The following is a 115,343-nucleotide window of genomic DNA, read 5'->3' on the forward strand; positions in this document are numbered from 1 at the left end:
AAAACAACTTAACGATGCTAAGGATGCGTTAAATGGTAATTCAAACGTTGAACATGCAAAACAAGAAGCTATTGAGCAAATTAATAACGCACAAGATTTGAACCCTGCTCAACAAGAAGCATTAAAACAACAAGTGAATTTAGCAAATACCGTTAATGATGTTAATCAGGTTAAGGCTACAACAAGCGCTCTAGATCAAGCAATGTCAGCATTAAAACAAGGTATTGCAGACAAGGATCAAACAATTGCAGATGGTAATTACACAAATGCTAACCCAGATAAACAACAAGCATATAGCGATGCAATCCATCACGCTGAACAAATTATCAACGGTACTCCGAATGCAATCGTAGACCCACAAACTGTAACTAATGCTTTACAACAAGTGGATCAAACGAAGGGCGATTTGAATGGTAATGATAATCTGCACGATGCACAACAACAAGCATCTACAATGATTGATGGTTTACCAAACTTAAATCCTGCACAAAAAGCAGCTCTAAAAGAACAAGTGAATCAAGCAGGTCTTGTTCCAAGTGTCGATCAAATCAAACAAACTGCAAATGAATTAAACACTGCAATGGGTAACTTGAATCAAACATTACAAGCAAATACTCAAGTACCTCAAACAACTGATTACACTCAAGCTAGCACAGATAAACAAACGGCATATGATAATGCTGTAGAGCAAGCACAACAAGTTGTTAATGGCAATCAAGTGGTACAATTATCACCAGATGCTGTAAACCAAATGACGAATGCTATTAATCATGCAAAAGATGATTTAAATGGTGATGAAAACTTAGCTCAAGCTAAACAAGATGCAACAGCAAATCTCAATACATTACCTGATTTAAATCAACCACAACATGATGCACTTACAAATCAAATAGAGCAAGCACAGACAATTGAAGAGGTAAATCAAGTTAAACAACTTGCACAAAATGTGAATGATGCAATGCACAACTTAAAACAAGGCATTGCAAATAAAAACGATATTCTAGGTAGTGAAAATTATCATGACGCTGATCCGGATAAACAAACTGCATATCAAGATGCAATCAGACAAGCTGAATCCATCATAAATCAAACTGTTGATCCAACTTTAAATCCAGATGACATTACACAAGCATTAACTCAAGTCAATCAGGCCAAAGATAACCTCAATGGTGATACGAAACTGACAACTAAAAAGCAAAATGCTACTAACGATATCAATGGCATGACACATCTTAATGACGCACAAAAACAAGCACTCACAACTCAGATTGAACATGCGCCAAATATAGATGCTGTTAACACAGCTAAACAAACTGCTGAAAGTCTGAATAATGCAATGGATCAATTAGAGCAAGCGATTCATAATAAAAATCAAATATTAGCTGATGGTAATTATTTAAATGCTGATCAAGCTAACCAAGATGCGTTCAATCAAGCAGTACGTAATGCAGAAAATGTATTAAATCCACAACAAGGTACGAACGAAGATCAAAGTACAATCGAAGCAATGACTAATAAAGTAATGCAAGCGATTCAAAACTTAAATGGTAATTCAAACTTAGCTCAAGCTAAGCAAGAAGCTAATCAAGCATTAATGCAATTACCTCACTTAAATGACGCGCAACGACATGATTTGGAAACACAAATTACAAATGCACCATTAGTTACTGATGTCGATGCAATTAAACAAAATGCTCAAACATTAGATCAAGCAATGGAACACTTAAGAGATAGTATTAAAGATCATCAACAAACACTTAATTCTGAAGATTATCATGATGCAACTGCTGATCGTCAAAATGACTATAACAATGCCGTGAATGATGCTAATCAAATCATTAATGCAACAACACCAGTTATGAATCCAACTGATATTAATGCAGCTGCTAACCTTGTTAATACGAATAAAGTAGCTTTAGATGGTGATGAAAACCTAACTCACGCTAAACAACAAGCGACACAAACTATTGATCACTTAGATCATCTAAATCAAGCACAAATACAACATTTACAAGATGGTATTGCTCAAGCGACTGACATTGATGCCGTAAATCAACATGCTCGAGACGCTCAAGCGCTAGATACTACAATGAATCAATTACAAAATGCAATTGCTAACCAAAATGACGTTAAACAACAAAGTCAATTTGTTAATGCTGATCCGGATAAACAATCTGCATATTCAGATGCTGTTGCTCATGCTCAATCTATTATTGATCATCAACATGGTCCAAATACAACTCAACCAGAAGTTGAACAAGCATTAACTCAAGTTCAACAAGCATTACAAAACTTAAATGGCGAACAAAGATTACAAGATTCTAAGTTACATGCTCAACAAGCCATAGATGGACTAACAGATTTAAATGATCCACAAAAATCAGCTTTAAAAGAACAAGTGAATCACGCACCACTCATCACGGATGTTCAACAAATTGAACAACAAGCAGGTACACTGAACCAAGCTATGCATGACTTACGTCAAAGTATTGATGATAATGCAGAAGTTAAAGCAAGTAGTGCGTACATTAATGAGGACCCTACAGAACAACACAATTATGATCAAGCAGTCCAACATGCTCAAGATTTGATTAACGAACAACAAGCCACATTAGATACAAATGTAATTAATCAAACAACTGAAGATGTTAATAATAGTAAACAAGCACTTCAAGGTGTAGCTAAGTTGCAAAGTGAAAAAGATCATGCTAAGGCACTCATTAACCAATTACCTCATCTTAATGATGCTCAAAAACATATGGAAGATGCTTTAATTGATAATGAAACAACACGTACCGCTGTTAAAAATGATGTAACCGAAGCACAACAACTTGATCAATATATGGATGCGTTACAACAAAGTATTGCCGATAAACAAACAACATTAGATAGTAGTCCATACATCAACGCAGATCCTAATAAAAAACAAGATTATGACAACGCAATTCAAAATGCTGAAAGTATTATTGCTGGAATAACTAATCCAACAATCAATAAAGATAATGTAAATCAAGCGATTGAATCAGTGAATGCTACTAAACAAGCGTTAAATGGTGTTGAAAAACTAACTGAAGATAAACAACATGCTGGTGAAACAATGAATCAATTTAATCAATTAACACCAGCACAACAACAAGCGCTTAATGATGCAATTACTAATGCTCAAACTAGAGATGAAGTTACTCAAAAAGTAGCGCAAGCAGAAGCACTTAACAATGCAATGCAAGCATTAAAAGAGAGCGTTAAGGACCATCAACAAGTTGAAACGAGCAGTCAATTCACAAATGAAGATCCAAAACAAAAAGATGATTATAATCAAGCGGTTCAACATGCACTAGATATTATCAATCAAGCTACAAATCCAACGTTAGATCAATCACAAATTGAACAAGCAACTCAAGCGGTTATCAATGCAAAAGATCAATTACACGGAGAACAAAAATTAGCTCAAGATAAACAACTGGCAAACGAAACGATTGATCATCTACAACACCTTAATGCTGCACAACGCCAAGCACTTCAAACGCAAATTAACCAAGTACCAACTCGCGACGAAGTAGCTCAAAAAGTAGCGCAAGCAGAAGCTTTAGATCAGTCAATGAAAGCATTGAGAGACGCGATTCAAGATCATCAACAAGTTGAAAATAGTAGTCCATTTATTAATGAAGATTCACCTGAACAAAACGCTTATACAAATGCAGTACAACAAGCGGAAGCATTAATTAATCAAGCTGATCATCCAACATTGGATAGAACACAAGTTCAACAACTTACAGAAGCTGTTACAAATGCGAAAAATCACTTACATGGCGATGAAAAACTCCAAAATGATAAACAACTTGCAGTTAATAATTTAAATCAACTTAGTGGTTTAAATGACGCGCAACGTGACGCATTTGAAAGTCAAATCAATCAAGAACCAACGCGTAATATGGTCGCAGAATCCATATCTCAAGCAAATGCATTAAATCAAGCAATGGTTTCATTAAGAAATGCAATTCAAAATGAACCACAAGTTGAATCTAGTAGTCAATTTATTAATGAAGATACACCTGAGCAAGAAGCGTATAAACAAGCCGTTTCAAATGCCAAAGCAATCATCAATGAAACAACAAATCCTATCATGGATAAAGCTCAAGTAGATGAAACATTACAAGAAGTAAACGACGCTATCGCCAATCTACACGGTGATCAAAAACTTGCTCAAGCACAACAACAAGGAATCATTGATTTAGATGGACTTAACAATTTAAATCATGATCAACTTGAATCTGCGAAAGATGCGGTTAACCAAGCGCCAACAAGAAATGATGTTGCTCAAATCGTCCAAACTGCAAATCAACTTGACCAAGCAATGGGAAGACTTAAAGATTTAATGAATCAAGCAAATAGAGAAAGTGTTGAGCCTAATTACACAGAAGCATCAACTGATAAGCAGGATGCATTCAACTTAGCGTTAACAAATGCATCACATATTACAGATACACAAACAGGTCCAAACGCAACTCAAACAGAAGTTGAAAATGCAATAACATCGTTACAACAGGCGATGAACGATTTAGATGGAAACGCACGTGTAACTAATGCAAAAGCACAAGCTATCCAAGATATTGATCGACAACCACATCTCAATGATGAACAAAAATCAACGATGAAAGACCAAGTTAATCAAGCAACTACGTTAAAATCAATCGAACAAATAGAAGATAAGTCACATCAATTAGATCATGCTACTGATCAATTACAACAAGCGATTGATGAGCACAATCATGTAACAAATACTGTTGACTTCACACAAGCTGATCCTGACAAGCAAGCTGCATATAATCAAGCAGTAGCACAAGCACAACAACTTGTATCTCAAAATGCGACACAACAAGAAGTTGAACAAGCGATTATAGCGATTGAAAATGCTAAACACGATTTAAATGGTGATGAAAAGGTTACAGAAGCAAAAGCAAATGCAGCTCAACACCTTGATCAATTAACTGCTTTAAATCAAGCACAACATCAAGCGATAATTGATAGCATCAACAATTCTAACGATGTGAATGACATTCAAAATATTGTTAACGAGGCTACTACGTTAAATCATGCTATGAATGAACTTCAACAAGCGGTTAACGATAATAATGAACCAACGAAACAAAGTGGTAATTATATTAATGCCGATACACAACTCAAACATGATTTTGTTGAAGCTATCACAAATGCTCAACAAGCATTAGATCATCCAACTGGATCTAATTTAACAACTGATCAAATCAATCAACTTAAAGATGCGATCAATCATGCGAAAGATGCATTAAATGGTAATCAAAGATTAAATGATTCCAAATCTGATGCATTAAATAAATTAGATCAATTAACACATTTGAATAATGCTCAAAAACAAATGGCACAACAACAAATTAATTCTGCTAGCACGTTAAACGATGTGACTCAAGCAGTTCAAAAAGCGGCAACTTTAGATCAATCAATGAATAGTTTAAATCAATATGTTCAACGAACAGAAGCACCAGTGAAAGCAAGTTCAAATTACATCGATGCTGATGAGGCATTAAAAGCGAATTATAACACTGCTTTAGATCGTGCAAATGATGTATTGAACAAAGCTAAAGGTAATGCATTAACGAATGCTGAAGTAGAGGCTTTAAAACAAGCGATCATTAATGCTGAAAATGCCCTTAATGGTGATCAAAATGTTACTAAAGCTAAAGGTAAAGCAGATCAATTTATCGATAGTTTAGAAAATTTAAATCCAAATCAAAGAAACTTAGCACATCAATTAGTTGCTCAAGCTGATGATTTAGATACCCTTAATAACATCATTAATAATCAAATTGATTTAGATGATGTGATGAAAGCATTGAAAGATATTGTAAATAATGATGTTCCAAATAGTGAAAATAGTATTAATTACCAAAATGCAGATGATGATACTAAAGCGAACTTCACTCAAGCTAAAGATCAAGCCATAAAATTATTAAAAGGTACTGATGATGAAGTTGGAGATACAAACGATATCCAAGGTGCAATTCAAGCACTTAAAGATGCTATGAATCAACTGAATGGCGATGCTAGATTACAAGATGCTAAAAACAAAGCAATTCAATCTATCAATAAAGCATTAGCAGATAAATTAAATGATATTGATAATGCAAATGCGACTGAGCAAGATAAGATAGATGCTAAAAATAAAGCCGAAGCACTGGCTAATCAAACAATCAATAATATTAATAAAGCAACAACGAATCAAGCAGTTGATAATGTTGAAAATATAGATAGTCAAGCTATTGATCAAATTCATGCTAACGAAATACCGAAAGCTCAAAATGATGCTAAGCAAGATATTAATCGACAAAGTCAAGATTTATTGGATGCAATCGACCATAATCCAGATCTATCTAATGCAGAAAAAGAAGCATTAAAAGATCAAATTCGTCAATTACAACAACAAGCGAATGTTGATATTACAGGTGCTACAACTAAAGAACAAATTCAAAATGCCAAAGATCAATTCAATAATGCATTAAATCAACTTAAAGATTTAATTCAGTCTAAAGTAGATGCTAAACAAGCGATAAAAGATATCGCTAACGCAAAACGCGATGAAATTAATAGCAATCCAAATCTTACAGATGATCAGAAAGTAAAAGCATTAAAAGAAATCGATGATTTTGAAAATAAAGCATTGATTAATATCGAAAATGCAAGAACAAAAGATGACATTTCAAATGTATTAACTAAAGCCATTGATCAAATTCAAAATGCACCTATTTGGGAAGTAGATCAACAACCAGTCACACATGAATTACCAAAAGCATCAGCTCAACAGGTATTAGTTAATGGTGAAATTATTGTCCAACGTGACGAAGTGATAACTGACGAAGATGTGCTTAAACATATCAACTTAAGTGATCAAATTAAAGCTAAAGTATTAGACACACCTAATACGACAAACATCTCTGATGATTTAGAGGCACGCGTTGAAATCACTCTAGCTAATGGATCAAAAGTGATTGTTCATGTGCCAGTTAAAGTAATTGAACAAGCGTTAATAGTAGCTAAAAATCAAGCCATTAAAGATATAGAAGATCTAGCCCAAAATAAAATTAACGATATTAATAACAACACTACTTTAACAAAAGCACAAAAAGATGCTGCGATTGCTGAAGTGAATAAATTAAAACAACAAGCCATTGACAATATCAATAAAGCAACGAATCAAGAGGACGTTGATCATGCTAAACAAAGTGGTCAAGACCAAATTTACCACTTTAACCCTAATACATTTACAATTGATCAAGCGAAAGTTAAAGCACAAAATGCGATTGAAGACGCAATCAAACAAAAAATAGATGAAATTAACGCTAGAAAAGATCTATCAGATAAAGAAAAACAAGATGCAATCAAACAACTTAATAAGTTGAAAGACAATGCTATCCAAGCAATTAACAAAGCAACATCTTTATCTGAAATCCATAAGCAAAAAGATCAATATCAAGCAACAATTAACCAATTCAAACCTGTTGCTAACGACTTAGCGAAACATAAGAACAATGCCATTTCATCTATTCATCAAGTTGCTCATCAAAAATCTAGAAGTATCCAAAATAGTCCTTTTGGAACACGTAGCCAAAAACAAGATGCATTAAATAAAATCTATGATATCTTAAACAATACAATTAGAAATATAGATAATGCCCAATCACATCATGCCGTTGATCAAGCGTTAAATGAAGGTATCGCACGTATTCTATCTGTTGAAATAGTAGGATGGAATTCAAATAATCCGACTCAGTCAACACATACTCGTCCAAACTTGTCAGATTTAACAGGCGCACTTAACATTAACCAATTAGAAACATTTATGGGTACTAACGGCAATGCGACAGACAGTCTAAAAGATCTTGTAACAAATGAACACGCGAAGAAAGACACTGACGAACCTAATGACGACTTCAAACACCATAAAAATTCAAATGGATTCGTAGATTTATTAAAAAATACACTTGGATTTGTAGGTATTTCAAGTTTATTAGCGGGATTCTGGTTCATATTAGCGAAACGTCGTAAAAAAGAAGAGAAAGATGAAACCGTAGATCTTCATTCACAAGAAACTAAGAAGAACAAACACCTAATCGATGACGTCGACCACACACCATTGTTAGTAGCTAAAAAGAAAAAGAACAATGAAGAAGAAAGCAATAAGAAAGAAACTGAATCATCTAAAAAGAAACACACATTAAAGGGAGATGATTCACACGTTGCACCACTGATTGCTAAAAAGAAAAGAGAAAGCAAAGAGACATCAACGAATACAAAAGGAAAAGCACCAACTAAAAATAAAAAAGTCGTCGCTTCCAAAAAGAAGAAAAAGAAATCTAAAAAATCTTCTAAACGTAAAAAGTAATCGTTCCTCAAAATAAAGGAGCACCGATTGAAATCACTTCAATCGGTGCTCCTTTTTATTATTTGGCTTTTAATATTTTATATAATGCTTGTTGTGCATGTTGATTAGCTTCTTTATTTTGATCTCTAGGTACCCATTTTACAAACAATAAATCAAAGTCTTGCTCTAAAATCTCTAATTGTTCAAAATAAGGTTTGAATTTAGCATTTTTAACATATCCTGCTTCTACACTATCTGCAATTAACTTTGAATCAGTGTAAAGTAGGGCATTATTCACTTTTAGTTCTCTAGCATGTTCTAATGCATGGATACAAGCTGCCCATTCAGCACTATGATTATCCATTTCTCCTAAATCATGAGTAAACACGTGATGTTGATCTTCCTCTTTAATAACAATAGCACATGCACTTCTTCCAGGATTCCCTTTAGTCGCAGCATCAAAATTAATTTTAGCCATATCTACACCTACTTCATTTATATGTTCTAAACTAGTCTCATCATCTGTACTTTAATTAAATCACAATAATAAGTACAAATTCATCCAATTTCAATTATTATAAATAAAATCGCTTTACTCAATTAGAATATTAAGCAAAGCGATTGATATTTAATAGGTAACTTAAAAACCTTCATCTAACTTAGTAATTTTACCTTTACGGTAGAATGATTTGGCAATGTATCCGAATGGTACATTAAAAATAGTAGATACAAGTTTTAAAACATATGTCGTTATAAAAATTTCAAAAACTGCCATACCAGGTAAACTACCTATAAATGCAATGGATACAAATAATGCTGTATCAATGATAGAGCTAATTATTGTACTTCCATATGCTCTAATAATGAAAGTTTTATCTGAACTAAATAGCTTTTTAATTAATGAAAATATAAATACATCCACGTGTTGACCAATGATATAAGCAACAATTGAACCTAAAGCAATTCTAGGTACAACATCAAAGATGGCATGAAAAGCATTTTGTGCAGTATCTTCTGGGGATGGAATAAAATGTAAAGACATTTGCATGACGATAATCATAACCAGTGTTGAGGAAAAACCTAACCAAACTGCACGTTTTGCGACCTTTCTTCCGTATATATCATTTAAAATGTCCGTCGCTAAATAAATAGAAGCAAACATTACATTACCTAAAGTAGCTGAAATGCCAAAAATTTCTACAGTTTTGATAACTTGTATATTTGCGATGATCGTACCAATCGCAACCCATGCTAGTAATCCTTGTTTCCCAAACATGCGATACATCGCTATCATTAAAATAAACGTCACTAAAAACGTTGCAACTCCAAACAATTCATTATACATATCATTTCCTCCTAAATTTTGTTAATGCGGGTGTTTAGAAACCGCTAAAATAACTTAACCATTTTACTCTAAAACAGTATTTTATGCAATCCGTTTTCCAAATCCACGAAACGTTAAATTCTATGAATATTGAAATATCAGAAAGACAAATTGATTGTTGTTCAATCATGGATAATAAATGCTATAATATCGACATGTGAATTAATGAGTCTAAGACAGTAGATAAGACGAACTTGGCACAAAAGAAATGTCATATGCGCTACACTAATGTCACGAACTCTTTATTTGCGACATAAAAAAATTCTATAGCTAAAGGGAGTGAAGAGTATCCTTACTTATTCCGAACAACAAGCTATAAATCAAATTGATCAATTATTGACTACGTATTGTCATCAATGTCCATTAAAGTCGCATATAAGAAAGACTGAAAACAAGACACAGGCACATCATTTTTGTATCAATGAATGTTCAATTGGTAAACAAATTAAACAAATAGGAAATGAACTTCAATAGGAGGTTATTGTTATGGAAATTGTTTCAATCTCAGAAACACCGAATCACAATACAATGAAAATCACTTTAAACGAAACACGAGAAGACATGAAATCGAATACGTATACATCAGCAGAAGAAGGTCAACCCGAATTCATAAATGCCTTATTTGATATCGAAGGTGTGAAATCTATTTTTTATGTCATGGATTTCATTTCAGTTGATAAAGAGGATGAAGCAGATTGGCAAACGCTAATCCCTCAAATAGAAGATAAATTCAATCAATAAGTAAATCTGATTGCATGGAGGGACAGAGACTATGGAAATTTTACGTGTAGAACCTACACCGAGTCCTAATACGATGAAAGTCGTCTTGACAGAGAAAAGGCAAGATAATCAATCTAATACTTATATAACCATTAATGATCAACAACCACAATTTATCAATGACTTATTAGAACTTGATGGTGTGAAGTCCATTTTCTATGTTATGGATTTCTTAGCAATCGATAAACAGCCTAAAGCCGATTGGGAAGACGTCCTACCTTTAATTACTTCTACCTTAAATAAGGAAGAACATTCACAACAAGAAACACAACCAGATGAACACTTTGGAGAAGTTAAAGCTGAGGTGTTAATGTTTAAGGGGATACCATATCAAATCAAACTATCCACTGGACATGATGAAAAGCGTAAACAATTACCTGAATTTTATGTAGATAGTATGCTTAAAGCTCAAAAAGATAGCGATAACGTAGTATTTTTAAGAAAATGGGAAGACTTTGGTATTCGATATGGTGATATCGACGACGTTATGAATGACGTATATGAAGAAACATTAGCACTATATCCAGAAGAACGAATTCAACAACTCATTACAGAAGCATTAGAAACAGATATTGTCATTCCAGAAAGCCAATATCATCGTGTATCACTTGAAACGTATCAACAAGCTTCAGACTGGAAAGAAAAATTAAGAATGTTGAAATCATTCCCAACACCGACTTTTGATGATATTCCTTTATTAGACGCTGCATTAAATGAAGAGAAGGTGCCACTCCGTCGTGAAGCGATTGTGTTATTAGGAATGATTGAAGATCGTCAAATCCTACCATATATATACAAAGGATTACATGATAAAAGTCCAGCAGTACGACGTACAGCAGGAGACTGCCTAAGCGATTTAGGATTTAAAGAGGCACTACCAGAAATGGAACAAGCACTTGACGATCCTCAAAAAATCGTTCGTTGGAGAGCAGCTATGTTTATATTTGATGAAGGAAACGAACAACAATTAGTTAGTCTTAAAGCACATGCCGATGATCCAGCGTATGAAGTAAAATTACAAATCGAAATGGCCATTTCTAGAATAGAAAAGGGTGATGAAGCACTCGGCTCTGTTTGGAAACAAATTGCGAATAGAAATAAATCCTAATCAATGAATAAAGGAGAATATCAATATGAATGCATATGAACAATATATGAAAGAACTCGCTCAACAAATGCGTTCTGAACTAACAGATCACCAATTTGAAAGTTTAGAAACGAGTGAAGCTGTTGAATCATACATGAAACAAGTCAATGATAATGACACAACTTTCGTCGTTATCAACTCTACTTGTGGTTGTGCTGCCGGATTAGCACGACCAGCAGCCGTTGCAGTTGCAGAACAAAACGAAGCGAAACCAACAAATAAAGTCACTGTATTTGCCGGACAAGATAAAGAAGCAACCGCAACAATGCGTGAATATATTCAACAAGTACCATCCAGTCCATCATTTGCATTATTTAAAGGTCAAAATCTAGTCCATTTTATACCAAGAGAGCATATCGAAGGTAGAGATATCAATGACATTGCAATGGACTTAAAAGATGCTTTTGATGATCATTGTGACGTAAAATAATCAAATTTTATCACATATTAATGATAATTATAGGGTAGTAAGAGTAGTACAGTTTTCTTAGAACACTTTGAGGTGCGAGGCTGTGCTACTCTTTTTGTATGCTTTTTTGACTAAATAAATTAAATTTTACACATATCTGGCTTACTACTTTTTTCAACGATTAAATCTCAGTATAATAAAATTAATGTTAAATGTTGGTAGTCATGCCAAAGATACATCAATACACACTATTAAGAAAGGATGTCATCATTATGCTCAATTCATTTGATGCAGCTTACCACGGTCTCTGTGAAGAAATTCTAAAAATAGGAAATCAAAGAGATGATCGTACACATACAGGAACCATTTCTAAATTTGGACATCAACTAAGATTTGATTTGTCTAAGGGATTTCCATTATTAACCACTAAAAAAGTATCTTTTAAACTCGTGGCAACAGAATTACTATGGTTTATTAAAGGAGATACAAATATAAAATATCTTCTTCAATATAATAATAATATTTGGAACGAATGGGCTTTTGAAAATTACATCAACTCAGAAGACTATCATGGACCAGATATGACAAACTTCGGACATCGTTCTCTACAAGATAGTGAATTTAATGAATTATATAAAGTTGAAATGAAAAAATTCAAAGAAAATATTTTAAACGATGATACATTTGCGCAAAAATACGGTGATTTGGGCAATGTATATGGTAAACAATGGAGAGATTGGGAAGACAAAGATGGTAATCATGTTGACCAACTTAAAACTGTGATTGAACAAATCAAACAACATCCTAATTCAAGACGACATATCGTGTCTGCTTGGAATCCTACTGAGATTGATACTATGGCGTTACCACCATGCCATACGATGTTCCAGTTTTACGTACAAGATGGAAAATTAAGTTGTCAATTATATCAACGTAGTGCCGATATCTTCTTAGGCGTACCATTTAATATTGCAAGTTATGCATTACTTACTCATCTCATTGCTAAAGAATGTGGCCTCGAAGTTGGTGAATTTATTCATACTTTTGGTGATGCACATATTTATTCTAATCACATGGATGCAGTCGAAACACAGTTATCTCGAGATAGTTTCAATCCACCACAAATTAAGATTAATACTGATAAATCAATATTTGATATTAATTACGAAGACATAGAATTAATCAATTATGAATCACATCCAGCTATCAAAGCACCTATAGCTGTATAGTATTTAAAATATTTTTTGTATCTTAGTATAATTATGAGAAATTTTTCAATTTTTATCATAAAATTATCAGTATCAACGACGTTATTGTAACGAATTGCATTCAATTTATGTTACATTAAATTTATGAAACTGATGTATTAATGCCCACATACCAAGGAGGACAACGAAATGACATTATCTATTTTAGTCGCACACGATCAACAAAGAGTCATAGGGTACCAAAATCAATTACCATGGCACTTACCTAACGACCTTAAACACGTTAAACAATTAACGACAGGCCATACGTTAGTAATGGGCCGAAAAACGTATGAATCAATTGGAAAGCCTTTACCCAACAGACGAAATGTGGTTTTGACTAAAAATAAGTCATTTCATCCCGAGGGTGTGGATGTCATTCATTCTTTTGAAGAGATTCAACATTTAGAAGGCCACGTATTTATTTTTGGTGGTCAAACACTATTTGAAGAAATGATCGATAAAGTAGACGATATGTTTATTACTGTGGTAGATGGAAAATTTCAAGGTGATACATTCTTTCCTCCTTACACTTTTGAAGAATGGGAAGTTGAGTCATCAGTTGAAGGGAAACTAGATGAAAAAAGTACAATTCCACACACATTTTTACATTTAATAAGGAAAAAGTCATAGGAGGAGTTATTTATGGTTAAGCAAGTTATCGTTACGGATTCTACATCAGATTTACCCCAAAGCTATTTAAAGGAGAATTCAATTAATGTTATACCTTTGAATGTTACGATTGATGGTAAATCATATATTGATCAAATTGAAATTACTTCTGAAGAATATATTGAATATATGGAACAAGATGCTGATGTTAAGACAAGTCAACCTGCTATCGGTGAATTTATCAACCTATATGAAGAACTTGCAGGAGACGATGTAGAGATTATTAGTATTCACATGTCATCTGGCTTAAGTGGTACATATAACACTGCATATCAAGCGAGTGAAATGGTAGATGCAAATGTAACAGTCATTGATTCTAAATCAATTTCAAATGGTTTAGCATATCAAATTAAACATATTGTTGAATTGATCGAACAAGGTACATCTACAACTGACATTGTAAAAAGCGTTAAAGAATTACAAGAAAACACTAAGTTATTTGTAGTCATTGGACAATTAAATCAACTGATTAAAGGTGGCCGTGTAAGTAAGACTAAAGGACTTATTGGTAATATCATGAAAATCAAACCAATAGGTACTTTAAATGATGGCAAATTAGAATTAGTACATAACGCGAGAACTCAAAATACTAGTATTAATTATCTAAAAAAAGAAATTTCAGAATTCATAGAAAATCATAAAATTAAATCAGTAGGCATCACACATGCAAGTGCATTAGATTTTGTAGATAAAATTAAAAGCACTTTTACAGAAGCATTTAATTGTCAAGATTACGATGTTAATATCACAACACCTGTTGTCACGACGCATACAGGAAAAGGTGCTATTGGTTTAGTTGTCGTTCGAGAAAAATAATAATCGCTTTCAATGTCTTAAAGCCTTTGAGCGTTTATCTTTATTTCTAACTAATAATATCGTAAATTATTAACAAGAATAGGAAGGAGGCAATCAAATGGCTTATGCGACATTAGCTGGTGGTTGTTTTTGGTGTATGGTTAAACCATTCACATCATATCCTGGCATTGAATCAGTAGTCTCTGGATATAGTGGTGGTCATGTAGAAAACCCTACTTACGAACAAGTATGTACAAATCAAACAGGACATGTAGAAGCTGTCCAAATTACTTATAATCCAGAAATAACTTCATTCGAAAATATATTAGATGTTTATTTCAAGACATTTGATCCAACAGATGATGGCGGTCAATTTTTCGATCGTGGTGAAAGTTATCAACCTGTCATTTTTTATCATGACGATGAACAGCGTAAAGCTGCTATCTTAAAGAAACAACAAATTGATGAACAAGGTATATTTAAGAAACCGGTTATCACACCAATCAAACCATATAAAAATTTCTATCCTGCAGAAGATTATCATCAGGATTACTATAAGAAGAATCCTACACACTATGAACAATACCAACGTGGTTCAGGCAGAAATGCATTTATAGAAACACATTGGGGGTCTCAACATGATTAAAAAGAACAAAGACGAACTTAATGATATGGAATATCTTGTTACCCAAGAAAATGGTACCGAACCACCATTTCAAAATGAATATTGGAATCATTTTGAAAAAGGTATTTATGTAGACAAACTATCAGGCAAACCACTATTTACATCAGAAGAAAAATTCGAATCTGATTGTGGATGGCCAAGTTTTTCAAAAGCCATTGATGATGACGAAATCATTGAATTAGTAGATAAAACGTTTGGTATGATTAGAACAGAAGTACGTTCTGAAGATGCCAACAGTCACTTAGGCCATGTGTTTAATGATGGACCAAAAGAAATGGGTGGATTGAGATATTGCATTAACTCAGCAGCAATTCAATTTATTCCTTATGATAAATTAGAAGAATTAGGTTACGGTGACTTAATACAACACTTTGAGAAATAGGAGTGAAATACTATGTTTAAAAAATTATTTGGCAAAGGTAAAGAAGTAGATAAGAATATTCAAATTTATGCACCATTATCAGGAGAATATGTGAAAATCGAGGATATTCCAGATCCTGTATTTGCTCAAAAAATGATGGGTGAAGGCTTTGGTATTAATCCAACTGAAGGTACTGTAGTATCTCCTATTGAAGGTAATGTAGATAATGTATTCCCTACAAAACATGCAATTGGATTAAAAGCAGAGAATGGCCTTGAATTATTAGTGCATATCGGGTTAGATACAGTTCAACTTGATGGAGAAGGCTTTGAAGTACTTGTAGACAGTGGAGATACAGTTAAGGTTGGAGATCCAATTATTAAATTTGATGTTGAATACATTAGAAACAACGCAAAATCAGTCATTTCTCCAGTCATTATTACTAACTCTGATCAAACAGCATCAATTCATTTCGAAGATGTCAACGCAGTTGTTAAAGGCGAAACAAAAGTTATTGATGTAACTATGAACTAATGAAGAACTATTCATTTTATCAATTTGCTATGACAGTTAGAGGTAGAAAAGATGATAAAGGACGCTTAGCTGAACAAATTTTTGAAGATTTAGCATTTCCGCGTCATGAGAATGATTTCAATACTCTGTCTGACTATATAGAAACGCATGGAGATTTTACATTATCTATGTCTGTGTTTGATGATTTATACGAAGAATACACTGAATGGTTAAAATTTTAGCATACACATTTTAAGAGGTCGGGACGTAAGCGTTTAAGATTTGAATTGCTTAAAATGATAAACAAATATGATAATACCATATTTGTTGAATCGTGATAGCAAATCTTTCAAACCTGCTTTATAGATACCATTGAATCGGTTTCTAGAGCATTAAACCTTATTGTCTCAACCTCTTTTCTTTTATACTTTTAAATTGCATCTTAAAATCAATTTATCATGTGCTTTAATCATTGATATTTCAGTTGATTTTCTAAATTAATCCATACATACTATAAGTACCTTTTTTGGAAATCAAATTGCTAGTTAAATAAAATGCAACATACTAGAATAATAATGTAATAAAGATGTTTCAATGTAAGACATCTATTTGAATGGTCACCATAGATTAAGGGAGTGATTATGTGACGAATGATAAAGACGAACAAATCGAACAAGATCAACAAGATTTAAAACAGCAGAAAACAAAAGATAAAGTTCAAAAGAAAATTCATCTTAAATTATGGCATTTGATTATACTCATTATTGGCATTATTTTGATTACTGTAGCAATTACCGTTGCAGCTACATTGTTAATCAGTCATCAAATGAGTGGTCTGAATAAGGAACAACGTGCTAATTTACATAAAATTGAATATGTCTATAAAACATTAAATAAAGATTACTATAAAAATGAAAAATCCGATAAACTTTCTCAAGCGGCAATAGATGGGATGGTCAAGGAATTAAAAGATCCTTATTCAGAGTATATGACCAAAGAGCAAACCAAATCATTCAATGAAGGTGTGTCTGGTGATTTCGTAGGTATCGGAGCAGAAATGCAAAAGAAAAATGATCAAATCAGTATTACGAGTCCAATGAAAGGTTCTCCAGCAGAAAAAGCTGGCATCAAACCAAAAGATGTGGTTACTGAAGTTAATCACAAATCAATTAAAAATAAACCATTAGATGAAGTTGTAAAAATGGTACGTGGTAAAAAAGGTACCAAAGTCACATTAACGATTAAACGCGGTTCAGTAGAAAAAGATATTGCCATTAAACGTGATACAATCCATGTTAAAAGTGTTGAATATGAGAAAAAAGACAATGTTGGTGTTATTACAATTAATAAATTCCAAAACAACACATCAGGCGAATTGAAAAATGCGATTAAGAAAGCGCATAAACAAGGCGTTCGTAACATCGTATTAGATTTACGAAATAACCCTGGAGGATTATTAGACGAAGCAGTTAAAATGGCAAATATATTCATCGATAAAGACAAAACAGTTGTTCAACTTCAAAAAGGTGATGACAAACAACAGCTTAAAACCGAAAACGATCCTTTAAAAGAAGCCAAAGATATGAAAGTATCTATATTAATCAATGAAGGTTCAGCAAGTGCCTCAGAAGTATTTACTGGCGCCCTCAAAGATTATCATAAAGCTAAAGTATATGGTTCTAAGTCATTTGGTAAAGGGATTGTACAAACGACACGTGAATTCAACGATGGCTCATTATTAAAATATACTGAAATGAAATGGTTAACACCTGATGGTCATTATATTCACGGTAAAGGGATTAAACCCGATATTGAAATTGCTACACCTAAGTATCAATCATTAAGCGTGATTCCTAATGATAAAACGTATAAGTTAGGAGATAACAATAAACATGTCAAAACAATGAAAATTGGTTTAACAGCGCTTGGTTTCAAAGTAGATAATGAAACTAAATCATTTGATACAAGTTTAGAGTCAGCAATTAAAGCCTTCCAAAAAGACAATGATTTAACTGTTAACGGTGAATTTGATAAAGAAACAAATGATAAGTTCACTCAAAAATTAGTCGAAAAATCAAATAAAAATGATACTGTTTTAGACCAACTACTTAAGAAGTTAAAATAAGTTTAAAATGATTAAAAAGCGTGAATTTAAAGATGAGAGTATTTAACTAATAAACATAAATACAAAGAGGTGTTTTAGATTATGATTAGATTAGCAACGAAAAAAGATCTTTCTAGAATTGAAATATTAGTAGAAGAAGCAAAAGAAATAATGGAGAAATTCAACAACAATCAATGGGATGATAAATACCCTGTAACTGAACATTTTGAAGAAGATATCGAATCTGAAACACTTTATGTATTAGATGTTGATAATGAAATTTATGGCTTTATTGTCATCGACCAAAATCAGTCAGAATGGTATGATGAATTAGAATGGCCAATTGATCGTAAAGGGGCATACGTAATCCATCGATTAGCTGGTTCACAATCATATAAAGGTGCAGCAACTGAATTATTCCAATTTGCAGTTGATTTGACAGAAGACCATGGTGTCCATGTCATTTTGACAGATACGTTTGCGCTTAATAAACCAGCACAAGGATTATTTGAAAAGTTTGGATTTACTAAAGTGGGCGAAGCCGAAATTGATTACCATCCATTCGATCGTGGTGCACCATTTTACGCATATTATAAAAACATATAAGAATAGAGGTTATATTTATGACTAAAATCGCATTTACTGGAGGCGGAACGGTTGGACACGTTTCAGTCAATCTAAGTCTGATTCCTACTGCATTAGACAAAGGGCATGAGGCGTTTTATATTGGTTCTAAAAATGGTATAGAAAGAGAAATGATAGAATCACAATTACCTAATATTGCATACTATCCTATTTCGAGTGGTAAATTACGCCGCTACCTATCATTAGAAAATGCGAAAGACGTATTTAAAGTTCTAAAAGGGGTACTTGACGCACGTAAAATTTTGAAAAAACAAAAGCCAGATTTACTATTCTCAAAAGGTGGTTTTGTGTCTGTACCCGTTGTCATTGCGGCACGTTCGTTAAAGATTCCTACTATCATTCACGAATCAGATTTAACACCTGGCTTAGCAAATAAAATTGCATTAAAATTCGCTAAGAAAATCTATACAACGTTTGAAGATACATTAAACTATTTACCAAAAGATAAAGCAGATTTTGTGGGTGCGACAGTACGTGAAGATTTAAAACAAGGAGATCAACAACGTGGTTATCAATTAACTGAATTTAAGCAAGATAAAAAGGTTTTACTTGTTATGGGTGGTAGCTTAGGCAGTAAAAAATTAAATGATGCTATTCGTGAAAACCTAGAAGCTTTATTACACCAATATCAAGTTATACATTTAACCGGTAAAGGGTTAGTTGACGATTCAATTAAAAAAGAAGGCTACGTACAATTTGAATTTGTTAAAGATGATTTAACAGATTTACTTGCGATTACTGATACAGTAGTAAGTCGTGCAGGATCAAATGCTATTTATGAATTTCTTACGTTACGAATTCCAATGCTATTAATACCACTTGGTCTTGATCAATCACGTGGCGACCAAATTGATAACGCGAAAAACTTCGAGTCTAAAGGTTATGGTAAAGCCATTCCTGAAGAAGAATTGACGCAAGTAAGATTGTTAGAAGAGTTGAATCACATTGAAACAAATCGTGAGGATATCATTAAACAAATGCAGACTTATAAAGAAAGTTACACTAAAGAAGATTTATTCGATAAAATAATCAATGATGCTTTAGACAATTAGGGGGACAATGTAATGAGTCGATTAAAACGAATTTCATTACTTATCATTTTTACTTTGATATTTGGAATCATAGCATTCTTCCATGAATCACGCTTAGGTAAATGGATAGATAATGAAGTTTACGAATTCATTTATGCATCAGAAAGCTTTATTACAACTTCAATCATGCTTGGTGCTACCAAACTAGGTGAAGTATGGGCTATGGTTTGTTTATCATTAATGCTTATCGCATATTTAATGTTAAAACGACTAAGAATTGAAACTTTATTCTTTATTATCGTGATGAGTTTATCAAGCATATTAAACCCCGTTTTAAAAAATATCTTTGATAGAGAACGACCAACATTATTGCGCTTAATTGATATTACTGGTTTTAGTTTCCCGAGTGGACACGCAATGGGATCAACATCTTATTTCGGTAGTATCATTTATATCTTGAACAGAACGGATTCTGGACTATCAAAAGGCATTTTAATTGGGTTAGCAGCTTCACTCATTTTGATGGTTTCAACATCACGTGTGTATTTAGGTGTACATTATCCAACTGATATTATTGCAGGTATCATTGGTGGCGCATTTAGTATTGTATTATCAACACTAATCTTAAATGAGCAATTAGCAAAATAAAATAAGACAGTGAAGCACCACATTTCAACTTAAGGAAATGTGGTGCTTTCTTTTATCATTAATTGTCATCATTAGCGGAACTAAAAAAGCAGTAAACCTCAAGTGTCTAAAGGTCTACTGCTTTATTAAAACGTTTTTCAACGTTAGTCTTTTACGGGCATATAAAAGGGGATTATATGAAAATGACCAATCCTTAAGAACGAAATATATGTGGGGGGGGAAAGTTCTTTTTGGTATTGATAATCATTTCCAACTATTATTATACACTAATGAGAATCATTGTCAATTAGAAACAATAAAAAATGATAAACTTATTTTGCGATCACTAACTACCAACGATTTTAGCTATTTCTAATACTGGAAATAATAATAAAATACTTCTCAATACCGACCATGTAACGATTGAAAATATGATAAAATTTAGTTAAGAATACAATTAATGGGTTATACACAAAGAGGCAAAGGCATATGAATTAAGTCATCTAATTAATCATTGACATGTAGATTCACAACATTCACGAAATCAATGACTAAGTTTCGAAATCAGATGTCTACATTCAACATCAATGAATATATTAAAGATAAATACATCAATCATATGTTAAATGAGTTTTATTTAACATTGTGCATAACCATATTAAGAGGTGCAAAGATGACAAACATTTTAATTGTAGAAGATGAAAAAAACTTAGCTCGATTTATTGAACTTGAACTAACACATGAAAATTATCAAGTCGATATTGAAAATGATGGTGCTACTGGTCTAGACAAAGCACTGAATAAAACTTACGATCTCATTATTTTAGATCTAATGTTACCGAATATAAATGGTTTAGAGATTTGTCGTCAAATTCGTCAACAGCAAACAACGCCTATTATCATCATTACTGCTAAAAGTGATACTTATGATAAAGTTGCTGGTTTAGATTATGGTGCTGATGATTACATTGTTAAACCATTTGATATCGAAGAATTACTTGCTCGTATTAGAGCCATTCTTCGTCGTCAACCTAAAAAAGATACTATTAATATTAACGGTATCATTATAGATAAAGAAGCTTTTGAGGTTACAGTAGATGGCACTCAATTAGATTTAACTAAAACTGAATATGACTTATTCTACGTGTTAGCAGAAAATAAAAATCACGTATTACAACGTGAACAAATTTTAAATCATGTATGGGGATATAATACTGAAGTTGAAACGAATGTCGTAGATGTCTATATCCGCTATTTAAGAAACAAACTAAAACCCTTTGGTAAAGATAAAGTCATTGAAACAGTACGCGGTGTAGGGTACGTGATTCGATGATGAAACAACGGAAACTCAAATATAAATGGATGTTAATCACCACATTTATCACTTTTATCACTATCGTTTTATTCTGTCTGGTAATCATCTTCTTTTTAAAGGATGCCTTACATGATAGTGAATTAGACGAAGCTGAACGTAGTTCTGACGATATTATCAATTTATTTCATGCCAAACCCTTAGATGAAATATCGGCCTTAGATTTAAATGCTTCGTTAGAAAACTTTCAAGAAGTGACTATTTTTAATACTAAAGGAAAAAAATTACTTCAAACAACTAATGAAAATTTGCCATCTGTACCTTCTAATATAGGCCTTTCTCACCCAGAAAGAGTCAAAATCATTAAATATAAAGGCGTTGATTACTTAGCAATCACAGAACGTATCCATACTCAAAACTTTAATGGATATAGCGTATTAATTCATTCATTAGAAAATTATGAACATCTTGTACAATCTTTATATATTGTAGCCATTGCATTCGGCTTAATAGCTACATTTATCACTGCCATTGTAAGTTATATCGTCTCATCACAAATCACCAAACCCATTGTGACCATGTCTAATAAAATGAATCAAATTCGGCGTGACGGTTTCCAAAATAAATTAGAGTTGACGACAAACTATGAGGAAACTGATAATCTCATCGCTACATTTAATGAGATGATGTTCCATATCGAAGAAACGTTTAATCAACAACGACAATTTGTAGAAGATGCATCCCATGAATTAAGAACGCCATTACAAATTATTCAAGGTCATTTGAATTTAATTCAAAGATGGGGTAAAAAAGATCCAGCCGTGCTAGAAGAATCACTAAATATTTCTTTAGAAGAAATGAACAGAATCACCAAATTAGTTGAAGAATTATTATTATTAACTAAAGACAATGTTAAAAATGGCCAAGTTGAAAAAGAACTCGTAGATATCAATTCTGAAATATTATCTAGAGTTAATTCTCTTAAACAACTACACCCAGACTATACGTTTGATATTGAACTAGATGAAAAACCTTTAAAACTTAATATGAACCGTCATCAATTCGAACAACTCATTTTAATCTTTATAGACAATGCGATGAAATATGATGTTGAAAATAAATTAATTCAGATTAAAACCCAACTTAAAAACAAACAAATTAGTATAGAGATTACTGACCACGGTTTAGGTATTCCAAAGCAAGACCTAGAATTTATATTTGACCGTTTTTACCGTGTAGATAAATCTCGAGCTCGCAGCCAAGGTGGTAATGGTTTAGGTCTATCTATTGCTGATAAAATCGTTCAACTAAATGGCGGATTTATTCAAGTAGAAAGTGAAGTTGATCATTACACAACCTTTAAAATCATATTTTAAAGACATCAATTAGAACGAAAACCCTTTGTAAATCATACATTTTGTGTACCTAATTAAGCTTTTAGTTTACATCTTTATGACCAACATTTTAATATTATGAAATTAATGCAGAACCAAATTTATCTTGGTTCTGTTTTTTTACAATAATAGGTAAATCTACTTTAACAAAATTTGAAATAATGCTATTATTGTCTTGTAAGCGTTTCAACATTTTTGTGGAGGGTGTAATATGACAAAGGACAAGAGAGAGGTTACAGAGGCACCTGTAAACTTCGGCGCAAATCTAGGGTTAATGCTAGATTTATATGATGATTACCTACAAGATCCATCATCAGTACCCGAAGATTTACAAGTCCTATTTAGTACAATTCAAACAGGGGAAGCTCATATCGAGGCTAAACCAGCCGCTAATGAGGGTGGTTCACAATCTGGTGACAGTACAATTAAACGTGTCATGAGATTAATCGATAACATTAGACAATACGGACATTTAAAAGCAAATATATATCCAGTCAATCCTCCAGAGCGTAAAAATATTCCTAAATTAGAAATAGAAGATTTCGATTTAGATCAAGCTACTTTGGAAAATATCTCAGCTGGAATCGTATCAGAACACTTTACTGATATTTATGATAATGCATATGAAGCTATTGTTCGTATGGAAAAAAGATACAAAGGTCCTATTGCGTTCGAATATACGCATATTAATAACAATAAAGAACGTGTATGGTTAAAACGTCGTATCGAAACACCATATAAAGCAACATTAAATAATAAACAAAAAACTGAATTATTTAATAAATTGGCTCATGTCGAAGGTTTCGAGAAGTATTTACACAAAAACTTCGTTGGTGCAAAACGATTCTCTATTGAAGGTGTCGATGCTCTAGTACCAATGCTACAACACACGATTACACTAGCTGGCGAAGCTGGAATCAAAAATATTCAAATCGGTATGGCGCACCGTGGTCGTTTAAATGTACTGACTCACGTATTAGAGAAACCATATGAAATGATGATTTCAGAATTCATGCACACTGACCCTATGAAGTTCTTGCCAGAAGATGGTAGCTTAGAATTAACTGCTGGTTGGACTGGCGATGTGAAGTATCACTTAGGTGGCGTAAAAACTACAGATTCATACGGTATTGAACAACGAATCGCTTTAGCAAACAACCCAAGTCACTTGGAAATTGTAGCGCCCGTTGTTGAAGGTCGTACACGTGCTGCCCAAGATAATACACAACAAGCTGGCGCGCCACAAACTGACTTCCATAAAGCTATGCCAATCATTATACATGGTGATGCTGCATATCCTGGTCAAGGTATTAACTTTGAAACAATGAACTTAGGTGATTTAAAAGGCTACTCAACTGGTGGTTCTTTACACATCATTACAAATAACCGAATCGGTTTCACAACTGAACCAACAGATGGCCGTTCAACAACATACTCAACAGATGTTGCTAAAGGTTATGATGTTCCGATTTTACATGTTAATGCTGACGACGTAGAAGCAACGATCGAAGCCATTGATATCGCTATGGAATTCCGTAAAGAATTCCATAAAGATGTAGTCATCGACTTAGTAGGTTATAGACGTTACGGTCATAACGAAATGGATGAACCGTCAATAACAAATCCATTACCATATCAAAATATCCGTAAGCATGATTCAGTAGAATTGGTTTATGGTAAAAAGTTAGTAGATGAAGGCATTATCAGTGAAGATGAAATGAATCAAGTCATTGATAGTGTTCAAAAAGAAATGCGTGCAGCACATGATAAGATTGATAAATCAGATAAAATGGACAATCCAGATATGGAAAAACCAGAATCCTTACAACAACCACTTAAAAGTGATGATAAGGAATTCTCATTTGATCACTTAAAAGAAATCAATGACGCGATGTTAACTTATCCTGAAGGGTTCAATGTACTGAAAAAATTAAATAAAGTACTTGAAAAACGTAAAGAACCATTTGAAAAAGAAGATGGCTTAGTAGATTGGGCACAAGCGGAACAACTTGCTTTCGCAACAATTTTACAAGATGGTACGTCTATTCGTTTAACTGGTCAAGACAGTGAACGTGGTACATTCAGTCATCGTCACGCAGTATTACATGATGAAGAAAATGGCGACACATTCACACCATTACATCATGTACCAGACCAAAAAGCATCATTCGATATTCATAACTCACCATTATCAGAAGCAGCTGTTGTTGGTTTTGAATATGGTTACAATGTTGAAAATAAAGGAAGTTTCAATATTTGGGAAGCACAATATGGGGACTTCTCAAATATGGCACAGATGATGTTTGATAACTTCTTATCAAGTGCACGTGCAAAATGGGGCGAACGTTCAGGTTTAACATTATTCTTACCTCATTCATTTGAAGGGCAAGGTCCAGAACATTCATCAGCACGTCTTGAAAGATTCTTACAACTTGCAGCAGAAAACAATAGCACTGTAGTGAACTTATCAAGTGCAAGTAACTACTTCCACTTACTACGTGCTCAAGCAGCAAGCTTAGATACTCAAGAAATGAGACCATTAATTGTTATGTCACCAAAAAGTTTATTACGTAACAAAACAGTTGCTAAGCCAATTGATGAGTTTACTTCTGGTGGTTTCAAACCAATCATTGCTGAAGATTATGAAGCTGATAAAGTTAAAAAAGTAATATTAGCTTCAGGTAAAGTATTCATTGACTTAAAAGAATATTTAGCTAAAAATCCTGACGAATCTGTATTACTTGTAGCAGTTGAAAGATTATATCCATTCCCTGAAGAGGAAATCCAAGAAATTTTCGATCAACTACCAAATCTTGAATCAGTATCATGGGTTCAAGAAGAACCTAAAAACCAAGGTGCATGGTTATTCGTTTATCCTTACCTAAGAGCACTAGTTGGTGATAAATACGATTTAAGTTACCATGGAAGAATCCAAAGGGCAGCACCAGCTGAAGGTGATGGAGAAATTCATAAACTTGTTCAAAATAATATTATTGAAAGTAGCATTACTAAATAAATAGGGGGAAATTCAAAATGCCAGAGGTTAAAGTTCCAGAATTAGCAGAATCAATTACAGAAGGTACCATTGCAGAGTGGTTAAAAAATGTTGGAGATAGCGTAGATAAAGGCGAAGCTATTCTTGAATTAGAAACAGATAAAGTTAACGTAGAAGTTGTATCAGAAGAAGCAGGTGTTTTATCAGAACAACTTGCTAATGAAGGCGATACAGTTGAAGTAGGTCAAGCTATCGCAGTTGTTGGTGAAGGCAGTGGTAATGCATCAAGTGGTTCATCAGATAATCAAACTCCACAAAGTAATGATGAAACTAATAAAGATGATCAACAATCTAAAGAAACTTCTCAACCATCAAACGATACTCAATCATCAGATCAATCTCAAGATGATTCAGCTAATAACCAACGTGTGAAAGCAACACCTTCAGCTCGTCGCCATGCTCGCGCTAACGGCGTTGACTTAAGTGAAGTTGCTGGAAAATCAAATGATGTTGTTAGAAAAGAAGATGTAAACAACAGTCAAAATCAAGCTAAACAATCATCACAAAATGACAACAAACCTTCTGGTAATGAAGCTAAAAAATCTAGTGACAAACCATCTAAACCAGTTATTCGTGAAAAAATGTCACGTAGAAAGAAAACTGCTGCTAAAAAATTATTAGAAGTATCTAATAATACAGCTATGTTAACAACTTTCAATGAAGTTGATATGACAAACGTTATGGATTTACGTAAACGTAAAAAAGAACAATTCATCAAAGATCATGATGGTACTAAATTAGGTTTCATGTCATTCTTCACTAAAGCTGCAGTTGCTGCACTTAAAAAATATCCAGAAGTCAATGCTGAAATTGATGGCGAAGACATGATTACTAAACAATACTATGATATCGGTATTGCTGTATCTACTGACGATGGTTTATTAGTACCATTCGTAAGAGATTGCGATAAGAAAAACTTTGCTGAAATCGAACAAGAAATCGCTAATCTAGCTGTCAAAGCTCGTGACAAAAAATTAGGCTTAGATGACATGGTTAACGGTTCATTCACAATTACAAATGGTGGTATCTTCGGTTCAATGATGAGTACACCAATTATCAATGGTAGTCAAGCTGCTATCTTAGGTATGCACTCTATCATCACTCGTCCAATTGCAATTGACAAAGATACTATTGAAAATCGTCCAATGATGTACATCGCATTAAGCTATGACCACAGAATTATTGATGGTAAAGAAGCAGTAGGATTCTTAAAAACAATCAAAGACCTAATTGAAAATCCTGAAGATTTATTATTAGAATCTTAATTCAAACGACTAACGTTGAATATAATTTTGATAAAATGATGGTTTATGAGTTATATCATTATTTTTATAATCGGGTTGTATTATTTATTTTCTAAATCAGAATATTTATAAACACTTGCTTAAATAGTCTAAAAAAGCCAGTAAATGGGTCAATATAAACATCATTTACTGGCTATTTCTATGTTTTAACATTTAAAACTATAGGGTAACTTTTAGTATAAGACGATAATCTCTATAATTGCTAAAATAATAAATACAATAAATGCAATTAAGAAATATTTAAAATTAGGCTTTTGCTTATTCTGTAAATTCGTAAAAACTTGTATACCTGAATAAGCAGCGATTAAAACAGTAATTGCAAATACTATCCACATCGTAGACATGTGTATGCCTCCTTACTTTATCTCTATAATTATATTTTAATACACTTTGACAACAATACCAAAATGAATTTTAACTTAATTTTGAAAAATTAATTACAACCAAACTTTTCACAATACAATTTAAACTTTTATCCATTCATATGATCCATCATCGTAATAGTTCATCATATAAATCATCGTAAAAATACGTTATAATAATAATGTAACGATAAATGATTAGGGGTGTCAGTAAATGAGCGGACTTAGAAGTGTCACGTTAGGTACTAGTGACCTATCTAAAACTAAAGATTTATTTGAAAATATATTAGGTTTTAATTCATCTAAAAAGGGTGAAAATGCTTTAAGATTTGGTGATGCTAATTTAAGCCCAGGTACTCGTATACATTTTGTTGAAGTACCTAAAAGCAATTATCAAAACTTACATATCGATAGCGTTGGTTTAAGAACTCCATCAGATTCTGGTCTAGATGAATATCAATCTATTTTCACAAATCATCAAATGTCTTATAGCTCAATTACTGAACTCAATGGTAATAAGCACTTTAACTTCAAGGATCATAATCAACAATTATTTGATATCTATTCAAACGAACATAATACAGGCGTTCCACTAGGCATGCCATCATTTGAAAGTACTGTCAATCCGCTACATCAAATTCAAGGCTTAGGCCCTGTGATTCTTAAGGTGAATGAATTGCCTATCACAGCATCTATCCTTACAAATGTATTTGGATTAAATATATTTGCAGAATATCATCCATCTGAAGATTCAACACAAGCCATCCAAGTATTTAAAATTGGAGAAGGTGGTCTTGGTGGTGAATTGCATCTATATGAAGCAGAGACAGAAATCAATAATGAAGATGTAGGTATGGTTGAACAAATAGAATTTTCCACTCAAAATAAGTCGGAATTTGAAAACGCTAAACAAACGTTAGATGACATAGGTATACCTTATCAAACGTTAGAACAAGATGATTCTGATTCATTACGTATTACTGAAAAAAGTGGTATTTCATTCATTTATACACTGGAAAAATAAACTTATAAAAATAACTATAGAGGTAGGGAATTAAAGATGTTACACGAAACATGGAAAGAGCGTACACCAATTAAAAAAGTAGAAGTTACAAATACAGATGCGAAGAAGTTCACTGTATCTGATATGCTAACTGTTGGTAAACAATATGATGTCATTAATGAAACTGAAGAATATTATCAAATCATCGATAATTCAGGTTTAGTGGGTGGCTATTACAAAACATACTTTAAAGAAGTTTAAAATCGTTGCAATCAGTTTAGACTATCAAACAAGTATATAAAGATAACAGTCAACAAGACTAAGACAATTGGAAATCCAAACCCACATGTCTTAGTCTTTTTTCATATTGATAAAAAAGGAGCATATTAATCATGGTACAAGCACAATATAAAAATGCGGACGTTTCAGTTTTTAATGATGCAAAAGCATTATTTGATTTAAATAAAAATATTTTATTAAAAGGTCCAACAGGTTCCGGTAAAACGAAACTGGCAGAAACATTAAGTGAAGTGGTAAATACGCCTATGTATCAAGTTAACTGTTCAGTAGATTTAGACGCAGAGAGTCTACTAGGATTTAAAACGATTAAGACAAATGAACAAGGGCATCAAGAAATTGTATTTATCGATGGGCCCGTTATTAAAGCTATGAAAGAAGGACATATTTTATATATTGATGAAATCAATATGGCTAAACCGGAAACATTGCCTATCTTAAATGGTGTGTTAGATTACCGCAGACGTATAACTAATCCATTTACTGGAGAAGTCATTCAAGCAAAACCTGGCTTTAACGTGATTGCCGCAATCAATGAAGGCTATGTAGGTACGCTACCAATGAACGAAGCACTTAAAAACAGATTTGTTGTGATTCAAGTGGATTATATCGACGGCGATATTTTAAGTCATGTTATTAAAGAACAAAGTCGTTTACAAGATGATACAACTATCCAAAAAATCATTAAATTCAACGAAGATTTACGTACAATGACCAAACAAGGGCAAATTTCAGAGGAAGCTGCAAGTATACGTGCACTCATTGATTTAAGTGACTTAGCAACAGTTATGCCAATCGAACGTGCCATTAAACGTACAATTATAGATAAACTTGAGGATGAACGAGAACAGCAAGCCATTATTAATGCAATAGAACTTAACTTTTAGAGAGGGATAATCATGAGCGACCGTTTCATTAAATTTAACGACGAACAGTTAGATGCTAAACAAGTAATGATGTTACAAGACTTAGCTCGTTTACTATTAAAAAACGAACAAACACAAGTTAAAATTCAAAAATTCCCTTATTATAATCCATTCAGTAATACACTAATTACAAGTTGGTTCTGGTCTCACCGTCCAAAAGCAGTTGAAGCTGCTGGTCTCAAAACAGATGTTATGTTAGCGGCCTATGGCTATCAAATGATGGATGTAGATATCGTTAATGAGGTGTTGCATAATAATGAATTTAAACACCCTAAATTTTTCCATCAACTTTTCAAACTATTAGAAGATATACGTATATTCAATGAGATTAAATTACAACGTCCAAGCACAATAAAATATATAGATTTACGTTTAAATACAAGACTTACATTTACTGAATCACAAATTAATGTTTATAAAACTAAAACACTATATACTGATTTATTATTTTTATATTTAGAGCATGCTTTTATTGAACAAAACTTCTATGACATACCATCCATCCATCCAAAATTTGATGACGTTTTAGTTAATATGTATCAATATTTGCCTAACTTCTTTCAGAATCAAAGTTCTGAAGACAATATGTATTTAGCTGAACGCATATTATATCAAGTAGATGATTTATTAAAAGAAGATATGTTAAATGAATATTACTATATTCCTAAAAATCTATATGAAAATATTCAACAAGACTTGTTTGAAGATCTAAAACGAACAGATGCTGCTAATACAGATGGTAAAGATCAGTCGCAAGAGGAAAATGATGCAGTGACAGCTGAAGCAGAAACCAAAGCTGCTGATAGTTCTTCTGAAGGTGGCGCTTATCTCGAAATGGAACTACATGAGGGTGAAAATAGTGAAGTGATGGCTGACAATGATACAGCTAGAGAAGGGGATTCATCCGATGATATGACCGATATGATGACTAAAAAAGGTAAGGGGTCACAAAACACGCTAGATCGTGAAGAAGGCGGTTTTATTGGACAAAATAGCGCCTTTGCATTAGAAGGCATTAACCAAAATGTTGATATTAAATGGAAAGTCCCTGATATTTTACCTGAATACATCCAAGCTTATGAAGATGTTAAAAATGATGTGCAATTTGAAATTAAGGATTTAATCCAAATTATTAAAAAGACGATCGAACGCGAACATCAAGATGAGAGACATAATCTCACTAAAGGTCGACTACAGAAGAATTTAATCAATTGGTTTATAGATGATCAATATAAATTGTTCTATAAAAAACAAGATTTAAGCCAATCATTTGATGCTACATTTACATTATTAATCGATGCTTCAGCAAGCATGCATGACAAAATGGATGAAACGATTAAAGGTGTCGTACTCTTCCACGAGACGTTAAAAGAATTGAACGTCAAACATGAAATATTGGCCTTTAACGAAGATGCCTTTGATTCAGATGAAACGAAGCAACCTAATATTATAGATGAGATTATCCATTACGACTATTCAACATTGAAAAAAGATGGACCGCGTATCATGGCTTTAGAACCACAAGATGATAATCGCGATGGGGTTGCCATTCGAATTGCGAGTGATAGATTAATTCGTCGCAGTCATCATCAGAGATTTCTCATTGTGTTTTCTGATGGGGAACCTTCTGCATATAATTATAGTCAAGATGGCATCATAGATACGTATGAAGCTGTTGAAAATGCCCGTAAGTTTGGTATAGAAGTCTTTAATGTATTCTTGAATCAAGATCCAATTACCGAAGATATTGAACAGACGATTCATAATATTTATGGTCAGTATTCTATATTTGTTGAAGGTGTTGAACATTTACCAAGCTTGCTATCACCATTATTGAAAAAACTATTACTTAAATCTTTTTAAAAATATGTCTATTTGCTAAATTTAAATCAACTAAGTTTTTAAATTTTCTGAAATTATATAGACTTATGAATTATATCTATGCTAGAATGTTTAATGTTGCATATTTAAGGACAAAGGAGCAGCATTATGAACAAGAATACATGGATTGTAGGGTTCACACTTTTTGCCATGTTCTTTGGTGCAGGTAATTTAATCTTTCCAACGAACTTAGGTTTAGATAGTGGACACTTTTTCTGGCCTGCGATTCTCGCATTTGCACTAACTGGTATAGGATTGCCTTTACTTGGCGTTGTCGTTGGTGCACTTGATAAACAAGGTTATATTGGTGCATTTAATAAAATATCACCAGTTTTTTCGATAATATTTTTAATAGTGATTTATTTAACTATAGGACCATTATTTGCTATACCTCGTACAGCTTCAACATCATTTGAAATGACTGTCACACCGATAGCACATACGAATGGCAATTTAGCTCTATTTATATTTACACTTATTTATTTTATTATCGTATTATATTTATGTATTAATCCAAATAAAATGGTCGATCGTATCGGTTCATTACTTACGCCACTATTACTGATTACTATTTTAGCAATGATTGTTAAAGGGTTTATCGATTTTAGTGGCCATACATCAAGTCATGGTAATACAGAACTTTTTAACAGTAATATTGGTAGTTTTTCTCAAGGGTTTACACAAGGTTACTTAACAATGGATGCTATTGCTGCTATTGCATTTTCAATGATTGTAGTGAATGCGATTAAGGCAACAGGTGTCAATCATGCTGATAAGATATTTAAGCAAACCTTAATGGCAGGTTTAATCGCTGCTGTCGCGTTAATCTTTATCTATATTTCTTTAGGATTTATCGGCAATCACATTGATATTTCAGATGCCAAGTTAAAATCACTTGCTGCTAAAGATCAAAATGTAGGTACATTTTTATTAACGACAATGGCATCTACAAGCTTCGGAACTTTCGGTAAGTATTTATTAGGTATCATTGTAGCATTAGCTTGTCTAACAACTGCATGTGGTTTAATAGTTGCTGTAAGTGAGTATTTCCACAGAATTATTCCTAAAATTTCGTATAAAACATTTGTCATTATCTTTACTATTATTAGTTTTATTATTGCGAATCAAGGTCTAAATGCTGTGATTACAATGTCACAACCCGTACTTAGCGTCATCTATCCTGTGGCAATCACAGTTGTGTTACTCATATTGATAGCAAGATTTATTCCGACAAAACCTATTACACAACAAATCACTGTTATAGTTGTTGCTATTGTATCTATCTTGAGTGTGATTCATACACAAGGATGGTTACAACTGAGCTTCATGGATCATCTATGGCTAAAAGATTATTCATTAGAATGGTTCCCAATTGCGGTCATTACTACCATCATCGCATACATTATTGGTATATTTATCAAACAACAACCTATCGTTTATCAAAAAGAATAGATAAAAAGCTTCCCTAAAGTAAATAGGGAAGCTTTTTTAAGATTCTTTTCGCATTGATAATAAATGTTGCTTCAAGTCATTTTCAAGACCAGATAATTCTTTTTCAGCAGCTTGTCGTTTTTGACGACCTTCATGTTGAATTTGTAATGTTTGTTCTATCGTATCAATAATATCACTTTGTGTTTGTTTCAATGTTTCAATATCGACGACACCACGTTCATTTTCTGTTGCCGTTTCAATTGCATTTTGTTTCAACATTGATGCGTTTTGAGTTAATAAATCATTCGTTGTATCTGTGACTGCACGTTGTGCTGATACTGCATTACGTTGTCGCATCAATGTCAACGCAATAGCCATTTGGTTCTTCCATAATGGAATACTTGTTAGAATTGAACTTTGAATTTTTTCAGCTAATGCCTGATTTACATTTTGAATCATTCGTATTTGTGGTGCAGTTTGAATAGCAATTTGTCTTGAAAGTTGTAAATCATAGATTCTCTTTTCTAATCGATCCACAAATTGCTCCATGTCTGCGACTGCTTGAATATCCATTTGATTACCTGTTGTTTCAGCTTTCTTCTGTAAATCAGGAATGATATGTTGTTGTATATCTTGCTTTTTACGTTGTGCTGCTGCAATATAAAGTGTCACATCATCAAAATATCGCTTATTTTGATCATATAACCCATCTAATAAATCAATATCTTTCGTTAAGTTACCTTTATGTTTTTCCAATTGAATGGTAATTCGATCAATCTGCGAACTCACTGATTGCATTCTAGAGAATACCTCATTAATAGAAGCTTTGGTTCTTCTAAAGATACGTTTTATCCTAGATTGTTTATTAGGATCTAAATCATTAGGGTTCACAGATTTTAATTTACTCATCAATTGGTTTAATGAGTCTCCAATAGGTCCAATATCTTTCGATTGAACATCATCCAACATTTGATGTGAAAACTGTGACATATTTTGTTGCAAGTTGGTACCAAAAGATAATAAGCCATCGTGATCAAGTGGTTTTATTTGTTCACTAATTTCATTAATCCTTTTTTGATCAGCTTCAGTAAATTGATGTTCAAAATCTTCAACAACCATATTCGGTTGCTCAGATTGTTGATTGATATATTGATCAAGAGGGTGTGATGGGGTACGTTCATGTTCATTTGCCATATCCATTTACTCTCCTTATCTATATTATTTTTTTCGACGTTGTTGTTCTAATTTATTTAATTCCATTTCTACATCTAATCGTTCATAATCGTCTTCATTGAGTTGTTTTAAATCTGCTACTAACGTACGTTTGACTTCGTCTAACGTAATTCGTGTTTGTTCTAATTTCTGCTTTTCTTCGGGAGACTTTCTAGGCATTTTAGTTAATCTCGTATATGAATCTACTAAATTCAAGGCATTATCAATATGCGAATAAAAGAATCCTTCTACTTTAAAAAACATTCCTGGACGTTGTCTTACACTCATATAAATCGAGCGAGAGATTCTATAAATGTCGTTAACCTGTCTAAAATCTTTAATAGAACGAATATTGATAAATGATTTGAAAATCAAACGTATTTTAGATTGGGCTTGGTTTAATTGACTTCTAACATATCGATATTCTCTTCGAGTTAATCCTATTTCATTTAGATATTTACGTGAAGTCAAGCGCTGAGTAGGGAAGTAAGACACGACAAATCCTCCCAAACCGATGAATCCGTCTATAATAAAAGACAAATCAAATCCAAAGATACTTACCATCCAAGCAATCATCGCTACCGGTATGCCTACCATGGTCCCCAAAACTCTTGAAATATTATATCTCAACTGCCATCTTCCTTTTTAGTATTGATTTAAATTGTTTTAAAATCAGTTAATGATTCGTCTAAATCTAAGTCTTCTATCTGATAGTTAGTTACATGTGAGGCAGGAGAAGCACCTTCAATAACACTATTTATAAATGATTCTAAATTGTCTTTTTCTCCTTGAGCATATATATCAACATAATCTTCAACATTTTGCACTGTACCTACGACGTGATGTTGATTGCCTAGTCTCTGCGTATAATATCTAAAGCCGACACCTTGTACTGTGCCAAATACTTGTATATGTTTACGTTCCATTATTATCACCTCATATCACTATTATAAGGATAAAGACGTAAAAAAACTAATATTTGCTATATCGTCTATCAGTCAAAAGTATGAGTCTTCTAACTTGATTTTGATATACAACCAGTTAAAATTATCAATATAGAATTTTAAAAAGAAGGGGATACATATGTGGACGGTTGCAAAAATTAGAGCTGACTATGAAGGTTGGTGGTTGTTTGAAGATTGGCCAGAGAAGATTGTTAAACAATCCGAGTTTTCTACATATGAAGACATGTTAGATGCATACTGTAAATTAATCAAAGATTGTAACGCATATTACGACAATTGCGTAATGGGGAAATATAATATGTACGCATTTTACAATAATTGTGATTTAAATTTCTGTGAAGATTGTGATGAGGATTTACAAATAATTTATAGTTTTATTGTTTTAAAAAATAATGAAGTTTATTATAATCTTCCAAAAATAGTTTAAATGATAATTTCCTATAATTGTATTGCAATTTTGCATTATTTAAATTATAATATCAAGTAAGCAATAGTTTTATTCCATATTGCAAAAAATATTTGCTATTATCGTTATGAGTAATTAGGTCATGTATTTTTTGTAATATGCGAATAACGCATATTGAATGAATTTTAGTCTTGGAGGTTTCAGATTATGAAACAAGGTACAGTTAAATGGTTTAACGCTGAAAAAGGATTCGGCTTCATCGAAGTTGAAGGAGAAAACGACGTATTCGTACATTTCTCAGCAATTAACCAAGATGGTTACAAATCATTAGAAGAAGGTCAATCAGTTGAATTTGAAGTAGTTGAAGGCGACCGCGGACCACAAGCTGCGAACGTTGTAAAACTATAATAAATAGATTGTAATTAATTGACTTTATTAACTAACACCTTACCAAGATGTAAGGTGTTTTTTTATGCGATTCATTCAATGTGCTATGTGATGATATAGGATACTTTTTAGACTATCATTAAAAACGTGACTTTTCACTCTCAGTGTTAAGTCACATTTTATTTATGTTTAAATACTAAAGCATCATTTAGAGAGATGAACTCTCAAGATTAAAAAAATGGCTATAACAACGAGTTCCATTAAACTAATTGTTGTAGCCTTATAAAATACCATACGAGATTAACTTTTATTATTTAGTATCGTTAATAATTAGTTGTCTTAATGATTGACGTTTAATCACTTCACGAGCTTTTCCATCTTTGATAAAGAACACTGAAGGTTTTTGCATTTGATTATAATTAGATGCCATTGAATAATGATATGCACCTGTTGATAATATTGCTAAATAATCACCACGTTGTACAGAACTTGGTAATTTTGCATTCTTAATGATAATATCACCAGACTCACATAATTTACCCGCAATAGTAACTGTATCATCCGCTTCTTCTTGGCGATTTACTAATAAAGCTTGATACTTAGCATCATAAAGTGCTGTTCTAATATGATCACTCATACCACCATCTATAGATACGTATTTATTAATTTCTGGTATCTCTTTAATCGTCCCCACTTCATACAATGTTATTCCAGCTTCGCCAACGATAGAACGACCGGGTTCAATACCTATTTCAGGTGTTTCCATATTTAACTGTTGTGCTTCATTTTTGATTGCATCAGTGATTTCAGCAATGCCGCTTTCAATAGGGAAGCTTACATCTCCCTCAACATATTTAATACCAAAACCACCACCAAGATTAAGTAAATCAACATGAATTTGTTGATCATTTAACCAATTCATAACTATTTTTGCAGTTTCAATAAATGCTTCTGTTCCTTCAATTTGTGAGCCAATATGAATATGTACACCTTTTAAATGAAGATGGTTAGTTTGTTTGATTTTATCAATTGCTTCATTAGCTAAGCCATAGCGTATCGATAAGCCAAATTTACTATCCTCTTGTCCTGTTTGGATAAATTCATGTGTATGTGCTTCAACACCTGGGTTAACTCTTAAAACTACTTGTACTGTTTCACTTGCATATCGATCAATTAAATCGATTTCTTCTAAAGAATCTATGACAAAATATCCAATATGATTTTCTAAAGCGTATTTAATTTCATGCTTCGTTTTATTATTACCATGGAAGTGTATACGACTTGGATCAAAGCCAGCTTCTAATGCAGTATACAATTCTCCTTCAGATACAACATCGAGTTGTAAATCTTCCTCTTGGACTAATTTAACCATCTGTATACAAGTAAATGCTTTAGAAGCATATGAAATATTATATTTTAATCCACTTTGTTGAAATGCTTTATGATAACGACGCATTTGATTTCGTATTTGTTCTTCATCATAAACAATCGTTGGGGTACCAAAACTTTGTGCAACTGTTTTAAGACTTGTACCTCCCATTGTTAATTCGCCGTATTCGTTATATTCTACTGTCATCTTTATCTGTACTCCTTTATAAGAGAATCGTGATTCATAGCGCTCAGTTGTTCTGAATTTGCTCCCACACCCTTAAAGGTATATTCATCAATGCGCATACTTTCATTATATAATACAACTTGATCTTGTGCATGTACGTGTTCATCAACTTCTACAAACATATGGCTCATCATTAGGGCACGAATAGGGTAGCGCTTACCGTTTATCAATGCTTCATGTTGTGCTCTTGCTCTTAATATACCGTCACCATAACCAACATCTACCACAGCAAGCTTAGTATTGTCATGTTGTGTTTCAAATGCCCAACTATAGCCACAATAGTCACCATTTTGAACTTCTCTAATTTGTATGACATTCGCTTTTACAGTCAATGCTTGTTGAATGGCTGCTTCATTCAATCCACTATATGGACGTGAACCATATAAAGCAATACCCACTCTAGCATGTGTATGGTGGGGGAGAACGACTTGTCCTTCTCGATAATAGCTTGCACTATTTTGAGAATGTATATAGTCGAATTGATATCCTTCATTTAATAATGTATGTAAAACATTCAACCATGCTGAACGTTCTACATCATATTCAGTTACACCAAATTCATCAGCATAACCAAAATGTGTCCATAAACCAGAAATAATCATGCGTTTAGGGTTCTTATTATGTTGATGATCTTGTAATACCTCTTGAATCTCTTCTAGTGTTTTAAATCCAGAACGATGCAGTAAATTTTCAAACTCTAAGTGCACATGAATATCTCGTAAATCTTCTTTATGCTCGTAATAATAATTTAAAGAAGGTAAGGTCATATGAATATGATAATCACGTACAGTATCAAAATCATATACCGCATTCATAAGAAACACCGTTGCATCTGGTGCTAATTCACGTACACGAACTGCTTCTTTAAGTGACGTCGTACTAAATGTATTGATACCTGCACGTAAAAATTGCTTTACCGCAAATTCTAAGCCATAGTGGTAAGCGTTATTTTTAACAACGGCCATAATGGGTTGTTGATTTTTCACTTTCTTAGCATTGTTATAAAATGCTTCTGTATCGACTGACCAAATTGCTGTCAATGCTTACACCTCTTTATAATTTAATAGTAGTTGTTCATAATAATTGGCTACGTCTATTAATACCTTTTCATCAAAATTTAAATGAGACGTATGTAATCCTGTCACATAACCTTTATCTTTATTGCGAGTTCCAACGAAGACGAAGTAAGCAGGTGCTAATAATTGACCATAGAAACTAAAGTCTTCACCAAATAAGAATGGTGTTGGTTTGTCGATGACTTCTAGATTTGCATTTTTAAGTGCCTGTTCAACAGGTTCGCGTAATTTCGGACTATTCATTGTAGGTGGATAGCCTTCCTCAAATTTTACTTCACACGTCACATTAAATAATAATGATACACTTTCAGCAATTTTTTGCATTTGATTTTTTACAATAGTTAAATCATCGACATCATATGTACGAATTGTTCCTTCTAAATAGCCATTACTTGGTACTGTATTGATAGCTTCACCAGCTTCAAAATGACCCATATGTACTATATTTCGTTTTAATCCATTCAAATGAAATTGTTGTATTTGACCCACTTGTGTTAAGACGTGTTGTAAGGCTTCGCCACATGAATGACCTTGCTCTTTATCAGCAACGTGACTAGATAGTCCTGTTAAATAGAATCGGTATTCTGTCGCACTTGCCGTAATTTCTTCGTCTCGAATGACAACTGTGCCTTCATCAGAAAAAGGATTAACGTGAATACCAAATACAGCTTCAATAGGGTAATTATCAAAAGCCTTGGCTTTTATAAGACGATGTGCACCACCACCTGTTTCTTCTGCAGGTTGGAATATAAATACAATATTGTGAGGGAGAGTACCTTTATCTGCCATTGCTTTACAACGCTTAACAAATAACATCAGTGCCGTCGTATGACCATCATGGCCACATGCATGCATCACGTTATCATTTTGGCTACGAAACTCTACATCATTTTCTTCAAAAATGGGTAATGCATCTATATCTGCTCTATAAGCGATAGTATGCTGACTATTACCTTCAAGATATGCAATCGCACCTGTTTCCAATGGACGTTCAAATGGTACGCCTAATTCTGTTAAGAAATCAGTAATGTACAGAGTAGTTTCATATTCATGTAAACTTAATTCAGGATGCTGATGTAAATGTCGACGGTGTGTTGTTACAAATTCTAATTCATTCATCATTATCATTCCTTTCACCATAAAAATCCCAAAATATATACTATTAAATATCATGATAATAAAAAGTCGAAACAATGAGGAGAGGCAATGTGATCATTTGAACGGTAGGGCGTTAAACACACTCACGTTCAAGTTCAAACCATAGGCCACTCCTTTGTTTCAACTGCCATATTATTATAATAAATTAATCATTTAATTTGCGTAATGCTGATACAATTTCACGTTTAGAATCTTCGACTTCAGACGTTTGCTTGATCACTTTAGCAGGTGTTCCGGCAACAACTGCTCCTGCAGGTACATCTTGCGTCACAATAGCGCCAGCTGCTACAATCGCACCTTCACCAACTCGAACACCTTCTAAAATAACTGCATTTGCACCAATTAACACATTATCTTCAATGACAACAGGTGACGCACTAGGTGGCTCGATGACACCAGCTAATACTGATCCTGCACCAACATGTACATTTTTACCAGTTGTCGCACGACCGCCTAGAGTAGCATTCATATCTACCATTGTACCTTCACCAACAACTGCACCAATGTTAATTGTTGCACCCATCATGACTACAGCACCATCTTCGATTACAGCTTGTTCACGAATGAAAGCACCTGGTTCAATACGTGCATTCGTATTTGTTAAATCTTTTAATGGGATGGCTGAATTACGACGATCCATTTCAATTTCAATATCCTCAAATTTGTCTTGATACGACTCATAAAATGGTTTCCAATCATCCGCTTCACAAAAGATCACTTTAGAATGATCTGAACCAAATACTTTAAATGATTCGGGGAAGTTGACGCCATCAAATGTACCATTGACATAAACTTTTAAAGGCGTTGATTTTTTTGCATCACTAATATATTGAATAATTTCTTGTGCTGATAAATGTTGTACCATAATTTTGCTCCTTTAGTTATATTTTATAAATTATCAAATGTATAAAAACCGTTTTCTTTATTGATTAATTTTTCAGCTGCACCAATTGCACCATTCGCGAAAATGTCTTTAGATTGTGCTTTATGTGAAATCGTAATTGTTTCATCTGTGCCAGCAAATAACACATCATGTTCTCCAACAATCGTACCGCCACGAACTGTATGGATGCCAATTTCGTCTGGTGTACGTTTCTCAGTTTTATCATGGCGATCATATACTGGAGTTGTTTTATCACGTAATCCTTCTATAACATCATATAACTTCACTAATGTACCACTAGGCGCATCAACTTTCTTATTATGATGTGCTTCTGTCAGTTCAATATCAAAATCTTGTAATAGGGGAACTGCAGCTTCTAAAATTTTAGTAAGTGCATGAACACCATAACTCATATTTGCACTGAAAAATACTGGCATCTTTTTACCTAATGCTTCTAATTTTTGAGTGATTTTCTCTTTTTCACCAGTAGTCGCAACGACTAATGGCAATTCAAATGATTCATCTAATAGGGGTAATAATAAATTAGGATTAGAAAAATCAATTGCTACATCTGCTTCTTTAGCATCTGCAATACGTTCAAATTGTTGGTATGGTGATGAATCACTATTCATCGGTTCAATAACACCGACAATTTCGTGGCCTTTTTCTTCAGCTAATCTAGCAACACGCTGGTTCATAGCTCCATAGCCAATTAATAAGATCTTCATTATTTTTCACCTGCTTTAAATGTTTCGTAAGCTTGCTCTAATGTTTGACGATCATTATCCTCAAGTGGTACAAGAGGCAAACGTAATTCATAGCTTCCAAATCCTTCATAAGCCGTTAATGCTTTAATTGAAATAGGATTAACATCAACTGATAACGCGTCTAATAATTGGCCAATCGGTTCAAATGCCTTTGCCAATGTGTCCCCATCTTGTTTAGCATCATATAAGTGTTGAAATGCTTTTGGAATGACGTTAGCAATAACTGAAATCACGCCATTACCACCACGTTGATAAAAATCAACCACATTGTCGTCATTACCACTATAAATGGCAAATTCATCTTGATTCACACGTTTTTTAACTTCTTCAAAATAATCCAAATCATTTGTCGCATCTTTAAGCGCTACAATATATTTATTTTGACTTAACGTTTCAACTGTTTCTGGTTCAATCGTCATATTCGTACGTGAAGGTACATTATATAAGACAACAGGTAATTCAACTGCATTCGCAATTGTTTCAAAGTGTTGAACTAAACCACGTTGATTTGTTTTATTGTAATAAGGTGTAATTAGCATCACTGCATCTGCACCAAGTTGACGTGCACGTACAGACGCTTGAATAGATTTTTCAGTATTATTTGTACCTGTACCTGCAATCACAGGAACCTGTTTGTTAACTAAATTCACAACTGTTTCTAAAACATGTTCTTTCTCTTCATCGTTTAGTGTAGGGCTTTCAGCTGTAGTTCCATTTACAATAATCGCTTGTGCATTATTTTCTAATAAGAATGTAACGTGTCGTCTTAATGCATCATAATCTACTTCATTATTTACAAATGGCGTTGTTAATGCGACGCCTACACCTTCAAACATGTGTGTCATATTAAAGAACTCCTTTCAATTTTAAAACTTGTTCTAAAACTTGAACGGCATTCAATGCTGCACCTTTAAGTAGGTTGTCTGATGTACACCATACGTGGAAAGTATTGTCTAATGTGTCATCTCGACGAATACGACCAACAAACACGTCGTCTTTACCTGTTGAGTGAATTGCTAAAGGGTATTCATTTTTAGCAGGATTATCTACAAGAACAACACGATCATCTTTATCGAATAATTCTTGAATTGCTTCAACGGTAGTATCTTGTTTTAAAGTAACATCCATTTCAACACTATGGCTATCTTGAACTGGCACACGTACACAAGTTGCAGTCACTTTTAAATCTTTGTCATTTAAAATTTTACGTGTTTCATCTATCATTTTTTGTTCTTCTTTTGTATAACCATTTTCAAGGAATACGTCAATATGTGGTAATACGTTATTATAAATTGGATGAGGATAAGCTTCTGGTGCTTTACCATTTGCACCTTCAGATAAATCTCTCTTACCCTTAACTCCTGATCCTGAAACCGCTTGATATGTCGTATAAGCTACTCTTGATAATCCAAATGCATCTTGCAATACTTTTAATGGTACGACTGATTGAATCGTAGAACAGTTTGGATTAGCAATGATGCCTCTTGTAAAGTGGGGTTCGTTAACCTCAGGTACAACTAAATCAACATCTTCTGTCATACGCCATTGACTAGAATTATCAATGACAATAGCGCCAGCTTTTTCAAATAGTGGGGCGAAGTGTTCACTTGTACCACCACCAGCACTCATCAATACATAATCAAAGTGTTCACTTGCTGCTTCATCTGTAAGTTCTTGTACTGTATACGTTTGCCCTTGAAATTCGATTGTTTGACCAGCTGAACGTGCTGAAGAAAATAGAACCAATTCATCAAAAGGGATCTCTTTTCGATCTAAAGTTTCTAACATTTTTGTTCCAACTAATCCTGTTGCACCAACTACTGCTAATTTTGTCATGTCTAAGTCACTCCGTTTTAAATATTATTAATATTGTGAAAAATTAAGTTAAAATCAATTATATATCAAATGCACCGTACAATTCTTCGACGGCTTTTTCACCATTTTCAGCATCAATGACATAAGAAATACTGATTTCAGAAGTGGTTGTTTGGTAAAAAGGTATCTTCGCATTAATTAATGTAATAAATGCTTTAGATGCTACGCCTGACATATCTCTCATACCGGATCCAATTAATGAAATTTTGACATATGCTTCATTAATTTTGAAATCCAATGCTTCAAAATCGACGGCTAATTGCTCTAAAATAGCTGTGATTTGATGTGCATCTGTATCTTTTATACTGAAGGATAATTGTAGTCCTTCGTGGTTAACGATTTGTGAAATCATATCTACATTGACAGAACCTATTTCTAGCTCTGTGAATAGTTGTGTTAATAATTGATTATCTGGTAGGGGATAAGTGATCGTTACATGCATCATGTGTTGATCTAATGCAACCCCAGTAACTGCTTTTTTCTCTAATAAATCACTTCTAGACATAATCCATGTTCCTTTCACATTTGATAATGTTCTTCCTAAATATAATGGTATATCATAATTTTTAGCCAACTCTACGCTACGTGTCTCAAGTACACCAGCACCTAATGCGCTCATTTCCATCATTTCCTCGTATGATACATACTCCAAACGTTTGGCATGACTCAATATTCTTGGATCTGTAGCATACACACCATCAACATCTGTGTAGATTTCACAAGGAATCTGATTACTTGCTGCTAAAGCTACTGCTGTCGTATCAGAACCGCCACGGCCGAGTGTAGTTAATTCATGATCCTCGTTGATACCTTGGAATCCAGCTATGACAAGTACATCGTACTTATTAAAAGCTGTTTCAAAGGTTGATGGGTCAATTTCAGCAATTTTACTTTTTAAATGATGACCAATGGTCTTGATACCTGCTTGATATCCTGTCATTGCCTTTGCACTAATTCCAATATCATTGAGAACCATTGATAAATATGAAACAGTTTGTTGCTCTCCTGTAGTTAACAGTAGGGCGAGTTCTTGCTCTTTTGGTGTTGATGTTAATGTGGACACATTTTCCATTAATTGGTCCGTGGTTTTGCCCATTGCACTAACTACCACAATCAGTTGTTCACCTTGTTCAACACGATTTTTTAGCATACCTGCTATATTTTTAATTTTTGTAAAATCACTGACGGAAGAACCGCCAAATTTCAAAACACTTCTATTCAATATTTGTCCTCCTCAGTTAGTAGGGAGACACATCCATTCAATAAAAAAAGAACAAGTCTGGAATGCGACTTGTTCTACATTTATGTACAAGTGATGCACTCCATTATTGTGAAATAATGACAAACTCTTAGCTCTTAACCAAAAAGTCCAACAAATGATACCTGCTATTATCATTCGTTTCGGCATTGCCCCCTTTCAATATTAGCTGTTAGCAGACAGTTGCCTAATATTTACTCATGTTTAATGCGCCTCATCAAAATCTTATTCAATTGATATGTTTTTATTATACATATACCACATGTGACTGTAAACCGATAATTGTGATTTTTTAAAATAAACAGAAAATTTAGAGCCACTTTTTCAAAAAATATAGTGGCTTTTATGCAATCGTTGCTAAACGATTGTAAACCTTTTAGTGCATTTTAATGCTTAGTATCTCTTGTGCTCTCGGATAACAAGACGAGTGTATTCCTTTTGAATCTTTTAAAAGAATAGTGGTTCTTATGCAATCGTTGCTAAACGATTGTAAACCTTTTAGTGCATTTTAATGCTTAGTAACTCTTGTGCACTCGGATAACAAGACGAGTGTATTCCTTTTGAATCTTTTAAAAGAATAGTGGCTCTTATGCAATCGTTGCTAAACGATTGTAAACATTATAGTGCATTTTAATGGTTAGTATCTCTTGTGCACTCGGATAACAAGACGAGTGTATTCCTTAAAATATAAATAACTAGAGTAGTAGGGGAATGTTCATTATATCTGTATATAAAAAGCGTATAAATACATCATCAAAATGTATTCATACGCTCAATCGAAGTCATTTATTGTAATACTCCTGTTTCTTTTAAGTATTCTTCATAAGGAATTTCTTTAGAAACGGCACCAGATTGATTTAAATCAATCACACGGTTAGCAATTGTATTGATAAATTCAAAGTCATATGATGTAAAGATCAATGAACCTTTAAATGATTTCAAACCATCATTGACTGCTGTGATACTTTCTAAGTCTAAGTGGTTGGTAGGCTCATCAAGTAACAATACGTTAGCACTTGATAGCATCATTTTACTTAACATACAGCGAACTTTTTCGCCACCTGATAACACGCTTGCTTTTTTCTTAACTTCTTCACCACTGAATAACATACGTCCTAAGAAGCCACGTAAGAATGTTTCAGTTTGTTCATCTTCTGGTGCATATTGACGTAACCAGTCAACAAGATTCATATCCACACCATCAAAGAATTCAGAGTTATCTTTAGGGAAGTAACTTAATGAAGTTGTTACACCCCATTTATAAGATCCTTCATCAGGCTCCATTTCACCAGCTAAGATTTTAAGTAATGTTGTTTTAGCAATTTCACTATCACCAATTAAAATAGCTTTATCATTAGGATTCATTGTAAATGAAATGTTATCTAATACTTTTTCACCATCAATTGTTTTTGATAGGTTTTGAACAGTTAATAAATCATTACCAATTTCTCTTTCAGGTGTGAATTTAACATATGGATAACGTCTAGATGAAGGTTGGATATCATCTAATTCAATTTTTTCTAATTGTTTCTTACGACTCGTTGCTTGTTTTGATTTAGAAGCATTCGCTGAGAAACGCGCAACGAAATCTTGTAATTCTTTAATTTTTTCTTCTTTTTTCTTATTTTGTTCTTGAGCCATTTTTTGAGCTAATTGGCTTGATTGATACCAGAAATCATAGTTACCAACATATACTTTGATCTTACCAAAGTCTAAATCTGCAATATGTGTACACACATTATTTAAGAAGTGACGGTCATGGGATACTACGATAACAGTATTTTCAAAGTTGATTAAAAAGTCTTCTAACCAACTAATAGCTGGAATATCTAAACCATTGGTAGGCTCATCTAGTAATAATACGTCTGGATCGCCAAATAAACTTTGGGCTAGTAATACTTTTACTTTTTGGTTATTTTCAAGTTCAGACATTTTCTTGTCTTGTAATGAAGCATCGATACCTAATCCTGAAAGTAGGTTAGCTGCATCTGCTTCAGCATTCCAACCATTCATTTCAGCAAATTCGCCTTCAAGTTCAGCAGCACGAATACCATCTTCATCACTAAAGTCTGGTTTCATGTAGATTTCATCTTTTTCTTTCATTACTTCATATAAACGTTCATGACCTTTGATCACAACATCAAGTACGCGTTCATCTTCATATGCGAAGTGGTCCTGTTTTAAAATCGCTAATCTTTCATCTTTACCTAATGACACATGACCTGTTTGTGAATCTAACTCACCAGATAAAATTTTTAAGAAAGTAGATTTACCTGCACCATTTGCACCAATTAAACCATAGCAATTACCTTCAGTAAATTTAATATTTACATCTTCAAATAGCTTACGATCGCCAAAACGTAAACTTACATCAGTTACTTGTAACATGCATTTGCTCCTTTTTTATATCGTTATTCTAACGGAAGAATTATATCATATTATAACGATAGTTTCGACCACCGATAACTTGTAATGATAGATTACATGACTCGTGTTATACTATAAAAGAATAAAAGACTCGAAGGAGAATATAATGGCACTAGAAAAAGATATCGTAGGTTCTATAGAATTTCTTGAAGTGACTGGCTTACAAGGATCAACATATATGTTAAAAGGACCCAATGGAGAACAAGTTAAACTCAATCAATCCGAAGTAAATGAAGAAGACGAATTACAAATAGGTGAAGAATACAGTTTCTTTATTTATCCAAATAGATCAGGTGAATTATTCGCAACACAAAATATGCCTGATATTACGAAAGACAAATATGACTTTGCAAAGGTGCTTAAAGTCGATCGCGATGGCGCACGTGTTGATGTTGGCCTACCAAGAGAAGTATTAATACCATGGGAAGATTTACCAAAGGTTAAAACATTATGGCCAGAAGCTGGAGATCAATTACTCGTGACATTAAGAATTGATAGTCAGAACCAAATGTTCGCTCGTTTAGCAAGTGAAGGTATCGTTGATAACATGTACACACCTGTTAACGACGATAGTAAACAAAATGAAATGTTAGAAGCTAGACCATATCGTGTTTTAAGAGTGGGGAGTTTCTTATTAAGTACCGAAGGTTATAAAATTTTTGTTCATGAATCAGAACGTAAAGCAGAGCCAAGATTAGGTGAATTAGTTACCGTTCGTATTATTGGTCATAATGAACGTGGTGAACTTAATGGTTCATTTTTACCTTTAGCTCATGAAAGATTAGATGATGATGGGCAAGTCATTTTTGATTTACTTGTGGAATATGATGGCGAATTACCTTTTTGGGATAAATCAAGTCCCGAAGCTATCAAAGAGGTATTTAATATGAGCAAAGGTTCATTTAAACGTGCCATTGGTCATTTATATAAACAAAAGATGATTAATATTGAAACTGGCAAAATCAGCTTAACAAAAAAAGGTTGGTCTCGTACGGAAGACGAACAAAATTCTTAATACAAAAACGCATTTCTTCTATTAATATAGTCGAATCATATCACCATAGCGCTTATTGAATGAAATATTTCAATAAGCGCTTTTTTTGTAATATTTTAAGTATCCAAAACCATCATTTTTATATTTTGCAATTTTAACAACCCAAAAATTATATTATTTTTCAAGATCTCTAACTTTAAAAACACTGTTATATCAGTGTTCAAAGCATATTTACAATTCAATTCTCATTCTTAACAAAACATTTACATTAGCTCTATTATTAATTAACAATAAACCTTTAGTATTAGGACTGTAAGAAATACATATAACATTTGGGTTATTTATATTAGGAGGATGTTTCAATGAAAAAGTGGCAATTAGTCGGTACGACTGTATTAGGAGCTTCAGTACTTTTAGGCGCTTGTGGCGGCGGTAACAATGGCGGTTCAGGCGAAGGTAAAGATGTAAGTGGAAAAGTAAAAGGTGACGGGTCATCAACAGTCGGTCCAATCATTGAAAAATTAAACGAAAAATTCGCTAAAGATTATCCTAACGCTACAGTATCATCTGGTACTTCAGGAACTGGTGGCGGATTTGAGAAATTCATTTCAGGTGAAACAGATTTCTCAAATGCTTCAAGACCAATTAAAGATGAAGAAAAGAAAAAATTAGAAGATAAAGGCATTAAATACAAAGAATACAAAATTGCACAAGATGGTGTAACAGTTACAGTAAATAAAGATAATGACTTCGTTAAATCATTATCTAAAGATCAACTTAAAGAAATCTACTCTGGCAAAGCTAAAACATGGAAAGATGTTAACTCTAAATGGCCAGATAAGAAAATTAAAGCTTTCTCACCTGACCAATCACATGGTACATTCGACTTCTTTACTGAAGAAGTAATGGACAAAGGCGATATCAAAGCTGAGAAAAATGCTGATACAAACGTTATCGTTCAATCAGTTGAAAAGAATAAAGAAGGTATCGGTTACTTCGGTTATAACTTCTATCAACAAAATAAAGATAAATTAAAAGAAGTTAAAATCAAAGACGATAAAGGTAAAGACACAGAACCAACTAAGAAAACAATCCAAGATAACTCTTATGCATTAAGTAGACCATTATTCATCTACGCTAAAGAGAAATCATTAAAAGATAACAAAGCTTTCCAAGAATTCATGAAATTCACACTTGAAGATAAAGGTAAAGCAGCTGAGGATGCTGGTTATGTAGCCCTTCCTAAGAAAGACTACAAAGAAGAGCTTAAAGATTTAAAAAAATACATTAAGAAAAACAGCAAAGACTCTGATAAAAAATCTGATAAAAAAGAAGATAAATAATTAATAATAGAGTTTGGGAATACTAACGAAAATCATTGCAAAGTGGTTAAAATCAATAACCACTTTGTCTGATTTTCTTTTCAGGTTATAAGTCATATTACAAATCATGAGTCTAGCTCATCTATAGCCTGAAATATTCCCACTCTTTTTTTATAATTGGGAGATTTAATAAGAGAGAGGTTTTTAAATGGCTTCAAAAACAAATATTAGAGAAATGATTGCTAAGAACAATGCCAAAAAGGGTGGTACAAGCGATAAAATCGTACCGATTATTTTGGCTATCATTGCAGCGATTTCAATTTTAGTTACATTAGGGATTTTATTTACTTTACTTACAGAAACAATTACGTTCTTCACACGTGTACCAATTACAGAATTTTTATTTTCTACAGATTGGAACCCATTCTCTGCTAAACCATCATATGGTATTTGGGCATTAATCATAGGGACGTTAAAAATCACAATCATTGCTGCATTATTTGCCGTTCCAATCGGATTAGGTGCTGCTATTTACTTAAGTGAATATGCGACTGACAAAGTTAGACGAATTATCAAACCAATTTTAGAAATTTTAGCTGGTATTCCTACTATCGTATTTGGTTTCTTTGCATTAACTTTTGTCACACCAATTTTAAGATCAGTATTTCCACAGTTAGGTAGTTTCAATTCAATCAGTCCCGGATTAGTCGTTGGGGTTATGATTATCCCACTTATCACAAGTATGAGTGAAGATGCAATGGCATCAGTACCGAATAAGATTCGTGAAGGTGCATTGGGATTAGGTGCTACTAAATTAGAAGTTGCAATTAAAGTTGTGTTACCAGCAGCAGCTTCAGGTATTTTAGCTTCAATCGTATTAGCTGTCTCAAGAGCTATCGGTGAAACAATGATTGTATCTCTTGCAGCAGGTAGTACACCTACAGCTTCACTTAACTTAACTGGTTCTATTCAAACAATGACTGGTTATATCGTTCAAGTTGCGACAGGCGATGCTACTTTCGGATCAGACGTTTATTACAGTATCTATGCAGTAGGTTTCACGCTATTCATTTTCACATTAGCAATGAACTTACTATCACAATGGATTTCTAAACGTTTCAGAGAGGAGTATTAATATGGCGACAACTACTAATACATCAAATAGCAATAGCAAAACATTAATCGATCAAAAGCAAGTCGATAAAAATATTTCGAGTCGTATGACCAAAAATAAAATTTTCAAAGGTATATTTTTAGCCTGTACATTAATTGGTTTAATCGTATTAGCAGCTTTATTAGTTGATACATTAATTAAAGGTGCTGGGCATTTAACACCATCATTCTTTACTAACTTTTCATCTTCCACACCATCAATGGCAGGGATTAAAGGTGCATTAGTTGGTACATTATGGTTAATGATTACTATTATTCCAATATCAATCGTATTAGGTGTAGGTACAGCAATTTATCTTGAAGAATATGCACGTAAAAATCCATTCACGAACTTTGTTAAGGTTTGTATATCAAACTTAGCAGGTGTACCTTCAGTTGTATTCGGTCTATTAGGACTTACATTATTCGTTCGTGGTATGGGCGTTGAATCATTATCACTTGGTAAATCAATCATTGCCGGCGCATTAACAATGTCTTTATTAATTTTACCAGTCATTATCGTGGCGGCACAGGAAGCGATTCGTGCTGTACCTAACTCAGTAAGAGAAGCTTCTTATGGTTTAGGTGCTAACAAATGGCAAACGATTTATAAAGTGGTATTACCTGCAGCTTTACCAGGTATTTTAACAGGCTTTATCTTAGCGCTATCTCGTGCATTAGGTGAAACAGCACCTTTAATCTTAATTGGTATTCCTACAATTCTATTACGTTTACCAAGCGGTATTATGGATCAGTTCCAAGCATTACCAATTCAAATATATAACTGGGCAAAAATGCCTCAAGAAGAATTCCAAAATGTCGCATCAGCAGGCATTATCGTATTATTAGTAATCTTATTATTAATGAATGGACTGGCTATTTTCTTCCGTAACAAATTCAGTAAGAAATTTTAAGCTAACGTCGTTATAAAAACAGGGAAACGTTATTTACGATTAAGTAGACATTAAATCAACTTAGTTAATTAGAAGGAGTTTTAAATTATGGCTAATACAAAAGTCGAAGAAAACAAAACATTAGATCAATTGAAAGACAACTCAAATCAAGGCGTATCTACTATAGTAACTACACAAGATAAACACGATCCGATTTCTGATAGTGAACGTAAAATCGTTTATTCTACACAAAATTTAGACTTATGGTATGGTGATAATCATGCGCTTCAAAATATCAATTTAGATATTCTTGAAAACAATGTAACTGCCATTATCGGACCATCAGGTTGCGGTAAATCAACTTACATTAAAGCTTTAAATCGTATGGTTGAACTAGTTCCATCAGTTAAAACTGCAGGTAAGATTTTATATCGTGATCAAAATATCTATGATGCAAAATATTCTAAAGAAAAATTAAGAACGAATGTAGGAATGGTATTCCAACAACCAAACCCATTCCCTAAATCTATATATGATAATATTACGTATGGACCAAAAACACACGGCATTAAAAATAAAAAGATTTTAGATGAAATTGTAGAAAAATCACTACGTGGCGCAGCTATTTGGGACGAATTAAAAGATAGATTGCATATGAATGCGTATGGATTATCTGGTGGACAACAACAACGTGTTTGTATCGCTAGATGTTTAGCAATTGAACCTGATGTTATTTTAATGGACGAACCAACATCAGCTTTAGACCCTATTTCTACATTGAAAATTGAAGAACTTGTTCAAGAATTAAAAGAAAACTATTCTATCATCATGGTTACACATAACATGCAACAAGCTGCTCGTGTTTCTGATAAAACAGCTTTCTTCTTGAACGGCTATATAAATGAATATGACGACACTGATAAAATTTTCTCAAATCCAGCTGATAAGCAAACTGAAGATTACATTTCAGGACGATTTGGTTAATATATGGCAGTGATTAGACAAAAATACGAAGGCCAACTAGAAGACTTAATCAAAGATTTACGTCGTCTAGGTCTTCGTGTTTATTTTAATATTGAAAATGCATTAGTGTCGTTAAGTGATGATAAGAGAACTTTCGCAAGAGAGACAATTGAAAAAGATAAAGAAATTAATCGTTTAGACTATGAAATTAATGAAAAAGTCATCATGCTTATTACAAAGCAACAACCTATAGCGACAGACTTACGCATGATGATGGCAGCTTTAAAGATTTCTACTGACTTTGAACGTATGGGTGATAACGCCGCAAATATCGCTCATATTCGACTCAGAGTTAAAATAACTGACCATTATGTCTTAACAAGATTAAAGACTATGGGCAAATTAGCTATGCTAATGCTTGAAGATTTAAATACAGCTGTCAAAAATGAAGACATTACATTAATTAAAGAAATTATTGAACGAGATCAAGATATCGATGATTTATATATCAACATTGTCAATACGACATATTTAATTGATAACGATCCGTTTGTAGCAGGTCAAGCTCACTTAGCTGCTAGAAATCTAGAACGTGTCGGAGATCATATTAGTAATATTGCTGAAAGCGTGTACTATTTTCTCACAGGTGAACACTACGAAGCAGGTCGCTAAAATTCCTATTTAACCCAAATTTAAATATAACTGACTGATCTTCGTAATTGTTAGAACCTAAAGATATAAAAATCCCCTAAATGATAGCACTTAGCTACATTTAGGGGATTTGTTTTACTTATGAATTAGCCTCAATTTCATCAGTAAGCGCAATTGCTTCATCTACCAATTCAGATATATATCGTATTGTGTCTTTCAATGGTGCTTCTGTTGTGATATCAACACCTGCTTGTTTTGCTAATGCAACTGGTGATAAACTACCGCCTGACTTCAACGTATTTAACCAATCATTAACAGCTGGTTGTCCTTCAGTTTTTATTCTTTGTGACATGACAGTACCAATTGTTAAGCCCGCTGAATAAGTATACGAATATAGCCCCATATAATAATGCGGTTGTCTCATCCAAGTTAACTCCGTACCGTCTGTCATTTCAACCGCATTACCAAAGAATTGTTGATAAACATTAAGCATAATATCATTTAACACTGGCGCTGTTAATGATTCTCCATGATCTACTTTCTGATATACTTCACGTTGATAAGCCGCTTCTAGCAAATGCGTCACCATATTATGATAATACGTACGAGATAGTATAGAACCGATGACCCAACGTTTGAATCGTGGATCTTCGCTATGGTTGAATAAATAATTTGCCATTAACATCTCGTTCATTGTTGATGGTGCTTCCACAAAATACATTGAAGCTTCAGATTCTAAGAAATTCTGATTTTGTTGTGCTAAAGTGAAATGACCTGCATGGCCTAATTCATGTGCCAAGACAAATGTTTCAGCCATCTTTCCAGTCCATGAAATAAAGACATAAGAGTGTGTGAAATAAGGACTAGCACAGAACGCACCAGTATCTTTACCTTTATTTTGAGCGAAATCTATCCAGCGATTTTGGTATGCCGATTCAATCATAGAATGGTAATCGTCGCCAAGTACATCAAGTGCACCATAGATATAAGATTTAGATTCATCAATGGAAATTTCAGGTTCATAACTAGGATCGATTGAAACCTTTAAATCTTCAAAATGCATTTTTTCCAATCCATGTACACGTTGCAGTAATTTAGCATATTTTTGCATGACAGGTGCTAGATCACTCATAATGACATCAATTTGTCTATCAAACATATCACGTGTCACTTCTTGTTCTTGTAATAAATAATCAATCACTGAGTCATATCCTCTTAAATCCGCTTCAATTTTTTCTTGTTGTATTTGCATATTATAAGTGGCAGCTGTTGTATGTTGATAACGTCTAATCGCATCGCTAAATGCCTTAAAACTTTTCTGTCTAAATTCAGGATCAGCATGATCCTCGTATTCATTTTCAAATGTTGCATAATCCATTGGATACTCTATGTTGTTATGTTTAAATGATTCAAATGCAATATCTAACATTTTAGTAGTACCGTATAAATCATAAGGATGATTTAAAGTAGGGGATAGACTTGCTAATGTTTGTTCAACTTTAGGATCTAATTGATACGGTTTGCGTTCAATTAATTGTTGAATGTAATGTGGATATTGTGTTTGAGATTTCAGTTGCTGTAACGTGTCATTACTCAAATTTAATATTTCTGATTCGACAAAGGATAATCGACTTGCGATTTTACCATAAGACGTATTTAATTTAGCATTTAATGTCTGTGCATCTTCATTAGTTGTGTCTACACTTAAACGTAATTCAGCATAATTGCCTAATCGATCAATTTGTATTAAAAGTGCTTCATAATCTTTAAGCGCATGTTCAATCGTATCAATTTCTTTTAATTGACCATTATAACGCTCATTAAAAGATAATGAAGAGGCTAACGTCTCATCTAATATTTGGTAAAAATCTTCATCATTTTGGAATAAATCCTTTAAATCCCATGTTTCAGTACTAGGTATATCTTGTCTATTTGGTAAACCTTGTGTCAATATGATTCACTCCCTGTTTGTAATCAATAATTTTATTATACATGAGTTAAATTCGAAACGCAGTTGATACATATCAATCATACATCCGCAATTAGGTCGGTTATTAATCATTTAGAAATACTACTATAGTAGGTTTAGTTAAAGTAAATTAAATAGTATAATAATGTTAGTATTATTTAAAATAAGGAGAATCCATTTATGACTATTTTTGATATGCCGAATTTTCTATGGATTTCTATATTAGCAGTTATCATTTTAACTGTTTTCTGCACTTTAGTCTTACATAGATGGTTTATTGCAGCAGTTATTTCTTTTGTAGTATTAGGTGTATTAGCGTTCTTAATTCCTAATTTCCAAGATATTACATATCAACCATTACTAGGTTATGCTGCTTTTATGGCGATTGTGAGCTTAATTATCAGTTTCCTATTATGGTATTTTACACGTAATTGGAGACGTGAAAGAAAGAAAAAGCAACTCGAAAAAGATATGCGTCGATATGAACAATTTGAACACGAACAAGATGTTAACCAATTTCGTCGCCGTTAATATATAACGATCATAGGCCCAATTCTGAAATAATTTGACAGAGTTGGGTTTTACAATTTAAGTTTTCACTTATACCTTAAATATCATAGACAACTAATGGAGAGATACATATGAATATAATTAAAATAATCACTTCAAAGTGTCTTCAAATGATTGTAGTATTGTTTATCTTATCTACAATTACTTTTATTCTAATGAAATTATCTCCCGGTAATCCAGTAGACAAAATTTTACATTTAGACACTGCACAAGTTTCCAATGCTCAAATCAAAGCGACCGAAAATAAATTAGGACTAAATGAATCACTATTGGCGCAATGGTGGCATTGGATAATCCAAATATTGCATTTAGATTTAGGTGTAAGTTATCAAACTAACGAGCCAGTTAGCCAAGAGATTACAACCTATGCACCTCCTACACTAATCATTACTGTAGGAACATTAATCATGTCAGTCATCATTTCAGTGCCATTAGGTATACTTGCAGCAATTAATTATCATCGTCCAATTGATCGCATAATTAGAATTTTTACCTCTTTATCTGTTAGTTTGCCTGCATTTTTCATAGGTATACTACTATTATATATATTTGATTTAAAATTAAACTTACTTCCTCCAGCTAGTGATGGCCAATGGATATCATACATTCTACCTATCCTAACTATGAGTGTTGGTATGTGCGCCTATCTCATTAGATTAATTAGATCTAATCTACTAGATTTATATCAAAGTCCTATCGTCCAAGCTTCACGACTAAGAGGAATGCCAGAAAAGTATATTTTATTACATGACCTTCTCAAGCCAGCTTTACTGCCAACTATACCACTCATTGGTCTTTCTGTAGGTAGTTTAATAGGTGGCACAGTCGTTATTGAAAATTTATTTGAAATACCTGGTTTAGGCGCGTTTTTAGTTGATAGTATTCGCTCAAGAGATTACCCAGTCATACAAGGTATCGTCTTATTTATAGGTATATTAGTTATTTTGATTAATACATGTGCTGATGTATTAAGTATATGTTTAGATCCTAAACAACGATTAACACAACACTCATGGTTAAAATCGTCTCAATCATATAATGATAAGGAGGCGACACATCATGAAATTTAAAATCAATCGTTCGAATTGGATATTTTATGTATTTTTCATATATGTTTTCATCATTGTTATGATGCAATTTTTTGTTCATGACGATGCTGCTTTAAAAGTGCATTTATCTCAAACATTTGAACCTATGAGTACACAACATTTATTAGGTACAGATGATTACGGTAGGGATTTATTCACTCGTCTCGTAGTAGGTGCACGTTCTACGTTATTTATCACGGTGCTTACTTTAGTATTTACTGTCATTATTGGTGTACCTCTAGGACTACTGTCCGGCTATAAAAAAGGCTGGATAGATATGATCATCATGCGTATGATTGATATCGGTTTAAGTATTCCAGAATTTGTCATCATGATTGCACTCGCAAGTTTCTTCCGTCCAAGTATTTGGAATCTAGTTATTGCTATCACCATAATTAAGTGGATGAATTACACACGGGTGACAAGAGGAATTGTGAATACAGAAATGCATCAATCGTATATTCGTATGGCACAACTTTTCAAAGTTCCTACATTAACGATTTTATTTAAGCATTTATTACCAAAAGTATTACCATCCATTCTTGTATTAATCATTGTGGATTTCGGCAAGATCGTTTTATACATTAGCTCTTTATCATTTTTAGGATTGGGGGCACAGCCGCCATCACCAGAATGGGGGGCAATGTTGCAAGCAGGTCGTGATTTTATAACCTCTCATCCGATTATGATCATTTCACCAGCGACTGTTATCGCTATGACAATATTAATCTTTAACTTAACAGGTGATGCACTACGTGATCGACTATTAAAAGGAAGAGGTGACTAAATTGAATATCATAGAAATTAAAGGACTCACCATCAACGATTCAAACGGTCAACCACTTTTAAATCGTGTTGATTTATCCATTAAGAAACAACAAATCAATGCAATCATTGGTGAAAGTGGGGCGGGTAAAACCGTAACTATGCGTTTTATATTGAATCAATTACCTAAAGATTTTCAAATCGAATATGACTATTTCTTGTTTAATGGGCATGCTATGACACATTTAAATGATAAGTTAGGAAAAGACATTGGCTATATTTCTCAAAACTATACACAAAGTTTTAATGACCATACCAAGTTAGGTAAACAACTCATATCAATTTATCGTACACATTATGATGTATCTAAACAGATTGCTAATACTAAAGTAAAAGAAGCACTCACATGGGTCAATTTACCAAGTGAAGAGATATTAACACGCTATAGTTTTCAATTATCAGGTGGCCAACTAGAACGCGTTTATATTGCGAGTGTACTTATGCTTGATCCTAAGCTTATCATTGCAGATGAACCAGTAGCATCATTAGATATGGTAAATGGCTTACAAATAATGGATTTACTAGAACATATTGTTAGAGACCATCATCAAACTTTATTAATCGTTACACATAATATGAGTCATGTTCTTAAATATGCAGATCAAATTGATGTTATTCAAAATGGACAAATTGTTGATAGAGGTAATCGTTCTTATTTTGAAAGTAAACAATCGACACCGTACACTCAACGGTTATTTCATTTTAGAAGTCATATAAAGAGGGGATATCATGATTAAATTAGACAATATCTCATTCCATTATCATAAACAACAATCCGTATTAAACCATATCAATTTAACAATCGATGATAATGAAATAGTTGGTATTTTAGGTGAAAGTGGATCAGGTAAAAGTACACTTAGTTCACTTTTATTACATGAATTAAAACCAACAACTGGTTCCATTCATGTCGATACACATGATATTTTACCCGTATTCCAACATGCGTCTGAAAGTTTCAATCCTAAGTTAACCATTCAACAATCATTAGCAGAGCCGCTCTTGTATTACAAAAAACAATCTACTCAATATCAACATATTGACCAAATCATTCAAGATACGACGTCATCATTTAACTTGCCATTATCATTACTTAGCAAGTATCCATATGAATTAAGTGGGGGGCAATTGCAAAGATTTAATTTGCTAAGAACATTATTAGTTAAACCAAAAGTATTAATATGTGATGAAATTACTTCAAACCTAGACGTTATCGCAGAACAACATATGTTAGATATCCTAACTGAAAACTATCGTAAACACCCATATACCTTAATCATAATTTCACATGATCTATCTGTAATACAACGTATTTGTCACTGTATAATTGTATTAAAAGATGGGGCGATCGTTGATGATTTTAATACCGATCAACTCTTCAGTCATCAAAGGCATCCCTATACCAAACAACTTGTAGCTTTATATGAATCAAATTAAATTATGTGATAAAACTATACCAAAGAAGCCCAAAGAAAACTTTTATTCAAAGTAACTTTGGGCTTCTTTATATTGAATTTATGAATCAATTATTTTTTATTTTCAAAGGCGTCTTGAATATGTTCAAGTTGATCTATTGTAAGTTGATGACCACCTTCACCAAAATACCAAGCATTAGATTCAAATTGATATACGTTATGATTTTTGATTGCTTTTATATTTTTAATGACCTTATTATTTAGTTCTTTAGGTAAATGCTGATCATTGCCATCTTTTGTTCGATTAATCACAAATAGTTTGTCTGGATTGATTTTATTTAAATACTCATAACTGATTTGATTTCCTGCAGAATTGGCTTTCATGTTATTGTCCGCATGTTGTATACCTATATCTTTATTCAAGAAACCACCAAATCGACCAGTTTGTCCAAAGGCTTTCATACCTTTATCATCTACAACTAGTAGCAATACTTTGTCCTTATTAATCATACGTTTTGTCTCATTTACTTTTTCTTTTAATTCTCGATTAAGTGTGTTGGCTTTATCTTTTTTATCGAAGATTTTACCTAAATGTTGGGTTGTTGTCTCTATAGAAGAAATGTAACTATCATTATTAGGACTGACAAATAAAATTTGAGCATCGGGCGCAGCTTTTTTCATTTCATCGAGTGTTTTTGTATGAGCTTGCCTAAAAGAGGCTAAGATTAAATCTGGTTTAGATTTTGCTAAATTATCGTATTTAGGACGTCCTGGATTGCCTAAATTAATATATTGATCACTTTTAAATTCATTTAAAGCGTGGGGGAGAAATGCATTCCCTTGACCTTTAGCAACTGCTTTTACATGACTTTGTAATCCCATTTGTTGCATAATGTCTAATGCACCATAATCTAAGACAGCCACTCGTTCAGGATTTTTTGGGACCTTAACAGTTTCTGATTTCTTTACACCACGTGAGTGGGTATTATTTTTATCTTTAAACTCATAAGTATTTTTGATACTTACAGTGTCCTTTGAATTTTGATTAGATTGATCTGACGTTTGACTACATGCAGTTAGCGCAATACTAATGAGTAAAATGATAAGTAGTATATATGTATTTTTCATAATGATCCTCCTTATCATTATTTTAAATGAAATTGAGAATCATTATCAATTAATGTTATTGCTTTTTATTTAACCATTTATCCAATTCGTTACATATTGCTTCATTAGTGTCGTCGACTAAAGTAATTTGCGGATTATTAATAAACGTCGTATGATCCATATGTAAATTCGTTACAAAATAGCCACGAGATGCATGTTCTAGCATTTGAATATCGTTGTGATCATTTCCAAATGCGATATAATCGGTTGTAGCTCCAAGGATTTTTTGAATTGTAGTATGTTTATCAATACCTTGAGCTGTAATATCAATATAACTTTCATTTAAATGTTGTATTAGCTCCAGGGAATGAGATTTTTCAGCTAATATAGTAGCAATTTCTTCAAAATCATCTTGACGAATATCTAATATGATAGCTTTAATGGGTTCGACAATGTCATCCATATCCAAAATCTTTGCTGTATGGTTAGGATCAATGCGTTGAAATAATTCATACGTTGCATCTAAGTTAGTTGAATAATTATATTTATCATCTAATATATACTTTAATTGATATGCATGAATAATATCTTTAATTAATTGCAAATCATCCTGTGTAATAGATTTAATCACTTCAATCTGTCCATTTTGAGAAATGATTGAGCCATTACCACCAATAAGTGTAAAATCTTTAAATTCTGGTATAACTGGTAGCAAATCTCTAATTGGACGTGCAGATGCAAATATGACTTGATGTCCGAGTTGCTGTAATTTAAAAATGCGTTCTTCAATACGTTGATCAACGTGGTAACCATCAAATGAAATGGTACCGTCAATATCAAAAACAAAATTCATAAACAAAACTCCTAAATGTTAATATTAAAAATATGGATAAATTATAACATAGCAAATATATAATGAAGAATAGGGTCCCCTATATCGAATATCTATAACTTCCTATAATATATATTATGTAAACTAAAATCTAAAAATCAATAGAGGGCTATTATTCATGTCTTATAAACAGTTATAACTAATTAAAACGAATCCGTTCACATTTTGATTGATATAATCATTCGTTACTAAGACTTGTATTCTTAAATGTTCATTTCCTTAAACTCATATGTCAACCTAACGATACGTTAAATGATCAGTGTATTTAACCTTAAATCCAATATAATTCTTAACTTAGTCTTTGAAATACTTAATGTTATATTAGCAATGTAATTACATCTAATGACCAGTTATCCATCAAAGTAACTCTCGATGCAACTGAGACACTCTCACAGCATCAATATATTGTTTACACATGTTATACATATTAAATCTATAACATGTGTAAACGTTTATTTGTATTATTTATGAGTTTTTTCAAATTATCCAATCATCAACTATTTGATTAGAATATAGTTGCTATTTGATACCCAGTAAATCATTTTTACTTTATGACTTATTTTAAGTACTCAAAATAAATACAATAAGCATTTTATAAGTTATTTATTAGAAAATTCTCTATGACTATCATTGTTAAGGCTTTTGGTTATGCTATGATAATTTTAGTAGGGTGCAATATGATTTTAAATTAGATTTTTATAAAAATTATTTGTAGAATTTCACTTTATAAAAAAAGACATAAAAAAGGCTGAGACATTTATCTCAACCTAGTCATATCAATATAATTGCTATGTTTATTACTTTTTAACTTTTCTACGAATACGGTCTAATGTAGTGAATAACCAATATTTAACTTTGTTAATTGGCTTATAAAAATCTCCTATTAACTCTTCAATTTGAACATTAAATCCACGTTTAAAGCGATAAACACCATAGTCCTCACTATTTTCAGTAAAATCACCAGATAATCCATAGAAATTGTAACGATCATAACCATTATCGAAGCAATAATTAATCATGAACCAATGCATCATGTATGGTCCCATGTATTGATTGAATTTTTCTGATGAACCACCTGAGAAGTAGTTGACTTCATAAGCATTTGCAAAGTAAACACCAGAAGCAAGATTCAATACTGGGCCATCAGTTTGACGGATTTCACTAGCTTGTAGCATTTCTTTTTTATCATGCTCAATTTGCTTGTCTAATTCACTTATTTTCTTCAATTGCTTATCACTTTTGTTTTCTTTAGCCATCATTTGATCACGACGGTTTTCTTTATCATTTAATGAATGCTGTAATGACTCAATGTATTCATCTAAATCAATATATGCTAAAGGTACTAAGACCTTATCACCGAAATGATCAATGAAATTATAGAAATATTGATCGGTTTTTGAAGCAAATCCTGTTCTTTCTTCAGTTTCACGATATAGTTCTAAGAAAAGATCAAATTCATCCCTACTTAGAAATCTCACTTTCACTCCGTAGTTTATCGCTTTATTAATATTTCTTTTACGTTGACTATCGAATTCTTTCTTCAATGAAGCAGGTGTTTTGCCCTCTAAGTTTAAAACACCCATCCATCTTACTTGACTGAAGCTATCATAAGATGTTGTGAAACCATGATGTTCATAACCGTGAGATTTAAATAAATTAACAAGTGCATCGTTTTTCTCATGATTATCAAGTGGTTTAATATCTTTATCATAAATTTGATAAATCCAATATGGATCCATTTTGACATATAAACATTGATGTTGATGTAAATATTTATCTAATTCTCTCAAATAAAAATCAACTAACCCTAAGTCAGAGTAATCCATGACTGGACCACGATTTGAGTAATACACATAACTACCCATAGTTGGAATTTTTGAAAATAGACTTGCTGCAATGACCTTATTGTTTTCATCTTTAATACCTAATAATACAACCTGAAAACCATCCGTTTCACGAGTAGCTATATTTTCTTTTACCTGAAAATAATGACTTTCTAATGATGGATTTTGTACAAAGTTCTCAAATTCTTTAACTGTCAACTCTGTAAATTTCATAATTAGATAATTCCCTTCCTAATAAAAATTTATTATTTATGCTTATTTTTTAAGTAATTTTTTTAATGTCGTATAAACAGTGTACATAGGTTTATTAATTGGTTTAATGAAATCTCCTACATATTCTATAACATCAGCATTATACCCTTTTTTGAATTTAATTACGCCTGCGTCTTCTGCATCTTCTGAGAAATCTCCACTAATGCCATAGAAATTATAGCGATCAATACCATGGTCTAATGCATAATTAATCATCGTCCACTGCACTGCATAACTACCTGCAAAGTGGCGATATTTATTTGAAGTACCACCTGCATAATAAACAACTTCAAATGGATTGATGAAGAAATAACCAGCAGAAATGGGTAATTCATTGCCATGTTCGGCTTGGAGTTGTTGTGCTTCATCTATTTTTTGTTGATTAGCTGCTAATTGTTGTTCTAGATTCGCTTTCTTATTATGTGATTTCTTATTTTCAGGACGCTTTTCAATATCTTTCAGCGCTTTGTTTAAATCTTTAGTTAACGTTTCTTTTTCATTGTTTAGTTCTTCAAGATATTCATCAAAATTAATATATGCTAAAGGCACTAAGACACGATCCTTAAAGTGCTTATATCGATCATAATAATAACTATCATCTCTATCTAAGAATTCTTTTGACTCTGAAGTATCTTCCATGAATGATCTAAAAATAGGTAACTCATCTTCTGATAAGAATTTAACTTTCACACCATTTTTTTGTACTTTTTTAGTATTACGTTTACGTAAATTATCCATATCGTTTAAAACATCTTTGGCCGTTTTATCTTTTAGATTCAATACTAAATGGTATCTTACTTGTAGTATTGGATCGAAACCATTGTGGAAACCTTCATGTTTAAAACCTAATGTTGACAATTTATCAAATATCCAATCATTTCCAGCATTTTCAGTAATCTCTCCATCATGATTGCGATATTGATATGGAAGATATGGATCGACTCTTAAATATAAACAATGATGTTTTTTTACATATTTACTTAATTCATTAAAGAAGAAATGAACTAATTCTTTGTTATCATAATCAATGACTGGTCCTCTATTAGTATAGAAATATTTAAAAAATTTCATCACTGGTACTGCAGTTAATAAGCAAGCTGCAATCACTTCATTGTCGTTATTTTTAATTCCAACAAGATGTGACTCTGTCCCTTCAGCTAGTTTTAATTCATAGTTACCTACCATTTGCGTAAAATGAGTATATGGCATTTGGTCTGTAAAATCGCCAAATTCTTTAGCGGTTAAGTTTGTAAACTTCATAATCATAACTCCTATTGTATTTATCTCTATTTTTTCTCTCTATTTAAGAATTCGAATTGAGTTCATACCATGCTTAATTCAAGCGTTGTTACTATTTATCGTTATTATTTACACTAACACTGTGCGTAACAACATTGATATTATCAAACTAATTGTAACAATCTAAGTTGTTTTTTATTTTTCATGACTCTAATTAGTTAAATGCAATGACTCATCAAATACTTAGTCATACAACTTAAATTGAATATACGTAATAATAGTATGAGTCGAACTTTTATCAACTCATACTATTATCGTATTATCACCTATTATTTTAATGCATTTGCAAATCTAATGCCAATGACTTCCCTTATAACAACACAAATTTATACTAATCAAGTATAATCAATGTCAAATCGTGTAATAATTTACATATATCCTTTCCAATTACATTCTATTTAAATTAATTTATCTGATTTAATGCATCTCGTATTGATTTAAGATAGCTGATATTTTCTTCTGTAGTATCATTAGCAAATCGTTTAACGATTTCACTACCAATGACCACGCCATCTGCTATTTGTGAAATATCTTTCACATGTTGCACATTTCTAATACCAAACCCAGCTACGACTGGTACTTTTGCAAATGTCTTAATTGTGTCTAATTTAGACTTTAATTCTGGGTGGAATGTGCCATCCTTACCTGTAGTCGCATTCATCGTTACGGTATAAATAAAACCTTCTGCATTTTTGGCAATCAATTTCATTCGCTCTTCAGATGTTGTCATTGCAATGAGTGATATTAATTTCACATTATATTTATGAGCTTGTTCTTTTAATTGTTGTCCAAGTTCAAAAGGTAAATCAGGAATAATAAGACCATACACACCTGCACGTTCACATGCTTTAAAAAATAATGTTTCTCCATAATGGCATACAATATTGTAATATGTCATTAATACATACGGACAGTCGATGTCATTTTGATGCAATTCAAGTTCCTTAAAGATATAATCAATGTTAATACCTTCTTCAATCGCTTTTCCCCCTGCTTCCATGATTGTAGGACCATCTGCAACTGGATCTGAAAATGGCACACCTACTTCAATCATATCTGCACCATTTTGACAAAGTAATGTCATATTCTCTATCAATTGATGGTTTGCCATAATATAAGGTATAAATAATTTATTCATTGACTTCACCTCTTTGTTGTGTATATTGACGTATCGTTTCCATATCTTTATCACCACGACCAGAAACGGTAACGACTATAATTTTATCCTTATTCATAGTAGGTGCTAATCGCTCTACGTAGCTTAATGCATGTGCACTTTCAATAGCAGGAATAATGCCTTCAGCTTTAGTAAATCGAATTAATGCTTCCATCGCCTGTTCATCACTTGCATCTGTATAAGTGACGCGTCCAATATCATGATAATAAGAATGTTCTGGTCCTATTCCAGGATAATCTAAACCAGCTGAAATGGAGTGTGCCAATTGAACTTGACCATGTTCATCTTGTATTAAATACATTTTAGCACCATGTAACACACCTGGACTTCCTTTACCTATAGCTAATGCATGTTTATCAGTAAGTTTACCTTTACCAGCTGCTTCAACACCATATAATTTCACATCATCTTGGATAAAAGGATAAAACGTTCCAATTGCATTTGAACCCCCACCAATACAAGCAACAACCGCATCAGGTAAACGTTGTTCTTTATTCAATATTTGTGTTTTAATCTCTTTACCTATCACACTTTGAAAATCTCTAACAATAGTTGGGAAAGGGTCAGGTCCAAGAGCGGAACCTAAAAGATAGTGTGTATCTTCAACATGACTAACCCAATATTGTAGTGCTTTATTTACAGCATCTGACAAAGTACCTTGACCTTCCTCGACAGAAACTACTTTAGCGCCGAGTAGTTCCATTCTAAAAACATTTAATTGTTGTCTTTGGATATCCTCTTTACCCATAAAAACAATTAAGTCCATATCAAATAATGCTGCAACTGTTGCACTTGCTACACCATGTTGTCCTGCCCCAGTTTCTGCTACTAATTTACGTTTTCCCATACGTTTAGCCAATAACGCTTGTCCTAATGCATTATTAATTTTATGAGCTCCTGTATGGTTTAAGTCTTCTCTTTTTAAATATATTTTTGCGCCACCTAAAGATTCTGAATATGCTTTAGCATAAGTTAAAGGTGTTTCTCTACCTACGTATTCTTTTAAATAATACTGTAATTCATCTTGAAAAGTCGGATCATTTTTTGCCTTTTTATACGCTTGTTTTAATTCTATGATTGCTGGCATTAATGTTTCAGGGACATATTGGCCTCCATAAGACCCAAAAAATCCTAAGTCATCTGCGTCTGTTTGAATATGTGTATTCATTGTTTATTCTCCTTTCACAATGTTAACGATTTTTTTCATTTTTTTGACATCTTTATGATGCTTGATTTCAATGCCAGAGGCTACATCATAGCCACTGTGTTGCAATGATAAATGTTGAATATGTTTGATATGTTGATCAGTTAATCCTCCTGCAATTAAAAATGATATACCTTTGATATTATCTAATAGATGCCAATCATAGATTTGCCCCGTACCTCCAAATTGGTCTGAAGGAGTATCAATAATAAAAAAGTCTACAGCTTCTTTGTAATAAACTATTTGATCTTGCAACTTTTGATGTGCAGGCAATGCTTTAATAACTTTAATATGGGGATATTGTGATTTTGTCCATTTCATGATTTCTATCGGTTCATTGCCATGAAATTGAATTGTGTTGATATTTGTATGTGTCACAAGATTTTGAATTTGTGTTTGATCTGGATTGACTAATACTACTACACGGTCAATATAACTAGGTACGAGTGTGGTTAATTGCTGAATTTGATTCATGTCGCAATGGCGACGGCTATTTGGAAAATGAATAAACCCAATCGCATCTATAGGCAATTCAATCGCTTTAAGTACATCTTCTTTACTTTTAAAACCACAAAATTTTAAATACATGATTTCACCTTTTTCAACTTTAATTGTGGTAAAAATTGACTTAAATCGTCGCATTTCATTAATGCTTCACCAATAAGTAACCCATCGATACCGGAGTGAACAATTTTCTCTACATCTGATTGATTGTGAATACCACTTTCAGAAATATAGTGAAAGTCATCTTTTTTATGTGCTAATATCTGATTTGTGTGGGCTACATCTGTCACAAATCGCTTTAAGTCTCTATTATTAACACCTATGATTTCTGGTTTAAGCTCGTAAGCTCTTTGCAGTTCTTGACTATCATGAACTTCTACTAATACTTCTAAATCTAATTGACAGGCATAGTGATATAAACGATGGAGTTGTTCATCCGTTAAAATATTAACAATGAGTAGAATGATTGATGCACCTGCTGCTTTAGCTACATCAATTTGAATTTCATCTATCACAAAATCCTTACATAATACGGGTAATGACGTTTGTTTAGATAGTTGTTGTAATCGTTCGAAACTGCCACCAAAATAACGTTCATCCGTTAAGATAGAAATGGCATTGGCTCCATAAGTTTCATAATCTTTAATTTGTTGTGTCAAATTACGTTCAGGTAATTGCTTTACAGTTGGACTTTTCGATTTAATTTCTGCAATAATAGATAATTCTTTGTCATTTACTAAACTCGATTTCAAGGTGTTCTTTTTAGATGGTTGATTACATTGAGTATCTTTATTTATAGTTTTAAGTTTTTCATGATAATAATGACTAGATAATAATTCTTTTTTATATAATACAATTTCGTCTAATATTGTCATTTAATTCTCCACCATTCTTAAATATTGTTTCATAGCTGTTCCATCATCTATGAGTTGTTGTGCAAGTTGAACACCTGTTGCAATATCATTCACCTTTTCTGATACGTATAAAGCTATGCCCGCATTGAGCACCACTACATCTCTCTTACTCGAATGATCTTGGCCGTTTAAAATATTTACCGCAATGGCTTTGTTTTCTTCTGGTGTGCCACCTTTTAATGTGTCGTTAGCTGCGTTTTTTAAGCCAAAGTCTTTAGCATTAATCGTATAATGTTGAATATCTTGGCCAGCATTGACTTCATATATTAAATTGTCACCAGATAAACTTGCTTCATCCATACCACCAGCACCATGTATTACGACTGCTTTTTTACGTCCTAAATCTTTTACAGTTTGTGCCACATTTGCCAATTGAAATCGATCATAGATACCCATAGTTTGATATGTTAGTTTGAACGGGTTAATTAAAGGTCCCACAAGATTAAATATGGTTGGTTTAGTTATCATTTTTCTAATAGGTTGAATATATTTCATAATTGGATAAGATTCTGTCGCACTTACAAATGCTAAATGGTATCGATTTAATTGTTGGGTCACATCTTTAACTGGTGTGGTTTTAATATTTAATTGGTCTAGCAAATCTGTACTACCGGAATTTGAAGTGATACTTTTATTTCCGTGTTTAATGATTGATGAACCCGCACTAGCTACGACAAATGAAGCGGTCGTTGATATATTAAAACTTCCCGAACGATCACCACCAGTTCCACAAATACACATCGAGCCTTCATAAACAGGTTGTTCTTTATACATCGTTTTGATTAAACTTTGAGCTAAAAATGTTAATTCAGTTTGTTGCATTTCTTTTTCTGTATATGATTTCAAAGCCTCATATTTGATTTGATTTTCGATTTGAGGATTAATCATTAAATCGATAAACGCCTTCATATCTTGTTGGTTTAAATGTTGTTGCTGTTCTAATTGTTGTAAAATTCCCATCTAATCATCCTTTACTACTAAGTTAATAAAATTCTTAATTACATCTTCTCCATACTCCGTCGCGAATGACTCTGGATGATATTGAATACCAAAATGTAAATGATTGATATGTTCAAATGATTGTATGCAATCAGATGTCTCTCCTGTCACGACTAAAGTGTCTGGAAATTGCTTCCTATCACTGACGAGCGAATGATATCTCATGATATTAAATGTACTTGGTAAATTGGTATATAGTATGGAGGGCTTTTGAAGAATGACTTGATCTACCTTACCGTGCATGACGGATTTACCTTGTATCACTCGACCTCCGTAATAACATGTGAGTGCTTGAGCACCCAAACATACGCCTAAAATCGTCTTATCTTTATATTGATGAATAATTTTAAGTAATAAATCATTGTCTAAAGGATGTCCTGGCCCTGGTGAAATAATGACACCTTCTACATCTTGATGTATAACTTGCTCATCATCTGGATATAATACTTTGACTTTATTTTGATTCGATATACATTGGGCTACTATATCTACTAAGTTATAGGTGAATGAATCATAGTTATCTACGATTAATATCATGGCGACACCTCCAATAAACTTTTAGCTTTTAGTTTAGTTTCTTCTAATTCCTTATATGGCTCTGAATCATACACAACACCACAGCCAGCTTCTACATTGATATATGTCTCATCTACCATCATCGTTCTTATAGCTAATGCTAAATCTAAGTTATGATTACAGTTTATATAACCAATACCACCGCTATAAACGCCTCGCTTATGTGGCATAACTTCATATATTCTTTGAATAGCTCTTAATTTAGGTGCACCAGATACAGTTCCTGTAGGTAATAGACTTGCGATTACAGACATAGGTGAAATATTATTCTTAATTTCGCCTGTTACTTCACTTACAATGTGCATGACATGTTCATATTTTTCGATTTCCATTAATTTCTTGATATGTGATGTGCCCGTTTTACAGATTCGATGAATATCATTTCTACCTAAGTCAACGAGCATACTATGCTCACTTTTTTCTTTTTCATCGTTAATGAGTAGATGCGCATTGTTTTGATCTTCCTCTGGTGTTCGTCCTCTTCGTATTGTTCCAGCAATAGGGTTTGTGACAACTGTTCCATTTTGAACTTTGACAAAGCTTTCAGGTGAACTGCCAATGATTATTGGTTTCTCCATATTGATGTAATACATATATGGACTCGGATTTTGCCTTTTGAGATTTTGATATAACTGGAACGATAATGCTTGTAATTGATTATTAAAGTGATGTTTGTATCGATAAATACGTGATGGAACAACTTGGAACATATCCCCTTCTGTTATTTTCTTTTTAAAATCACTCACTATATTCATAAAATGTTGTTCACTCACGTTTGCTTCGATTTGTTTATCTTGAACTTGAAATGAAACTTTGGGTTGATATACTTGGATTGCTTTAAGATCCTCAATACGTTCTTTGACTCGTTGTATTAATACGTCTTGTTTAACTTGAGAAAATAAATTTGTACTAATGATGTAAAGTTCATCCTTGTAGTGATCAAATACATAAACATCTTCAATCATATAGAATTTGACGTCATGTTGAGGATGATCTTCTAACTCAATTTGCTTTAATATTGGAAATTCATGTCTTACTAAATCAAAGCTACAAGTGCCAATAAAACCTGAAATAAAAGGTAATTCTTGTAGTGTTTGATCTTCAATGTCAGCATAATAACTATTCACAAATTCCTTTAAGTATTGATAAGGCTTTTCTGTTTTAGTTTCTTTCTTTTGTTGAGTAATAATTTGGAGTTGTTTATTGTCTAATGTGACTTTGCCATAACTATCAAAAACGACAATAGAATATCGCCCTTTTAGTTTTTCTTGGCTCGTGCTTTCTAATATGATTTTGTTGTGCTTAAGTTGAGCTAATGTTTCTGGTGTAATATTGGCCTGTAACTTTTCATAATATAGTTCCAATTCAATTCACTCCTTTATTATTTCAGTTTGCTTAAACTTTATTGAAAGTGATTTTTGGTTTGTTAGGTATACTTAATTTTTAAAGTTTAAAGTAATGCTTCGATTGTTAAATATAAAAAATCAGCCTCCTATAAAAGGACGCTGACGCGTGGTACCACCTTAATTAACGCAATATTCTTAATATTCGGAATATTGTACGTTCACTCTTTGTTAATATTTAGTTGTTATGGTACAAAACCCAATTTCATTTATAGTGGTGTTAGTTCTCATCACCCACTAACTTTCTGACACTACCTTACTATAAACTACTACATTTTGTACGAAATAAAAGCACCACGATACGCGTAAAATCAATAAGGACGCGTTACCGTGGTGCCACCTTAGTTAACAAATATTTCTTGTTCACTTTAATGCTATTTAATTTTATATTCGAAAGCCCAATTCACTAAATATGATGTGCTAATTTTCATTACCCATTAGCTTTCTATTTGCTACAGTTCATATTCGCTACTTTATCTTTCGAATTGTTTAACAATTCTAATTATTTAGTATAATACATCCCTTAAATATTTTTGTCAACGCTAAATCTTATTTTATTTGTTAATCGGAGACATACAATACGCATATAATAAATTTTGAGTTGCTTCAATTGATTCAATATGCGTTCTTTCTAAAGCATGCGAGGACTCTATGCCTGCTCCAAATAAACCATGTCTTATATCAGCTCCTGCTCTTAGTGCTGTAGTAGCATCAGAGGTATAATATGGGTATATATCCACTTTATATGGAATACCATTCATTTTACATAGTTGCACAAGTTGTGAACGAAGCCCTTTATGGTAAGGTCCAGAACTATCTTTTGCACAGATAGATACGGTATATTCATCTGAAGATTGACCATCACCTAATGCACCCATGTCCAATGCGATAAAATCTACAATATTTTCTGATAATGAAGCATTTGCGCCATAGCCAATCTCTTCATTATTTGAAATATAAAATTGAGTTGTGTGTGGTAGCCTAATATTTTCTTCTTTAATTTTTTTCAATAATTCTATAATCATTGCTACGCTTGCTTTATCATCTAAGTGACGTGACTTAATAAATCCAGATTGAGTAATTTCAGTTCTTGGATCAAAGCTGACAAAGTCCCCTACATCTATGCCTAAGTCTTTCGTATCTTGAATTGAGTTTGTTTTTTCATCAATTCGAATTTCCATATGTTCTATATCTCTAGGTACTTTATGATTATTTTTATATACATGCACACTTGTTTCATGTAAACATATCGTTCCCGTATATATGTCGCCTGCCTCTGTTTGAATTTCACAGTATTCACCTTCAATCGCATTAAAGTGAAATCCTCCTATTAAATCAATTGCCAAACGTCCATCTTCTTTAATTTCTTTTACCATTGCACCTAACGTATCAACATGTGCTGTAATACATCGTTGCTGCTCTTGATTATCTCCCTCAACATTAATAATCAAAGCACCTTTATTCGTCAACTCTGTAGAATATCCTATTTCTTCTACTGTCTGCTTCACATATTGTATTGCTTTTTCAGCATTCCCAGATGGACTATTAATCTCTGTTAAAGTTTTGATTGTTTGTAGAATATCGCTCATTGTTATCCCCTTTCACATTTCTATGTTATTTAACTTTAGTTTAGACTATTTATTTGTTATATACTAATCATATTCTTATTGATTCCATAAACTTACTCATTTACAATATTAGTATTCTGAAAATTCCGAAACAGGTGATTACTTATGCAAAATATTTTATTTGTAGGACTTGGTTTGATTGGTGGGAGTTTAGCAAGTAATTTAAAATACTACCATCAAGACATTCATATTACAGCTTTTGATGCTGATGAATCTCAATTAGATAAGGCTTTATCTATTGGTATCATCGATGATAAAACAACTCATTATGAGCAAGCAATTAAAAAAGCTGACATGGTTATATATGCTACACCTGTCGAACAAACTGTTCATTACTTAGAACATTTACCACAACTCAATACTAAAACCAATTTAATCGTTACAGATACAGGAAGCACTAAATCAACTATTCAAGCATTTGAAAATATGTTGTTAAAACACGATATTCATCTCATTGGTGGACACCCGATGGCTGGTAGCCATAAGTCTGGTGTACTCAATGCTAAAAAACATCTATTTGAAAATGCTTACTATATTCTTGTATTTAATCAAGATGCTAATAAGCAGGCAGCAGAAAAGATTAAAGATTTACTAAAACCTACATTAGCGAAATTTATTTTCACTGATGCTAATGAACATGATTTCGTTACAGGTATCGTTAGTCATGTTCCTCATATTGTCGCATCAAGTTTAGTTCATCTCAGTGCTAATCAAGTAGAAAAACATCGTTTAGTACAACAATTAGCTGCAGGTGGATTCCGTGACATCACACGAATTGCTAGTAGTAACGCTGAAATGTGGAAAGATATTACATTAAATAATAAAACTTTCATCCTAGATATATTACAAGATTTACAAGATCAAATTTCCTCAATTTCATCTATGATATCTTCTTCTAATTCAGAAGATATTTATAACTTTTTTGCTCATGCAAAAGATTATCGCGATCAATTACCCGCTAAACAACAAGGTGCACTTACTACTGCGTATGATCTGTATGTCGATATTCCGGATAAACCGGGTATGATTAGCAAAGTTACTCACATACTAAGTTTACATAATATTTCTATAAGCAACTTAAAAATATTAGAAGTGCGTGAAGATATTTATGGTGCGCTACAAATTAGTTTTAAAAACCCTGAAGATCGAGAACGTGGCATTCAAGCATTAGATCAATTTGATACTTATATAGAATAGCAACTTCATTTATCAACCTGAGACACCTCAATGTAATGTCTTAGGTTGTTTTTTATTTTAGTATTTGAGAAATCCTCATCGCTATCGTGGAATACATTACTACATTTTATGTCCTGCCATGAGTCCTAAACGTCCATGTTTTGTACCAGCTTCAGTATAAGATATCGCTTTAGAAACAATGCCCTTTCCGTATTTCACATGTAAATGATCAATTGTTTTGGCTAATTTTTCATCTCTCTTACGCTCGTATTCATCGATGAATAAGTTCATTTGTCTTTCGTTTTCATCTATAAATTGTGTGAGTGACACACTTAATGTACGATATAAAGCCTGTTTGTCACATAATTGATTGGCAAAATAATTCACTACTTTAAAAATATCTTTTTCTAAGTTAGTTCCTTCTTCTAATGTATACTGCTTATTTACACCACCTTCATCACTATATCCAAATGAAAAATGTATGGTGCGTGCTAATTTTTTTCGTGCTCGAACTCTACTCGCTACATCCTCAATTAACTCTTGCATCACCACTTTCGCTTCTTCAAATTCGTAGTCTCTCATCAAAATTTGACTTTTACATATGGACGGATTATTCACTTTATATTTTTCTCTCATCTTACTTTGATCAATGCCATTAGCATGAAGATGCATATCTACACCCAATATTCCAAAATCTCTTTTCAAATATTGATATGGATATTGAGCTAAATCACCTACTGTAAAAATACCTCTTTTATTTAATTTAGTTTCTGTTTTTCTATTAATTCCCCAAAAATCTCTTAACGGTTGAATAGGCCACAGCTTTTCAGGGACATGTTGATAACGCCATTCAGCTACACCATTTGCTGTATGCTTTGCTTCAATATCCATAGCCACTTTACTTAATAACATGTTTGAACCTATACCAATCGTACATCTAATACCTGTTTCTTCATGAATTTCTTTCTGTAATCTTTCGCAAAATGCTTGCACGGTTGAATTAAATCTATGATAACTATCTGTCACATCCATAAAAAATTCATCGATGCTATATTGATGTAAATCTTCAGGCGGCACATATCGCAAAGCAATCTTAGATATAGCAACTGATACGTTAAGATATTTTCTCATACTTGGATTAATGATATATATATCATTACGATGCGGTATTTCAAATAATCTTGATCCTGTCTTGACGCCTAATTCTTTAAGTTTAGGTGTCGCTGCTAACACCACCGAACCCTGTCTTTTAGTATCTGCGACTACTGCTAATTTTGTCGTTAGTGGATCTAACCCTTTCTCTATACAAGATACACTCGCAAAAAAAACTCTTCTGATCAATACAAAGTACATCTCTATCTTCTAATAAATGATAGTCATACATGATTACCCCTCCCTAATACAATTTTATTATATACGAACATGTGTTCTAGTTCAAGTATAAAAAGAACATTTGTTCTTGTTTATAAATGTGTATTTTTATTGATAATTCATGCTATACTAAAGTTGTAATAAGAATATTGGAGGAATGACATATGCCAATCGTCAACGTTAAATTATTAGAAGGTCGTTCAGATGAACAACTTAAAGATTTAGTTACAGAAGTGACAGCAGCTGTAGAAAAAACAACAGGTGCCAATAAAGAAGCAATCCATGTCGTTATTGAAGAAATGAAGAAAAGTCATTATGGTGTTGCTGGTGTTAGAAAATCAGATCAATAAATATGTAAAGAGCCTCACATTGACATCGTCAATGTGAGGCTCTTTGAGTATTACTTTTTATTATTTTTATCATCGAAAAAATCTTGAATTGCTTTTTTGTTTTTCTCTTTATCAATTTGCAAGGCACTACCATCATTATTAGTAGTAATATCTTGATATGAGTTCTTAATAGGGACTGTTAATGAATCTACATTTTTATCGCCTCGAACACCGAAACTTATTCCAGTTTGGAACATCGCAGAATCAGGCATATCTGTATTAACATATCCTCTAAGAATTCCCGCTACTTTAGGTAACTTAGCAACTGTACCAAAATTCACTAATTCAGATTTAAGTGTTTGCATCACCTGTTGTTGACGACGTACACGCCCGAAATCGCCTTCTGCATCATGACGAAATCTAGCATAACCTAATAATTCTTTACCATTTAAACGATGATGTCCTTTTTTTAATGATACACCAATATTTTCAGACATATCTTTTTCAACATCCATTGGAACACCATTAGGTTCTAACTCATCTATCATTTTTTCGAAACCAGTAAAATCAACAACTGCATAATATTCAGGATTAATACCTAAGTTTTTATTTAAGGTTTTTCTTAATAATTCTGGTCCACCTAATGAATATGCAGCATTAATTTTATATTTATCGTAGCCAGGAATATCAGCATAAATATCACGCATTACTGACATCATTTTCATTTTTTTATGAATATAGTCATATTGAACAACCATAATTGAGTCTGTACGTGATTTACCGCCCTGTGCTTTATCTGCACCTAAAACTAATACAGAAATTTTACCGTCATTTTTTACTGGTCCGTTAAATTCATGTACTTTAATATCTTTCGCATGCTTTTCCGCATACTTTACACCACTATTATAACCATGAGCAATGTATGCAATTATAACGATGAGAATAATTAAAATAAATAAAATAATAAAAGGTAATTTGCGCACTCTCTTTTTCTTTCGTCGCCTAGAAGGTGGAGTTGATGTACCTGCTTGTCGTTTATACTCAGTTTCTTCTCTGTTATCCTTCTGTTCTCTCATATTTACCTACCTTATACCTTTAAAATTACAATTCTATCATCTATAATTAATATGTATTAACGTTATAGAAAAAGTATACAAAAAGCAAGGATTTTTTTAATAAATGGTACTAAGGTCCAATGAAAGGGTGTCATAAATGAATATAAATACTGCATATTTTGCGGGTGGGTGCTTTTGGTGTATGACAAAACCTTTTGATACATTTGATGGTATAGAACAAGTAACATCAGGATATATGGGTGGAGACATAGCCAACCCTACATATGAGCAGGTTAAAAGTGGCACTACTGGACACTATGAAACTGTCAAAGTTGAATATGATGTTGCGTTATTCTCATACAATAAATTATTAGAAATCTTTTTCTCTGTCATTGATCCACTAGATGACGAAGGTCAATTTCAAGATAGAGGGTCTCAGTATCAAACAGCTATTTTTTATTCCAACGAACATCAGAAAAAATTAGCTGAAGCGTATATCGCAGCAATGCAAGATACAATCAATGCAGATAAAGCGATTGCTACTAAAATTTTGCCTGCAACAACATTTTATAAAGCTGAAGCATATCATCAAGATTTTTATAAAAAGCAACCAGAAAGATATGCCAAAGAACAACAAGACCGTGAAAATTATAAGAAAAACTCAATCTAGTATAGATTGATATTGAAGATTAACACAAAAGCGATTGACGAAACCACTCAGTTTCATCAATCGCTTTTCATTGTATATTTATTTATGACGAATAACTCTCATCACTTTAATCATTGATTGCCATAAAGATGCATTTTTTCTATAAACTAAGAACCTCGGCTCCCAATTTGGACCATATTTTTCTTTATAACGTCTTAAACCTTGGAAACGATACAAACCGTTAAAATGTTCAAAGACTCTACCAGCTAGTCGTTCTCTAAGATATGAGTAATGCAATTGACCAACATTAGAAAGTGTTGCCATCCCCATATTAAATGAACGATAACCCTTTTCTTTCCCCCATGAAAGCATGTGTAAATATAGACCATCCATTAACGGTAAGTCTAATTCAGGTAACCAACGAATTAAATCAACTGAAATTGCATCATTAAAGTATGTTGGCATGAGTGTACAAAACGCAATGATTTTCCCTTCTTCATTACGCATAATACCAATTGGTGCTTTAGACAAATATGCTTCACTAAATTGACCTACTGAAAAATGCATTTCATTTCTGCCATCTAACCATTGATCACTCACATGTTGTAATGTTTCAATCATTTCTTTAGAAAATGGAGGTTCAATAACTTCAAATTTAATATTTAAATCATCAAACTTATTTAAAGTAGCTCTAAATCCACGACGTTTTTTACCTGAAGTCGTAAACGTTGTTAAATCAATAATTGCTTCTTCTCCTAATTTAAAAAATTGATTTCCAAAATTATGATAAAGTGGCATGAATCGATCGCTTACTTGATAAAAGATAATATCATAACCATAGTATTCTGCATATTCATAAAATGCTTCTAATAGAGATTCAAAGGATGAAACATCTCCAACTGGATCCCCTAAAACAACTAATGCATTAGATTTATATCGATACATTAAAAAGGCAGACTCATTATCATGAACAAAATAATCTTTATCTCCACTATAGATAAGATGTGTTAAATAATTACCACCATGTTCATGAATAATTTGTTCACAAATAGTTAAATCTTTATTTTGATTTGATTTGGCATAATGATAATCAAATAACCATGCAATTGACGCCACAATTAATGTAATTAAAGCTATTGTTATCCAGAAATAATATCTTAAAACTGTGGTATCAACTTCAAGATTATACACATCTAATGCATATAACGTGCTAGAGATTATAATATGATTGATATAAAGTACAATCAAACTGATGATTACTATTACAAATACGTTTTTTAGTCGCAATGGTCGTTTTAAAACTTTGGCACGTCGATAAGCAATAATTAGTAACACAAAAATTACTATTAACCATGTCAAAAGTAAGAAAGAAGCATAAGTATATATCGTTGCAGCAAAAATTAATACAACTGAAATAATAGCAAAAATAATAGCACGTCGGCTTTGTTTAAATATGCCTTTAACATTTAACATTAATAATAGACAAGCACTAGTATGAACAGACAATGTTATATAATACACGAAGTGGTTATCATCATATAATCCATCATAAATAATAGTTAAATTATTAATGAAGAATATCACACTCGTTAAAAACACTAAAATTGCTAATGAAAATGATGGAATTTTAGATAAAATATCCTTTTGATATGACATTAAGAATGATGTGACATCTTTTGCAGGTACAAAATATTTAGAGCCTTCGATGTATTTCTTAGCAGTGTTACCAAATTCAAATGAAGATAATACTAATGCAATAGCTACTGGTACAAAGTAATATGCGAAACGATAAAGTAATAACGCTAATAAAATATTCTCCTCATTTATACCAAGTGATTTAAATCCGAGTAACACGACTAAATCAAATGCACCAAAGCCCCCAGGAATGAAACTTACTAGTCCTGACAAAGCTGCAATAATAAAGACTCCGATAAAATTCATAAATGAAATATCAATACCCACGATTAGTGCTGAGAAATAGAGAACTACAGCCGCCGCCATCCACTCTATGCATGACACTAAAGTACAATAAACACCCATAAATCGATTATTTTTATCTGCGGGTTTCATAATAGTGTAAATAATAAATATTGGTAAAAATAAAGCAACAATATATAAAATCCAACGAACCCATGAAATTCGATCTAACATGTCAGATGCATTAAAAACATGAAAAACGACTAAAATCGATAATAAGCTAAGGCCTGTTAACATTGAAATGAGAATAATAGATATGTAATGTACGAGTTTCTTATTATCTTCAGTATAATTTTTATAAACAAATGCTCTTAACCCAGCACCGATAAATCCACCGAATCCGACAATAGCATTTAAAGCATTAATAATATAACTCACTCTAAAAACTTTCGTGAAAGACATATCTAATTTTAAAGATTTGACAAGAATAATATCGTATAAAGATAAAATTAATAACGATGCTCCCCCACCGGCAAATAATAATACTAACCACAAACGATTGATTTTGCCAAATTGCATCAATGTATCTTTAAAATTAATGGTTGATAATTCTCGATATAATGTGAATACTACAAATATAAATAGAGCTGCAGCAAACACAAATTTTAAAATAGATAATAATTTACTTTTATTTTCTTGGGTCATTTTTTCACTTCGATTCTAATTAATTCTTCTATATAGCAAAAATATATCATAAGCATATGATAATTAGAATATAAATAACTCTAATTATACATAACATTATTGTCATATCTTATGTTAGCTAAAGTCACTACAATAAAACATTTTACTTTAATAAAAAAGGATATCTTAGAAATTAGTAAGCTAAGAACAATATTAAATGCCCTACTTGTTCTCACATTCATTTCTAAAGATATCCTTGTATCATAACTACTCAGAGTAGTCTTGATCTTTATTCAATTGATATTCCCCAGCATCTTCTCCATAGTAACGATTATATCTACGTTTGAATAATAGGAAGACATGAGAAACTAAAACTTTTAATACTGCATATCCAGGTATACCTAAAATAACACCTACAATACCTAACAGGTTACCTGCACATAATAAAATAAAGATAATTGTTAGAGGATGTATTTTTAAAGTTTTACCCATAATATTTGGCGAAATGAAGTGTCCTTCAAAGAACTGAACTAATGTCCAAACAATTGCCAATTTAAGTACCATTAATGGAGATGTAATAATAGCAATAATAATCGCTGGTGATATCGCAATTGTAGGACCTAAATATGGTACTACACTCGTTACAGCTGCGATACATGCAAGAATTAAACTATATTTTAATCCAATAATTGAATAACCGATAAATAATAATACACCTATACAGAATGAGACAATAATTTGTCCTTGAATATATGAACCTACTTGAACACTCATTTTTTCAAGCAAGTCATGAAAATCTTTTCTGAATTTTGGTGGCATAATATTAGTCGTAAAATCTTTGAACTTATGACCATCTTTTAACATAAAGAATAATACAAATGGCGTTGTTACAATAACTACACCAACATTAGCAACAGCTTCTGCAAAAGTTGCTAGTTTTGAACCAAAACCATCAAAATAATCTGATAACATTGTAGGTATTTTCTTCGTTAATGAATTAAGTTGGTCGTTGATTTGACTATAATAGCCAGCAAAAATTGAATTACTAGTTAATTTATTGATTGTATTCGTAAATTTTTTGAAATATTGAGGCGAATTATTAATAAAACTTCCTAATTGTGAGCCAATAACCGGAATTAATAAATTAACAATTAATGCTATAATTCCCACAATCGCAATATAAATAATCATAATACCCACTAATCGTGGTATACGATAACGTTCCATCAAATTCACAAGTGGATTAAACAAATAAAATATAATCAATGAAACAATAATAGGTGCAGCAATCGTATTAAATATAATAATAAACGGCTCAAACACATATGAAACTTTATCAAATATAAATATTACAATACCTAAAAGTACAAGTGCTAATAAGCCATAAATTAAATCATTGCCGCCTAAAAATCGCATAAATCTTGTTTCAGACATACTGAAATTAGTTTTAAACTTTCCAGATGCCTTATTTTCTGTAGTCTTATTTTCATTCGACATTTGACATCACCATACCTTCAAGTTACCTCTCTTTATTCAATTCATAAAACAATTAAGATGATTAAAATAACTAACACTTATCATAACATAATTCATACAACTAAGGCGTATAAAAAATTAAATAAAATAAATATAACTGGTTTCAATCATTGCATAGTTAATACTGCATCAATTTAATGTATAGAACTATTAAAATACAACTAAGTATGATTAATCACGATTGATTTGCCCTTCAAAATGGTGAATGTGTAATGTTAAATAAATCACTTCAGCTTCATTAATTGTAATATCGAATTCCATTTGAATCATTTTTAAAATTTTAAAAGCTGTGGAATAGCATTGTGGGTAATGCTTTTTAATCATTTCAATAAAATCATTTTGTGCATGAATCGCTTCATTCTGTTTCAAACGACGAATAAGGAACTGAACATGTCTAATAAAACGTTGATATTGTATTGAGGATTGATCAACTTGATGATTTAAATCAGATTCAATGATTGTAATACTCTTATTAATTAATTGATTGATTAACGACATTTCTCGCATGGATAATTCTTCTGAATTAGAAGCAATATGTAATGCGATAAATCCAATTTCATCTTCTGGAAATTGAACATCTAATTGTTGATTGAGTCTTTCTATTACTTTGGCTGCTAATTGATATGCATCACTATATAAATATTTAGTCTCCATAGCAAACGGATTACTAATGAGTTGATTTTGTTTTAAACGTTTATACGCAAAAATAATATGATCAGTTAAGGCAACGACTAGATTTTTATCATCAATATCTAAAGTCGCGTTTGTGATTAAATTGACTGATTCTATGACTGCTTGCAGTACATGGTCATCCGCCATTTCAACCAATGTCTTATAATGCTCTTTATGTTTATCTTGATCAAGCTTATACACTTTTTCAATGGAAGCTGATTCATCTAAAATCAAACCTTGCTTTTTATTAAAGCCAATACCTTTTCCAATGAGTACAACTTCCTGATCTTTATTCGTGCATATGATAACGTTATTATTGAGAATTTTACTTATTTTGTATTTCCCCATCATTATCACCTTTCCTGCTCCATTATTAAAATTATAAAGCTAAATGATATAAATGAAAAGAAAATACATTTTTAAATCTTTTTATTTATAAAACTCGATTTTACTATTATCAAAGTACTTTAATTTCTAGTTACAAAAATTATCCTGCACAATACTAAAGAGTTCATAATCAATAACTTATGTTTTAATAAAAAAATCCTGAGACATTGAAATACGTCTCAGGATTTATCATTACTTATTATTTTTATTTGCTTTATTTGTTGCATTGATACCCCAAGATTCAATTCCAAATAAGTTGATCTCAAGGTTTTCTGGTTTGAACACAGGATTTTTACCTGCTTTACGTTGCATTTGATAATCTTTCATTACTGCAAAAGCAATATTAGAAAGACCAATAATAGAAACAATATTAACAATTGCCATTAGTCCCATAAATAAGTCTGCTGTACTCCATACTGTTTCAGTTTTAGCAACTGCACCAATGAATACAAGTACGACTACAAGACATCTAAAAATGAAAATAATTGTCTTATTATTTGAAAGGTATTCTATATTAGATTGTCCATAATAGTAGTTACCTACTACTGAAGAAAAGGCAAATAGTGTAATTGCAACGGTTAAGAAAATACCACCTGCTGAACCTAAATGTTCATTTAAAGCAGATTGTGTAACTGCCACACCTTGAGGTGCATTTTCTCCAAATTTTAATCCAGAATATAATAAAATCATGATTGCTGTAGCTGTACATACAAGCATAGTATCAAAGAATACACCTAATGATTGAATTAAACCTTGTTTAACTGGATGAGGTACGGCAGCTGTTGCTGCTGCGTTTGGTGCAGAACCCATACCTGCTTCATTTGAGAATAAACCACGTTTAATACCCTGTAATATAGCAGCACCTACAGCACCACCAGTTACTTGTTCAAAACCAAAAGCACTTTTGATAATAGTACCAATCATTGGAACGATTTGATCTAAGTTTAATAGTAAAATGATTAAAACCATACCAATGTATATGATCGCCATAATAGGAACGATTAATGATGATAATGTCGCAATACTTCGAACACCACCAAAAATAATGATAGCTGTAATGACAGCTAGTACAATTCCTGTAATAACTGGGCTAATATGATACTGAGTATTTAATGATTCAGCAATCGTATTTGATTGAACTGTATTAAACACAAATGCGAAGGTAACTGTGATTAGAATCGCAAATACAATACCTAGCCATTTTTGGTTTAATCCTTTAGTTATGTAATATGCTGGTCCGCCTCGGAACCCACCATCTTTATCATGTACTTTATAAATCTGTGCTAATGTTGCTTCCATAAATGCACTTGCTGCACCTATAAATGCAATAATCCACATCCAAAATACTGCACCAGGGCCACCTAATACAATTGCTGTTGCTACACCAGCAATGTTTCCTGTACCAACCCTTGAACCTGCACTAATTGCAAATGCTTGGAAAGGCGAAATACCTTTTTCGCCACTTTCTAATGTTTCAGGTTTCTCAACTAATGCTCTAAACATTTCAGGTAACATGCGAAGTTGCACAAATTTAGAACTGATAGTAAAGAAGAAACCAGCTGTAAGTAACAATCCAATTAGATATTGAGACCAAATTAAATCATTCCCTACTTGGACAAAATCTTTAAACCAACCAGGAATTAAACTATCAAAATCTTTCAAATAAATCCCTCTCATCTATAAATAAAATTCATATCTTAAAAATTCAAGAGATTCATATTATCATATAGCAATCTAATTAAATAATGATTCAAAGTATCAATACTTAACACTAGATTGTTCAATTTAATATAAACCTCTTGAACGCTTTAATTGTTATTATTATATTTTATTCTATCATCTTATTCATGTATTGCATATACTTTTATTGTAAGTACATACCTTTAACTTCACCAAAATCATCAATATCTACAATAAACGAACCGTTCGTATATTGTTCAGATTTGTGAATTGACGCAATTTCGCCACTCTCTTGATTGTTATCTGAGTATAATGTATATGTCGTATGATTAGCGCAGACAACATCAGCAGCTACAATTCGATGCGGCGCCTTTTTCAATTCTTTAAGTAAAGTTATACCTCTTTGTGCACGTTTAGCTTCTTGTAATACTTTGAATCCAATATGCTTAATTGCACCACGTTGAGTAGCCATCATCACTGATTCTGAGTGGTTAATCATTTGAGTCATTACTACGAAATCTTCATCTTTTAAATTAATAGATTTAACACCAGCAGCACGAAGACCTGTATCAGATAGTTCATTTGTAGAATAAGTTAGTGACATACCTTTGTGCGTAACCACTGTAATCAATTGATCTGATTCTACTCGCATGATGTTAATCACTTCATCTTGTTCTTTTACTTTCATAGCAATTAATGGCTTGTTATAGCGTGTTGTTTTAAACTGCGGAACGCTACTTTTCTTAATCATGCCATTGCGCGTAGCCATAATATAAAAGGCTTCGCGTTGGTTAAAGTCTTTCTCATTAAACACATCAATCACTTGTTCATCTTCATCAATAGAAACAATTTGTGACACATGTTGTCCTAACTCTTTCCATCTAATTTCAGCTAATTTATGAACAGGAATGAATAAATATCTACCCTTATTTGTAAACACGAGTGCAGTATCCTGGGTATTTACATCAAGATACTTTAATAAGCTGTCCCCGTCTTTTAAGCCTACTTCAGAAACGCCACTTGCGTTAAAACTTCGTGTGGACGTACGTTTAATATAACCATGTCTTGTCAAGCTCAATACTACTTCTTCACTTGGTACCATAACTTCTTTATCAATTTTAATTTCAGAAATTTCCGCTTCAATTGTAGAAAGACGATCTGTTTTAAATTTCTTTCTAATTTCAGTCAATTCATTTTTAATCACATTTAATAATGCATCGTGATCATCTAAGATATGACGTAAATCTTTGATTAAATTCGATAATTCATCATGCTCTTGTTCTAAAGCAACAATATCGGTATTTGTTAAACGATAAAGTTGTAACATCACAATCGCTTCTGCTTGAGCTTCAGTAAAGTCAAATTCAGCCACCAAGTTATCTTTAGCATCTTTTTTATTTTTAGAATTACGAATAAGTGCAATGACTTCATCCAATATTGACAATGCTTTCATTAAACCTTCAACAATATGCATGCGTTTTTCAGCATGTTCTAAATCAAATTTAGTTCTATTCGCGACGACTTCAATTTGATGATTGATATAACTATCAATAATTTGTTTAATACCCATTAATTTTGGTCGGCCGTCACTAATTGCTACCATATTAAAGTTGTAAGATATTTGTAAGTCAGAATTTTTATATAAGAAATTTTTGATTGCTTCGCTATTAACATCTTTTTTAAGTTCTATAGCAATACGTAAGCCAGTTCTATCCGTTTCATCTCGAACTTCAACAATACCGTCAACTTTCTTATCCGCACGTAATTCATCAATACGTTTAACTAGACTACTTTTATTCACTTCGTACGGAATTTCAGTCACAATCAATTCTTTACGTCCATTGCGTAGTTCTTCTTCGTCTACTTTTGAACGTACCACAATCTTACCTTTACCTGATTCATATGCCTTTTTGATACCATCTAGACCTTGAATAATGCCTCCAGTTGGAAAATCAGGTCCTTTCATGTATTTCATTAATTGGCTCACAGTAATATCAGGATTATCAATATATTTTAAAGTCGCTTGAATAACCTCACCAAGATTATGTGGTGGAATATCAGTTGCATAACCTGCTGAAATACCAGTAGAGCCATTAATTAATAAATTAGGGAATCTAGCAGGTAATACCATAGGCTCTAATGTTGTATCATCATAGTTTGGAATAAATGACACGGTTTCTTTATTGATATCTCTTAACAGTTCTTCAGATAATTGACTTAGCTTAGCTTCTGTATAACGCATCGCTGCTGGTGGGTCATTATCAATACTACCATTGTTACCATGCATTTCAATTAAGACATGTCGTAACTTCCAATCTTGACTTAAGCGCACCATGGCATCATATACTGAAGAGTCACCATGAGGATGATACTGACCAATGACATCCCCGACAGTTTTAGCACTTTTACGGAAATTTTTGTCGAATGTATTACCACTTGAATACATCGCGTATAGAATACGACGCTGTACTGGTTTAAGCCCGTCACGAACATCTGGTAATGCTCTCTCTTGGATAATATATTTACTATATCGTCCAAAACGGTCACCTATTACATCTTCAAGTGATAAATCTTGAATTATCTCACTCAATTCGTTTCATCCTCCTCATAGGTTTCATTTTCCAAAATTTGAACTTCAGCATTATCTAAAATACTTAAATCTTCTTGCATACCAAATTCAACATGATTTTCAATCCATTCTCTACGTGGAGCTACTTTATCTCCCATTAACGTTGTTACACGTTTTGAAGAGCGTACTTCATCTTCAACTTGAACTCGAATCAACGTACGTGTATCTGGATTCATTGTTGTTTCCCATAATTGTTCAGGGTTCATTTCACCTAAACCTTTGTAACGTTGTAATGAGAATCCTTTACCAAGTTGCTTTTGTAATTTATCTAATTCATCATCTGTCCAAGCATATTCTACTTTCTTAGATTTACCTTTACCTTTTTCTAATTTATAAAGTGGAGGTAATGCTATAAAGACTCGACCTGCTTGTACTAAAGGTTTCATATATTTGAAGAAGAACGTTAATAATAACACTTGAATATGGGCACCATCTGTATCAGCATCGGTCATAATGATAATTCGACTATAATTACTATCTTCAATTTTAAATTCATTACCAACACCTGCACCAATGGTATGAATAATCGTGTTGATCTCTTCATTTTTAAAGATATCTTCTAATCTAGCTTTTTCAGTATTAATGACTTTACCTCTTAATGGGAGTATCGCTTGAAATTTACGATCACGACCAAGTTTAGCCGAACCACCAGCAGAGTCACCCTCTACTAAATAAAGTTCATTTTTCTCTGTATTTTTACTTTGAGCAGGAGTTAATTTACCTGATAATAAAGTATCTTTTCGTTTGTTCTTTTTACCAGAACGTGCATCTTCACGTGCTTTACGTGCAGCTTCTCTAGCTTGTTGTGCTTTAATCGCTTTCTTCACAAGCGATTTAGACAATTGTCCTTTTTCTTCAAGATAAAATGGTAATTTTTCAGAAACAACTGAATCTACAGCACTTCTAGCTTCTGATGTACCTAATTTAGATTTAGTTTGTCCTTCGAATTGTAATAACTCTTCAGGAATTCTTACAGAAACGATAGCTGTTAATCCTTCACGTATATCATTTCCATCTAAATTTTTATCTTTTTCTTTTAATTCATTGATACGTCTCGCATAATCGTTAAATACACGAGTCATAGCTGTTTTAAATCCAACTTCATGTGTACCGCCATCTTTAGTACGCACATTATTTACGAAACTTAAAATACTTTCAGAATATTGATCGTTATATTGGAAAGCCACATCAACTTCGATGCCATTAGTAGTACCTGTAAAAGTTGTAACCTCATGAAGGACTTCTTTACCTTCATTGACATAACTTACAAATTCTTTAATACCTTCTTCGTAATGATAATATTCTTCTCTTTCTTTACCACGACGTAAATCAATTAATTTAATTTTTAAGTTTTTTAATAAGAATGCAGATTCTTGTAAACGCTCACTTAGAACATCAAAATTAAATGATGTTGTGGCTTTGAAAATTTCAGGATCTGGTTTAAACGTTACTTTTGTACCCGTTTTCTTTGTTTTTCCTTCTTTGAGTAACCCTGTCGCAGGCACACCACCATCTTTAAAACTCTGTTTATAAATATTACCGTCTCTATGAATTTCAACTTCTAACCATTCACTTAGTGCATTAACTACCGACGCACCAACACCGTGTAGTCCACCAGATGTTTTATATCCACCTTGGCCAAATTTGCCTCCAGCATGTAATATGGTAAAGATAACCTGAACAGTTGGTTTACCTGAAGCGTGAATACCTGTTGGCATCCCACGACCATTATCTTCTATTGAAATACTATCATCTTGGTTTAGGATAACTGTTATTTCATCCCCGTAACCATTTAATACTTCATCGACGGAGTTATCGACAACTTCATATACTAGATGATGCAATCCACGTTTATCAGTTGATCCTATATACATCCCCGGTCTTTTTCTAACAGCTTCAAGACCTTCTAAAACCTGTATAGAATCATCTGAATAATGATTTTGTTTATTCATTGCCAATGATTTCGCCCTCCTACAAACGTACGTTCGTTTTTAAAACTATACAATAGTTATTCTTATATAAATCTGTATAAATTGCAAGTATCATCTTGATAATTCAGTTTATTTTAATGATTATTCATTTTTAAATTATCAATTTTTATTGTTCTAAAATAAGGGGTATATGGTAAAATAGTGCTAAGTTACTAAAGGATGTGTATTTTATGATGATCGTCGTCATGTTAATACTAAGTTATCTTATTGGTGCTTTTCCAAGTGGTTTGGTTATTGGAAAGCTATTCTTTAAGAAAGATATAAGACAATTTGGTAGTGGCAATACTGGAGCAACAAATAGTTTTAGGGTATTAGGTAGACCAGCAGGATTTGTGGTAACCTTCTTAGATATATTTAAAGGGTTTATCACTGTATTCTTCCCTATTTGGTTACCAGTACATGCTGATGGACCTATAAGTACATTCTTTACCAACGGACTAATTGTAGGTTTATTTGCAATACTTGGCCATGTATATCCTATATATTTAAAATTTAAAGGTGGTAAAGCAGTTGCTACGAGTGCTGGGGTAGTTTTAGGAGTCAATCCCATTTTATTATTAATTTTAGCTGCAATTTTCTTTTTAGTGCTAAAAACATTTAAATACGTGTCCTTATCAAGTATCGTAGCAGCCATTTGTTGTGTGATAGGTTCACTCATTATACAGGACTACATTTTACTTGCAGTCAGTGGAATTGTTTCTATAATTTTAATTATACGCCACAAAACAAATATTGTCCGTATCTTTAAAGGTGAAGAACCTAAGATAACATGGATGTAAATTAAATAAACAAAGTTATGAGCGCTTAGTTAGGTATTTGTTAAATAGATATCTTACTAAGCGCTTTTCTATATTGTAATCAATTGTACACAGATGATTTTATATTTTTGTAAGTATTACGTTTTAAATATAGTGTTTAAAAATATATTAGAATGATAGGCTATGCTATAATTCTAATATCACTAAAATTGACAATCCATCTAGTAAAATATAGAGATTTAATATGGAGGAGATTAAATGAAAATTGAACTTACAGATCAAGCAGTTCAATGGTTTAAAGATGAATTTGACTTACCTGAAGATAATCAAGTATTACATTTCTTCGTACGTTATGGTGGCGAATTTCAATTAAAACAAGGATTCAGCCCAGCATTTAATGTTGAAAACAAATCTGATGTTGCGGTTGCTTACGAAGAAGATTATAACGGTTTAACGATTGTTATATCTGAAAAAGATTTATGGTACTTTGAAGATGATCATATTGTTGTAGATACAGTTGATCATGAAGATGAAATTTCATATACAAAGAAATAGAAATATTATATAGCCCTAGAATGCATTTATAAAGCACTCTAGGGCTATGTTTAATATGTCTTATTAGTTTAAATTATAAATGATCAATACCATTAGTGACTTCCTCGTTGATGCCTTCTTTATTTAAACCTTCAACTTTACTATATGTTTCATGCCAATCTGCAAAATAACGATCTAATCTAATCGGTCTAAATGTATCAGCTTTCATACAAATTAACTCAGTATAACCTGTAGTTGCAAGTTCGCCCTGTTCATTAAAAATTTCATATCTATATACAGAACGCAATCTAGAGTATTTTTCAACCCAAGTTTTAATGGTAACTTTTTCAGGATAAAAAATTGATTTTTTATATTTGATATTTAAGTCTGTAACTGGAGAAATGATCCCTTGCTTTTCCATATCAGCATAGCTAAATCCTAGTTTTCTAATGTAATCTGTACGAGCTACTTCAAACCATGTTGCATAATTACCATGATAAATCACGCCCATTTTATCTGTCTCTTGATATCTTGGTTCAATTTCAGTCAAACTATAAATCATTTAAGTCCAATCCTTCCTTAACTATTAACATTACATATATAGTTTAGCATAAAAAAACAGTGCTAACCTAAACGTTAGCACTGTCAAAAGTCACTTTGTGATTATTGAGCTAATTTATTTCTTAATACCATTTGTAGAATACCGCCATGACGATAATAATCTAATTCTACTAATGAATCGAAACGAACCATTGCTTCAAAATCAACAACTTCTCCGTTTTCTTTCTTAGCATGAACAGTTACTAAGTCATGAGGTTTAACTGTTTCATCGATATCTACAGAAATTTCTTCTTTACCTTCTAAACCTAGAGAATCAGCTGATTCACCTTGTTTAAATTGTAATGGTAATACACCCATCATTACTAAGTTTGAACGGTGGATACGTTCATAACTTTGTGCGATAACAGTTTTAACACCTAATAAGTTTGTACCTTTAGCAGCCCAGTCACGAGATGAACCCATACCGTAATCATTACCTGCTAAAACAGCTAAACCAGTACCATTTTCTTTATATTTCATAGCTGCATCATAGATAGGCATGATTTCTCCTGTAGGCCAGTATGTTGTAAATCCACCTTCAGTACCTGGCGCTAATTGGTTTTTAATACGGATATTAGCGAAAGTACCACGTACCATTACTTCATGGTTACCACGTCTTGAACCATAAGAGTTAAATTCTCTAATTGGAACATCATGGTCTAATAAATATTTACCTGCTGGCGTATCTTTACCGATAGCACCTGCTGGAGAAATGTGGTCAGTTGTAACTGAGTCACCAAATTTACCCATAATACGTAAATCTTTTAATGGTTCAATAGTTCCTGGTTCTTTAGATAAACCTTGGAAGAATGATGGATTTTGAATATAAGTTGAATTTGGATCGAAATCATATAATGGTGCGTCAGTAACGTCGATTTCATTCCACATTTCATTATTTTCGTATACATTTGCATATTCTTCTAAGAATAATTCTGGTGTTACGACACTATCAACTGTATCTGCAACTTCTTTGATACTTGGCCAGATATCTTTAAGGTATACATCTTCACCATCTTTACCTTTACCAATAGGTTCATTGTGTAAATCGATATCAACTGTTCCAGCTAATGCATAAGCTACAACTAATTGTGGTGAAGCTAAGTAGTTAGCTTTAACTAATGGATGAATACGACCTTCAAAGTTACGGTTACCAGAAAGTACAGAAGTTACTAATAAATCTTCGTCAGCTACTGCTTTTTCAATTTCAGGTAATAATGGACCTGAGTTACCGATACAAGTTGTACAACCATAACCAACTAAGTTGAAACCTAAGTCATCAAGATATTCTTGTAAACCTGAATCTCTTAAATATCCAGTAACAACTTTTGAACCTGGTGCTAATGAAGTTTTTACATAATCAGGTACTTTCAAGCCTTTTTCAATTGCTTTTTTAGCAACTAGACCTGCACCTAACATAACGTAAGGGTTAGATGTATTTGTACATGATGTAATCGCTGCTATTGCAACATCACCAGTTTTCATAGTTGAAGTTCTACCGTCATTGAATTTGATTTCAGCTTTCTTATCAAATTCACTTTCATCTAAACCGTGACCTTGGTTACCAGCTGGAGCTGTAACTGATTTTTCGAATTCAGTTTTCATGTCACTTAAGAAGATTAAATCTTGTGGACGTTTTGGTCCTGATAAAGAAGCTTGAACTGTAGATAAATCTAAATCAATCACTTCAGTATATTCAGGATCTTCATTTTCAACTTGGAAGAACATATTATTTTGTTGTAAATATTCTTTTACAAGTGCAATATGATCATCTTTACGACCAGTTAATTTCATGTATTTAAGTGATTCTTCATCAACTGGGAAGAAACCACAAGTTGCACCATATTCAGGCGCCATGTTTGCAATTGTAGCACGGTCAGCTAATGGTAAGTTTGTTACACCTGGACCGAAGAATTCAACGAATTTACCAACTACACCACGTTTACGTAACTCTTCAGTTACACGTAACGCTAAGTCAGTTGCTGTTGAACCTTGTGGTAATTCATTGCTTAATCTTACTCCAATAACTTCTGGAATTGGGAAGTATGAAGGTTGTCCTAACATACCTGCTTCGGCTTCAATACCGCCGACACCCCAACCTAATACACCAATACCGTTAATCATTGTTGTATGAGAGTCAGTACCAACTAATGTATCCGGGAACGCAGTTTGTTCGCCATCAACATCACGAACATGTACAACATTCGCTAAGTACTCTAAATTTACTTGGTGAACAATACCAGTTGCTGGTGGTACAGCATTATAATTATCGAATGCTTTAGTTGCCCAGTTTAAGAATTGGTAACGTTCATAGTTACGTTCAAATTCTAATTTCATATTACGTTGTAATGCATCTGGATTAGCATAGCTATCAACTTGTACTGAGTGGTCAATAACTAAGTCTACTGGTACTTCAGGGTTGATTTTATTAATATCCCCACCAACATCATTCATTGCTTTACGTAAAGACGCTAAGTCAACTACAGCTGGTACACCAGTGAAGTCTTGTAAAATTACACGAGATGGTTTGAAAGGTACTTCACCTTCGTTACCTTTTTTGCCAAATTCTGCTAATTGTTTAATGTGATCATCAGTAATTACAAAATCATCTTCCTGACGTAACACAGATTCTAGTAATACACGGATTGAATAAGGTAACTTTGAAATTTTAGTTAAACCTTGTTCTTCTAATGATTTTAAATCATAGTACGTGTATGATTGGCCATTTAAATCAAATTGTTTCTTTGCTGTTTCTTTAAAGTTAGAAGCCATTTGATATCCCCCTTGAATTTCTATATATTTATATGCCTTAGTTAAATTGTATTATTATATGTTTTCGAACACAACTGTATAGGTATATAAAGGAGTCATTTTTCATTTCGCATTTTTAATCAGGTTATATAAGTAAAACTTATTATGACGCATTTGTACTATAAGTTATTTTTATTAATTGAGAATGGTTATCAATCGCAAGTAATTATTATTTTATATGCTTGAAACATAAAAATAGCTATCAACAAAATTGTTGATAGCTATAAATCCACCTTTAAGTAGATAATTCATTCCATTATTCTTCTTTTTCACGATTACGTCTAGATTCACGTTTTTCTAAAATATCAGATTCGTAATCCTCTTGTTGATATTTAACATATTCTTCTAATCTGTGTTTATTAGGAGTTAATGTTAATCCTAAGAATTTACGTTCCTTATTAGCATCCTTGTAGAAACTGATCATCATTAATATGACGACAAAGGAGAATGGGAACGCACTAATAATGGCGGCACTCTGAATTGCGTTGAGTGCTTTTGTTCCATCTCCGCCACCAGCTAATAATAATACAAAGGCAATAAGTGCTTGAGCAATACCCCAAGTTACTTTAACCATACTACTTGGATTTAATGAACCAAATGTTGTTTGCATACCTAATACGAATGTTGCTGAGTCAGCTGAAGTAATAAAGAATGAAGCAATTAAAATAAGTGCAATAAATGATAATACAATACCTAATGGTACGTGGTTGAATACACCAAATAATTGTGTTTCTGGAGTCATTTTGAATAAATCTGGATGTTTCTTACCAGTTTCGATACCAAGAACACCGAATACACTGAACCAGATGAAACTAACAATCGCTGGTACTAATAGTACACCAGAAATAAATTCTCTGATTGAGCGTCCTTTTGAAACTCTGGCAATAAACACACCAACGAATGGACTCCAACTTAACCACCAGCCCCAGTAGTAAAGTGTCCACGTAGACATCCATTCACGTTTTTGTCCATTTAACGCTGCAGTATCAAAACTATTAAATAAGAATGTATTTAATAAGCTACCTGTTGAACTAGTCATCATGTTTAAGATTAAAACAGTCGGTCCAATAATTAATGTAATGATCATTAATAAAGCACCTAATCCGATGTTAAGATTACTTAAATATTGGATACCTTTACTTAAACCTGACCAAGCACTTGCAATAAATAAGATTGTAACTATTACAATAATAATAGCTTGAACCCAAGTTGTATTCGGTACGCCAAATAAGTAATTTAAACCACCGTTGATTTGTAATGCACCCATACCAAGTGATACGGCTACACCAACTAATGTAGCAAATACTGAAAGTACGTCGATGAATGTTCCAATAGGTCCTTCAACTTTATCACCTAAAATTGGACGTAAAGTTCTAGATAATAATCCAGGCTCTCCTTTACGGAATTGTGCATAAGCAAGTGCCAATGCTACAACACCATAAACAGCCCATGCATGGAAGCCCCAATGGAAGAACGTTGAACGTAATGCTTCTGTGTAAGCTTCTGTCGTTTTCGGATCAGCATCAGGTGGTGAAGCAAAATGAGACATTGGCTCGGCTGCACCATAAAAGACTAAACCGATACCCATACCGGCACTGAATAACATCGCAAACCAAGAAATAGTATTAAATTCCGGTTTGTCATTTGGTTTACCTAATTTAAGTTTCCCAATTGGACTGAAGATAAGGAAAATACAGAAGAATACTATAATCGTAGTTAGAATTAAGTAATACCAACCTAGTTTATCTGTTATCCACATTTTGACTTCATTCGTTACTGTGTCAAATTGTGTTGGGAAAATAGCACCAATTAATACAACAATTGCTGCGATAATTGCACTATAGATAAACACCGGAGAAATCTTCTTACCGTTCTTTTCTTTAGAAGAAGAAGAATTCATAATTAATTACTCCCTTCATATCTATTATTAAATTTTCAAACTAGTAAAATTAAAATATTCTTTTTTTATCTTAAAACATTTAATTTTACTAAAGCACTACTATAGGATAACAAACGTCCTATTTAGAATCAAATTTGATTAAATTTCCTATTTGCTAAATTAATTATATGTTGTATAATGGCTCTTAAATATTGTTTAGAAAGGACTATTTAAATGCTAAAAGAATTTAAAGACTTTGCGTTAAAAGGCAACGTGTTAGATTTAGCTGTAGCCGTTGTTATGGGAGCAGCTTTCAATAAAATTATCTCTGCATTAGTCGAATACATCATTATGCCATTAATTGGGAAAATTTTCGGTTCAGTTAATTTTGCAGAAGATTGGGCTTTTTGGGGAATTAAATATGGTTTATTCATTCAATCAATAATTGATTTCATAATCATTGCTTTTGCATTATTTATCTTTGTAAAAATTGCAAATACTTTAATGAAGAATGAAGAACCAGAAGAGGAATTAGAACAAAATACTGTTCTTTTAACTGAAATTAGAGATTTATTAAGAGAAAAACATTAGTAATAATTTTAAATCGATTTATCAACTTTTTAATTGTAAGTTGATAAATCGATTTTTTTATAGAGAAATTTTACTTTAGTTCCATTTAAATTTTGTCATACTTTGATATTGATTTGATGTAACCTCTAAAATGAGTGGTATTCTTTGTTTTAGTTCACTAACATGGGAAATAATACCTACCATTCTTCCCGTTGATTTGAGGTTCACTAATGTATCTAGTGCGGTTTCAAGTGTTTCTTGATCTAATGTACCAAAACCTTCATCAATAAACATTGATTGAAGAGAGATACCGCCTGATTCTTGTTGAACAATTTCACTTAAACCTAATGCTAGCGCTAGAGATGCTTGGAATGTCTCTCCACCTGATAAAGAACTGATATGTCTTGCTTTATTAGAATAAAAATCGAAAACATCAATTTCCAGACCACTAAACCCTTGAGATAAAGCTTCCCTTCTTTGCAATTGATATCTTTGACCACTCATAGTAGCAAGACGTAAATTAGCTTGTGCTATAATTTTTTCTAAATAATAAATCAGAACATAATTTTCCAATGTTAATTTTTGACTGTTTCTACCAGACAGAATTTCTGCAAGATTAAATATATCTTGTTGCTCTTTCAACTCTTTATTTAAATACTCGATATTAGATACGATTTCATCCACTTTTTGTTGATTTAATTTCAGTTGATATTCTAATGTGGCTATTTCATGATTCAAATGTTCAAGTTCAACTTTAAGTTGTGAAAGTGCTTTTTGAATTTCTTCTATATTATCTAATTTTTTCCCTGCAACTAACTCTTTAAGTCTGTTCATTTCCAATTCATACTTATGGATTTGTTTATCATATTCTTTAATTTCATTCTCAATTTTTTCTTTTTCATTAACAATTTTAACTATATCCTGAACCTGCTCAATAGAATCTATATTTAAACGATTCATTTCAGCTTCTATCGATTGTTGTGTTTGTTTGATATCTTCTTGGATTTCATTCTTAGTTTGCTTATGATGCTGCAAGTTATTTTCTTCAATACTTAATTTTTGAGCAATTTCATTTCTATTTTGTTGATGCTCTTCAAGTGATTTTAAATAATGATCTACATTACTTTTTAGCTTTTTAAAATATGATTCAAATTCATCTATTTCAGTATGTTTAGTTGTTGATTCAAAATCATTGATTCGTATCTCACATTGTTCAATTTTTGATTCAGCATTCTTAACTTCATTTCTAATTTCAAACGTTTCTTGACGTTTTCGTTCTACTTTCTTATTCGTTTTTAAGATAAATTCATTTTCTTTTTGTTGTTTTTCTTTTTCTTCTTTCTTTCTACTGATTTTAGAATACAGATTTTCAATATCCGGTATGGAATTTTGATCAATATAAATATTATTTATTTGCTCTGTTAAATGATTTAAAGAACTTTCCAATTTTGCTTTATCAATATTCATTTTATTAAGATCTTCTTGTAATGATTGAATTAAATTTTGCTTTTTATTAATACTATCAAAATCAATATGTTGTCCTAATGAAGTAATTTCATTCCCGCAAATTGGACATATGTCGCCAAGTGACACGACTTGTTGAAGTTGTTCTACTAAAGTTTCTTTGTTATTTAAATTAATTTCTGTCTTATCTATTTCATATAGCTTATTAGATAAGTCATCTATTTCAATACACTTTTGATTATAAGACGCTTTAGTGTCATTCAACTTAGAATTTAATTCTTCTTTCATTTGCATATCATTTTTTAACTTTTCAGCTTGTTCTATTTCCTTTTCAATATTGAAAATATCTTGACTCAATTGTTCAACATGACTGTAGTTGATTTCTTTTGATTTAATAGCTTCATTTAATTCTAATAATTCACGTTCTACTAATTCGCTTTTTTCATTTAAATTTACTAGTTGAGAGGATAAACGTTCTTTTTCTTTATAACTATTTAAATACTGAGACAAATTGTTATAGAAAGTATTAGTCTTTTCTAAATAGTCTTTTTCTATGTTTATAGACTCCTCTTGTTCAGATAGTTGATTTAATCCTAATTGATTTTCTTCTTTTTCTTTTAATAAATTATTAATTGAATGCACAGCAATTTCTATAGATTTTTCTGCTTGATTTAACTTTTTATTGGCCGCTTCATTTCTATCGAGTAGTTGCGATAATGGTTTAATTTCATTAATCTTATTCAGTTTCGCTCGATGTTGATTAATAAAACTTTCATTTTGCTTAAGTTGCTTTAATTCATTTTCATTTTTCTTTAACTCATTTAAATTGAATTCTAACTCTTTATTATCATTGAGTTTTTGTTCTACTTTTTCTATTTCATTTTCATGACTTTTCTTTTGTTCATATTTTTTTCGCCCTATTTTTTCACCAAATTCATTAAATCTATGTAATACTTCATTGATTTTATCTGTTTGATGTACATTGATACTTTTTAATTCTTCTAGATCATTATTTTCAAAAGTATGGATGTCATTCCATAATCGTTCAATATTTTTATATCTTTCTTCAATTTGGATTTTTTCATTTTTAACATTTTCATTTAATCGTTTTTCTATTTCTTCAAATCGTTCACTATTAAAGAGTGTTCTTAATATCCCTTGCTTTTCTTTACTATTAGATAATAAGAATTTTTTAAATTCGCCTTGTGGCAAAATAAATAATTGTCTAAACTGTTCAGCATTAACACCAATTAAGTCGATGATAAATTGGTTACCTGCACTCACCATACTTTCCCTTAAATCAAATTCGTTTTCTATATACTCGAAAACATTTAATTTCGCGGGAGTTTTGGTGGTATTTCCCTCTTTGACAAAAGGCCCCGTACGAACTATCTTAAATAGTTTATCATTAAGTTCAAATTCGAACGTCACTTGCATTGCTGAATTTCCATCTGCAAAATGACTTCTTAAATCATTCTCCTTTCTATTTTTAGTTGAAGCTTCGCCATATAAAGCATATACGATAGCATCAAATATCATTGTTTTACCGGAACCAGTCTTACCACTAATTAAGAACAATTGATTTTGATCTATATTTCTAAAATCTATTGTTTCATTTAAGAAAGGACCAAAATTGTTCAGCTTTAACATCATTGGTTTCAAAGTAATTAATCTTCCTTTCTTATCAAATCATTAATAATTTGATTCATTTTCTTTTCTTGAACATCAGTCAATTGCTCATTGGTGATTGTTTTATAAAAATTATTAATAATTGATAGATCATCTTCTTTTTTTATTTCAATGTGTTGAATTGCTTCATGGTGCTCAAACGTTTCGTTTGTTAATGCTAATGTATTGGGATAGATTTGTTTCAAGTTAATAATAGGATCTGTAATATGAGACATATTTCTTAATTTGAAATGGATATAATTATTCTTATTTGATACGTTTACCTTTTCTTGTATAACGTCTTGATAATCACCTGTGACTATTTCTAATTTTCTCAATGGTTCTATTGGAACAAAATAATCTTGAATATCATTTTTTTGATTAAACTTGACTACTCGATAACCTTTAGGTTGCCCTACTTCTGAAAAAGAATATTGAAGTAATGATCCACTGTATTTAATAGTGTCTTCATTAATACTAAATGGATGATGTAAGTGTCCTAACATGACAAAATCAAAAATATTAAATGATTTTCTTTCTACTGTTTCGACAGTACCTATAGTTAATGGTCTTTCTGAATCGGATGTCTTACCACCTTGTACAGTTAAATGGCCAATCAATACATTAATGTCTTGAGGTTGAAGTGTTTCTGACATACTAGTTATACATTTATCCAATGCTTGTTGATGTGTTTGAATTGAGTCATCTTTAAAATAGTGTTGTACTTCAGCAACAGTTGCAAAAGGTAATGTATAAAAATTGATACCATTAATACGAATGGGCTGTGTCATATTTTCTAATTTAGTTCTAATATATAAATTACTATGTTCGAACCAACTTGCACCATAATTCAAACGCTCTTTTCCATCATGATTTCCACTAATTAAAATAACTGGAATTTTTAAATCAATATTTAACTTGGAAATCGTCTTTTCGAATAATTTAATCGTATCTTTACCTGGATATGTAGTATCGTATAAGTCTCCAGCAATAACGATTATGTCTGGTTTTTCTTCTTTCATTTGATTTATAAATTGATCTAATACATACCTTTGATCTTCAAGTAATTGTTTACCATTTAAAATGCGACCTAGATGCCAATCTGCTGTATGGATTACCTTCATTTTTTACCTCCGAATAGAACGTTTGTTCGTATTAATCATAATACTTTTTCTCACATATTTCAAGCAAAAAACCACTCATCTCAGTAGATAAGTGGCTCTTATATATTTAATGAACAATAGATTTTTTTACTTTTTTGTACTTGTAATACATCGCTAATCTCCATGGTACTATCATACAAAAAGCTAATAAGAAAAACATACCAGCAATCTCTCCTGGGTCAATCTCATTGCTAATGAATATTTTTATAACAGTACGTATAACTAATAGTGATATCAAGATAATTGGAAATGCTTTTGAACGTTTCATATAAATCTCGCTACCTTTTACTTCGAAACGTGATGTCCATATTAAGACTGTTGAAAATAAAACACCTAAGACAAAAGATTCTAGTATCTCAATCCCTGTTAATCTAAAATACGGTATTACATACATTAAAGCACCCGTTGCCATGAAAAATGGTGGTAAAATAATTTTCTTTTCATTGACTGGAAATTTTTGTGCTTTCATACGAATCACAATAACAACTGCACCCATCAAGAATGCAACTACAATTGAAAATATTAAATATGCCACTGTTACACCTTCTCATATATTCTAAACTGCAATACTCTTTTTTAATCACGTGTTAGTATATCATTAATCATGTATATTTTCATAGCTTTTAATTTAAGAAATGCTTCCCACAAAATCAAACAATTTAAACTTTATTTAACTTTTGAATTCTCATAAAGCACTTAACTTTTATTGTAGTATAAGAATAAAACAGTATGCATATGTCATTTATCATAAATGACATATCCTAACCACCAGAAAAAGAATAATAATATAACCGTGATAATAAATGTTAACAATAATCGTAAAACCACATGCACTTTAAGTTGATTGCCAATGAATGACCCTATTAAAACCGATAAGAATGATGCAATACCTATAATGATACTATCTGGTTCTAAATTCATATTAACACTCACCTCAAAAATTAATAATTAATTATAGATTCTTAACGATAAACTTAATAATTCCAATAATCCTCACCTTATTATAAAAACATTTTAATTTTAACTTAACATTTAAGAATTGTATTTAAAAGAATGATCATATCAAAAAAAGGATTAAGACAGCATTTTATAACTGTCTTAATCCTTTTTATCTTTTTTATTTCTTTTGACCTTTCATACCTTGGTCCATATTTTTGTTCATCATAGTCATCATTTGATTGATTTTCTTTTGAGAAGGTTTTTGACCCATTTGCATCATCATCATACGTAGCATTTCTTCATTAATAGGTGGGTTTTTTTTCAAATAATCCATCATATATTTTCTAGCTAAGAAGAAACCACCAACTAAACCTGCGATTAATGCTATTACAATTAAGATAATTGCTAACCACGTTGCCATTGTTTCACCCACTTTCTTTATCCTAATGAATTTTACTAGATTCAAATATTTATTTCAAGACAAATTTAAGACTTAAAATAATGCACATCAAAAATCATAACAAATTTTCTAATTTTATTAAACGTACTTTATAAATTATTTTAATATTTAAAAACGAAGCCTGGGACATAATAAATGTCTCAGGCTACAAATATATATTTAAATCGTCATTGAATTAAAATTCACGAATTTGATTTAAAACATTTTCTTTTGTAAATCCATATTTTTCAACAACTAAGTCGCCAGGAGCACTTGCACCAAATCCATCGATACCAATGACTTTACCTTGAGTACCGACATATTTATGCCAACCTAATGTTGATGCCATTTCAATAGCTACACGTTTAGTAATATTTGAAGGAATCACAGATTCTTTGTAGTCTTCTGATTGTTGTTCGAATGCGAACCAGTTTGGCATAGAAACCACTCGAACACCTTTACCTTGTGCGTCTAAATCTTTAGCTGCTTCAACCGCTAAGCTTACTTCAGAACCAGTTGCTAATAATAAATATTCAGGTGTTTCTTTAGATTCATAAACGACATATGCACCTTTACGCACACCTTCTTCTACTGTTTCTTCTGAAACATCTAAAGTTGGTAAATTTTGACGTGTAAGTACTAATGATGTAGGCGTGCTTTCAGATTCTAAAGCAACTTCCCAAGCAACTCTTGTTTCATTACCATCTGCTGGACGAATAACATTCATGTTAGGAATTGCACGTAATCCAGCTAATTGTTCAATTGGTTCATGAGTAGGACCATCTTCACCTACTGCAATAGAATCATGAGTAAATACAAATGTTGAATTTAATCCCATTATTGCTGATAAACGTAATGCAGGTTTTAAGTAGTCACTAAAAACAAAGAATGTTGCCCCGTATGGATGTAATCCACCGTGAGCTGCCATACCGTTAACAGCTGCGCCCATACCAAATTCACGAACACCAAACCAAATGTTTTTGCCATCACGATTATCTTTATCATAATCTTTAGCATCTTTAACATTTGACTTATTTGAACCAGCTAAGTCTGCAGATCCACCAAAGAATGATGGCACATGTTTACTTAATGCTTGAATAACTTCACCTGAGTCAGCACGAGATGCTGCATTATGTTCTGCATCAAATTTAGGTAATTCTTTTTCATAATTTTGTGGTAATTTACCACTAATCGCTAATTTGAACTCTTCAGCTAGTTCTGGATAAGATTTACTATATTCTTCAACTTTATTTTTCCAATTTTCTTCATGCTCATTAGCACGTTTTAACATTGTAGAATTGAAGATATCGTAAACTTCTTGTGGTACATTAAATCGTTTTTCAGGATCTAAACCGTATGCTTCTAATGTTAATTTACGTTCATCTTCACCTAATGGAGCACCATGTACGCCGTTAGTACCTGATTTATTTGGAGAACCAAAACCTATTACTGTTTTTACTTCAATAATAGTTGGTCCTTGTTGAGATTTAGCTTTATTAATTGCATTATCAATTTCTTCTAAGTCATTTCCATCTTTAACTAAGATGTAATTCCATCCATATGATTCAAAACGTGATTGCGTTTTTTCAGAAAAGGCTTTATCTAAATCACCATCTAATGAAATATCATTTGAATCATATAAAACGATTAACTTATCTAATTGGTTATGGCCGGCAAAAGAAGCTGCCTCATGTGAAATACCTTCCATTAAGTCGCCATCTGACGCAAGTACATAAGTATAATGATCTACTACATTATAATTATCTTTGTTAAATTTACCTGCTAAATGACTTTCCGCTAAAGCCATACCTACTGACATTGCAAAACCTTGTCCTAGTGGACCTGTTGTTACTTCTACGCCATCAGTATGTTTGAATTCTGGATGTCCTGGAGTTTTAGAACCCCATTGTCTAAATTGTTTAAGTTCATCCATTTCTAAGCTACCAGATACATGTAATAAGCTATATAATAATGCCGAACCATGTCCTGCTGATAATACAAATCTATCTCTGTTAAAATAATCTTTAGATTGGGGATTAAAATTTAGGTGTCTTGTCCATAGTGTGTATGCCATTGGTGCTGCACCCATTGGTAAACCAGGGTGTCCTGAATTGGCTTTCTCTATTGTATCGATACTTAAAGCACGAATCGTATCGATTGCTAATTGATCTTCTTTATTAAACATTATATTTTCTTCCCTTCTTCAAATAATACCTCAAATTAATTATAACTTATTTTAATATAAATTCATAAAGAAAAATCTGAAAAATCCCTCAGTTTTTCTATTAAAATAAATCTAAAATGATAAAATTTCACGCTTATTTTTCTTTCTTATTCTGTTGAATTTTCTTTAATTTTTCAGGAGTAACGTCATTACCTTCTGGATCTATCACTTTAGTATTTTCTAATTGCTTTTTGAATCCCTCTCTAAATGAATCAAGATATTTTTTTCTTAACTTAGATTGCTCTTTTGCTTCCTCGTTAGTTAAACCTTGCTCTTTCTTCTTTTTAGCTAATTCATTAATTCTATCAATATTCAAATCATTTTTAGACATTCAACTTCCTACTTTCATCTCAATTATTGTTCAATTATATATATATCATAATTTTCTAACCTTATATCATATATTTTTATATTCTTATAATAATATAGCGTTGATAAACCTTCCATAAAATATAACAAAAAAAATGAGCATAACCAAATCGTTACGCTCACTTTCTCTTTATTTAATCTATCTTAGTGGGCTAATGCGAACATAGACCCAGATTTATGTTCGCTGTTCCCATCATTATTAGGTACTTGATGTTCATTTTGGTTAGCATTCTGATGAATTTCATGATCTGTCATTTCGTACGTTTGTTCTGAATGTGCACTTTGATTAACACTTAAGAAGAATACTAAAAAGATAAGGCAAGATACTAAAAACACTGCTATATATGTTAAAAATGTCTTTGTTTGTTTTGTTAACATGAATTTCACTCCTAGAACGTTCGTTTGTATTTATAATTTAACAGAACAGATGTTCCATGTCAACACTTTAACGAACAAACGTTTGTTATTTGATTATAGAGATGCTATAATAAACTTAAATAAAACTAGGGAGTGCCTATATATGAGAGAATTAACGAAAAGACAAAGCGAAATATATGATTACATTAAGCAGATTGTTCAATCAAAAGGGTATCCGCCAAGTGTTCGCGAAATTGGTGAAGCAGTAGGATTGGCCTCAAGTTCAACCGTTCATGGTCATTTATCAAGATTAGAAGAAAAAGGCTATATTAAACGCGATCCTACTAAACCTAGAGCAATTGAAATTGTTAGCGAACAATTAAACGATAATATTAGTATGGAAGAAACGATTCATGTTCCTGTAATAGGTAAAGTAACAGCCGGTATTCCAATTACTGCAGTCGAGAATATTGAAGAATACTTTCCATTACCTGAACACTTAACTTCCACACATAATAGCGATATCTTTATTTTAAATGTTGTTGGAGACAGTATGATTGAAGCAGGTATTCTTGATGGCGATAAAGTCATCGTTCGTAGTCAAACAATCGCAGAAAATGGCGATATCATTGTTGCGATGACTGAAGATGATGAAGCAACAGTTAAAAGATTTTATAAAGAAAAGAACCGATACAGATTACAACCAGAAAATAGTACAATGGATCCAATTTACTTAGATAATGTTATAGTAGTTGGAAAAGTAATCGGTTTATATAGAGAAATGTAATCATAACTTATCCTCATAACCCCCTATAAAAAAAGGATTAGGCCATTAGCCTAATCCTTTTTATTTTGATTCTTATTCAAAACTTCTTTTACTTTTTCTAAGATATCAGGTTGTTGTTTTGATTTAGTTGACATTCTATCTACTTCCTTACAACTACTTAGTACCCCAACATATATTGTTTTAAACGATTAACCAGTATAATTTTCTGTCCAATATGGTTGTCGTTGATCATTAAAATCGACGCCGACACCTAAAGTTGAAAAGCTATCATTTAGTATGTTTTTTCTGTGTCCTAATGAATTCATTAATCCTTCGTGAGCATATATACTATTTTGTTGTCCATAGGCTAGATTTTCTCCAGCTGCATTAAAATCATGACGATCTGCTTTCAATCGGTCAAATGGCGATTTTCCATTTAAATCAGTATGATCAAAATAACTATTTTCTACCATATCTTGGCTATGCTTTCTAGCAGTGTCAGAAATGGATTTAGAATAACTTAATGTTGATAATTGTCTTTGCTTTCTTTCTGCATTAACGATATCAAAATCCTGTAATTCAAAACTTTTTTCTAAAGATTTAGAAGGTGCACCATATTGCTCTTGAAGCCTATTTTCCATTTCGTCACTTACTTGATATAACGCAGTGACACCATTCTTTTCATGTTTATCATAGAAAACTGTAGTATAAATATGCTTTTTGTGAAATACATCATATTCATCATTTTTAATTTCGAATCGCTTATTCCCTTTTTTTATCTCATCAAGAGGTTTACCTAAACGATCTCTCACCTTGTTTTTAGGTGTCGCATATTTTATTTTAGACTGAGAAGAAATTAAGTTTTGATTAGTATACATACCGTTTACTCTATCTTTAATATAACTAATCATGACAAATTGGTTATAATCATCATCGTAATACGTATACCAGTTGGTACCATATTCATTAGAAGTGATGCGCTTTTCTTTACCTAATTTATCTTCTACTTCTTTTTTTGACATATTCATTTGAACATTATTAATAGCAAACTCTTGTTTATTTGGAACATCCAAACTTATATCTTCTTCATTAGAATCTCCAAATGCCCAATGATCTATCTGTTGCCTAACTTCTATTTGAAGTTTTTCAAGTGGCTTTAACTCATTCAGTGGCAGAAAAATCACTAAACATAAACATGCGACAAAAAATACGAGAAACTTTTTAATTGTAGTCACCTACCATAAGATACTTAGTCTCTATCTCCGTTAAAGATTGAATTTCTAACAATCACATAATCTACTGTGCAAAGTGATTTTAAATCTTTTCCACCCGCATAAGAAATAGAGCTTTGTAAATCTTGTTGCATTTCTTTTAAAGTATCTTTCAATGATCCCTTATGTTCTACAAACATCTTTTTGCCTTCAACGTTTTTATGTTCGCCCTTTTGGAATTCGGAAGCACTACCAAAATATTCTTTATAGCGTTTACCTTCGAGTTCAACTGTTTCTCCCGGTGATTCTTCGTGTGCTGCAAACAATGAACCAATCATAACCATTGAAGCCCCAAAACGGATTGATTTAGCAATATCACCGTGAGTTCGTATACCACCATCAGCAATCAATGGCTTTCGAGCTGCTTTACTACATAAATTAAGTGCAGCTAATTGCCAACCACCTGTACCAAATCCTGTCTTAATTTTAGTTATACAAACTCGACCAGGTCCGATACCTACCTTCGTTGCATCAGCACCGGCATTTTCCAATTCTCTAACGCCTTCTGGTGTTCCTACATTACCTGCAATAACAAATGAATTAGGTAAATATGATTTAATATGCTTAATCATATTAATGACAGAATCAGAATGTCCATGTGCAATATCGATTGTAATATATTCAGGTGTTATTTCTTCATTTGCGAGTTGTTCAATAAATTCAAACTCGGTTTTTTTTACACCAACTGAAATAGATGCAAATAAATGATTACTTTGCATTTTTTTGATAAACGGAATTCTAGCTGCTTCATTAAATCGATGCATGATATAAAAATAGTCATTTTCTGCAAACCATTGTGCTAAATCTTCATTCATAACCGTTTGCATGTTAGCTGGTACAACTGGAAGTTTAAATGAACGTGGACCGAATTGAATTGATGTATCACATTCAGATCTACTTTCAACAATACATTTGTTTGGTATTAGTTGTATGTCTTCATAATCAAATATTTTCATATTAATCTAAAAGCCCCTTTATAAAAACAATATATTTTGGGATAAATAGCTAAAATCCGAATAATCAAAACAAAATCAGTTGCTTTATTCAGAAAAATATTATCCTTACTTACTTTACATTGTTTTATTGTTCTTGTAAATGGACTTTAGTACGAGTTTTACCAACTTGATTTTTTCACACCTGGTATTTGTCCTTTATGAGCATGTTCTCTAAATGCGATACGTGACATTTCAAATTTTCTCAATACACCTCTTGGACGTCCAGTCACTTTACATCTACGCGTTAAACGTGTAGGTGATGAATCACGTGGTAATTTTCTTAAAGCTTCATAATCACCTTTAGCTTTAAGTTCTTTTCGTAATTCAAAATATTTATCTACTAATTCTTGTCTTTTTTGTTCTTTTGCGATTTTTGATTTCTTAGCCATTCTTATTACCTCTCTTTTTACAAATCGTAATTATTACGTTTTATATAATAACACGTATTTTGATTTTTGCAACCTTGAAATTTCCTTAGCTAAGTAAATTGTTGACTTTCTTTATTAAAAAAAGACCTTTTTCGATTAAGAAAAAGATCTTTTCGCATTTCAAATTGTCGTATTTGAAAGATAAGTGATTATTTAGTTTCACGATGTAACGTATATTTGTTTAATCTTGGGCAGTATTTTTTCATTTCAATACGCTCAGGATTATTTCTTTTATTTTTAGTTGTGATATAGTTACGATCGCCACATTCTGTGCATGCTAATGTGATATTTACGCGCACGTTCAACACCCTTTCTAGTTAGGAATACTTACGATTTAAAATTTTATCATATAAATCTTCTGTGCGCAATCTTAACTTTTAATTTTTAAAGTTCTCATAAGTTTCGTCTTGCTCACCTTCTAGATCAATTGAATCAATATCAATACCTAATGCTTTCGCTACACCTTTACCATAATCTGGATCTGCTTTATAACAATGACGAATATGACGTCGTTTAACATCCTCAGTCACACCATCCATCGCATTTGCTGTATTAGTAAAGAGTCTCTCTTTGGCTTCATCTGATTGTAATCTAAATAACTTACCTGGTTGTTCAAAGTAGTTATCATCATCTTGACGTTGGTTATATTCATAACCATCACCATCAGCTGGGAATGGTGGCTTTTTAAATTCTGGTTGAGAATCATACACACCTTGATTATTTGGATAATAATGAGGTCCGCCACCTTGGTTATCATCTAATATACGCATTTGTCCATCACGACTAAATGGACATAAATTTTCAATACCTACACCTTTAGGTTGGTTAACTGGTATTTGCCAATGGTTAACTCCTAATCTATAACGTTGAGCATCACCATAAGAGAATAAACGACCTTGTAACATTTTGTCTGGTGAATAGTCTAGACCTGGAACGATGTTTGTAGGTGCAAAAGCAGCTTGTTCAACATCTTGGAAGTAGTTATTAGGATTGCGGTTTAATTCAAATTCTCCAACTTCAATTAATGGATAATCACCATGGTACCAAACTTTTGTTAAATCAAATGGGTTATCTTTATGATTTCTTGCTTGTTCTTCTGTCATTACTTGAATATACATTTTCCATTTAGGATAATCGCCATTTTCAATCGCATTATATAAATCACGTTGTGATGAATCACGATCCGTAGCAATCACGTTAGCCGCTTCTTCATCTGTTAAATTTTTAATGCCTTGTTGTGTTCTAAAATGATATTTAACCCATACGCGTTCACCTTTATCATTGTACATAGAATATGTGTGTGAACCGAATCCATGCATATGTCGTAAATCTTTTGGAATACCTCTATCAGACATTAAAATAGTCACTTGATGTAATGCTTCTGGCAATCCTGTCCAGAAATCCCAGTTATTTTGTGCACTTCTCATATTTGTTCTTGGGTCTCTTTTAACTGCTCTATTTAAACTTACGAATAATTTAGGGTCTCTAAAGAAGAATACAGGCGTATTATTACCAACTAAATCCCAGTTTCCGTCTTCAGTATAGAATTTCAAAGCAAATCCACGAATGTCTCTCTCAGCATCTGCTGCACCTCTTTCACCAGATACAGTAGAAAATCTTGCGAACATTTCAGTTTGTTTACCTACTTCTGAAAACATTTTAGCACTTGTATATTGTGTAATATCGTTAGTGACTGTAAATGTTCCAAATGCACCAGAACCTTTAGCATGCATACGTCTTTCAGGAATCACTTCACGATCAAAATGTGACATTTGCTCTAAAAAGTAAATATCCTGCATTAAAAGTGGACCTCTTGGACCTGCTGTCATACTATTTTCTCTATCAGACACGGGTGCGCCGAATAAACCTGTTAACTTGCCGTCTTGTTTAGACATTAAATTCCCCTCCACTTAAATTAGAATTATTATAATATAGTATCCATTATAAAGTATCCCCTAAATGAATGAAACTTAAACGCCTTTTCTTAGATAATTATCAGAAAATTTGAATATTTTGCTTTAAAGTGCTAAATTACTATTGAATAGTAGGTATAAAAGAATTAAAATGATGGATATATTTAAAATAGATGGGAGACAGTATATGGAAGATAATAATATGAAGAGAGGTTTAACCTCCAGACACATAACCATGATTGCTATAGGTGGTGCAATCGGAACTGGTTTGTTTGTGGCCACAGGTAGTGTCATTTCCGAAGCTGGACCTGGCGGCGCTATTCTTGCTTACCTGTTAATTGGTATCATGCTTTATTTTTTAATGGCGTCTATTGGTGAATTAGCTACTTTCTATCCAGTATCTGGTTCATTTAGTTCTTACTCTACACGATTTGTTGATCCGTCATTAGGTTTTACCATGGGCTGGTTATATTGGGGAATGTGGACCCTTGTAACAAGTGTAGACGTTATTGTTGCAGCAAATGTGTTAAAGTTTTGGGATGCTTTTAATTTCTTTAGTCCCTTAGCTTGGAGCTTGATATTTATTACGTTACTTTTACTACTAAATATCTTCTCAGTAAAAGCATTTGGTGAAACAGAGTTTTGGTTATCACTAATTAAAGTAGTCACAATTATTGTATTTATAGTTTTTGGTATTTTGATGATTTTTGGTATTTTAGGTGGACATTCTTATGGATTTGAAAATTATACTAAAGGAGAAGCACCTTTTGTAGGTGGTATCTCAGGTATCTTAAGTGTTTTATTAGTTGCTGGCTTTTCTGTAGGTGGTACAGAAGTTGTTGCAGTCACAGCTGGAGAATCAAGTGATCCAAGTAAATCAATGCCTAGAGCGATTAAACAAGTATTTTGGAGAATTTTATTATTCTATGTATTATCTATAGCAGTTATCGCTGCAATAATCCCATATATTGATCCATTACTATTAAATGAAAGTCAATCTGTTACTCAAAGTCCATTTACAATCGTATTTGACCGTATAGGTATTGCTTTTGCTGCTTCAGTCATTAATGCAGTTATTTTAACTTCATTATTATCAGCTGCAAACTCAGGTATTTATACAACAAGCAGAATGCTTTATTCACTAAGTGTTGATAAACAAGCACCACAATTTTTCAACAAATTAAATAAAGCTACTAAATTACCGATTAGATCTATTCTAACAACTTATTTATTAGTAGTAGCTGTAGTAATATATGCTAATTTTAATTCTAATGCTGTATTTAATTTATTAAACATTATTGGTTCGATGGTCATCATTGTTTGGGGCTCTAGTATTTGGGCACAAATAAGAGTGCGTCGTGCTATTAAAAAACAAGGTAAAGATGCTAATGAATTATTACCATATAAAGCACCGTTTTATCCATTCGGTCCTATAGTTGTAATTGCTACATTATTATTCTTATTATTTGGTAGTTCTTTCGGAAGCATTGCTTCTGGTGATTGGATTAGTGTGATTAGAAACTTTGCACCTATTCTAATCCTAGCAATTATCTTCTTTGTTCATAAAATGATTAAGAAAACGAAGTTTGTCAAACTTGAAGAAATGGATTTAAGTTCTCATATTTTCAAAAATAATTAAAAGTCATTAAAATGATTAATATTCATTACACCTTTCAATTGATTTGTTTAACTAATTTTAATTGAAAGGTGTATTTTATTTTGTCAAAATGAACGCGCAACAATTAATAAATTACTATTGTTTTATAATTAAAGTTTATTTTCTGTAAACAAAATATCATGTATAATAAAGTTAAGAAAAATGGCTTATGAGGTGGTTTCAATGATTGGTCAAACAAATTTGTTCGATGATGTGATTAAAAGTGACGAACGTTTTGTTATTGTCGTGCAATCTTTAGAAGAAAAAAATGGTCAACTCGTTAAGAATACATTGCGAGAATATCCAAGTTTGAATCACGACCAAATGAACAACTTATTTACACATCTTAAAGAAGTATTTTTAGAAGAAAAGTTTCAAGAAAACCAATCAGCATTTACTATAACTGTTTATACAAACCTTGATTATGCTGCGGATCAAGTTTATGCACATGTTAAGCGCTATAAAGGCAAAAATGATTGGACACACACAGCAAAATAATCTAAAAAAAGACTTAGGTAACTTGTCCTTGGTATACATCGATAACATGTTAGTAAATATGTTATCGCGTTACCATCAAGATACCTAAGTCTATTTAATTATAAAAGACGTTTTAAAGCATGTGGAATGCCATTAGAATTATTATCTAAAGTTACTTCATCCGCAATATTTTTTAATTCGTCACTTGCATTGCCCATAGCTACAGCATGACCAACAACCTCTAACATAGATTGGTCATTTAAACTATCACCAAATGCGACCACTTCTTCAAGTGAAATATCTAGTTTTTTACATAATGCTGTAATAGCATTACCTTTTGAAACATCTCTTGCCATAAATTCTAAAAAGAAGGGCTTACTTGTAGTAACATCAATGTCCTCATTAAAGAAACCATTCAAGTCGATACGCGCTTCAGTAATATTACCTACATAATCGACGCCCATAACTTTTGGCACACTATGTGTAATATAAGATTTAATATCTTCCACACGTTTCATCGGTAGACCAGTTAATTCTGATTCAATATTCATGTATTCATGATCGCCATCATAAATAATATAACCTTCGTCATAAGTTAATACTAAAAAGCCTTTTTCACGGCAATAATCTACAATCGCGTCAAAATTTTCTTTAGATACGCTTTGACTTACTTCTACTTGTTCTGTAGTCATATTAATTGTTTTACCACCGTTATAACTAATAATATAACTTTCATGTTCATTTAATTTCAATGTTCTTGCTACAGGTAACATCCCTTCAGTTGGTCTTCCTGAAGCTAAAACAACTTTATATCCTTTGTCTTGAATATCAATAAGATAAGATTGTGTTTCTGGAGATACTTGATTCTCACTATTCATTAGTGTGTCATCCATATCCATTACGATTACTTTATATTTACTCATGTTATTTCGAATCTCCTTTCAATGACTTATCTATATTTTACATCAAAACAAGCTCACTGGTACACTACTTCTTCAATGACACCAACTTCATTGATAGTCACTAATTCTGAGATACAATGTGACATGTCTTTCTTTAAAGTTCTTACTATTTCACCACTATGTTCACGTGGACTCATCGTTAATACTGTTGGTCCCGCACCACTAATGACAGTTGCATATGCATTGTGTGCTTTAGAAATTTGTCTAATTGTTGCAAATTCTGGAATTAAATGTTGACGATAGGGTTCATGAAAACCATCTTGTTCCATCATTTTTCCAGCTAATTCATATTTGTGTTGTATTAATGCACAGATCATTGTATTACTGATTGCACTATTTCTTACTGCATTAGAATGTGAAAAAGTATTTGGTAATGCTTGACGAGAATCTTCAGTTTTAAGTTCATAAGGTGGTATTGTTAGTATGATATCTACTTTAGGTACATCAATACGTGCAACATCTGTCACTTTAGTATCTGGATTATAATAACCAGAAATTAATCCACCATATATAGTAGGCGCTACATTATCAGGATGACCTTCAAACTCAGTTGCAAGTTGAAGTAATTCATACTGAGATAATTGAATATTTCCGAAATAGTTAGCAATATAGAGTGCACCTACTAACGCTGAAGCTGAAGAACCTAAACCTCTTGCTAAAGGTATATCACTTCTCATATCGATACTTAACGCTGGTAACTCTACATCATATTTATTAGCAACTTTTTGAGCGACCTGATAAATATAATTGGATTTGTCCTTTGGTAAACACTCTAGTTCTTCATTAAAGTAGTTAAATTCCCAATTATCACCTTGAATTGCTTTGACGTTCATATGAAGATATTTATTTAATGCCATACCAATCGAATCAAATCCAACACCTAAATTTGCAGTTGAAGCGGGAATTTTCAACTTTAACATAGCTTCCATATTATAAAGCTCCTTTAATATACTTAATGATGCTTTCTTTATCATTAGGAAGTGGTTGAATTGGGTTGTCTAGTAAAGAAATAGCTGTGTCTGGATCTTTCAAACCGTTTCCTGTTAAAACAGCTACAACTTTTTTGCCTTGTGGTAAGCGACCAGCACGTTTTAATTTAATTAAACCTGCAATTGAGGCATTACTAGCAGGTTCACTGAATACCCCTTCCTTAGATGTCATCATTTGATAAGCTTCTAAGATTTCTTCATCTGTCACACTATCAATTAAGCCATTTGATTCGTTTAGTGCATTAGTCGCTTTCTCCCAACTCGCAGGATTTCCAATACGAATAGCAGTAGCGACTGTTTCTGGATTTTTAATGACCTTATTTTGAACGATTGGTGACGCGCCTTCTGCTTGGAAACCAAATAATTGTGGTAGTTGACTACCTTTTTTCTCATGATATTCCTTGAAACCTTTCCAATATGCAGTTATGTTACCTGCATTCCCAACTGGAATCGCCAAAATATCTGGCGCTTCTCCGTCAAGTTGTTCTACTAACTCAAAGGCACCCGTTTTCTGCCCTTCTATTCTAAATGGATTAACAGAGTTCACCAATTCAATATCGCCATTTTTAGCAATTTCTTTTACTATTTCTAAAGCTTCATCAAAATT

General features: G+C 32.3%; 101 protein-coding genes, 2 pseudogenes and 1 riboswitch (2 of these 104 only partly in view). Of the genes and pseudogenes, 48 read left to right on the top strand and 55 right to left on the bottom strand.

What is annotated here, in order from left to right; translation table 11 throughout:
* A protein-coding gene (gene ebh, locus ssp1_RS06745; RefSeq protein ID WP_118828157.1) for a hyperosmolarity resistance protein Ebh crosses the window boundary here: on the top strand, nt 1–8,416 show its final stretch. The gene continues 20,087 nt to the left of window position 1, outside the view; the window shows 8,416 of its 28,503 coding nt (coding positions 20,088–28,503); the start codon falls outside the window, past its left edge; the stop codon is at nt 8,414–8,416.
* Nucleotides 8,417–8,474: 58 nt separating this feature from the next.
* Here the strand turns inward: ebh and ssp1_RS06750 are convergent, their stop codons facing one another.
* Complete coding sequence (locus ssp1_RS06750; protein ID WP_049424743.1) at nt 8,475–8,873, bottom strand: ribonuclease HI family protein; 399 nt, start codon at nt 8,871–8,873, stop codon at nt 8,475–8,477.
* Between the two features lie 162 nt (nt 8,874–9,035).
* The gene (locus ssp1_RS06755) at nt 9,036–9,740 is read right to left on the bottom strand and encodes a queuosine precursor transporter (protein ID WP_107560734.1); all 705 of its coding nucleotides are present in this window, start codon (nt 9,738–9,740) and stop codon (nt 9,036–9,038) included.
* 318 nt (nt 9,741–10,058) lie between these two features.
* Between ssp1_RS06755 and ssp1_RS06760 the strand changes: the two genes are divergently transcribed.
* From ssp1_RS06760 to sucB, 20 genes and pseudogenes are all read left to right on the top strand, one after another.
* The gene (locus ssp1_RS06760; protein WP_075778788.1) at nt 10,059–10,253 is read left to right on the top strand and encodes a zinc-finger domain-containing protein; all 195 of its coding nucleotides are present in this window, start codon (nt 10,059–10,061) and stop codon (nt 10,251–10,253) included.
* A gap of 12 nt (nt 10,254–10,265) precedes the next feature.
* A complete protein-coding gene (locus tag ssp1_RS06765; protein ID WP_002451168.1) occupies nt 10,266–10,520 on the top strand; it encodes a NifU N-terminal domain-containing protein in 255 nt (84 codons plus the stop codon).
* Nucleotides 10,521–10,551: 31 nt separating this feature from the next.
* Complete coding sequence (locus tag ssp1_RS06770) at nt 10,552–11,667, top strand: conserved virulence factor C family protein (protein ID WP_075778789.1); 1,116 nt, start codon at nt 10,552–10,554, stop codon at nt 11,665–11,667.
* Between the two features lie 25 nt (nt 11,668–11,692).
* The gene (gene brxA / locus ssp1_RS06775; protein WP_075778790.1) at nt 11,693–12,136 is read left to right on the top strand and encodes a bacilliredoxin BrxA; all 444 of its coding nucleotides are present in this window, start codon (nt 11,693–11,695) and stop codon (nt 12,134–12,136) included.
* Nucleotides 12,137–12,387: 251 nt separating this feature from the next.
* Nucleotides 12,388–13,344, top strand: a complete 957-nt coding sequence (locus tag ssp1_RS06780) for a thymidylate synthase (RefSeq protein ID WP_075778791.1) — start codon at nt 12,388–12,390, stop codon at nt 13,342–13,344.
* Nucleotides 13,345–13,512: 168 nt separating this feature from the next.
* The gene (locus ssp1_RS06785) at nt 13,513–13,995 is read left to right on the top strand and encodes a dihydrofolate reductase (RefSeq protein ID WP_002451172.1); all 483 of its coding nucleotides are present in this window, start codon (nt 13,513–13,515) and stop codon (nt 13,993–13,995) included.
* 12 nt (nt 13,996–14,007) lie between these two features.
* Nucleotides 14,008–14,850, top strand: a complete 843-nt coding sequence (locus ssp1_RS06790) for a DegV family protein (protein ID WP_075778792.1) — start codon at nt 14,008–14,010, stop codon at nt 14,848–14,850.
* Between the two features lie 97 nt (nt 14,851–14,947).
* Nucleotides 14,948–15,475, top strand: coding sequence for a peptide-methionine (S)-S-oxide reductase MsrA (msrA, locus tag ssp1_RS06795; RefSeq protein WP_075778793.1), 528 nt, complete (start codon nt 14,948–14,950; stop codon nt 15,473–15,475).
* Entirely contained in the window at nt 15,468–15,896 is a 429-nt protein-coding gene (gene msrB, locus ssp1_RS06800; RefSeq protein ID WP_002451175.1) for a peptide-methionine (R)-S-oxide reductase MsrB, read from the top strand. Before msrA (ssp1_RS06795) ends, msrB begins: the two co-directional genes overlap by 8 nt.
* Before the next feature lie 12 nt (nt 15,897–15,908).
* On the top strand, nt 15,909–16,409 hold the full coding sequence (locus tag ssp1_RS06805; protein WP_002451176.1) for a PTS sugar transporter subunit IIA: 501 nt from the start codon (nt 15,909–15,911) through the stop codon (nt 16,407–16,409).
* On the top strand, nt 16,409–16,630 hold the full coding sequence (locus ssp1_RS06810; RefSeq protein ID WP_002451177.1) for a YozE family protein: 222 nt from the start codon (nt 16,409–16,411) through the stop codon (nt 16,628–16,630). Before ssp1_RS06805 ends, ssp1_RS06810 begins: the two co-directional genes overlap by 1 nt.
* A 425-nt stretch (nt 16,631–17,055) precedes the next feature.
* Nucleotides 17,056–18,513 (top strand): S41 family peptidase, encoded by a 1,458-nt coding sequence (locus ssp1_RS06815; protein WP_049424745.1) that lies wholly within the window; start codon nt 17,056–17,058, stop codon nt 18,511–18,513.
* An 81-nt stretch (nt 18,514–18,594) separates the two neighbouring features.
* A complete protein-coding gene (locus ssp1_RS06820; protein WP_002451179.1) occupies nt 18,595–19,098 on the top strand; it encodes a GNAT family N-acetyltransferase in 504 nt (167 codons plus the stop codon).
* A gap of 17 nt (nt 19,099–19,115) precedes the next feature.
* Nucleotides 19,116–20,189: an undecaprenyldiphospho-muramoylpentapeptide beta-N-acetylglucosaminyltransferase gene (locus ssp1_RS06825; protein WP_002451180.1), complete on the top strand. Its 1,074-nt coding sequence runs from the start codon at nt 19,116–19,118 to the stop codon at nt 20,187–20,189.
* Nucleotides 20,190–20,201: 12 nt separating this feature from the next.
* Nucleotides 20,202–20,816 (top strand): phosphatase PAP2 family protein, encoded by a 615-nt coding sequence (locus ssp1_RS06830; RefSeq protein ID WP_049424726.1) that lies wholly within the window; start codon nt 20,202–20,204, stop codon nt 20,814–20,816.
* Nucleotides 20,817–20,998: 182 nt separating this feature from the next.
* Nucleotides 20,999–21,171: pseudogene (locus ssp1_RS12045) on the top strand (hypothetical protein).
* Between the two features lie 297 nt (nt 21,172–21,468).
* On the top strand, nt 21,469–22,128 hold the full coding sequence (locus ssp1_RS06835; protein ID WP_002451182.1) for a response regulator transcription factor: 660 nt from the start codon (nt 21,469–21,471) through the stop codon (nt 22,126–22,128).
* Nucleotides 22,125–23,483 (top strand): HAMP domain-containing sensor histidine kinase, encoded by a 1,359-nt coding sequence (locus ssp1_RS06840; RefSeq protein ID WP_002451183.1) that lies wholly within the window; start codon nt 22,125–22,127, stop codon nt 23,481–23,483. Before ssp1_RS06835 ends, ssp1_RS06840 begins: the two co-directional genes overlap by 4 nt.
* A 229-nt stretch (nt 23,484–23,712) precedes the next feature.
* Nucleotides 23,713–26,517: a 2-oxoglutarate dehydrogenase E1 component gene (locus tag ssp1_RS06845; RefSeq protein ID WP_002451185.1), complete on the top strand. Its 2,805-nt coding sequence runs from the start codon at nt 23,713–23,715 to the stop codon at nt 26,515–26,517.
* A 17-nt stretch (nt 26,518–26,534) separates the two neighbouring features.
* Entirely contained in the window at nt 26,535–27,821 is a 1,287-nt protein-coding gene (gene sucB / locus ssp1_RS06850; protein ID WP_002451186.1) for a dihydrolipoyllysine-residue succinyltransferase, read from the top strand.
* A gap of 212 nt (nt 27,822–28,033) precedes the next feature.
* On the opposite strand, the gene ssp1_RS06855 is transcribed toward sucB, so the two are convergent.
* Nucleotides 28,034–28,204 (bottom strand): hypothetical protein, encoded by a 171-nt coding sequence (locus tag ssp1_RS06855; protein WP_002451187.1) that lies wholly within the window; start codon nt 28,202–28,204, stop codon nt 28,034–28,036.
* 232 nt (nt 28,205–28,436) lie between these two features.
* On the opposite strand from ssp1_RS06855, the gene ssp1_RS06860 reads away from it, so the two are divergent.
* The 5 genes from ssp1_RS06860 (at nt 28,437) to brnQ3 (ending at nt 33,781) form a co-directional block, all read left to right on the top strand.
* Nucleotides 28,437–29,246, top strand: coding sequence for a VOC family protein (locus ssp1_RS06860; protein ID WP_075778795.1), 810 nt, complete (start codon nt 28,437–28,439; stop codon nt 29,244–29,246).
* Nucleotides 29,247–29,282: 36 nt separating this feature from the next.
* Nucleotides 29,283–29,486: a DUF6501 family protein gene (locus tag ssp1_RS06865; protein WP_002451189.1), complete on the top strand. Its 204-nt coding sequence runs from the start codon at nt 29,283–29,285 to the stop codon at nt 29,484–29,486.
* A 131-nt stretch (nt 29,487–29,617) separates the two neighbouring features.
* Nucleotides 29,618–30,409 carry an ATP-binding protein gene (locus tag ssp1_RS06870; protein WP_002451190.1) on the top strand — a complete coding sequence of 264 codons (792 nt, stop codon included), beginning with the start codon at nt 29,618–29,620 and terminating at the stop codon, nt 30,407–30,409.
* Nucleotides 30,410–30,421: 12 nt separating this feature from the next.
* Nucleotides 30,422–32,311, top strand: a complete 1,890-nt coding sequence (locus tag ssp1_RS06875; protein ID WP_075778796.1) for a vWA domain-containing protein — start codon at nt 30,422–30,424, stop codon at nt 32,309–32,311.
* A 126-nt stretch (nt 32,312–32,437) separates the two neighbouring features.
* The gene (brnQ3, locus tag ssp1_RS06880) at nt 32,438–33,781 is read left to right on the top strand and encodes a branched-chain amino acid-like transporter carrier protein BrnQ3 (RefSeq protein WP_075778797.1); all 1,344 of its coding nucleotides are present in this window, start codon (nt 32,438–32,440) and stop codon (nt 33,779–33,781) included.
* A 36-nt stretch (nt 33,782–33,817) separates the two neighbouring features.
* On the opposite strand, the gene ssp1_RS06885 is transcribed toward brnQ3, so the two are convergent.
* Genes ssp1_RS06885 through ssp1_RS06895 form a run of 3 tightly spaced genes read right to left on the bottom strand, consistent with a single transcriptional unit; the run spans nt 33,818 to nt 35,898 of the window.
* Nucleotides 33,818–34,954, bottom strand: a complete 1,137-nt coding sequence (locus tag ssp1_RS06885; protein WP_075778851.1) for a toxic anion resistance protein — start codon at nt 34,952–34,954, stop codon at nt 33,818–33,820.
* A gap of 24 nt (nt 34,955–34,978) precedes the next feature.
* Nucleotides 34,979–35,602, bottom strand: coding sequence for a 5-bromo-4-chloroindolyl phosphate hydrolysis family protein (locus tag ssp1_RS06890; RefSeq protein WP_049423448.1), 624 nt, complete (start codon nt 35,600–35,602; stop codon nt 34,979–34,981).
* Nucleotides 35,603–35,628: 26 nt separating this feature from the next.
* Entirely contained in the window at nt 35,629–35,898 is a 270-nt protein-coding gene (locus ssp1_RS06895; RefSeq protein ID WP_002451363.1) for an acylphosphatase, read from the bottom strand.
* A 157-nt stretch (nt 35,899–36,055) separates the two neighbouring features.
* Between ssp1_RS06895 and msaA the strand changes: the two genes are divergently transcribed.
* Nucleotides 36,056–36,364 (top strand): regulatory protein MsaA, encoded by a 309-nt coding sequence (msaA, locus tag ssp1_RS06900; protein WP_075778798.1) that lies wholly within the window; start codon nt 36,056–36,058, stop codon nt 36,362–36,364.
* A 186-nt stretch (nt 36,365–36,550) separates the two neighbouring features.
* Nucleotides 36,551–36,751 carry a cold shock protein CspA gene (gene cspA / locus ssp1_RS06905; protein WP_002433901.1) on the top strand — a complete coding sequence of 67 codons (201 nt, stop codon included), beginning with the start codon at nt 36,551–36,553 and terminating at the stop codon, nt 36,749–36,751.
* 289 nt (nt 36,752–37,040) lie between these two features.
* Here cspA and lysA read toward each other — a convergent pair whose 3' ends face one another.
* The 9 genes from lysA to ssp1_RS06950 form a co-directional block, all read right to left on the bottom strand.
* Nucleotides 37,041–38,306 carry a diaminopimelate decarboxylase gene (lysA, locus tag ssp1_RS06910; protein ID WP_075778799.1) on the bottom strand — a complete coding sequence of 422 codons (1,266 nt, stop codon included), beginning with the start codon at nt 38,304–38,306 and terminating at the stop codon, nt 37,041–37,043.
* A gap of 2 nt (nt 38,307–38,308) precedes the next feature.
* Nucleotides 38,309–39,385, bottom strand: a complete 1,077-nt coding sequence (locus ssp1_RS06915) for an alanine racemase (RefSeq protein ID WP_075778800.1) — start codon at nt 39,383–39,385, stop codon at nt 38,309–38,311.
* A gap of 3 nt (nt 39,386–39,388) precedes the next feature.
* Entirely contained in the window at nt 39,389–40,540 is a 1,152-nt protein-coding gene (locus tag ssp1_RS06920) for an amidohydrolase (protein ID WP_075778801.1), read from the bottom strand.
* A 184-nt stretch (nt 40,541–40,724) separates the two neighbouring features.
* Nucleotides 40,725–41,444 (bottom strand): 2,3,4,5-tetrahydropyridine-2,6-dicarboxylate N-acetyltransferase, encoded by a 720-nt coding sequence (dapD, locus tag ssp1_RS06925; protein WP_075778802.1) that lies wholly within the window; start codon nt 41,442–41,444, stop codon nt 40,725–40,727.
* A 23-nt stretch (nt 41,445–41,467) separates the two neighbouring features.
* Complete coding sequence (gene dapB / locus ssp1_RS06930) at nt 41,468–42,190, bottom strand: 4-hydroxy-tetrahydrodipicolinate reductase (RefSeq protein WP_075778803.1); 723 nt, start codon at nt 42,188–42,190, stop codon at nt 41,468–41,470.
* Complete coding sequence (gene dapA / locus ssp1_RS06935) at nt 42,190–43,074, bottom strand: 4-hydroxy-tetrahydrodipicolinate synthase (protein WP_118828158.1); 885 nt, start codon at nt 43,072–43,074, stop codon at nt 42,190–42,192. The genes dapB and dapA overlap by 1 nt, the downstream gene beginning before the upstream one ends.
* A 1-nt stretch (nt 43,075) precedes the next feature.
* Nucleotides 43,076–44,065 (bottom strand): aspartate-semialdehyde dehydrogenase, encoded by a 990-nt coding sequence (locus tag ssp1_RS06940; protein ID WP_002451355.1) that lies wholly within the window; start codon nt 44,063–44,065, stop codon nt 43,076–43,078.
* 58 nt (nt 44,066–44,123) lie between these two features.
* Nucleotides 44,124–45,329 carry an aspartate kinase gene (locus ssp1_RS06945; RefSeq protein WP_171970146.1) on the bottom strand — a complete coding sequence of 402 codons (1,206 nt, stop codon included), beginning with the start codon at nt 45,327–45,329 and terminating at the stop codon, nt 44,124–44,126.
* A gap of 82 nt (nt 45,330–45,411) precedes the next feature.
* Nucleotides 45,412–45,588, bottom strand: a riboswitch (Lysine riboswitch).
* A 560-nt stretch (nt 45,589–46,148) separates the two neighbouring features.
* Nucleotides 46,149–47,750 (bottom strand): ABC-F family ATP-binding cassette domain-containing protein, encoded by a 1,602-nt coding sequence (locus tag ssp1_RS06950; protein ID WP_002451353.1) that lies wholly within the window; start codon nt 47,748–47,750, stop codon nt 46,149–46,151.
* A gap of 145 nt (nt 47,751–47,895) precedes the next feature.
* Between ssp1_RS06950 and cvfB the strand changes: the two genes are divergently transcribed.
* The 6 genes from cvfB (at nt 47,896) to phoU (ending at nt 53,785) form a co-directional block, all read left to right on the top strand.
* Nucleotides 47,896–48,804: an RNA-binding virulence regulatory protein CvfB gene (gene cvfB / locus ssp1_RS06955; protein ID WP_002451352.1), complete on the top strand. Its 909-nt coding sequence runs from the start codon at nt 47,896–47,898 to the stop codon at nt 48,802–48,804.
* Between the two features lie 341 nt (nt 48,805–49,145).
* Entirely contained in the window at nt 49,146–50,126 is a 981-nt protein-coding gene (locus tag ssp1_RS06960) for a PstS family phosphate ABC transporter substrate-binding protein (protein ID WP_002451351.1), read from the top strand.
* Between the two features lie 187 nt (nt 50,127–50,313).
* Nucleotides 50,314–51,240 carry a phosphate ABC transporter permease subunit PstC gene (gene pstC / locus ssp1_RS06965; RefSeq protein WP_002451350.1) on the top strand — a complete coding sequence of 309 codons (927 nt, stop codon included), beginning with the start codon at nt 50,314–50,316 and terminating at the stop codon, nt 51,238–51,240.
* 1 nt (nt 51,241) lies between these two features.
* A complete protein-coding gene (pstA, locus tag ssp1_RS06970; RefSeq protein ID WP_002451349.1) occupies nt 51,242–52,171 on the top strand; it encodes a phosphate ABC transporter permease PstA in 930 nt (309 codons plus the stop codon).
* Nucleotides 52,172–52,258: 87 nt separating this feature from the next.
* Nucleotides 52,259–53,134 carry a phosphate ABC transporter ATP-binding protein PstB gene (pstB, locus tag ssp1_RS06975; RefSeq protein WP_002451348.1) on the top strand — a complete coding sequence of 292 codons (876 nt, stop codon included), beginning with the start codon at nt 52,259–52,261 and terminating at the stop codon, nt 53,132–53,134.
* Between the two features lie 3 nt (nt 53,135–53,137).
* Complete coding sequence (gene phoU, locus ssp1_RS06980; RefSeq protein WP_002451347.1) at nt 53,138–53,785, top strand: phosphate signaling complex protein PhoU; 648 nt, start codon at nt 53,138–53,140, stop codon at nt 53,783–53,785.
* Between the two features lie 118 nt (nt 53,786–53,903).
* Here the strand turns inward: phoU and pepF are convergent, their stop codons facing one another.
* Nucleotides 53,904–55,715, bottom strand: a complete 1,812-nt coding sequence (gene pepF / locus ssp1_RS06985) for an oligoendopeptidase F (RefSeq protein WP_075778806.1) — start codon at nt 55,713–55,715, stop codon at nt 53,904–53,906.
* Between the two features lie 198 nt (nt 55,716–55,913).
* Here pepF and ssp1_RS06990 point away from each other — a divergent pair, with 198 nt between their 5' ends.
* The 5 genes from ssp1_RS06990 to ssp1_RS07010 all read left to right on the top strand — a co-directional run bounded on the left by ssp1_RS06990 (nt 55,914) and on the right by ssp1_RS07010 (nt 59,653).
* Nucleotides 55,914–56,264 carry a hypothetical protein gene (locus ssp1_RS06990; RefSeq protein WP_075778807.1) on the top strand — a complete coding sequence of 117 codons (351 nt, stop codon included), beginning with the start codon at nt 55,914–55,916 and terminating at the stop codon, nt 56,262–56,264.
* Between the two features lie 110 nt (nt 56,265–56,374).
* Nucleotides 56,375–57,373, top strand: coding sequence for a nickel ABC transporter permease (gene nikB / locus ssp1_RS06995; protein WP_075778808.1), 999 nt, complete (start codon nt 56,375–56,377; stop codon nt 57,371–57,373).
* A complete protein-coding gene (nikC, locus tag ssp1_RS07000; protein WP_002451343.1) occupies nt 57,363–58,178 on the top strand; it encodes a nickel transporter permease in 816 nt (271 codons plus the stop codon). The genes nikB and nikC overlap by 11 nt, the downstream gene beginning before the upstream one ends.
* Before the next feature lies 1 nt (nt 58,179).
* Nucleotides 58,180–58,953, top strand: a complete 774-nt coding sequence (locus ssp1_RS07005) for an ATP-binding cassette domain-containing protein (protein ID WP_075778809.1) — start codon at nt 58,180–58,182, stop codon at nt 58,951–58,953.
* Entirely contained in the window at nt 58,946–59,653 is a 708-nt protein-coding gene (locus ssp1_RS07010) for an ABC transporter ATP-binding protein (RefSeq protein WP_075778810.1), read from the top strand. Before ssp1_RS07005 ends, ssp1_RS07010 begins: the two co-directional genes overlap by 8 nt.
* An 89-nt stretch (nt 59,654–59,742) precedes the next feature.
* Here ssp1_RS07010 and ssp1_RS07015 read toward each other — a convergent pair whose 3' ends face one another.
* The 12 genes from ssp1_RS07015 to ssp1_RS07070 form a co-directional block, all read right to left on the bottom strand.
* On the bottom strand, nt 59,743–60,759 hold the full coding sequence (locus tag ssp1_RS07015; protein ID WP_075778811.1) for an ABC transporter substrate-binding protein: 1,017 nt from the start codon (nt 60,757–60,759) through the stop codon (nt 59,743–59,745).
* 55 nt (nt 60,760–60,814) lie between these two features.
* Nucleotides 60,815–61,591, bottom strand: a complete 777-nt coding sequence (locus tag ssp1_RS07020; protein ID WP_107546672.1) for an HAD-IIB family hydrolase — start codon at nt 61,589–61,591, stop codon at nt 60,815–60,817.
* Between the two features lie 836 nt (nt 61,592–62,427).
* Nucleotides 62,428–63,687, bottom strand: coding sequence for an aminoacyltransferase (locus ssp1_RS07025; protein ID WP_075778812.1), 1,260 nt, complete (start codon nt 63,685–63,687; stop codon nt 62,428–62,430).
* Nucleotides 63,688–63,729: 42 nt separating this feature from the next.
* Complete coding sequence (locus tag ssp1_RS07030) at nt 63,730–64,986, bottom strand: aminoacyltransferase (RefSeq protein ID WP_118828159.1); 1,257 nt, start codon at nt 64,984–64,986, stop codon at nt 63,730–63,732.
* A 442-nt stretch (nt 64,987–65,428) separates the two neighbouring features.
* Complete coding sequence (gene trpA, locus ssp1_RS07035) at nt 65,429–66,163, bottom strand: tryptophan synthase subunit alpha (protein ID WP_107535961.1); 735 nt, start codon at nt 66,161–66,163, stop codon at nt 65,429–65,431.
* Nucleotides 66,156–67,370, bottom strand: a complete 1,215-nt coding sequence (gene trpB / locus ssp1_RS07040; protein WP_075778815.1) for a tryptophan synthase subunit beta — start codon at nt 67,368–67,370, stop codon at nt 66,156–66,158. The genes trpA and trpB overlap by 8 nt, the downstream gene beginning before the upstream one ends.
* A gap of 3 nt (nt 67,371–67,373) precedes the next feature.
* The gene (locus ssp1_RS07045; protein WP_118828160.1) at nt 67,374–67,994 is read right to left on the bottom strand and encodes a phosphoribosylanthranilate isomerase; all 621 of its coding nucleotides are present in this window, start codon (nt 67,992–67,994) and stop codon (nt 67,374–67,376) included.
* Nucleotides 67,985–68,785 carry an indole-3-glycerol phosphate synthase TrpC gene (gene trpC / locus ssp1_RS07050; RefSeq protein ID WP_075778817.1) on the bottom strand — a complete coding sequence of 267 codons (801 nt, stop codon included), beginning with the start codon at nt 68,783–68,785 and terminating at the stop codon, nt 67,985–67,987. Before trpC ends, ssp1_RS07045 begins: the two co-directional genes overlap by 10 nt.
* Entirely contained in the window at nt 68,786–69,784 is a 999-nt protein-coding gene (gene trpD / locus ssp1_RS07055) for an anthranilate phosphoribosyltransferase (RefSeq protein ID WP_075778818.1), read from the bottom strand.
* The gene (locus ssp1_RS07060; protein WP_107535959.1) at nt 69,785–70,360 is read right to left on the bottom strand and encodes an anthranilate synthase component II; all 576 of its coding nucleotides are present in this window, start codon (nt 70,358–70,360) and stop codon (nt 69,785–69,787) included.
* A complete protein-coding gene (locus ssp1_RS07065) occupies nt 70,357–71,763 on the bottom strand; it encodes an anthranilate synthase component I (RefSeq protein WP_075778820.1) in 1,407 nt (468 codons plus the stop codon). Before ssp1_RS07065 ends, ssp1_RS07060 begins: the two co-directional genes overlap by 4 nt.
* A 593-nt stretch (nt 71,764–72,356) precedes the next feature.
* Nucleotides 72,357–73,391, bottom strand: coding sequence for a M42 family metallopeptidase (locus ssp1_RS07070; RefSeq protein WP_107535958.1), 1,035 nt, complete (start codon nt 73,389–73,391; stop codon nt 72,357–72,359).
* A gap of 144 nt (nt 73,392–73,535) precedes the next feature.
* Here ssp1_RS07070 and ssp1_RS07075 point away from each other — a divergent pair, with 144 nt between their 5' ends.
* Nucleotides 73,536–74,627 (top strand): prephenate dehydrogenase, encoded by a 1,092-nt coding sequence (locus ssp1_RS07075; protein ID WP_075778822.1) that lies wholly within the window; start codon nt 73,536–73,538, stop codon nt 74,625–74,627.
* 99 nt (nt 74,628–74,726) lie between these two features.
* Here ssp1_RS07075 and ssp1_RS07080 read toward each other — a convergent pair.
* Nucleotides 74,727–75,990: pseudogene (locus ssp1_RS07080) on the bottom strand (Y-family DNA polymerase).
* Between the two features lie 151 nt (nt 75,991–76,141).
* Here ssp1_RS07080 and ssp1_RS07085 point away from each other — a divergent pair.
* A complete protein-coding gene (locus ssp1_RS07085) occupies nt 76,142–76,327 on the top strand; it encodes a 2-hydroxymuconate tautomerase (protein ID WP_002451325.1) in 186 nt (61 codons plus the stop codon).
* Nucleotides 76,328–76,377: 50 nt separating this feature from the next.
* On the opposite strand, the gene ssp1_RS07090 is transcribed toward ssp1_RS07085, so the two are convergent.
* The gene (locus tag ssp1_RS07090; protein ID WP_023375268.1) at nt 76,378–77,382 is read right to left on the bottom strand and encodes an LCP family protein; all 1,005 of its coding nucleotides are present in this window, start codon (nt 77,380–77,382) and stop codon (nt 76,378–76,380) included.
* A gap of 136 nt (nt 77,383–77,518) precedes the next feature.
* Between ssp1_RS07090 and msrA (ssp1_RS07095) the strand changes: the two genes are divergently transcribed.
* The gene (gene msrA, locus ssp1_RS07095; protein WP_002451323.1) at nt 77,519–78,031 is read left to right on the top strand and encodes a peptide-methionine (S)-S-oxide reductase MsrA; all 513 of its coding nucleotides are present in this window, start codon (nt 77,519–77,521) and stop codon (nt 78,029–78,031) included.
* A gap of 78 nt (nt 78,032–78,109) precedes the next feature.
* On the opposite strand, the gene mprF is transcribed toward msrA (ssp1_RS07095), so the two are convergent.
* The 6 genes from mprF to parE all read right to left on the bottom strand — a co-directional run bounded on the left by mprF (nt 78,110) and on the right by parE (nt 89,467).
* Nucleotides 78,110–80,632, bottom strand: coding sequence for a bifunctional lysylphosphatidylglycerol flippase/synthetase MprF (gene mprF, locus ssp1_RS07100; protein WP_075778824.1), 2,523 nt, complete (start codon nt 80,630–80,632; stop codon nt 78,110–78,112).
* A gap of 246 nt (nt 80,633–80,878) precedes the next feature.
* Nucleotides 80,879–82,045 carry an AI-2E family transporter gene (locus ssp1_RS07105; RefSeq protein WP_162489510.1) on the bottom strand — a complete coding sequence of 389 codons (1,167 nt, stop codon included), beginning with the start codon at nt 82,043–82,045 and terminating at the stop codon, nt 80,879–80,881.
* A 273-nt stretch (nt 82,046–82,318) separates the two neighbouring features.
* Nucleotides 82,319–83,167 carry a glucose PTS transporter transcription antiterminator GlcT gene (gene glcT / locus ssp1_RS07110; RefSeq protein WP_075778825.1) on the bottom strand — a complete coding sequence of 283 codons (849 nt, stop codon included), beginning with the start codon at nt 83,165–83,167 and terminating at the stop codon, nt 82,319–82,321.
* A 231-nt stretch (nt 83,168–83,398) separates the two neighbouring features.
* Nucleotides 83,399–84,868 (bottom strand): glutamine transporter AlsT, encoded by a 1,470-nt coding sequence (gene alsT / locus ssp1_RS07115; protein WP_002451318.1) that lies wholly within the window; start codon nt 84,866–84,868, stop codon nt 83,399–83,401.
* A 202-nt stretch (nt 84,869–85,070) separates the two neighbouring features.
* The gene (parC, locus tag ssp1_RS07120; protein WP_075778826.1) at nt 85,071–87,476 is read right to left on the bottom strand and encodes a DNA topoisomerase IV subunit A; all 2,406 of its coding nucleotides are present in this window, start codon (nt 87,474–87,476) and stop codon (nt 85,071–85,073) included.
* On the bottom strand, nt 87,473–89,467 hold the full coding sequence (gene parE / locus ssp1_RS07125) for a DNA topoisomerase IV subunit B (protein WP_162886128.1): 1,995 nt from the start codon (nt 89,465–89,467) through the stop codon (nt 87,473–87,475). Before parE ends, parC begins: the two co-directional genes overlap by 4 nt.
* A 209-nt stretch (nt 89,468–89,676) precedes the next feature.
* On the opposite strand from parE, the gene plsY reads away from it, so the two are divergent.
* Together plsY and ssp1_RS07135 are read left to right on the top strand one after the other, a co-directional pair.
* Nucleotides 89,677–90,285, top strand: coding sequence for a glycerol-3-phosphate 1-O-acyltransferase PlsY (plsY, locus tag ssp1_RS07130; protein WP_023375260.1), 609 nt, complete (start codon nt 89,677–89,679; stop codon nt 90,283–90,285).
* A 237-nt stretch (nt 90,286–90,522) separates the two neighbouring features.
* Nucleotides 90,523–90,819: a HesB/YadR/YfhF family protein gene (locus tag ssp1_RS07135; protein WP_075778827.1), complete on the top strand. Its 297-nt coding sequence runs from the start codon at nt 90,523–90,525 to the stop codon at nt 90,817–90,819.
* A gap of 73 nt (nt 90,820–90,892) precedes the next feature.
* On the opposite strand, the gene menI is transcribed toward ssp1_RS07135, so the two are convergent.
* The 3 genes from menI to ssp1_RS07150 all read right to left on the bottom strand — a co-directional run bounded on the left by menI (nt 90,893) and on the right by ssp1_RS07150 (nt 96,106).
* On the bottom strand, nt 90,893–91,360 hold the full coding sequence (menI, locus tag ssp1_RS07140; protein ID WP_002451313.1) for a 1,4-dihydroxy-2-naphthoyl-CoA hydrolase MenI: 468 nt from the start codon (nt 91,358–91,360) through the stop codon (nt 90,893–90,895).
* Between the two features lie 101 nt (nt 91,361–91,461).
* On the bottom strand, nt 91,462–94,167 hold the full coding sequence (gene acnA, locus ssp1_RS07145) for an aconitate hydratase AcnA (protein ID WP_002451312.1): 2,706 nt from the start codon (nt 94,165–94,167) through the stop codon (nt 91,462–91,464).
* 295 nt (nt 94,168–94,462) lie between these two features.
* The gene (locus ssp1_RS07150; RefSeq protein WP_075778828.1) at nt 94,463–96,106 is read right to left on the bottom strand and encodes a glycine betaine uptake BCCT transporter; all 1,644 of its coding nucleotides are present in this window, start codon (nt 96,104–96,106) and stop codon (nt 94,463–94,465) included.
* Nucleotides 96,107–96,319: 213 nt separating this feature from the next.
* Between ssp1_RS07150 and mscL the strand changes: the two genes are divergently transcribed.
* Complete coding sequence (gene mscL / locus ssp1_RS07155; RefSeq protein ID WP_002451310.1) at nt 96,320–96,676, top strand: large conductance mechanosensitive channel protein MscL; 357 nt, start codon at nt 96,320–96,322, stop codon at nt 96,674–96,676.
* Nucleotides 96,677–96,751: 75 nt separating this feature from the next.
* Here mscL and sbcC read toward each other — a convergent pair whose 3' ends face one another.
* From sbcC to sosA, 8 genes are all read right to left on the bottom strand, one after another.
* Nucleotides 96,752–99,781, bottom strand: a complete 3,030-nt coding sequence (gene sbcC / locus ssp1_RS07160) for an exonuclease subunit SbcC (RefSeq protein ID WP_118828163.1) — start codon at nt 99,779–99,781, stop codon at nt 96,752–96,754.
* Between the two features lie 5 nt (nt 99,782–99,786).
* Nucleotides 99,787–100,911, bottom strand: a complete 1,125-nt coding sequence (gene sbcD, locus ssp1_RS07165; protein WP_075778830.1) for an exonuclease subunit SbcD — start codon at nt 100,909–100,911, stop codon at nt 99,787–99,789.
* A gap of 106 nt (nt 100,912–101,017) precedes the next feature.
* Nucleotides 101,018–101,485 (bottom strand): CcdC family protein, encoded by a 468-nt coding sequence (locus ssp1_RS07170; RefSeq protein WP_049425459.1) that lies wholly within the window; start codon nt 101,483–101,485, stop codon nt 101,018–101,020.
* Nucleotides 101,486–101,688: 203 nt separating this feature from the next.
* The gene (locus ssp1_RS07175; RefSeq protein WP_002451306.1) at nt 101,689–101,871 is read right to left on the bottom strand and encodes a hypothetical protein; all 183 of its coding nucleotides are present in this window, start codon (nt 101,869–101,871) and stop codon (nt 101,689–101,691) included.
* Between the two features lie 196 nt (nt 101,872–102,067).
* Complete coding sequence (locus ssp1_RS07180; protein WP_015365032.1) at nt 102,068–102,310, bottom strand: YneF family protein; 243 nt, start codon at nt 102,308–102,310, stop codon at nt 102,068–102,070.
* 214 nt (nt 102,311–102,524) lie between these two features.
* Nucleotides 102,525–104,513 carry a transketolase gene (tkt, locus tag ssp1_RS07185; RefSeq protein ID WP_118828164.1) on the bottom strand — a complete coding sequence of 663 codons (1,989 nt, stop codon included), beginning with the start codon at nt 104,511–104,513 and terminating at the stop codon, nt 102,525–102,527.
* Between the two features lie 133 nt (nt 104,514–104,646).
* Nucleotides 104,647–104,883: a DUF896 domain-containing protein gene (locus ssp1_RS07190; protein WP_002451303.1), complete on the bottom strand. Its 237-nt coding sequence runs from the start codon at nt 104,881–104,883 to the stop codon at nt 104,647–104,649.
* Nucleotides 104,884–105,065: 182 nt separating this feature from the next.
* The gene (sosA, locus tag ssp1_RS07195) at nt 105,066–105,299 is read right to left on the bottom strand and encodes a DNA damage-induced cell division inhibitor SosA (protein ID WP_002451302.1); all 234 of its coding nucleotides are present in this window, start codon (nt 105,297–105,299) and stop codon (nt 105,066–105,068) included.
* 142 nt (nt 105,300–105,441) lie between these two features.
* Between sosA and lexA the strand changes: the two genes are divergently transcribed.
* Entirely contained in the window at nt 105,442–106,065 is a 624-nt protein-coding gene (lexA, locus tag ssp1_RS07200) for a transcriptional repressor LexA (RefSeq protein ID WP_002451301.1), read from the top strand.
* A gap of 188 nt (nt 106,066–106,253) precedes the next feature.
* On the opposite strand, the gene ssp1_RS07205 is transcribed toward lexA, so the two are convergent.
* The 5 genes from ssp1_RS07205 to ssp1_RS07225 form a co-directional block, all read right to left on the bottom strand.
* Nucleotides 106,254–107,279, bottom strand: a complete 1,026-nt coding sequence (locus ssp1_RS07205) for a CAP domain-containing protein (protein ID WP_080496619.1) — start codon at nt 107,277–107,279, stop codon at nt 106,254–106,256.
* 14 nt (nt 107,280–107,293) lie between these two features.
* Entirely contained in the window at nt 107,294–108,271 is a 978-nt protein-coding gene (gene guaC / locus ssp1_RS07210; protein WP_075778833.1) for a GMP reductase, read from the bottom strand.
* A gap of 158 nt (nt 108,272–108,429) precedes the next feature.
* Nucleotides 108,430–108,699, bottom strand: coding sequence for a 30S ribosomal protein S14 (rpsN, locus tag ssp1_RS07215; protein WP_002451298.1), 270 nt, complete (start codon nt 108,697–108,699; stop codon nt 108,430–108,432).
* Nucleotides 108,700–108,887: 188 nt separating this feature from the next.
* Entirely contained in the window at nt 108,888–109,037 is a 150-nt protein-coding gene (rpmG, locus tag ssp1_RS07220; RefSeq protein WP_001831295.1) for a 50S ribosomal protein L33, read from the bottom strand.
* A gap of 78 nt (nt 109,038–109,115) precedes the next feature.
* Complete coding sequence (locus ssp1_RS07225; protein WP_075778834.1) at nt 109,116–110,633, bottom strand: catalase; 1,518 nt, start codon at nt 110,631–110,633, stop codon at nt 109,116–109,118.
* A 205-nt stretch (nt 110,634–110,838) separates the two neighbouring features.
* On the opposite strand from ssp1_RS07225, the gene ssp1_RS07230 reads away from it, so the two are divergent.
* Nucleotides 110,839–112,290, top strand: coding sequence for an amino acid permease (locus ssp1_RS07230; RefSeq protein WP_075778835.1), 1,452 nt, complete (start codon nt 110,839–110,841; stop codon nt 112,288–112,290).
* A 201-nt stretch (nt 112,291–112,491) separates the two neighbouring features.
* The gene (locus ssp1_RS07235) at nt 112,492–112,806 is read left to right on the top strand and encodes a hypothetical protein (protein ID WP_002451295.1); all 315 of its coding nucleotides are present in this window, start codon (nt 112,492–112,494) and stop codon (nt 112,804–112,806) included.
* 98 nt (nt 112,807–112,904) lie between these two features.
* Here ssp1_RS07235 and ssp1_RS07240 read toward each other — a convergent pair whose 3' ends face one another.
* The 3 genes in view from ssp1_RS07240 to thrC are tightly spaced (at most 53 nt apart) and all read right to left on the bottom strand, a layout consistent with a single transcriptional unit that may run on beyond the window.
* Nucleotides 112,905–113,708 carry a Cof-type HAD-IIB family hydrolase gene (locus ssp1_RS07240; RefSeq protein WP_002451294.1) on the bottom strand — a complete coding sequence of 268 codons (804 nt, stop codon included), beginning with the start codon at nt 113,706–113,708 and terminating at the stop codon, nt 112,905–112,907.
* Between the two features lie 53 nt (nt 113,709–113,761).
* The gene (gene thrB / locus ssp1_RS07245; RefSeq protein WP_075778836.1) at nt 113,762–114,676 is read right to left on the bottom strand and encodes a homoserine kinase; all 915 of its coding nucleotides are present in this window, start codon (nt 114,674–114,676) and stop codon (nt 113,762–113,764) included.
* Nucleotide 114,677: 1 nt separating this feature from the next.
* Nucleotides 114,678–115,343 carry the 3' portion of a threonine synthase gene (gene thrC, locus ssp1_RS07250; protein WP_107533165.1) on the bottom strand. Its footprint extends 396 nt past the window's final position, so only the last 666 of its 1,062 coding nucleotides appear in the window; its start codon lies beyond the right edge, outside the window — the gene reads right to left on this strand; the stop codon is at nt 114,678–114,680.

It is taken from the genome of Staphylococcus sp. M0911, assembly GCF_003491325.1.
In the GTDB taxonomy this organism is placed as follows: Bacteria; Bacillota; Bacilli; order Staphylococcales; family Staphylococcaceae; genus Staphylococcus; species Staphylococcus warneri_A.

Bases quoted from the DNA above. Each gene is read 5' to 3' on its own strand.
- ssp1_RS07060 (WP_107535959.1), bottom strand. From the start codon at position 70,360: ATGATATTAATCGTAGATAACTATGATTCATTCACCTATAACTTAGTA.
- ssp1_RS07180 (WP_015365032.1), bottom strand. From the start codon at position 102,310: ATGGCAACGTGGTTAGCAATTATCTTAATTGTAATAGCATTAATCGCA.
- ssp1_RS06990 (WP_075778807.1), top strand. From the start codon at position 55,914: ATGACTATTTTTGATATGCCGAATTTTCTATGGATTTCTATATTAGCA.
- ssp1_RS06960 (WP_002451351.1), top strand. From the start codon at position 49,146: ATGAAAAAGTGGCAATTAGTCGGTACGACTGTATTAGGAGCTTCAGTA.
- brxA (WP_075778790.1), top strand. From the start codon at position 11,693: ATGAATGCATATGAACAATATATGAAAGAACTCGCTCAACAAATGCGT.
- ssp1_RS07030 (WP_118828159.1), bottom strand. From the start codon at position 64,986: ATGAAGTTTACAAACTTAACCGCTAAAGAATTTGGCGATTTTACAGAC.
- thrB (WP_075778836.1), bottom strand. From the start codon at position 114,676: ATGGAAGCTATGTTAAAGTTGAAAATTCCCGCTTCAACTGCAAATTTA.
- parE (WP_162886128.1), bottom strand. From the start codon at position 89,467: ATGAATAAACAAAATCATTATTCAGATGATTCTATACAGGTTTTAGAA.
- sucB (WP_002451186.1), top strand. From the start codon at position 26,535: ATGCCAGAGGTTAAAGTTCCAGAATTAGCAGAATCAATTACAGAAGGT.
- brnQ3 (WP_075778797.1), top strand. From the start codon at position 32,438: ATGAACAAGAATACATGGATTGTAGGGTTCACACTTTTTGCCATGTTC.
- dapA (WP_118828158.1), bottom strand. From the start codon at position 43,074: ATGACACACATGTTTGAAGGTGTAGGCGTCGCATTAACAACGCCATTT.
- pstC (WP_002451350.1), top strand. From the start codon at position 50,314: ATGGCTTCAAAAACAAATATTAGAGAAATGATTGCTAAGAACAATGCC.
- ssp1_RS07020 (WP_107546672.1), bottom strand. From the start codon at position 61,591: ATGAATTTTGTTTTTGATATTGACGGTACCATTTCATTTGATGGTTAC.
- lexA (WP_002451301.1), top strand. From the start codon at position 105,442: ATGAGAGAATTAACGAAAAGACAAAGCGAAATATATGATTACATTAAG.
- ssp1_RS06770 (WP_075778789.1), top strand. From the start codon at position 10,552: ATGGAAATTTTACGTGTAGAACCTACACCGAGTCCTAATACGATGAAA.
- ssp1_RS06825 (WP_002451180.1), top strand. From the start codon at position 19,116: ATGACTAAAATCGCATTTACTGGAGGCGGAACGGTTGGACACGTTTCA.
- cspA (WP_002433901.1), top strand. From the start codon at position 36,551: ATGAAACAAGGTACAGTTAAATGGTTTAACGCTGAAAAAGGATTCGGC.
- msrA (WP_075778793.1), top strand. From the start codon at position 14,948: ATGGCTTATGCGACATTAGCTGGTGGTTGTTTTTGGTGTATGGTTAAA.
- ssp1_RS06855 (WP_002451187.1), bottom strand. From the start codon at position 28,204: ATGTCTACGATGTGGATAGTATTTGCAATTACTGTTTTAATCGCTGCT.
- ssp1_RS07135 (WP_075778827.1), top strand. From the start codon at position 90,523: ATGAAAATTGAACTTACAGATCAAGCAGTTCAATGGTTTAAAGATGAA.
- ssp1_RS07070 (WP_107535958.1), bottom strand. From the start codon at position 73,391: ATGAGCGATATTCTACAAACAATCAAAACTTTAACAGAGATTAATAGT.
- mscL (WP_002451310.1), top strand. From the start codon at position 96,320: ATGCTAAAAGAATTTAAAGACTTTGCGTTAAAAGGCAACGTGTTAGAT.
- ssp1_RS06875 (WP_075778796.1), top strand. From the start codon at position 30,422: ATGAGCGACCGTTTCATTAAATTTAACGACGAACAGTTAGATGCTAAA.
- pstA (WP_002451349.1), top strand. From the start codon at position 51,242: ATGGCGACAACTACTAATACATCAAATAGCAATAGCAAAACATTAATC.
- ssp1_RS07025 (WP_075778812.1), bottom strand. From the start codon at position 63,687: ATGAAATTTACAGAGTTGACAGTTAAAGAATTTGAGAACTTTGTACAA.
- ssp1_RS06865 (WP_002451189.1), top strand. From the start codon at position 29,283: ATGTTACACGAAACATGGAAAGAGCGTACACCAATTAAAAAAGTAGAA.
- dapD (WP_075778802.1), bottom strand. From the start codon at position 41,444: ATGGTACAACATTTATCAGCACAAGAAATTATTCAATATATTAGTGAT.
- ssp1_RS07225 (WP_075778834.1), bottom strand. From the start codon at position 110,633: ATGTCTAAACAAGACGGCAAGTTAACAGGTTTATTCGGCGCACCCGTG.
- ssp1_RS06755 (WP_107560734.1), bottom strand. From the start codon at position 9,740: ATGTATAATGAATTGTTTGGAGTTGCAACGTTTTTAGTGACGTTTATT.
- ssp1_RS07010 (WP_075778810.1), top strand. From the start codon at position 58,946: ATGATTAAATTAGACAATATCTCATTCCATTATCATAAACAACAATCC.
- cvfB (WP_002451352.1), top strand. From the start codon at position 47,896: ATGGCACTAGAAAAAGATATCGTAGGTTCTATAGAATTTCTTGAAGTG.
- ssp1_RS06895 (WP_002451363.1), bottom strand. From the start codon at position 35,898: ATGGAACGTAAACATATACAAGTATTTGGCACAGTACAAGGTGTCGGC.
- mprF (WP_075778824.1), bottom strand. From the start codon at position 80,632: ATGACCCAAGAAAATAAAAGTAAATTATTATCTATTTTAAAATTTGTG.
- ssp1_RS07190 (WP_002451303.1), bottom strand. From the start codon at position 104,883: ATGTCTAAAAATGATTTGAATATTGATAGAATTAATGAATTAGCTAAA.
- nikC (WP_002451343.1), top strand. From the start codon at position 57,363: ATGAAATTTAAAATCAATCGTTCGAATTGGATATTTTATGTATTTTTC.
- ssp1_RS06920 (WP_075778801.1), bottom strand. From the start codon at position 40,540: ATGAATGAATTAGAATTTGTAACAACACACCGTCGACATTTACATCAG.
- tkt (WP_118828164.1), bottom strand. From the start codon at position 104,513: ATGTTTAATAAAGAAGATCAATTAGCAATCGATACGATTCGTGCTTTA.
- ssp1_RS07230 (WP_075778835.1), top strand. From the start codon at position 110,839: ATGGAAGATAATAATATGAAGAGAGGTTTAACCTCCAGACACATAACC.
- menI (WP_002451313.1), bottom strand. From the start codon at position 91,360: ATGATTTATAGTTTGACTGAAATTGAACCAAGATATCAAGAGACAGAT.
- ssp1_RS06860 (WP_075778795.1), top strand. From the start codon at position 28,437: ATGAGCGGACTTAGAAGTGTCACGTTAGGTACTAGTGACCTATCTAAA.
- ssp1_RS06845 (WP_002451185.1), top strand. From the start codon at position 23,713: ATGACAAAGGACAAGAGAGAGGTTACAGAGGCACCTGTAAACTTCGGC.
- ssp1_RS06940 (WP_002451355.1), bottom strand. From the start codon at position 44,065: ATGACAAAATTAGCAGTAGTTGGTGCAACAGGATTAGTTGGAACAAAA.
- nikB (WP_075778808.1), top strand. From the start codon at position 56,375: ATGAATATAATTAAAATAATCACTTCAAAGTGTCTTCAAATGATTGTA.
- plsY (WP_023375260.1), top strand. From the start codon at position 89,677: ATGATGATCGTCGTCATGTTAATACTAAGTTATCTTATTGGTGCTTTT.
- glcT (WP_075778825.1), bottom strand. From the start codon at position 83,167: ATGGGGAAATACAAAATAAGTAAAATTCTCAATAATAACGTTATCATA.
- ssp1_RS06765 (WP_002451168.1), top strand. From the start codon at position 10,266: ATGGAAATTGTTTCAATCTCAGAAACACCGAATCACAATACAATGAAA.
- ssp1_RS07075 (WP_075778822.1), top strand. From the start codon at position 73,536: ATGCAAAATATTTTATTTGTAGGACTTGGTTTGATTGGTGGGAGTTTA.
- ssp1_RS06840 (WP_002451183.1), top strand. From the start codon at position 22,125: ATGATGAAACAACGGAAACTCAAATATAAATGGATGTTAATCACCACA.
- ssp1_RS07235 (WP_002451295.1), top strand. From the start codon at position 112,492: ATGATTGGTCAAACAAATTTGTTCGATGATGTGATTAAAAGTGACGAA.
- ssp1_RS07150 (WP_075778828.1), bottom strand. From the start codon at position 96,106: ATGAATTCTTCTTCTTCTAAAGAAAAGAACGGTAAGAAGATTTCTCCG.
- msrB (WP_002451175.1), top strand. From the start codon at position 15,468: ATGATTAAAAAGAACAAAGACGAACTTAATGATATGGAATATCTTGTT.
- trpA (WP_107535961.1), bottom strand. From the start codon at position 66,163: ATGAATAAATTATTTATACCTTATATTATGGCAAACCATCAATTGATA.
- ssp1_RS06870 (WP_002451190.1), top strand. From the start codon at position 29,618: ATGGTACAAGCACAATATAAAAATGCGGACGTTTCAGTTTTTAATGAT.
- dapB (WP_075778803.1), bottom strand. From the start codon at position 42,190: ATGAAGATCTTATTAATTGGCTATGGAGCTATGAACCAGCGTGTTGCT.
- lysA (WP_075778799.1), bottom strand. From the start codon at position 38,306: ATGACAGTAGAATATAACGAATACGGCGAATTAACAATGGGAGGTACA.
- ssp1_RS06830 (WP_049424726.1), top strand. From the start codon at position 20,202: ATGAGTCGATTAAAACGAATTTCATTACTTATCATTTTTACTTTGATA.
- ssp1_RS06950 (WP_002451353.1), bottom strand. From the start codon at position 47,750: ATGTTACAAGTAACTGATGTAAGTTTACGTTTTGGCGATCGTAAGCTA.
- ssp1_RS06820 (WP_002451179.1), top strand. From the start codon at position 18,595: ATGATTAGATTAGCAACGAAAAAAGATCTTTCTAGAATTGAAATATTA.
- sbcD (WP_075778830.1), bottom strand. From the start codon at position 100,911: ATGAAGGTAATCCATACAGCAGATTGGCATCTAGGTCGCATTTTAAAT.
- ssp1_RS07045 (WP_118828160.1), bottom strand. From the start codon at position 67,994: ATGTATTTAAAATTTTGTGGTTTTAAAAGTAAAGAAGATGTACTTAAA.
- ssp1_RS06780 (WP_075778791.1), top strand. From the start codon at position 12,388: ATGCTCAATTCATTTGATGCAGCTTACCACGGTCTCTGTGAAGAAATT.
- acnA (WP_002451312.1), bottom strand. From the start codon at position 94,167: ATGGCTTCTAACTTTAAAGAAACAGCAAAGAAACAATTTGATTTAAAT.
- ssp1_RS07240 (WP_002451294.1), bottom strand. From the start codon at position 113,708: ATGAGTAAATATAAAGTAATCGTAATGGATATGGATGACACACTAATG.
- phoU (WP_002451347.1), top strand. From the start codon at position 53,138: ATGGCAGTGATTAGACAAAAATACGAAGGCCAACTAGAAGACTTAATC.
- ssp1_RS07085 (WP_002451325.1), top strand. From the start codon at position 76,142: ATGCCAATCGTCAACGTTAAATTATTAGAAGGTCGTTCAGATGAACAA.
- ssp1_RS06785 (WP_002451172.1), top strand. From the start codon at position 13,513: ATGACATTATCTATTTTAGTCGCACACGATCAACAAAGAGTCATAGGG.
- ssp1_RS06750 (WP_049424743.1), bottom strand. From the start codon at position 8,873: ATGGCTAAAATTAATTTTGATGCTGCGACTAAAGGGAATCCTGGAAGA.
- msrA (WP_002451323.1), top strand. From the start codon at position 77,519: ATGAATATAAATACTGCATATTTTGCGGGTGGGTGCTTTTGGTGTATG.
- ssp1_RS07105 (WP_162489510.1), bottom strand. From the start codon at position 82,045: ATGTCTGAAACAAGATTTATGCGATTTTTAGGCGGCAATGATTTAATT.
- ssp1_RS06835 (WP_002451182.1), top strand. From the start codon at position 21,469: ATGACAAACATTTTAATTGTAGAAGATGAAAAAAACTTAGCTCGATTT.
- msaA (WP_075778798.1), top strand. From the start codon at position 36,056: ATGTGGACGGTTGCAAAAATTAGAGCTGACTATGAAGGTTGGTGGTTG.
- sosA (WP_002451302.1), bottom strand. From the start codon at position 105,299: ATGTTAACAAAACAAACAAAGACATTTTTAACATATATAGCAGTGTTT.
- guaC (WP_075778833.1), bottom strand. From the start codon at position 108,271: ATGAAAATATTTGATTATGAAGACATACAACTAATACCAAACAAATGT.
- rpsN (WP_002451298.1), bottom strand. From the start codon at position 108,699: ATGGCTAAGAAATCAAAAATCGCAAAAGAACAAAAAAGACAAGAATTA.
- trpC (WP_075778817.1), bottom strand. From the start codon at position 68,785: ATGACAATATTAGACGAAATTGTATTATATAAAAAAGAATTATTATCT.
- ssp1_RS06790 (WP_075778792.1), top strand. From the start codon at position 14,008: ATGGTTAAGCAAGTTATCGTTACGGATTCTACATCAGATTTACCCCAA.
- ssp1_RS07175 (WP_002451306.1), bottom strand. From the start codon at position 101,871: ATGAATTTAGAACCAGATAGTATCATTATAGGTATTGCATCATTCTTA.
- trpD (WP_075778818.1), bottom strand. From the start codon at position 69,784: ATGGGAATTTTACAACAATTAGAACAGCAACAACATTTAAACCAACAA.
- trpB (WP_075778815.1), bottom strand. From the start codon at position 67,370: ATGAATACACATATTCAAACAGACGCAGATGACTTAGGATTTTTTGGG.
- pstB (WP_002451348.1), top strand. From the start codon at position 52,259: ATGGCTAATACAAAAGTCGAAGAAAACAAAACATTAGATCAATTGAAA.
- ssp1_RS07015 (WP_075778811.1), bottom strand. From the start codon at position 60,759: ATGAAAAATACATATATACTACTTATCATTTTACTCATTAGTATTGCG.
- ssp1_RS06810 (WP_002451177.1), top strand. From the start codon at position 16,409: ATGAAGAACTATTCATTTTATCAATTTGCTATGACAGTTAGAGGTAGA.
- ssp1_RS07090 (WP_023375268.1), bottom strand. From the start codon at position 77,382: ATGAGAGAACAGAAGGATAACAGAGAAGAAACTGAGTATAAACGACAA.
- ssp1_RS06885 (WP_075778851.1), bottom strand. From the start codon at position 34,954: ATGGCAAATGAACATGAACGTACCCCATCACACCCTCTTGATCAATAT.
- ssp1_RS06805 (WP_002451176.1), top strand. From the start codon at position 15,909: ATGTTTAAAAAATTATTTGGCAAAGGTAAAGAAGTAGATAAGAATATT.